The organism is Acinetobacter equi (genome assembly GCF_001307195.1).
GTDB classification, from domain to species: Bacteria; Pseudomonadota; Gammaproteobacteria; order Pseudomonadales; family Moraxellaceae; genus Acinetobacter; species Acinetobacter equi.
In genome coordinates, this window is sequence record NZ_CP012808.1 from 922,742 (window position 1) to 1,038,084 (window position 115,343).

General features: G+C 35.2%; 112 protein-coding genes, 2 pseudogenes and 1 riboswitch (2 of these 115 running past the window's edge). Of the genes and pseudogenes, 56 read left to right on the forward strand and 58 right to left on the reverse strand.

The window, feature by feature from the left end:
- The 4 genes from AOY20_RS04270 to ubiG form a co-directional block, all read right to left on the reverse strand.
- Window positions 1-251, reverse strand: the 5' portion of a protein-coding gene (locus AOY20_RS04270) for a hypothetical protein (RefSeq protein WP_054580707.1). The gene continues 169 nt to the left of window position 1, outside the view; the window shows 251 of its 420 coding nt (coding positions 1-251); its start codon is at window positions 249-251; its stop codon lies off the left edge, out of view.
- A gap of 129 nt (window positions 252-380) precedes the next feature.
- The gene (locus AOY20_RS04275) at window positions 381-1,127 is read right to left on the reverse strand and encodes a YciK family oxidoreductase (protein ID WP_054580708.1); all 747 of its coding nucleotides are present in this window, start codon (window positions 1,125-1,127) and stop codon (window positions 381-383) included.
- Window positions 1,128-1,172: 45 nt separating this feature from the next.
- Window positions 1,173-1,847, reverse strand: a complete 675-nt coding sequence (locus tag AOY20_RS04280) for an HAD family hydrolase (protein ID WP_054580709.1) — start codon at window positions 1,845-1,847, stop codon at window positions 1,173-1,175.
- Window positions 1,844-2,563: a bifunctional 2-polyprenyl-6-hydroxyphenol methylase/3-demethylubiquinol 3-O-methyltransferase UbiG gene (ubiG, locus tag AOY20_RS04285; protein WP_054580710.1), complete on the reverse strand. Its 720-nt coding sequence runs from the start codon at window positions 2,561-2,563 to the stop codon at window positions 1,844-1,846. The genes AOY20_RS04280 and ubiG overlap by 4 nt, the downstream gene beginning before the upstream one ends.
- Window positions 2,564-2,742: 179 nt before the next feature.
- On the opposite strand from ubiG, the gene AOY20_RS04290 reads away from it, so the two are divergent.
- The gene (locus tag AOY20_RS04290; RefSeq protein ID WP_054580711.1) at window positions 2,743-3,363 is read left to right on the forward strand and encodes a thiol:disulfide interchange protein DsbA/DsbL; all 621 of its coding nucleotides are present in this window, start codon (window positions 2,743-2,745) and stop codon (window positions 3,361-3,363) included.
- A 46-nt stretch (window positions 3,364-3,409) separates the two neighbouring features.
- Here AOY20_RS04290 and AOY20_RS04295 read toward each other — a convergent pair whose 3' ends face one another.
- Window positions 3,410-4,090 (reverse strand): TetR family transcriptional regulator, encoded by a 681-nt coding sequence (locus tag AOY20_RS04295; RefSeq protein WP_054580712.1) that lies wholly within the window; start codon window positions 4,088-4,090, stop codon window positions 3,410-3,412.
- A gap of 235 nt (window positions 4,091-4,325) precedes the next feature.
- Here AOY20_RS04295 and rph point away from each other — a divergent pair, with 235 nt between their 5' ends.
- Window positions 4,326-5,042 (forward strand): ribonuclease PH, encoded by a 717-nt coding sequence (gene rph, locus AOY20_RS04300; RefSeq protein ID WP_054580713.1) that lies wholly within the window; start codon window positions 4,326-4,328, stop codon window positions 5,040-5,042.
- Window positions 5,043-5,110: 68 nt separating this feature from the next.
- Here rph and nadC read toward each other — a convergent pair whose 3' ends face one another.
- Window positions 5,111-5,956 (reverse strand): carboxylating nicotinate-nucleotide diphosphorylase, encoded by an 846-nt coding sequence (nadC, locus tag AOY20_RS04305; protein ID WP_054582537.1) that lies wholly within the window; start codon window positions 5,954-5,956, stop codon window positions 5,111-5,113.
- A 168-nt stretch (window positions 5,957-6,124) separates the two neighbouring features.
- On the opposite strand from nadC, the gene ampD reads away from it, so the two are divergent.
- Both ampD and murJ read left to right on the forward strand, forming a co-directional pair.
- Window positions 6,125-6,697, forward strand: coding sequence for a 1,6-anhydro-N-acetylmuramyl-L-alanine amidase AmpD (ampD, locus tag AOY20_RS04310; protein WP_054580714.1), 573 nt, complete (start codon window positions 6,125-6,127; stop codon window positions 6,695-6,697).
- Window positions 6,698-6,775: 78 nt separating this feature from the next.
- Window positions 6,776-8,332, forward strand: coding sequence for a murein biosynthesis integral membrane protein MurJ (gene murJ, locus AOY20_RS04315; protein ID WP_171250404.1), 1,557 nt, complete (start codon window positions 6,776-6,778; stop codon window positions 8,330-8,332).
- A gap of 200 nt (window positions 8,333-8,532) precedes the next feature.
- Here the strand turns inward: murJ and AOY20_RS04320 are convergent, their stop codons facing one another.
- The 4 genes from AOY20_RS04320 to AOY20_RS04335 all read right to left on the reverse strand — a co-directional run bounded on the left by AOY20_RS04320 (window position 8,533) and on the right by AOY20_RS04335 (window position 11,293).
- A complete protein-coding gene (locus AOY20_RS04320; protein WP_054580716.1) occupies window positions 8,533-9,219 on the reverse strand; it encodes an FKBP-type peptidyl-prolyl cis-trans isomerase in 687 nt (228 codons plus the stop codon).
- Window positions 9,220-9,263: 44 nt separating this feature from the next.
- Window positions 9,264-9,932, reverse strand: coding sequence for an FKBP-type peptidyl-prolyl cis-trans isomerase (locus AOY20_RS04325; protein ID WP_417855884.1), 669 nt, complete (start codon window positions 9,930-9,932; stop codon window positions 9,264-9,266).
- 101 nt (window positions 9,933-10,033) lie between these two features.
- Window positions 10,034-10,768, reverse strand: a complete 735-nt coding sequence (locus AOY20_RS04330) for an FKBP-type peptidyl-prolyl cis-trans isomerase (RefSeq protein ID WP_054580718.1) — start codon at window positions 10,766-10,768, stop codon at window positions 10,034-10,036.
- A 168-nt stretch (window positions 10,769-10,936) separates the two neighbouring features.
- Window positions 10,937-11,293 (reverse strand): hypothetical protein, encoded by a 357-nt coding sequence (locus AOY20_RS04335; protein ID WP_054580719.1) that lies wholly within the window; start codon window positions 11,291-11,293, stop codon window positions 10,937-10,939.
- Between the two features lie 94 nt (window positions 11,294-11,387).
- On the opposite strand from AOY20_RS04335, the gene AOY20_RS04340 reads away from it, so the two are divergent.
- On the forward strand, window positions 11,388-12,821 hold the full coding sequence (locus AOY20_RS04340; RefSeq protein WP_054580720.1) for an aminotransferase-like domain-containing protein: 1,434 nt from the start codon (window positions 11,388-11,390) through the stop codon (window positions 12,819-12,821).
- A 31-nt stretch (window positions 12,822-12,852) separates the two neighbouring features.
- Here the strand turns inward: AOY20_RS04340 and AOY20_RS04345 are convergent, their stop codons facing one another.
- The 7 genes from AOY20_RS04345 to AOY20_RS14450 all read right to left on the reverse strand — a co-directional run bounded on the left by AOY20_RS04345 (window position 12,853) and on the right by AOY20_RS14450 (window position 16,996).
- Window positions 12,853-13,422, reverse strand: a complete 570-nt coding sequence (locus AOY20_RS04345) for a DNA-3-methyladenine glycosylase I (protein ID WP_054580721.1) — start codon at window positions 13,420-13,422, stop codon at window positions 12,853-12,855.
- Window positions 13,423-13,440: 18 nt separating this feature from the next.
- Window positions 13,441-13,686 carry a hypothetical protein gene (locus AOY20_RS04350; protein ID WP_054580722.1) on the reverse strand — a complete coding sequence of 82 codons (246 nt, stop codon included), beginning with the start codon at window positions 13,684-13,686 and terminating at the stop codon, window positions 13,441-13,443.
- A 15-nt stretch (window positions 13,687-13,701) separates the two neighbouring features.
- Entirely contained in the window at window positions 13,702-14,241 is a 540-nt protein-coding gene (locus AOY20_RS04355; RefSeq protein ID WP_054580723.1) for a M23 family metallopeptidase, read from the reverse strand.
- Window positions 14,242-14,360: 119 nt separating this feature from the next.
- Window positions 14,361-15,410 carry an A/G-specific adenine glycosylase gene (mutY, locus tag AOY20_RS04360; protein ID WP_054580724.1) on the reverse strand — a complete coding sequence of 350 codons (1,050 nt, stop codon included), beginning with the start codon at window positions 15,408-15,410 and terminating at the stop codon, window positions 14,361-14,363.
- Between the two features lie 109 nt (window positions 15,411-15,519).
- Window positions 15,520-15,882, reverse strand: a complete 363-nt coding sequence (locus AOY20_RS04365) for an HIT family protein (RefSeq protein WP_054580725.1) — start codon at window positions 15,880-15,882, stop codon at window positions 15,520-15,522.
- Window positions 15,883-15,929: 47 nt separating this feature from the next.
- Complete coding sequence (locus AOY20_RS04370) at window positions 15,930-16,676, reverse strand: dienelactone hydrolase family protein (RefSeq protein ID WP_054580726.1); 747 nt, start codon at window positions 16,674-16,676, stop codon at window positions 15,930-15,932.
- A gap of 161 nt (window positions 16,677-16,837) precedes the next feature.
- Window positions 16,838-16,996, reverse strand: coding sequence for a DUF1328 family protein (locus AOY20_RS14450; RefSeq protein ID WP_081403358.1), 159 nt, complete (start codon window positions 16,994-16,996; stop codon window positions 16,838-16,840).
- 180 nt (window positions 16,997-17,176) lie between these two features.
- On the opposite strand from AOY20_RS14450, the gene AOY20_RS04375 reads away from it, so the two are divergent.
- A complete protein-coding gene (locus tag AOY20_RS04375; RefSeq protein WP_054580727.1) occupies window positions 17,177-17,629 on the forward strand; it encodes a YcgN family cysteine cluster protein in 453 nt (150 codons plus the stop codon).
- 44 nt (window positions 17,630-17,673) lie between these two features.
- Here the strand turns inward: AOY20_RS04375 and AOY20_RS04380 are convergent, their stop codons facing one another.
- A complete protein-coding gene (locus tag AOY20_RS04380; protein ID WP_054580728.1) occupies window positions 17,674-18,135 on the reverse strand; it encodes a 2-thiouracil desulfurase family protein in 462 nt (153 codons plus the stop codon).
- 96 nt (window positions 18,136-18,231) lie between these two features.
- Between AOY20_RS04380 and AOY20_RS04385 the strand changes: the two genes are divergently transcribed.
- Window positions 18,232-19,506, forward strand: coding sequence for a replication-associated recombination protein A (locus tag AOY20_RS04385; protein WP_054580729.1), 1,275 nt, complete (start codon window positions 18,232-18,234; stop codon window positions 19,504-19,506).
- Window positions 19,507-20,605: 1,099 nt separating this feature from the next.
- On the opposite strand, the gene purC is transcribed toward AOY20_RS04385, so the two are convergent.
- Genes purC through dapA form a run of 3 tightly spaced genes read right to left on the reverse strand, consistent with a single transcriptional unit; the run spans window position 20,606 to window position 22,878 of the window.
- The gene (gene purC, locus AOY20_RS04390) at window positions 20,606-21,325 is read right to left on the reverse strand and encodes a phosphoribosylaminoimidazolesuccinocarboxamide synthase (protein WP_054580730.1); all 720 of its coding nucleotides are present in this window, start codon (window positions 21,323-21,325) and stop codon (window positions 20,606-20,608) included.
- A gap of 36 nt (window positions 21,326-21,361) precedes the next feature.
- A complete protein-coding gene (locus tag AOY20_RS04395; protein WP_054580731.1) occupies window positions 21,362-21,964 on the reverse strand; it encodes a hypothetical protein in 603 nt (200 codons plus the stop codon).
- 14 nt (window positions 21,965-21,978) lie between these two features.
- Entirely contained in the window at window positions 21,979-22,878 is a 900-nt protein-coding gene (dapA, locus tag AOY20_RS04400; protein WP_054580732.1) for a 4-hydroxy-tetrahydrodipicolinate synthase, read from the reverse strand.
- A 720-nt stretch (window positions 22,879-23,598) separates the two neighbouring features.
- Between dapA and mhpT the strand changes: the two genes are divergently transcribed.
- The 3 genes from mhpT (at window position 23,599) to AOY20_RS04415 (ending at window position 26,608) form a co-directional block, all read left to right on the forward strand.
- Window positions 23,599-24,822, forward strand: a complete 1,224-nt coding sequence (mhpT, locus tag AOY20_RS04405; protein WP_054580733.1) for a 3-(3-hydroxy-phenyl)propionate transporter MhpT — start codon at window positions 23,599-23,601, stop codon at window positions 24,820-24,822.
- Window positions 24,823-24,950: 128 nt separating this feature from the next.
- Window positions 24,951-25,583, forward strand: coding sequence for a bifunctional nicotinamidase/pyrazinamidase (gene pncA / locus AOY20_RS04410; RefSeq protein ID WP_054580734.1), 633 nt, complete (start codon window positions 24,951-24,953; stop codon window positions 25,581-25,583).
- An 83-nt stretch (window positions 25,584-25,666) separates the two neighbouring features.
- Window positions 25,667-26,608: a bile acid:sodium symporter family protein gene (locus tag AOY20_RS04415; RefSeq protein ID WP_054580735.1), complete on the forward strand. Its 942-nt coding sequence runs from the start codon at window positions 25,667-25,669 to the stop codon at window positions 26,606-26,608.
- A gap of 72 nt (window positions 26,609-26,680) precedes the next feature.
- Here the strand turns inward: AOY20_RS04415 and AOY20_RS04420 are convergent, their stop codons facing one another.
- A complete protein-coding gene (locus AOY20_RS04420; protein ID WP_054580736.1) occupies window positions 26,681-27,919 on the reverse strand; it encodes a hypothetical protein in 1,239 nt (412 codons plus the stop codon).
- Between the two features lie 77 nt (window positions 27,920-27,996).
- Between AOY20_RS04420 and serB the strand changes: the two genes are divergently transcribed.
- The 3 genes from serB to AOY20_RS04435 all read left to right on the forward strand — a co-directional run bounded on the left by serB (window position 27,997) and on the right by AOY20_RS04435 (window position 30,613).
- Window positions 27,997-29,217 carry a phosphoserine phosphatase SerB gene (serB, locus tag AOY20_RS04425; protein WP_054580737.1) on the forward strand — a complete coding sequence of 407 codons (1,221 nt, stop codon included), beginning with the start codon at window positions 27,997-27,999 and terminating at the stop codon, window positions 29,215-29,217.
- 424 nt (window positions 29,218-29,641) lie between these two features.
- On the forward strand, window positions 29,642-29,980 hold the full coding sequence (gene aciT / locus AOY20_RS04430; protein ID WP_054580738.1) for a ciprofloxacin tolerance protein AciT: 339 nt from the start codon (window positions 29,642-29,644) through the stop codon (window positions 29,978-29,980).
- A gap of 153 nt (window positions 29,981-30,133) precedes the next feature.
- Window positions 30,134-30,613 carry an SCP-2 sterol transfer family protein gene (locus AOY20_RS04435; RefSeq protein WP_054580739.1) on the forward strand — a complete coding sequence of 160 codons (480 nt, stop codon included), beginning with the start codon at window positions 30,134-30,136 and terminating at the stop codon, window positions 30,611-30,613.
- 93 nt (window positions 30,614-30,706) lie between these two features.
- On the opposite strand, the gene dtd is transcribed toward AOY20_RS04435, so the two are convergent.
- The gene (gene dtd, locus AOY20_RS04440) at window positions 30,707-31,150 is read right to left on the reverse strand and encodes a D-aminoacyl-tRNA deacylase (RefSeq protein WP_054580740.1); all 444 of its coding nucleotides are present in this window, start codon (window positions 31,148-31,150) and stop codon (window positions 30,707-30,709) included.
- A gap of 233 nt (window positions 31,151-31,383) precedes the next feature.
- On the opposite strand from dtd, the gene AOY20_RS04445 reads away from it, so the two are divergent.
- The 5 genes from AOY20_RS04445 to asd all read left to right on the forward strand — a co-directional run bounded on the left by AOY20_RS04445 (window position 31,384) and on the right by asd (window position 36,789).
- Complete coding sequence (locus AOY20_RS04445; protein ID WP_054580741.1) at window positions 31,384-32,901, forward strand: catalase; 1,518 nt, start codon at window positions 31,384-31,386, stop codon at window positions 32,899-32,901.
- 182 nt (window positions 32,902-33,083) lie between these two features.
- The gene (locus AOY20_RS04450; RefSeq protein WP_054580742.1) at window positions 33,084-33,590 is read left to right on the forward strand and encodes an ankyrin repeat domain-containing protein; all 507 of its coding nucleotides are present in this window, start codon (window positions 33,084-33,086) and stop codon (window positions 33,588-33,590) included.
- A 133-nt stretch (window positions 33,591-33,723) separates the two neighbouring features.
- Window positions 33,724-34,929: a nicotinate phosphoribosyltransferase gene (gene pncB / locus AOY20_RS04455; protein WP_054582538.1), complete on the forward strand. Its 1,206-nt coding sequence runs from the start codon at window positions 33,724-33,726 to the stop codon at window positions 34,927-34,929.
- Window positions 34,930-35,098: 169 nt separating this feature from the next.
- Window positions 35,099-35,941, forward strand: coding sequence for a sulfurtransferase (locus tag AOY20_RS04460; RefSeq protein ID WP_054580743.1), 843 nt, complete (start codon window positions 35,099-35,101; stop codon window positions 35,939-35,941).
- Window positions 35,938-36,789 carry an archaetidylserine decarboxylase gene (gene asd, locus AOY20_RS04465; RefSeq protein WP_054580744.1) on the forward strand — a complete coding sequence of 284 codons (852 nt, stop codon included), beginning with the start codon at window positions 35,938-35,940 and terminating at the stop codon, window positions 36,787-36,789. The genes AOY20_RS04460 and asd overlap by 4 nt, the downstream gene beginning before the upstream one ends.
- A gap of 45 nt (window positions 36,790-36,834) precedes the next feature.
- On the opposite strand, the gene phoR is transcribed toward asd, so the two are convergent.
- Both phoR and phoB read right to left on the reverse strand, forming a co-directional pair.
- Window positions 36,835-38,202: a phosphate regulon sensor histidine kinase PhoR gene (gene phoR, locus AOY20_RS04470; RefSeq protein WP_054580745.1), complete on the reverse strand. Its 1,368-nt coding sequence runs from the start codon at window positions 38,200-38,202 to the stop codon at window positions 36,835-36,837.
- Window positions 38,203-38,211: 9 nt separating this feature from the next.
- Entirely contained in the window at window positions 38,212-38,922 is a 711-nt protein-coding gene (gene phoB, locus AOY20_RS04475) for a phosphate regulon transcriptional regulator PhoB (protein ID WP_054580746.1), read from the reverse strand.
- 340 nt (window positions 38,923-39,262) lie between these two features.
- Here phoB and AOY20_RS04480 point away from each other — a divergent pair, with 340 nt between their 5' ends.
- A complete protein-coding gene (locus tag AOY20_RS04480) occupies window positions 39,263-40,096 on the forward strand; it encodes an SDR family NAD(P)-dependent oxidoreductase (protein WP_054580747.1) in 834 nt (277 codons plus the stop codon).
- A gap of 91 nt (window positions 40,097-40,187) precedes the next feature.
- Here AOY20_RS04480 and AOY20_RS04485 read toward each other — a convergent pair whose 3' ends face one another.
- Window positions 40,188-41,561: an LLM class flavin-dependent oxidoreductase gene (locus AOY20_RS04485; RefSeq protein WP_054580748.1), complete on the reverse strand. Its 1,374-nt coding sequence runs from the start codon at window positions 41,559-41,561 to the stop codon at window positions 40,188-40,190.
- A gap of 282 nt (window positions 41,562-41,843) precedes the next feature.
- Here AOY20_RS04485 and AOY20_RS04490 point away from each other — a divergent pair, with 282 nt between their 5' ends.
- Window positions 41,844-44,141: a YncE family protein gene (locus AOY20_RS04490; protein WP_054580749.1), complete on the forward strand. Its 2,298-nt coding sequence runs from the start codon at window positions 41,844-41,846 to the stop codon at window positions 44,139-44,141.
- 136 nt (window positions 44,142-44,277) lie between these two features.
- Here the strand turns inward: AOY20_RS04490 and AOY20_RS04495 are convergent, their stop codons facing one another.
- The 5 genes from AOY20_RS04495 to AOY20_RS04515 all read right to left on the reverse strand — a co-directional run bounded on the left by AOY20_RS04495 (window position 44,278) and on the right by AOY20_RS04515 (window position 49,476).
- The gene (locus AOY20_RS04495; RefSeq protein WP_054580750.1) at window positions 44,278-45,648 is read right to left on the reverse strand and encodes an MATE family efflux transporter; all 1,371 of its coding nucleotides are present in this window, start codon (window positions 45,646-45,648) and stop codon (window positions 44,278-44,280) included.
- A gap of 129 nt (window positions 45,649-45,777) precedes the next feature.
- Window positions 45,778-46,932, reverse strand: coding sequence for a methionine aminotransferase (locus AOY20_RS04500; RefSeq protein ID WP_054582539.1), 1,155 nt, complete (start codon window positions 46,930-46,932; stop codon window positions 45,778-45,780).
- A gap of 98 nt (window positions 46,933-47,030) precedes the next feature.
- Entirely contained in the window at window positions 47,031-48,335 is a 1,305-nt protein-coding gene (locus AOY20_RS04505) for a DUF445 domain-containing protein (RefSeq protein WP_054580751.1), read from the reverse strand.
- A 15-nt stretch (window positions 48,336-48,350) separates the two neighbouring features.
- Window positions 48,351-48,908: a CC0125/CC1285 family lipoprotein gene (locus AOY20_RS04510; RefSeq protein WP_054580752.1), complete on the reverse strand. Its 558-nt coding sequence runs from the start codon at window positions 48,906-48,908 to the stop codon at window positions 48,351-48,353.
- A 28-nt stretch (window positions 48,909-48,936) separates the two neighbouring features.
- Complete coding sequence (locus tag AOY20_RS04515) at window positions 48,937-49,476, reverse strand: DUF924 family protein (RefSeq protein ID WP_054580753.1); 540 nt, start codon at window positions 49,474-49,476, stop codon at window positions 48,937-48,939.
- Window positions 49,477-49,682: 206 nt separating this feature from the next.
- On the opposite strand from AOY20_RS04515, the gene gshA reads away from it, so the two are divergent.
- Together gshA and AOY20_RS04525 are read left to right on the forward strand one after the other, a co-directional pair.
- Complete coding sequence (gene gshA / locus AOY20_RS04520) at window positions 49,683-51,260, forward strand: glutamate--cysteine ligase (protein ID WP_054580754.1); 1,578 nt, start codon at window positions 49,683-49,685, stop codon at window positions 51,258-51,260.
- A gap of 17 nt (window positions 51,261-51,277) precedes the next feature.
- Window positions 51,278-51,775: a disulfide bond formation protein B gene (locus AOY20_RS04525; protein WP_054580755.1), complete on the forward strand. Its 498-nt coding sequence runs from the start codon at window positions 51,278-51,280 to the stop codon at window positions 51,773-51,775.
- 52 nt (window positions 51,776-51,827) lie between these two features.
- Here the strand turns inward: AOY20_RS04525 and AOY20_RS04530 are convergent, their stop codons facing one another.
- Window positions 51,828-53,159: an alpha/beta fold hydrolase gene (locus AOY20_RS04530; RefSeq protein ID WP_054580756.1), complete on the reverse strand. Its 1,332-nt coding sequence runs from the start codon at window positions 53,157-53,159 to the stop codon at window positions 51,828-51,830.
- Window positions 53,160-53,364: 205 nt separating this feature from the next.
- On the opposite strand from AOY20_RS04530, the gene AOY20_RS04535 reads away from it, so the two are divergent.
- Both AOY20_RS04535 and parE read left to right on the forward strand, forming a co-directional pair.
- Window positions 53,365-53,949: a YqiA/YcfP family alpha/beta fold hydrolase gene (locus AOY20_RS04535; RefSeq protein ID WP_054580757.1), complete on the forward strand. Its 585-nt coding sequence runs from the start codon at window positions 53,365-53,367 to the stop codon at window positions 53,947-53,949.
- A 14-nt stretch (window positions 53,950-53,963) separates the two neighbouring features.
- Window positions 53,964-55,844 carry a DNA topoisomerase IV subunit B gene (gene parE / locus AOY20_RS04540; protein ID WP_054580758.1) on the forward strand — a complete coding sequence of 627 codons (1,881 nt, stop codon included), beginning with the start codon at window positions 53,964-53,966 and terminating at the stop codon, window positions 55,842-55,844.
- Window positions 55,845-55,888: 44 nt separating this feature from the next.
- Here parE and AOY20_RS04545 read toward each other — a convergent pair whose 3' ends face one another.
- The 9 genes from AOY20_RS04545 to urtA all read right to left on the reverse strand — a co-directional run bounded on the left by AOY20_RS04545 (window position 55,889) and on the right by urtA (window position 64,895).
- Window positions 55,889-56,185 carry an FmdB family zinc ribbon protein gene (locus AOY20_RS04545; RefSeq protein WP_054580759.1) on the reverse strand — a complete coding sequence of 99 codons (297 nt, stop codon included), beginning with the start codon at window positions 56,183-56,185 and terminating at the stop codon, window positions 55,889-55,891.
- A gap of 103 nt (window positions 56,186-56,288) precedes the next feature.
- Window positions 56,289-57,467 (reverse strand): formamidase, encoded by a 1,179-nt coding sequence (gene fmdA / locus AOY20_RS04550; protein ID WP_054580760.1) that lies wholly within the window; start codon window positions 57,465-57,467, stop codon window positions 56,289-56,291.
- A gap of 32 nt (window positions 57,468-57,499) precedes the next feature.
- Window positions 57,500-58,624, reverse strand: coding sequence for an AAA family ATPase (locus tag AOY20_RS04555; protein ID WP_054580761.1), 1,125 nt, complete (start codon window positions 58,622-58,624; stop codon window positions 57,500-57,502).
- Window positions 58,625-58,657: 33 nt separating this feature from the next.
- The gene (locus AOY20_RS04560; RefSeq protein ID WP_054580762.1) at window positions 58,658-59,701 is read right to left on the reverse strand and encodes an aliphatic amidase; all 1,044 of its coding nucleotides are present in this window, start codon (window positions 59,699-59,701) and stop codon (window positions 58,658-58,660) included.
- 305 nt (window positions 59,702-60,006) lie between these two features.
- On the reverse strand, window positions 60,007-60,705 hold the full coding sequence (gene urtE, locus AOY20_RS04565; RefSeq protein WP_054580763.1) for an urea ABC transporter ATP-binding subunit UrtE: 699 nt from the start codon (window positions 60,703-60,705) through the stop codon (window positions 60,007-60,009).
- Between the two features lie 9 nt (window positions 60,706-60,714).
- Window positions 60,715-61,473, reverse strand: a complete 759-nt coding sequence (gene urtD / locus AOY20_RS04570) for an urea ABC transporter ATP-binding protein UrtD (RefSeq protein ID WP_054580764.1) — start codon at window positions 61,471-61,473, stop codon at window positions 60,715-60,717.
- Window positions 61,470-62,633 (reverse strand): urea ABC transporter permease subunit UrtC, encoded by a 1,164-nt coding sequence (gene urtC, locus AOY20_RS04575; RefSeq protein ID WP_054580765.1) that lies wholly within the window; start codon window positions 62,631-62,633, stop codon window positions 61,470-61,472. The genes urtD and urtC overlap by 4 nt, the downstream gene beginning before the upstream one ends.
- A 19-nt stretch (window positions 62,634-62,652) precedes the next feature.
- A complete protein-coding gene (urtB, locus tag AOY20_RS04580) occupies window positions 62,653-63,573 on the reverse strand; it encodes an urea ABC transporter permease subunit UrtB (RefSeq protein ID WP_054580766.1) in 921 nt (306 codons plus the stop codon).
- 80 nt (window positions 63,574-63,653) lie between these two features.
- Entirely contained in the window at window positions 63,654-64,895 is a 1,242-nt protein-coding gene (urtA, locus tag AOY20_RS04585; RefSeq protein ID WP_054580767.1) for an urea ABC transporter substrate-binding protein, read from the reverse strand.
- 209 nt (window positions 64,896-65,104) lie between these two features.
- On the opposite strand from urtA, the gene AOY20_RS04590 reads away from it, so the two are divergent.
- Together AOY20_RS04590 and AOY20_RS04595 are read left to right on the forward strand one after the other, a co-directional pair.
- On the forward strand, window positions 65,105-68,566 hold the full coding sequence (locus AOY20_RS04590; protein WP_054580768.1) for a hybrid sensor histidine kinase/response regulator: 3,462 nt from the start codon (window positions 65,105-65,107) through the stop codon (window positions 68,564-68,566).
- A 3-nt stretch (window positions 68,567-68,569) separates the two neighbouring features.
- A complete protein-coding gene (locus AOY20_RS04595) occupies window positions 68,570-69,484 on the forward strand; it encodes a response regulator transcription factor (protein WP_054580769.1) in 915 nt (304 codons plus the stop codon).
- 33 nt (window positions 69,485-69,517) lie between these two features.
- On the opposite strand, the gene AOY20_RS04600 is transcribed toward AOY20_RS04595, so the two are convergent.
- Together AOY20_RS04600 and alc are read right to left on the reverse strand one after the other, a co-directional pair.
- Window positions 69,518-70,018, reverse strand: coding sequence for an ureidoglycolate lyase (locus AOY20_RS04600; RefSeq protein ID WP_054580770.1), 501 nt, complete (start codon window positions 70,016-70,018; stop codon window positions 69,518-69,520).
- Window positions 70,019-70,156: 138 nt separating this feature from the next.
- Window positions 70,157-71,164, reverse strand: coding sequence for an allantoicase (gene alc / locus AOY20_RS04605; protein WP_054580771.1), 1,008 nt, complete (start codon window positions 71,162-71,164; stop codon window positions 70,157-70,159).
- 202 nt (window positions 71,165-71,366) lie between these two features.
- Between alc and hpxO the strand changes: the two genes are divergently transcribed.
- The gene (hpxO, locus tag AOY20_RS04610; protein ID WP_054580772.1) at window positions 71,367-72,524 is read left to right on the forward strand and encodes an FAD-dependent urate hydroxylase HpxO; all 1,158 of its coding nucleotides are present in this window, start codon (window positions 71,367-71,369) and stop codon (window positions 72,522-72,524) included.
- A gap of 67 nt (window positions 72,525-72,591) precedes the next feature.
- On the opposite strand, the gene AOY20_RS04615 is transcribed toward hpxO, so the two are convergent.
- From AOY20_RS04615 to puuE, 5 genes are all read right to left on the reverse strand, one after another.
- A complete protein-coding gene (locus tag AOY20_RS04615) occupies window positions 72,592-73,101 on the reverse strand; it encodes a GNAT family N-acetyltransferase (RefSeq protein ID WP_054580773.1) in 510 nt (169 codons plus the stop codon).
- Window positions 73,102-73,201: 100 nt separating this feature from the next.
- Complete coding sequence (locus tag AOY20_RS04620; RefSeq protein ID WP_054580774.1) at window positions 73,202-73,945, reverse strand: outer membrane protein OmpK; 744 nt, start codon at window positions 73,943-73,945, stop codon at window positions 73,202-73,204.
- Between the two features lie 96 nt (window positions 73,946-74,041).
- Window positions 74,042-74,368: a hydroxyisourate hydrolase gene (gene uraH / locus AOY20_RS04625; RefSeq protein ID WP_054580775.1), complete on the reverse strand. Its 327-nt coding sequence runs from the start codon at window positions 74,366-74,368 to the stop codon at window positions 74,042-74,044.
- A complete protein-coding gene (uraD, locus tag AOY20_RS04630; RefSeq protein ID WP_054580776.1) occupies window positions 74,361-74,867 on the reverse strand; it encodes a 2-oxo-4-hydroxy-4-carboxy-5-ureidoimidazoline decarboxylase in 507 nt (168 codons plus the stop codon). The genes uraH and uraD overlap by 8 nt, the downstream gene beginning before the upstream one ends.
- Before the next feature lie 69 nt (window positions 74,868-74,936).
- Window positions 74,937-75,911: an allantoinase PuuE gene (gene puuE, locus AOY20_RS04635; protein WP_054580777.1), complete on the reverse strand. Its 975-nt coding sequence runs from the start codon at window positions 75,909-75,911 to the stop codon at window positions 74,937-74,939.
- Between the two features lie 250 nt (window positions 75,912-76,161).
- On the opposite strand from puuE, the gene AOY20_RS04640 reads away from it, so the two are divergent.
- The 6 genes from AOY20_RS04640 to AOY20_RS04665 all read left to right on the forward strand — a co-directional run bounded on the left by AOY20_RS04640 (window position 76,162) and on the right by AOY20_RS04665 (window position 81,168).
- Window positions 76,162-76,515, forward strand: coding sequence for an HPF/RaiA family ribosome-associated protein (locus AOY20_RS04640; protein WP_054580778.1), 354 nt, complete (start codon window positions 76,162-76,164; stop codon window positions 76,513-76,515).
- A 136-nt stretch (window positions 76,516-76,651) separates the two neighbouring features.
- The gene (locus AOY20_RS04645; protein ID WP_054580779.1) at window positions 76,652-77,197 is read left to right on the forward strand and encodes an ankyrin repeat domain-containing protein; all 546 of its coding nucleotides are present in this window, start codon (window positions 76,652-76,654) and stop codon (window positions 77,195-77,197) included.
- Window positions 77,198-77,210: 13 nt separating this feature from the next.
- A complete protein-coding gene (locus tag AOY20_RS04650; protein WP_054580780.1) occupies window positions 77,211-77,978 on the forward strand; it encodes a transporter in 768 nt (255 codons plus the stop codon).
- 15 nt (window positions 77,979-77,993) lie between these two features.
- Entirely contained in the window at window positions 77,994-79,841 is a 1,848-nt protein-coding gene (dsbD, locus tag AOY20_RS04655; RefSeq protein ID WP_081403359.1) for a protein-disulfide reductase DsbD, read from the forward strand.
- Window positions 79,842-79,846: 5 nt separating this feature from the next.
- Window positions 79,847-80,512 (forward strand): glutathione S-transferase family protein, encoded by a 666-nt coding sequence (locus AOY20_RS04660; RefSeq protein ID WP_054580781.1) that lies wholly within the window; start codon window positions 79,847-79,849, stop codon window positions 80,510-80,512.
- 221 nt (window positions 80,513-80,733) lie between these two features.
- Window positions 80,734-81,168: a DUF2147 domain-containing protein gene (locus AOY20_RS04665; protein WP_054580782.1), complete on the forward strand. Its 435-nt coding sequence runs from the start codon at window positions 80,734-80,736 to the stop codon at window positions 81,166-81,168.
- 70 nt (window positions 81,169-81,238) lie between these two features.
- On the opposite strand, the gene AOY20_RS04670 is transcribed toward AOY20_RS04665, so the two are convergent.
- Both AOY20_RS04670 and AOY20_RS04675 read right to left on the reverse strand, forming a co-directional pair.
- Window positions 81,239-81,586, reverse strand: coding sequence for a Spx/MgsR family RNA polymerase-binding regulatory protein (locus AOY20_RS04670; RefSeq protein WP_054580783.1), 348 nt, complete (start codon window positions 81,584-81,586; stop codon window positions 81,239-81,241).
- Between the two features lie 418 nt (window positions 81,587-82,004).
- Window positions 82,005-82,823, reverse strand: coding sequence for an exodeoxyribonuclease III (locus tag AOY20_RS04675; protein ID WP_054580784.1), 819 nt, complete (start codon window positions 82,821-82,823; stop codon window positions 82,005-82,007).
- A 40-nt stretch (window positions 82,824-82,863) separates the two neighbouring features.
- Here AOY20_RS04675 and pyrE point away from each other — a divergent pair, with 40 nt between their 5' ends.
- Entirely contained in the window at window positions 82,864-83,514 is a 651-nt protein-coding gene (gene pyrE, locus AOY20_RS04680; RefSeq protein ID WP_054580785.1) for an orotate phosphoribosyltransferase, read from the forward strand.
- A 64-nt stretch (window positions 83,515-83,578) separates the two neighbouring features.
- On the opposite strand, the gene bdcA is transcribed toward pyrE, so the two are convergent.
- Window positions 83,579-84,292, reverse strand: a complete 714-nt coding sequence (bdcA, locus tag AOY20_RS04685; protein ID WP_054580786.1) for an SDR family oxidoreductase — start codon at window positions 84,290-84,292, stop codon at window positions 83,579-83,581.
- A gap of 81 nt (window positions 84,293-84,373) precedes the next feature.
- On the opposite strand from bdcA, the gene AOY20_RS04690 reads away from it, so the two are divergent.
- Together AOY20_RS04690 and AOY20_RS04695 are read left to right on the forward strand one after the other, a co-directional pair.
- A complete protein-coding gene (locus tag AOY20_RS04690; protein ID WP_236762036.1) occupies window positions 84,374-84,985 on the forward strand; it encodes a TetR/AcrR family transcriptional regulator in 612 nt (203 codons plus the stop codon).
- A gap of 134 nt (window positions 84,986-85,119) precedes the next feature.
- Window positions 85,120-85,809: an ankyrin repeat domain-containing protein gene (locus AOY20_RS04695; protein WP_054580787.1), complete on the forward strand. Its 690-nt coding sequence runs from the start codon at window positions 85,120-85,122 to the stop codon at window positions 85,807-85,809.
- Window positions 85,810-85,821: 12 nt separating this feature from the next.
- On the opposite strand, the gene AOY20_RS04700 is transcribed toward AOY20_RS04695, so the two are convergent.
- From AOY20_RS04700 to AOY20_RS15235, 3 genes and pseudogenes are all read right to left on the reverse strand, one after another.
- Window positions 85,822-86,016 carry a DUF3565 domain-containing protein gene (locus AOY20_RS04700; protein ID WP_054580788.1) on the reverse strand — a complete coding sequence of 65 codons (195 nt, stop codon included), beginning with the start codon at window positions 86,014-86,016 and terminating at the stop codon, window positions 85,822-85,824.
- 88 nt (window positions 86,017-86,104) lie between these two features.
- A pseudogene (locus AOY20_RS04705) lies at window positions 86,105-86,823 on the reverse strand (SDR family oxidoreductase).
- Between the two features lie 145 nt (window positions 86,824-86,968).
- Window positions 86,969-87,292, reverse strand: a pseudogene (locus tag AOY20_RS15235) (GFA family protein).
- Window positions 87,293-87,624: 332 nt separating this feature from the next.
- Between AOY20_RS15235 and AOY20_RS04715 the strand changes: the two are divergent.
- A complete protein-coding gene (locus AOY20_RS04715; protein WP_054580789.1) occupies window positions 87,625-88,857 on the forward strand; it encodes an amidohydrolase in 1,233 nt (410 codons plus the stop codon).
- Window positions 88,858-88,918: 61 nt separating this feature from the next.
- Here the strand turns inward: AOY20_RS04715 and AOY20_RS04720 are convergent, their stop codons facing one another.
- Window positions 88,919-89,302, reverse strand: a complete 384-nt coding sequence (locus AOY20_RS04720) for a DUF1090 domain-containing protein (protein ID WP_054580790.1) — start codon at window positions 89,300-89,302, stop codon at window positions 88,919-88,921.
- Window positions 89,303-89,503: 201 nt separating this feature from the next.
- Window positions 89,504-89,770: a DUF4282 domain-containing protein gene (locus AOY20_RS04725; protein ID WP_054580791.1), complete on the reverse strand. Its 267-nt coding sequence runs from the start codon at window positions 89,768-89,770 to the stop codon at window positions 89,504-89,506.
- 313 nt (window positions 89,771-90,083) lie between these two features.
- Between AOY20_RS04725 and gshB the strand changes: the two genes are divergently transcribed.
- The 8 genes from gshB (at window position 90,084) to lpxC (ending at window position 99,578) form a co-directional block, all read left to right on the forward strand.
- Complete coding sequence (gshB, locus tag AOY20_RS04730; RefSeq protein WP_054580792.1) at window positions 90,084-91,025, forward strand: glutathione synthase; 942 nt, start codon at window positions 90,084-90,086, stop codon at window positions 91,023-91,025.
- A gap of 466 nt (window positions 91,026-91,491) precedes the next feature.
- A complete protein-coding gene (gene murG / locus AOY20_RS04735) occupies window positions 91,492-92,589 on the forward strand; it encodes an undecaprenyldiphospho-muramoylpentapeptide beta-N-acetylglucosaminyltransferase (protein ID WP_054580793.1) in 1,098 nt (365 codons plus the stop codon).
- A gap of 12 nt (window positions 92,590-92,601) precedes the next feature.
- Entirely contained in the window at window positions 92,602-94,050 is a 1,449-nt protein-coding gene (gene murC / locus AOY20_RS04740) for a UDP-N-acetylmuramate--L-alanine ligase (protein WP_054580794.1), read from the forward strand.
- A gap of 55 nt (window positions 94,051-94,105) precedes the next feature.
- Window positions 94,106-95,035 carry a D-alanine--D-alanine ligase gene (locus AOY20_RS04745; RefSeq protein WP_054580795.1) on the forward strand — a complete coding sequence of 310 codons (930 nt, stop codon included), beginning with the start codon at window positions 94,106-94,108 and terminating at the stop codon, window positions 95,033-95,035.
- A 3-nt stretch (window positions 95,036-95,038) separates the two neighbouring features.
- Window positions 95,039-95,893 carry a cell division protein FtsQ/DivIB gene (locus AOY20_RS04750; RefSeq protein ID WP_054580796.1) on the forward strand — a complete coding sequence of 285 codons (855 nt, stop codon included), beginning with the start codon at window positions 95,039-95,041 and terminating at the stop codon, window positions 95,891-95,893.
- Between the two features lie 66 nt (window positions 95,894-95,959).
- On the forward strand, window positions 95,960-97,222 hold the full coding sequence (gene ftsA, locus AOY20_RS04755) for a cell division protein FtsA (protein ID WP_054580797.1): 1,263 nt from the start codon (window positions 95,960-95,962) through the stop codon (window positions 97,220-97,222).
- A gap of 157 nt (window positions 97,223-97,379) precedes the next feature.
- The gene (gene ftsZ, locus AOY20_RS04760; RefSeq protein WP_054580798.1) at window positions 97,380-98,552 is read left to right on the forward strand and encodes a cell division protein FtsZ; all 1,173 of its coding nucleotides are present in this window, start codon (window positions 97,380-97,382) and stop codon (window positions 98,550-98,552) included.
- A 123-nt stretch (window positions 98,553-98,675) separates the two neighbouring features.
- Entirely contained in the window at window positions 98,676-99,578 is a 903-nt protein-coding gene (lpxC, locus tag AOY20_RS04765; RefSeq protein ID WP_054580799.1) for a UDP-3-O-acyl-N-acetylglucosamine deacetylase, read from the forward strand.
- A gap of 95 nt (window positions 99,579-99,673) precedes the next feature.
- Here the strand turns inward: lpxC and AOY20_RS04770 are convergent, their stop codons facing one another.
- Window positions 99,674-100,117 (reverse strand): hypothetical protein, encoded by a 444-nt coding sequence (locus AOY20_RS04770; protein ID WP_054580800.1) that lies wholly within the window; start codon window positions 100,115-100,117, stop codon window positions 99,674-99,676.
- 106 nt (window positions 100,118-100,223) lie between these two features.
- Here AOY20_RS04770 and AOY20_RS04775 point away from each other — a divergent pair, with 106 nt between their 5' ends.
- The 9 genes from AOY20_RS04775 to recJ all read left to right on the forward strand — a co-directional run bounded on the left by AOY20_RS04775 (window position 100,224) and on the right by recJ (window position 112,838).
- Window positions 100,224-100,895 (forward strand): M23 family metallopeptidase, encoded by a 672-nt coding sequence (locus AOY20_RS04775; protein ID WP_054580801.1) that lies wholly within the window; start codon window positions 100,224-100,226, stop codon window positions 100,893-100,895.
- 307 nt (window positions 100,896-101,202) lie between these two features.
- Complete coding sequence (gene aceE / locus AOY20_RS04780) at window positions 101,203-103,905, forward strand: pyruvate dehydrogenase (acetyl-transferring), homodimeric type (RefSeq protein ID WP_054580802.1); 2,703 nt, start codon at window positions 101,203-101,205, stop codon at window positions 103,903-103,905.
- 2 nt (window positions 103,906-103,907) lie between these two features.
- The gene (locus AOY20_RS04785; RefSeq protein WP_054580803.1) at window positions 103,908-105,866 is read left to right on the forward strand and encodes a 2-oxo acid dehydrogenase subunit E2; all 1,959 of its coding nucleotides are present in this window, start codon (window positions 103,908-103,910) and stop codon (window positions 105,864-105,866) included.
- A gap of 83 nt (window positions 105,867-105,949) precedes the next feature.
- Window positions 105,950-106,090: riboswitch (yybP-ykoY riboswitch) on the forward strand.
- Between the two features lie 70 nt (window positions 106,091-106,160).
- Entirely contained in the window at window positions 106,161-106,739 is a 579-nt protein-coding gene (locus AOY20_RS04790) for a TMEM165/GDT1 family protein (RefSeq protein WP_054580804.1), read from the forward strand.
- A gap of 232 nt (window positions 106,740-106,971) precedes the next feature.
- Window positions 106,972-107,337 (forward strand): YkgJ family cysteine cluster protein, encoded by a 366-nt coding sequence (locus AOY20_RS04795; RefSeq protein WP_054582542.1) that lies wholly within the window; start codon window positions 106,972-106,974, stop codon window positions 107,335-107,337.
- 201 nt (window positions 107,338-107,538) lie between these two features.
- On the forward strand, window positions 107,539-109,005 hold the full coding sequence (guaB, locus tag AOY20_RS04800; RefSeq protein ID WP_054580805.1) for an IMP dehydrogenase: 1,467 nt from the start codon (window positions 107,539-107,541) through the stop codon (window positions 109,003-109,005).
- Between the two features lie 121 nt (window positions 109,006-109,126).
- On the forward strand, window positions 109,127-110,458 hold the full coding sequence (gene glmM, locus AOY20_RS04805; RefSeq protein WP_054580806.1) for a phosphoglucosamine mutase: 1,332 nt from the start codon (window positions 109,127-109,129) through the stop codon (window positions 110,456-110,458).
- Window positions 110,459-110,467: 9 nt separating this feature from the next.
- Complete coding sequence (gene pdxH, locus AOY20_RS04810) at window positions 110,468-111,124, forward strand: pyridoxamine 5'-phosphate oxidase (RefSeq protein WP_054580807.1); 657 nt, start codon at window positions 110,468-110,470, stop codon at window positions 111,122-111,124.
- Between the two features lies 1 nt (window position 111,125).
- Entirely contained in the window at window positions 111,126-112,838 is a 1,713-nt protein-coding gene (gene recJ, locus AOY20_RS04815) for a single-stranded-DNA-specific exonuclease RecJ (protein ID WP_054580808.1), read from the forward strand.
- Window positions 112,839-112,901: 63 nt separating this feature from the next.
- Here the strand turns inward: recJ and AOY20_RS04820 are convergent, their stop codons facing one another.
- Complete coding sequence (locus AOY20_RS04820; RefSeq protein ID WP_054580809.1) at window positions 112,902-113,678, reverse strand: putative porin; 777 nt, start codon at window positions 113,676-113,678, stop codon at window positions 112,902-112,904.
- 370 nt (window positions 113,679-114,048) lie between these two features.
- On the opposite strand from AOY20_RS04820, the gene prfB reads away from it, so the two are divergent.
- Both prfB and AOY20_RS04830 read left to right on the forward strand, forming a co-directional pair.
- Window positions 114,049-115,144, forward strand: a protein-coding gene (gene prfB / locus AOY20_RS04825; RefSeq protein ID WP_144424755.1) for a peptide chain release factor 2 whose coding sequence is annotated in 2 segments (ribosomal slippage) — window positions 114,049-114,120 and window positions 114,122-115,144 — 1,095 coding nt in all. Because the reading frame shifts where the segments join, the coding sequence is not laid out codon by codon here.
- Window positions 115,145-115,284: 140 nt separating this feature from the next.
- A protein-coding gene (locus tag AOY20_RS04830) for an ArsR/SmtB family transcription factor (protein ID WP_054580811.1) crosses the window boundary here: on the forward strand, window positions 115,285-115,343 show its start. Its footprint extends 241 nt past the window's final position; the window shows 59 of its 300 coding nt (coding positions 1-59); its start codon is at window positions 115,285-115,287; its stop codon lies off the right edge, out of view.

Here is a 115,343-nt window from a genome sequence, read left to right on the forward strand (position 1 = left end):
TTAAAACCAGCTTCTTCACGTAAAATAGCAGTGATATATTTATAAGTATGCTCAAAATTTAAATCGGTATGTGAAAAAATAAATTGGTCAAATAGTTTTAGATTTTTACCTACTTCAAGCGCTTTTAATTCATCAACAATACTTGATTCAAACTTCATTCCATATTTTTCAGAAATGGGTTGACCATCTACTAATAAAGAAATCATTCCATCATCAAGGGTAGTCACAGAAATATTGCTAAAGTCAGACATAAACATCTCAAACAAAAAATATCGCGCTTTAAGTATCGTGATATTGCAATGAAAAGCAATATTTAAATCACTATAAAATGAGGGATAAAAAAAGGAAGCTTTCAGCTTCCCATGATTTATGAATAATGTTTAGTCTTGGGCATCAATGCTTTGACCGTTGAGATGCAAGCTATCATCGCCCATTAAATACAAATATGCAGGCATAATTGATTCAGGAGTAGGAAGGGTTTTTGGATCTTCGTCTGGATAAGCTTTAGCTCGCATTGCTGTACGTGTAGCACCAGGATTAATGCAATTAAACCGAACATTTGCTAAGTTATTTTCTTTTGCAAAGAGTTGATTGACTGCTTCTATTGCAATTTTTGAAACAGAATAAGCTCCCCAGCGTTCTCGAGCTTCACGTCCAACACCAGAGCTGGCAAATACTACAGAAGCATGCTGTGATTTTTCTAAAAGTGGCATGAGTGCTTGGGTGAGAACAAAAGGTGCTCGTAAATTTACAGCCATAACATCATCCCAAACTTCAGAAGGATAATGAATGAGTTCTGTACGTTCACCTAAGATTCCAGCATTATGCAAGATGCCATCTAAACGTCCAAACTGTTTTTCTAGTGTATCAACTAGAATTTCATAATCACGATCAGATGCTGTAGAGAGTTGCAGAGGCAGAATTGCAGGCTGAGGTGCACCTAGACTTTCTATTTCATCATAGATTACTTCAAGCTTATTCAGTGTTCGACCATGCAATACGACAGTTGCACCGTGTAGTGCATAAGTGATTGCAGCAGCACGTCCAATACCATCACCAGCACCTGTAATAAGAATCACACGATCCTTTAATAGTTCTGGATGAGGTTGATATTCCGAATACTTCATTTCTACCTCCTTATTATCAGTTTTATATCATTTTATAACTGAGGGTCATGATGCTTTTATGAGCATTTTTATCTTGTGATGGAGTTCACTTACGTCATTTACTATACAGTCTGCTTGCCATGCTGTTAAGTCATCTTTGTGCTTTAAAGGTAAATATCCGTAAGCTGCTAAAATTGTAAACATATTGGCGGCTCGACCTGCATCAATATCACGAGGATGATCACCCACGTAAATACAGTCTTCTGCTGCAATATTAATATTTTTAGCAGCGAGGAACATTGGTTCAGGATTAGGTTTAGTCTGAGCGACATCTTCAGGACAAACTAAAACAGCACAGCGATCTGTTAAATTTAAAGCATTTAAGAGGGCTTCACTTAACCAACGTGGCTTATTTGTCACAATACCCCAAGGAATATGCTGCTCTTCTAGTTCTTGAAGTAGAGGATACATACCTTCAAAAAGATTGGTATCTACTGCAATATCTGCACCATAGATATCTAAAAAGCGTTGACGATGAGCAAGAAAAATAGGGTCATTTACATCCAATTCAGGATAGACCAATTTTACCATTGCACGGGCGCCTTCAGAGACTTGTGTACGAATAAGATCGGCAGCCACAATGTCTCGACCTTCTTCTTTACACATGGCTTGGATAATACGAATAAAATCGGCCGCTGTATCAATTAAAGTACCATCTAAATCAAAGAGGACTGCTTTCATGCCTCTTGACCTTCTTTTTGAGTGTAAACCATATAGTTCACATCAACATTTGGCGCTAACCAATAACGCTTAGTAAGCGGGTTATAATGTAAACCAGTCATATCTTTGAGTTTTAAACCAGCCTCACGGATATCATGAGCAAGCTCAGATGGTTTAATAAATTTATGATAATCATGTGTACCTTTCGCAAGCATACGTAAGATATATTCAGCACCAATAATGGCAAAAAGATAAGATTTTGGATTACGGTTAATAGTCGAAAAGAAGACATGACCATTAGGCTTCGCCAATTTATAACAAGCTTTAATAATAGATGCAGGATCTGGAACATGCTCAAGCATTTCCATACATGTGACCACATCATATTGACCCGCTTGTTCTTCAGCGAGTTGTTCTACTGGAATTTGACGATATTCGATATTTTGTACATTTTCTTGTTCAGCATGGAGACGAGCAACATTTAATGGTGCTACACCCATATCGATACCAAGCACTTGCGCACCACGTCGAGCCATACTTTCCGCTAAAATACCACCACCACAGCCAACATCAAGCACTTTTTTACCTGAAATTCCACCTGAGTGTTCATCAATCCAATTTAAACGTAGTGGATTGATCATGTGAAGTGGGCGGAACTCAGAATGCTGATCCCACCATATGGCTGCAAATGCTTCAAATTTCGCTATTTCTTGTGGATCAACATTCAATTGCGACATCGTTGTCACCTCAATCAAGTCGTTTTAATTTAATAAAGTCTATAGATAGTAGTGTAGCGATTATTAGAAAAAAAGCGATAAAAGGGATAAAAAACTTCACATAAAGGAAACTAAATCGGCATAATTCATTTATATTGTGTCTATAAACTGAGTAAAAATTTAGAGGATAATAAACTCATATGAAAAAATTCTTTTTGAGCAGCCTAGCAACAGCAATGTTGACATTATCAACAGGTGCAATGGCAGCCAATTTTGTTGAAGGTAAAGATTATACGGTTGTTGAAAATCCAGGTAAGGTTGAAGTTCCGGGGAAAATCGAAGTACGTGAATTTTTTTGGTATGGCTGTGGACACTGTCATGCGTTAGAGCCACATATGCAAACTTGGTTAAAATCAATGCCAAGTGATGTAAATTTTGTGCGCACACCAGCAGCAATGAACCCAACTTGGGAAGTTGCAGCACGTGGTTATTATGTTACTGAAGCATTAGGTATTCGTCGTTTTACGCACTTATCATTATTTGATGCAGCAAGTAAAAATCTTCAAACTATTGCAAGCCCGGATTCATTAGCGAAATTTTATGTGAAATTTGGAATTCCAGAAACACAATTCAAAAGCATGTATAGCTCTTTCCCAATTAGCTCTAAGATTGCACAATCAAATCAACTTGCACGTCAATATAAATTAACAGGTGTTCCAGCTGTCGTTGTGAATGGTAAATATGTTGTACAAGGTGAAGATGCAAAAGTACCTCAAGTGATTAATTACTTAATTGAAAAAGAGAAAAAAGCTGCAAAATAATAGCAGCATAAATTTAATAAAAAAGCCTACTTTTGAGTGGGCTTTTTTATTTATCTTTTACTGAATTTGGAAAAAATATTGAGTTTTTTTCAGAATCCCAATTGATGATCCCGCGAAATAGTAATTGGATTTGAATAGTTGTTTGTTCTTTAAAAAATTGTTGCTGTTTTTCTAATGCTTCACCTGAATATTGCTCGGAATAGTTCAACCATGTCATGGCCCAATTAAAAGATAAATTAACAATAATTTGAGCAAATAAACTAAGTTCTTGTTGTAATTTAATATGCTCAATACTTTTAGTTTTTTGTAAGCTACAGGCTAATTCTTCAATGAGGAAATTAAGTTCTCTTGCAATTGCTTTTCTCAAAGTAGCTGAACCACCCCAACGTTCTGTAATTAAAAAAATCCATTGGGGAGTATTTTGATCTACTGCTTGTAGAAACAGTTCTAGACTATGTTCAGTTTTTGCATGAGGTGAAGATAAATATGTTTGCCCAAGTTGATGCATTAAGTTTTTAAAATGAAGAGCAACTTGATCTACAATTTCCAGTGCTAATTCATCCATTGTTTCAAAATGGCGATAAAAAGCTGTAGGAACAAGCCCAACAGCACGTGTAACTTCTCTTAGACTAATATTTGAAAAAGAACGCCCTGATGTACTTAATCGCAAAGCAGCATCAATAATTGCTTGCCGACTTTGCTGTTTACGTTCTTCCCTGATGGACATACGGATTCTCAATAAAAGAATATATTGTGCATTATATCAAAAAATAAGATGATTATGCTTGGAATAAGCAGTGCTTATTGAGGGGGGTATCATAATCGATATTAATGATTTATTTTAAGACTAAATAATTATATAGCTGACATCTCTTTGTATATTGAGCTGCAACATAATCTTTAATGTTGCATCTGTTATACTGCTTATAATTTCTTTGAGTCAATAAATTTTGGGACAAATTATGCGTATCGACCAACGTTCTTTAGATCAATTACGTGATGTAAAAATTACTCGTAACTATACTCGTTATGCAGAAGGTTCAGTTCTGGTTGAATTTGGTCATACTAAAGTTCTTTGTACTGCTAGTATTGACAATTCAGTACCTCGTTTCTTAAAAGGACAAGGACAAGGCTGGGTAACAGCTGAATATGGTATGTTGCCACGTTCTACACACACACGTAGCGATCGTGAAGCTGCTCGTGGTAAACAAAGTGGTCGTACTCAAGAGATTCAGCGTTTGATTGGTCGTAGCTTAAGAGCAATGGTCGATCTTAAAAAACTTGGTGAAAATACAATCACAATTGATTGTGATGTGATTCAAGCAGATGGTGGAACACGTACAGCATCTATTACTGGGGCAGCAGTTGCACTTATTGATGCAATGAATGTATTACTTGAGAAAAAGAAAATTAAGCAAGATCCATTGAAAGGTTTAGTGGCTGCGGTTTCTGTAGGTATTTTTAAAGATGAAGTACTTCTAGACTTATGTTATGAAGAAGACTCGAATTGCCAAACAGATTTAAATGTAGTGATGACTCAATCAGGTGAGTTTATTGAAATTCAAGGTACTGCTGAAGATAAGCCATTTACTCGTGCTCAATCGAATGCAATGTTAGAAATGGCTGAAAAAGGTATTCAAGAGTTGGTTAAGAAACAACAAGAAGCTTTAGGTTGGTAATTTTTAGCTTTCCTTGTTCAATAAAAAACGCACTTTAATGTGCGTTTTTTTAATATATTTTTTTAGGATTAACCATTAAAACGCATAGATAAATCGATGGCTTTAACATCTTTAGTTAAAACACCCATTGAAATATAATCTACTCCAGTTGTTGCAACTTCGCGTAAATTATTAATTGTAATATTACCCGATGCTTCTAGTTTACAACGTCCATTTACATGTTTGACAGCATCAATCATTTGTTGTTGGCTAAAATTATCTAACATAATAATATCGGCTTGAGCTTCAAGTGCTTGGTTAAGTTCATTCCAAGTTTCAACTTCAACTTCAACAGGTTTATTAGGTGCAATTTCATGCGCTTGAGCAATTGCCTGAGCAATGCTACCAGCTGCCATAATATGATTTTCTTTAATTAAAAATGCATCAAATAAGCCTAAACGATGATTTTTTCCACCACCAATGGCAACGGCATATTTTTGTGCAATTCTTAAACCAGGTAATGTTTTACGTGTATCTAAAAGTTGTGTTTGAAGCCCTTCTAATTGTTTTACATATTCAGCAGTTTTAGTTGCAACAGCTGACAAGGTTTGAATAAAGTTTAAAGCAGGGCGTTCAACAGTTAATAGGCTACGCGCAGAACCTGAGAGTTTTAGAAAAACCTCATTGGGCTGGATTAAATCACCATCTTGTTTAAGCCAACTGACTTCTATAGAGGTATCATAGGTTTTGATTAATGCATTTACCCATGGTTGACCAGCTAAAATCATAGTTTCACGGCTTAGAATGGATGCAGTTGCTTGTTCATGTTCCGGTGTGAGCAGTGCGGTGATATCACCATCGCCAATATCTTCTTGTAATGCTTGCTGAATATTATTTTGAATTGCTTGATCCAATAAAGTCGCTGAAATGCTCATATCTATTTCCGTATATGTTGAACTCATGAAAATTGCGCATTATCTTATCATTGTTCATTAAAGAAACGCATTGTTTAAGTATCTGATGAATCCTGATTTGAGATTTTTCAGAGAAAGCCTTAGCATTTACTTCTATAAAATATTTTTGAATTGAGTCAGGGTTGTATTATGCAAGAAAGACCGTTGTTTCAGGTCATTGATGGGGCACTTTCAGGTGCAACACAGATTCCATCACCCAATTTTAATCAGCGCCCTGACGATGCTGCAATTCAATTGGTGGTAATTCATAATATTAGTTTGCCACCATCACAATTTGGCGGTGGTTATATTCAACAATTTTTCCAAAATAAATTAGATTGGTCTGAACACCCATATTTCCAAACGATTGAAGGAATGCAAGTTTCTGCACATTTATTAATTTTAAGAACGGGTGAAGTCATTCAGTTTGTTAATTTTAAAGATCGTGCATGGCATGCGGGGCGTTCAAGTTATTTGGGTAAAAAAGAATGTAACGATTATTCAATTGGTATTGAATTAGAGGGCAGTGATGATTTGCCTTTTGAAGAAATTCAATATGAAAAATTGGCTGAAGTTGTGGCGACTTTACAATTAGCATATCCAAAAATTCAGCAGCATTTAGCTGGGCATTCTGACATTGCACCTGGTCGAAAAACTGATCCAGGTCGTTTTTTTGATTGGATAAAATTCAGAACTCGATTGCAACAATTAAAAAATCAATAAACAGTTTCATTGTTGAATGATTAAACAATTAAACTTTGGGTAGAGTTTCATTACAATAGCGACTTGATTCTTAACTAGGTGGTTACGATGGCGCTTTGGCGGTCAACCGTGATTGTAAGTGCAATGACCATGTTGTCTCGTGTACTAGGTTTAGTACGAGATGTGGTTTTGCTCAATGTGTTTGGTGCGGGAAAAGATTTCGATACATTTGTTGTCGCTTTCCGTATTCCTAATTTTTTTCGGCGACTTTTTGCTGAAGGTGCATTTTCACAAGCATTTATTCCAGTACTTACAGAATATAAAACAACAAAAGCTCATGCTGAAGTTCAAATTCTGATTAGTCGAGTGTTTGGCTGTCTAAGCAGTTTTATGACACTTTTAACTCTGATTGCCATGATTGTTGCACCTGCAATTATTTATGTTTATGCGCCAGGGTTTCATCAGGATGAAGCTAAGTTTGCAATGGCAACGGAGATGTTCCGCTTAACCATTCCATATTTGTTATTTATGTCATTAACGGCTTTTGCCAGCAGTATTCTAAATAGTTACGGATCGTTTACGACACCTGCATTTGCACCAGTTTTACTGAATGTGGCAATGATTGCAGGTGCATTATGGTTAACGCCGTATATGGCTGAACCTATTATGGCACTTGGATGGGCTGTTTTAATTGCTGGAGCATTACAGTTAGCGATTCAGATTCCAGAATTATGGCGTAGAAAACTTTTAATACCACCTAAAATAGATTTTAAACATGAAGGTGTTGACCGTATTTTAAAGTTAATGCTTCCTGCATTATTCGGGGTATCGGTTACTCAAATTAATTTACTGTTAAATACAATTTGGGCATCGTTCATGCAAGATGGTGCTGTGTCTTGGTTATATAGTGCCGAGCGAATGACAGAATTACCGTTAGGATTGATTGGTGTTGCGATTAGTACCGTTATTTTACCGTCACTTTCTGCAAAATTTGCTGAACATGATCAGGCAAAATTTAAAGGTATGATGGATTGGGCAGCGAAAATTGTTGTTCTTGTCGGTGTTCCTGCAAGTATTGCTTTATTTATGCTTTCTACACCTATTATTCAGGCTTTATTTCAACGAGGTGAATTTACAGTAGAAGATACCTATATGACGGCATTAGCATTGCAATGTATGAGTGCTGGGGTAATTTCATTTATGCTAATTAAAGTATTTGCACCTGGTTTTTATGCTCAACAAGATATGAAAACGCCTGTTAAAGTAGGCTTAATGGCTGTTGCTGCAAATGCTATTTTTAACGTTATCTTTATTGGTATTTTTAAATGGGTAGGTTGGCATGCTGACCATATGGCATTAGCGATTGCATCTTCAGGCTCTGCTTTAGTGAATGCTGGTATGCTGTATTTTTATTTACACAAGCGTAATATTTTTCGTTTTGCAGGGCATTGGAAAAAATTACTCGTACAATTTGCCATTGCCAATGCAGCGATGATTTTTGCTTTATGGTTTGCACTAGGACATTACGATGGTCAAGCATCTCAATGGATTCGTGTGGTTGAAGTAATTGGGCTTTGTGTTGTAGGTGTTGTTGCTTATGGCGTAACTTTATTGGTTACAGGTTTCCGCCCACGCCACCTAAAGCCTGAAGCATAAAACAAAGCACTGCTTTGTTTTATGCTGCAAGACAAGCGCAGCGCGTAGTTTATACAGTAGGCTTTGCTTTATGTTGCAATTGCAACGCGTAGTTATTACCTTTGTGTTTTTTATTGCAAGCTAAACTAAATCATTTAAAAAGAATAAAAAATCCCTCGTTAATAACGAGGGATTTTTGATAAATAAGAAAAATCTTAAGATTATTTAACTTCTAACAATTCAACATCAAAAATAAGTGTGCTGTTTGGTTCAATCGCATCACCTGCACCAATTTCACCATATGCTAAATTTGCTGGAATAAAAAAGCGATATTTTGCACCTTCTTTCATGAGTTGAAGACCTTCAGTCCATCCTTGAATGACTTGGCTTGCTTTAAACTCTGTAGGTTGTTGGCGAGCAATGGAACTATCAAAAATAGTGCCATCTAGTAAACGACCCTCATAATGAACTTTTACAGTAGAAGCCGCTGTTGGAGTCTTGCCTTTACCTTGCTGAAGAACTTGATATTGTAAGCCTGAGGCAGTTGTCTTTATACCAGATTTTTTCTTATTTTCTACTAAAAACTGAGAGCCTGCTTTCGCATTTTTTTCAGCTTTTTCTTGATGAATTGCTAATTGTTTTGCTTCAGCTTGTTGTTTGAATTGAGTCAAGACCTTTGTCATTTCTTCTTCAGAAAGTGTGGAAGCCTTTCCAGTCGATGCGATTTTTAAGCCTTCAATAAAAGCATCTAAATTAATATCTTTTAAATTTTCGCTGTAATTTTTTCCCATGATATAGCCAAAACTATAACTGACTTGATCATCAAAAGAACTTTTTGTTGTAATTTCTTTTGCTGATAATCCTGTACTACATAAAGCAAGGCATAAAATGGACATTGGTAATTTCATAAATAAATCTCAAAATAGAAAAGAAAGGTTAACTTTCTTGTTGTTTATTTCACTTGAAGTAGTTCTACATCAAAAATAAGAGGACTATTAGGAGGAATAGAGCCAAGAATACCTTGCTTACCATATGCTAATTCGGCAGGGATAACAAAAGTTGCCTTACCACCTTCTTGCATAAGTTGAAGACCTTCAGTCCATCCAGAAATAACTTGATCTAATGGAAATTCAATAGGTTCACCACGTTCAATGGAACTATCAAAAACAGTACCATCAACGAGTTTACCTATGTAATGTACTTTGACAGTTGAATTTGCTTTTGGTGTTTTTCCTGTACCTTCTTTAGTCACTGTATATTGCAAACCTGAAGCTGTTATTTTTACACTTGGCTTTTTTGCATTTTCTTTGAGAAATTCAGTATTTGCCTTTTGTGCTTTTTTTACTTTGGCTTCATCTTCTTTAGATATGGTTTCTTGTTGCTTCTGTATTTCTTGCTGGAATTCTTCAAATGCTTTTTGTAATTCTTCCTCAGTATATGCAGGTTTTTCTTGAGCATGACCTTCGCGTACACCTTTAATGAAGCTGTTCATATCAAGCTCAGGAGGTGTTTGTTGAGCAACTTCATAACCTAAAGCGTAACTAATTTTTTCTACATTTGAGGCATTTGCAGGCATTTTTGTAGTTTGATCTTTTGAGTTAGTATCTATACTTTTTGCAATAAGCCCTGTACTAAATAAAGATAAACATATAATTGCTATGGGAAACTTCATATTTTTATTCCAAAATAAATGAGGAGAGCAATGCTCTCCTCATTCATATTTTACTTAACGTTGAGTAATTCAACATCAAAAATTAATGTACTGTTTGGAGGAATAGAACCTGGTATACCCTGAGCACCGTAAGCGAGTTCCGCAGGAATATAAAGAGTTGCTTTACCGCCTTCTTTCATAAGTTGAAGACCTTCAGTCCAACCAGGAATTACTTGGTTAAGCGGGAACTCAATTGGCTCACCACGTTCTACAGAGCTATCAAATACTGTGCCATCAACGAGTTTACCAGTGTAATGTACTTTCACAGTTGAGTTGGCAGTAGGTGCTTTACCAGTACCTTCTTTAGTTACTGTATATTGCAAACCTGAAGTTGTTGTTTTTACACCTGATTTTTGAGCATTTTCTTTTAGGAAATTTGCACTTGATGTTTGAGCTGTTTTAGCTTTAGCTTCGGCTTCTTTAAGTTGGGCTTCTTGCTGCTTTTGCATTTCTAACTGAAATTCTTCAAATGCTTTTTGTAATTCTTCCTCAGTATATGCAGGTTTGTTATGAGCATGACCTTCACGTACACCTGTAATGAAACTATTCATATCAAGTTCAGGAGGAGTTTGCTGAGCAACCTCATAACCTAATGCATAGCTAATCTTTTCTACAGCGGTAGCATCTTTAGAAAGTTTTGATACTTTCGCATCTGGCGTAGCAGGGCTTTGATTAGCATAATAAACAGGAACAAGTGCAGCGCCGCCTAAAATTATAGCAACAGCGATGGGTAAGGCTTTACTCATTAGGTTTTCCCAAATTCATTTTAATTAAAAAGTTGCAATATTTTAGCAGACTTTTTTGATGAGACACGATTCATTTAGAGGGGATAAATCTCCATCATCAATATATGCTGATTGAAAAAAAAATTCTATAACAGACTGAATATCTGCCACATTTTTTATACAATAATTTTAAAATCCATCCTTATTTATTAAATTGATGCTTAACACAGGAATGGCTTGCTTAAATGAAGAAACAAGCTTAATTTCAACACGAATTTTAGATGAATTGGAGCATTCAAATTGTAAATTAGGTTGATGTACAATACTTAAAACCATTCCTGAAACAGTAGGTTGCTTATAAATATAAAGGTCATTTTTTTGATTTTTCACTTTTTGATGGAATTGATATTGTCCTAATTGCTGTGCATTTAAATAGCCTTGAATAAGTGATTTACAGATAAATGTTTGCTTATATTCTGAGTCCAAATTAGTCGGATGACAGGCAGTTAAAATAAGACTGATGCAAAAACAAAATATACTTTTCATTTTGTTATAACTCACTTTTTGATGACAAAAGCATCATAGAAAAAGTGATAAAATGATTACAGATACAAATATTATTAAAAAATGAGTACAGTGAATGGGATTTCAATATCAGAAATTAGCACAGCAAATTGCGCATAAAATTTATTTGGGTGAATTAGTTGCAGGACAGAAACTTATTTCGCTCAGAGATTTTTCTAAACTGCATCATATTAGTTTAAATACAGCAAAGAGCTGTTATGAGTTATTAGAAGCACAAGGTCTGATTTATGTAAAACCGAAAACAGGCTATTTTGTACAAATACCTAAAAATGTGCAGGTAGATTTACCACAACATATGGATTTCAGTTCTGAAGCTAGAGAAGTTTCAAATTTAGATTTACAAATTGAAATTCAAGAAGCATCGACAAAAAATAATTTAATTCATTTGGGTTCAATTCAGCTTTCTCCAAATTTAGTTCCTGTAGATGCATTACGTCGTTCAATTCAACGAGCGCTTAAGCATAGTAAGCCAGAAGATTTTTTATATAGTAATAAACAAGGACATCTTCATTTAAGAGAGGCTTTGGTTCAGCATTGGGCTGAAGATGGTTTGTTTATTTCTAAGGATGATATTTTCATTACTAATGGATGTTTGCCTGCACTCTCTGTGGTAATTCAAACATTAACAAAAGAAGGTGAGAGTATTATTGTACCTACGCCAAATTTTAATGGACAATTACAGTTATTAGCGAGTTTAAAACGGAAGATTGTTGAAATTCCTGCTTATCATGAAGGTTTTGATTTAGCGCGTTTAGAATATGAAATGAAATATTCGGGAGCTAAAGCTTGTTTAATTACAGTTAATTATCAAAATCCATTAGGGTTTTGTTTGAGCAATGAGGAAAAACAACGAATTGCAAAATTAGCGAAACAATATGAGTGCTATATCATTGAAGATGACATTTATGCAGAGTGCTGTTTTGGCTCAATTCGACCTTTACCTATTCGGCATTGGGATGAAGATGGATATGTAATTTATTGTGGCTCAGTTTCAAAATCCTTATCTTCAGCATATCGGGTAGGGTGGTTTTGTATTAGCCAACGTCTTTTACATTTAAGACCGCAAATGATTAATTTAAATGTATCGGTTAATACACCTTTACAGTTGGGACTTGCAGATTTAATTCATTCAAGAGCCTATAGAGAACATTTAAATCGATTGCGTTTAAAGTTAATGCAGCAAGTTGAGCAATATCGACAATACATTATTCAAACTTTTACAGATATTGATCTTCGGCTTAATCAGCCTGAGGGGGGGTATTCTTTATGGTTACAATTACCTGAAAAAATTAAAAGTTTAGATATGTATTATTTTGCTCAGCAGCAAAATATTAATATTGTGCCTGGTATTGTTTTTGGGGAAGATGAAAAATATAACAATTGCATCCGTCTAAATGCAGGACATGAGCTTTCTACAGAGATTCAACAGGCAATTCAAATTTTGGCACAATGGGTACGAACAAAATTAGAAAATGGCGAAGACAATTAAATCATCTTAAATTATGGTAAAAAATGAGAATTTAACATGTTTCTTTTTTTTTAAAAGAACATGTATTTTCATGGTCATTGACCATTCCAACAGCCTGCATGAAAGCATAACAGGTTGTTGGTCCTACAAAACGAAAGCCTTTTTTCTTTAGCATTTTTGATAAATTTTGGCTTTCTATTGTTTGAGTAGGCGCATTTTTATAATTTGGAACATCATTATTTATACTTTGATAATGAACAAAATTCCAAAGCCATTCACTTAATTTTTCGCCTTGCTGTTTAATATTTTGCCATGCAATAGCATTGTCACGAATAGCTGTAAGCTTTCCAATATGGCGAATTAATCCTGCATCTAGGAGTTTGAGTTTTAGCTCTTCATCTGAAATTTTGGCAATATCTTCAATTGAATATTGAAAAAAATGTTCTCTATAACATTCACGTTTTTTAAGAATGGTAATCCATGAAAGCCCAGCTTGCTGCCCTTCTAAGCAGAGCATTTCAAAGAGTTTAGCTTCATCATAAACAGGCTTTCCCCATTCATGATCATGATATTGTATGTATAAAGGATCATTTGAGCACCATCCACAACGTATTTGAGTCATTTACAATGCTCCTTTTCTTTAAAGTTTAAAATCAGCCCAAAGATCTTTTTTATTATCCCAATAAGATAATGTCGCTTGCTCTAAATCTTTAAAAGCAATCCAATTATCTTTACCTACTTTATCTGAATAACCTGTACTAATTAATAGTGCTTCGTCGGTAATTTCCATGATCCAACCTTGATGTGTTTGTCCATTTAACACAATTTTTTGTTGATTGCCTGATTCTGCAAAATTTACAAGGCGTTCAATCAAAGCTTCTGACATGAATATTTCCTAAAATTAACGTAAATAAGGGTATGGATTTACTGCATTACGACCTTTACCACCAAGGTAAATACCATAATGTAAATGTGGTGCAGTATGTCGTGCATTACCGGTATTTCCGACATAACCAATTAAGTCGCCTTTTTTGACATAGTCACCAACCTTTAAACCACGTTTATGACCATCCAAATGAGCATAATAATGCCAGCTTCCACTTGGCCCCATAATCCAAACTACTTTACCACCCAAATTGTTATTACGTAAGTCAGCAACCAAACCTTCTGTGCTACTCAATACTTTGGTACCTCGTGGAGCCATAATATCAATACCTTCATGCGTACGACCAAGGCTACGTGATGCACCCCATGTATCAGTAAGTCCAGTTGCTTTAACACCTTGTACAGGAATAGGAAGCTTATTACTTAACGACATCTTTTTAAGTTTAGCAACCTGTTGGGGCGGTAATGGCTGAGTTGTTTTTTTAGGGGCTGTAGAACATGCAGCAAGTAAAATAATGCTGAGGAATAAACTTAAACTGGTCGATAAGCGTCGCACGATGGTTCCCTTTTTGGCTGAGACTTCTGTGATATATCATTCACGTTCTTTATTTAGCTATAACACGAGATATAACCTTTTAAATGACAGAACAATATTTATGTCGTGTTTTGACTATGTCATAGTTCTGTTGCAGAGATCAATTTTTTCATAGCAGTTGGAACACCTAATTGACATGCTTGTTCAGGACTCAACCATTCACTAGAAAGTTCGATAGATAAATGTTCCATTTGGTCTTTATCTATAACAAAACAAATTGCTTCAAGTTGCCATGTAAAATGGGTAAAACTATGTGAGATATGAGTACGAGATGCCACTATTTTAAAGTTTAAACTTTGGCAAACTTGTTCAAACTTAGCATCATCTTCAAAAATTGGAAGGCACCATAAACCGCCCCAAAGCCCCATATTTGGACGCTGTTGCCATAACCATGTTATTTCATGTTTAGCATTTTCTGATTGTAATAACAACACTTTAGCTGATTTTATAGGAACAGCTTTTTTAGGTTTTTTAAAGGGAAGTTCGGTTTCTAAGCCTTGTTGATGTGCTTTACAATGTTGTTGCATTGGACAATACAAACATAATGGTTTTTTGGGTGTACATATTGTTGCACCTAAATCCATAATGGCTTGCGTATAATCATGATTACGTTCAGTCGGACAAAGCGATTCAGCAATTTTCCACATTTCACGTTCATGAATTGGTTTAGATAAATCATCTTCAATTGCAAAAAAACGTGAAAGAACTCGTTTTACATTGCCATCCATAATGACGCCATATTGACGTAATCCTAAAGACATTAATGCTCCGCCTGTTGAGCGTCCTATGCCGGGTAGCTCTATCCATTCTTCAAGCGTTTGAGGAAAAGAACCCTTTTGTGTAACAAGGGTAGCTGCTTTATGTAAGTTTCGAGCACGTGCGTAGTAACCCAAACCTGCCCAATATGGCGCAACATCATCCCATGATGAAGTTCCCAAATCTTGAACCGTAGGAAAGCGCTCAATAAACCGATCAAAATAGTTTAGAACAGTTTTAACTTGTGTTTGCTGCAACATAATTTCAGATACCCAAACTTTATAGGGATCATCTGCAACTTGCCAAGGTAGGTCATGTCGACCATGTTGATCGAACCAAGAAAGCAGTGCCTGAGAAAATGAAAATTGTTGCATTGTGTACGCTATAAAAAAGGTCAGGTGTAGTATAGCGTAAATTAAAAAATGTAATTTGAACCACCATAAAAAATGGCGCTTATGCGCCATTTTTCAGTGAGCTATTGAATTAAAGCTCGCCATCAACTCCCCATCGAGCATCTAATTGAAGTTTTTTTCCTTCATAACGAGGAATAATGTGAATATGAAAATGTTCAGAAGGATGACCAAATACATTTCCATCATTAAATCCAATATGAAAACCTGAAGGATGATGACGGATTTTCAATTCATTACGTGCAAGTTCTAGCAAACTAGTCATGCTTTTACGTTCTTTATCTGTCAGATCAAAAAATGATGATGTATGTCGAAGTGGTGTGATGACACAATGACCTTTAGATAAAGCATTTGGTTCAGGCAAAATAATACCGAAGTCATTTTTATCGATGACATCATATTCATCATGATTACAATAAGGGCAGTTTTCTGTCATCTTTATCTTCCTTTTTTAATTAAATAAGTTATTTATCTTCCTAATATTTATTGTGTTTTAAAGTGACGGTCAAGTAATTTATACATTGCTGCTAAACCTTGTTTTTCAGCTTCAGCGTTATATCCTAAATCGACATTATTGGCTTTTGCTCGTTCATCTGCCAATGGATTACTAAAACCATGTTTAGCATTTTCAAAAACAATAACATCATGTTCAACTTTAGCGGCATACATTTCTTCACGGAAATTAGCAACATCATCTAATGTGACCATACTGTCTAGTTCACCATGAAGGACTAAAATTTCTGCTTTAACTTGTCCCTCTTGAGCAGGTGATTTTGGAGAAAGATTTGCATGGAATGTTGCAACTGCCTGTATAGGTGCGCCAGATCGAGCCAAATCTAAAATCACTTTACCACCATAACAGAAGCCAATAGCACCTAATGTATTACTGTTGACTTCATCTTGTGCAGCGAGTGTTTCTAATGCTGCTGTTGCACGAGTTACAATTGTTTCTGGGTCTTCAAAAGTTTGCATCATCCATTCATAAGCTTGAGAAGATGTCGTTGTTACTTTTTTATCACCATACATATCAATGGCTAAAGCAGCATAGCCATGTTCAGCTAATTCACGAGCACGTTGTTCGGTATATTCATTACGTCCCCACCATTCAGGAGAAACAAGAATTCCAGCAACAGGAGTTTGTGATGTTGGCGCTGCAAAATAACCAATTAATCGAGAACCATCTTTTGCTGTATATGTAATTTCACGAGTCGTAATTGTCGCTGAAGTCATGATATATCCTTAAAATCACAATAAATTGAATGAATATTTAAATAGTTAAGAAAAATTTGTGAAGCGAATTAAATTAAAAAATAATATGAATATTTATTTGTATCATATTGCAGTGAAAAAAAAGAAGGATTTAATCCTTCTTTTTTATTTCATTTTATTTATCAAACTTTATTGCGTGTTAGAAAGCCAATAATGGCAAGAATAATAGCAACAATAAATAAAATAATTGCGAAATCTTTAGACATGCCAGCAACACCACCTAAGCCAAATAGACTTGCAATGAGTGCAATAATTGCAAAAATAATTGCCCATCTGAACATACTAATCTCCTTATATGTTATAGCTCTAGTAAAAAGTATAAATATCTTGTGAAATATAATTGTGAGTTTTTGTTTAAAAAGTGTACATTATTTTGTGTAAATATTTGAAGTTATTAAATTTCATTTTAAAGCACTTTAGCTTGTTATAATAGTGAGGCTTTTTATGGGTAAAAATATGTCATGACTGAACAAATACGACCACAATTTTGGAAAAAATATAAGCTTAATGAATTAACTTCAGTTGAGTGGGAAGCTTTGTGTGATGGTTGTGGTTTATGCTGTTTGGTTAAGTTGGAAGATGATGAAACCAACGAAATTGCTTATACGAAAGTTGCTTGTAAATTATTAGATTGCCAATCTGCACAATGCTCAGATTATGTGAATAGAAAAGAGAAGGTTCCTGATTGTATACAACTCACTCCTGAACTTGTTGAAAAAATTCGTTGGCTTCCTTCAAGCTGTGCCTATAGACGTTTAAAAGAAGGAAAAAGTCTGCCAACATGGCATCATTTAAATACCGGTTCTAGAAGTTCTGTTCGAGAGGCGAGAAAATCTGCTGCAGGGCGATGTATTTCTGAAACTGAAATGAATGAAGAAGATATCGAAGATTATATTGTGCGTTGGGTGCGTTAAAAGAAGATCATTTGATTTAAATTTAAGTTATCTAAAAATAAGCATTACATCTGTGATGTTAAAAAATCATTTTCTGAAATCACTTTAAAATCATGTTGTTGTAATAGAGCAGTTGTAATGCCAACAGCAGTAATTTTTTCTCCTGAAAATGAACCATCATAAATAAAATGGCTACCACAAGATGGGCTATTTTCTTTGAGAACAATAATATCAACTTGATGTAATTGAGCGAGTGCTAGTGTTTTATAAGCACCATCAATAAATGCCTCTGATACATTTTGACCTAAATTATTAATAACCTGTGCTTGGCCATTTAAAACATCGAATGCAGTTCCTCCTACAATTTCTGCGGGAGCTCGAGGTGTTGTTAAGCCACCTAATGTTTCAGGACAAGCAAATACAACGTCATGATATTTTAACAGTTGATTAATTTTTTCAAGGTTATAGCATTTTCCATCGTAACGAACGGGAGAGTTTGCTAAGCATGCACTGATTAGATATTTCATTTTTATTTTCTCAAGCTGAATAAAACAATTTAGGGAAATATGAGAATTCGCAATAACATAGTAGACTAATTGAAAGTCTAGTAAAGTAATAACAAGATGTCAGATAGCCATATTCCACTTCCAGAACGTTTACGCCCAAGAGATTTGTCTGAGATTATTGGACAAGATCATTTATTGGGAGAAGGTGCGCCTTTACGCCAAATGATTGATCAAGGGCACTTGCCATCAGTTATTTTTTGGGGACCACCAGGTGTAGGTAAAACAACAATTGCATTGTTATTAGCACAAGCTGTTGATCGCCCATTTGTGAGTTTATCTGCATTAAATACGGGTGTGAAAGAGTTAAGAGAGATTATTGCTGATAGTGGTGATTTACTGACGCCTGTCGTATTTATTGATGAAATTCATCGTTTTAATAAGTCACAACAAGATGCTCTTTTACAGGCTGTTGAAAAGGGTAAGATTACTTTAATTGGAGCAACGACAGAAAATCCATCATTCGAAGTGAATAGTGCACTATTATCTCGTTGTCAGGTATACACCTTAAATGCGCTAGGTGAAGATGCGATTCAAACATTATTGATGAATGCGATTCAAACAGATGCATTTTTAAAAGAACGCTATATTCAAATTGAAGAATTTGATGCATTAATTCAGTTTTCAGCAGGTGATGCTCGAAAAGCTTTAAATTTACTTGATCTGATCGCAAGTACCTTTGAACCTGATCTAGAAAATACTATTACCAATGCTGTGGTGGTAAAAGTTGCACAGCAAAATATTGCACGTTATGACAAAGCAGGTGAGCAACATTATGACCTTGTTTCTGCTTTTATTAAGTCGATTCGTGGAAGTGACCCAGATGCTACTCTTTATTGGATGGCTCGAATGTTAAAAGGAGGAGAAGATCCTTTATTTATTGCACGACGTATGCTTATTGCTGCTTCTGAAGATATTGGAAATTCAAATCCGAATGCACTTTTATTAGCGGGTGAGTGTTTTAGATCAGTACAGGCTATAGGAATGCCAGAAGCTCGAATTTTATTGGGGCAATGCGCTGTTTATTTGGCAACAAGTGCGAAAAGTAATAGTACTTATTTAGCAATTAATAAAGCGATGGAGTTGGCTGAAAAAACGGCTAATTTACCAGTACCATTACATTTAAGAAATGCACCAACAAAACTGATGAAAGAGCAAGGTTATGGCGTAGATTATTTATATCCACATCATTATCCAGAGCATTTTGTTTTACAAGAATATATGCCACCAGAGTTAAAAGGTAAAAAATTATATGAAGCTGCTCGTAATAAACGAGAAGTGGAAGGTGAGCGCTTGCAACAACGCCGTTGGATGCAACAGCAACAACAGCAATAATAAAAAAAGCCCAATTCTAGATGAGTTGGGCTATAAAACAGGACATTCTTTAAATGATACAAGAGAAAAATATTGCATCAGTAAATTGGTTATATAGTAGTCAAAAGCAAAGAAGAATAAAAGTATTTTTTTAGTATTTTTAATTTAATTTTTCGATTAAAAAATAAGCCAAAATAAATATAGATAAGTAGTACACAGATTGTACTTACTAATCTGGTATTGTAAAAAAAAGCCCAACTCTGGGAGAATTGGGCTATAAAACGGATGTTCTTTTGGGGATACATCCTAGAGGGTATGCAGATATATTATGAGAAATTGATTTTTTTGTATAACGGAAGATATTTATGATATTAATTTGATTTTTCGATTAATAATCTAGCATTAAATTTATAAATTCTAATTAATTAATCAAGAAATTTCTAATTGCTCATTAATCGATTTATATTTTTAAGATATAAAAAAAGCTCAATTCATATGAGGAATTGAGCTAGGAAATAGGATGTCTTGGGGAGATACATCCTAGAGGGTAACTGGTCGATAATGCTTAACTTAGTTGAAAAATAAAATATTGGCGTTATCTTGTATGGATAGATATTAATAAAAAATATAAAAGCTGTAAAAGTGAACATTTTCATAATAATTATTTAATTTTTCGATGAGCTTTTTATTTACATATTACTTAATAGAAAAGAGATAATTTTCATTTACTTATAGATAAAAAAAAGCCTAATTCAAAGCAAATTAGGCTATAAAATAGGATGCTTTTGGGAGATGGCATCCTAGAGGGTAAGTTGTTAATCAAATTAGTTTTCTAGAGAGAAAATTGCGAATATCATTTGATATGGATATATATTAATCAAAAAAAGATGAATTGTAAAAGCAAAAAAATGAATATAAATCATTTAAAATTTCGATTAGTTGTTGATCTAATTATTAGTTTTTCTAAATAATTGATTTAAAGAAAAATTATTTTATTTATATTTAAAAGTAATAAATAAATTTTTTGTATTTAATATGTAAGAAAAATTAAATGATAGTTAAATATATTTATATAAAAAACCGAGTCATTAGACTCGGCTTTTATTAATAAGTAACAAAATTAAAGATCATCTAAACTAATGCCAATACGAGTTGCAACTTCTTCATAAGCTTCAACAACACCACCTAAACCTTGACGGAAACGGTCTTTATCTAGCTTTTTCTTAGTATCTTTATCCCATAGACGACAACCATCTGGAGAAAACTCATCTCCAAGAACAATACGATCATGGAAAACACCAAATTCTAACTTAAAGTCAACAAGTAACATATTACCTTGATCAAATAAGGCTTTAAGTACATCGTTGACTTTATATGTTAATTCTTTCATCTGTGCCAATTGTTCTGCTGTTGCCCAGCCTAAAGCAATTGCTTGTGACTCATTTACCATCGGGTCGCCAAGAGCATCATCTTTAAAGAATAATTCAAATGTTGGTGGAACGAGCTCTTTACCTTCTTCTACACCTAAGCGGCGACATAAAGAACCAGCTGCATAGTTACGAATTACACATTCAACAGGAATCATTTTTAACTTTTTCACTAATACTTCATTAGGTGTTAAAAGTTTTTCAAAATGAGTTTCAATGCCTGCTGCTGCAAGCTTTTCCATGATGAAGGCGTTAAAACGGTTGTTCACCTTACCTTTGCGATCAAGTTGTGCGATTTTTTCACCATTGAATGCTGAAGCATCATCACGGAAGACTAAAATCAAGTGATCTGCACTATCCGTTTCATATACAGATTTCGCTTTACCAGTATAGAGCAAGGTTTGTTTTAACATGAGGGAACCTTCTTCAAAAAAAAATGCCTAGTACGACTAGGCTGGCCAATTATGGTAAATTTGGGCTAATAGATCAGCAGCATCTTGATGGTCTGCTGCACTATTATCAGTATTGAATACTGATAATACGTAACTTGCACCCATTGGTGAAAGCTTCAATATATAGGGGCGTTCATCAACCTTAACAGTCACTTCAAAGTTTGTTTTACTTTGACTAATAATTGGATAGTTAAGGCTACTTAATGAAGCTAAGGTATATTGCCAAATTGCAGATGAATTACCGTCTACTTTTAATAACGGTGTATTGTTTTCATCTGCCATAGGTTGTGGACGAGAAACTTTAGTTTCTTGAGTGGGTTTAACTACTTGGCTTGTAGATAATGCAGTTGGTCTAGGTGCAGAAAAGCGATTGCCTTTTTGATTTTCAACTTTTGGTGCATGCTCTAAAGCAAGAGGATCAATTACGGGAGCAGGATACAATGGTGTTACTGGTCGAACCACAAATCCTTCAGGATATTTTAAAGGTTCTACAGTTGCAGTTTTTTTATAGTCTAAAGAGCCGTTTCCAACGCTTATAGAACTACAACCCACAAAACTTAATGCTGAAAGTGCAGCGATTAAACCAAAACGTAATTGCATAAGATTAGCTCTTTTTATTTAATAACGCCTGATACATGAAGTGCTTCACGTAATGGGGCGCGATATTGTTCTGCGAGAGGGGTCAGTGGTAGACGAATACCTGTACCAATTAACCCCATTTCATGAAGTGCCCATTTCACTGGAATTGGATTTGATTCACAAAATAGAATGTCATGTAAAATTGCAATTTTGCTATTTAATGATTCTGCTTGAGAAGCATCGCCAGATAATGCAACGGTACAAAGCTCACTCATTTGTTTTGGTGCAACATTTGCAGTAACAGAAATATTACCTTGAGCACCATGAGCGATCAATTGGTATGCAGTTGCATCATCCCCAGAGTAAACAGTCATTGATTTGCCTTGCAAGCCTTGAATAAGCGCTTGACCGCGAGCAACATCGCCTGTTGCATCTTTAATACCGACAATATTCGGTAAATCTGCAAGACGAATAACCGTTTCATTTTGCATATCTACACCAGTACGACCCGGTACATTATATAAAATGATTGGCAACTCTACAGCATCAGCAATAGCTTTATAATGTTGATATAAACCTTCTTGTGTAGGTTTGTTGTAATAAGGTGTTACTAGTAGTGCTGCATCAGCACCTAATTCTTTTGCTTCTTTTGTTAGTTCTATAGCTTCGTGTGTCGAGTTTGCACCAGTACCAGCAATAATCGGAATGCGTTTGTTTGCTACACGAATAATTTCTTTAATTACTTGTGTATGTTCAGCCATATTTAATGTAGAAGCTTCACCAGTTGTTCCAACTGCAACAATACTGTTCGTACCCTGTTCTATGTGCCACTCAACGAGCTTTTCAAGACCTTTCCAATCTACGCTGCCATCTTCTAACATCGGGGTGACGATTGCGACAATTGAGCCTCGAATGATCTGTGCTTGCTGAGTCATTTTTAAAAAACATCCTATTTTGCCATCCACGTTAATAAAGTAGAAAAGTAGAAGTGTGGATGGTTTGCAGTATTTTGATTAGGTCAAAATCCAATAAGCGATTATTGAATAATGCTTATGCAAATTATGACTGATTCAGTTTGTCAGAACAATACGCTTTAGTCAAAGCAATTACAAACTTTCTAAAATTATTTAAATGAATAAAAAATCATAAAGTTGTTTTGAAAATGGAGTTCTTCGAAGGCGCCTAAAAAAGAGGATTATCTTGTTTAAAAAAAAGACATATTTAAGATTATTTTTATGATTTTCTTTATAAATAAAGATCAATTTATATCTGTTTTTAGAAAAACTTGTTGAAGTATTTTTTGTTAATAATATAAAAAAACTCTATTTTCAGATGGTAAAAATCTAAAAGATAAGATTTAAAAATAGTAAATATATTGATATTTAGTTTTGTATTAATCGTTTTTTAGTATTTTGTATTTAATGTATTCTTCTTAAAATGTGATAATTAGTAGGTTAACTAAGAGTAATCTTGATTAAATTGATCAAGTTTTGAAATGAGTAATCGTTTTTTTAACTATTTAATTGAAATATAAATATGTGAATCATCCAAAAAAATATTTCTTTCCTTCCTTTCTTATTCAACTATTTGATAGTTATTATAGTGACTTAAATTTCGACAATATGCATCCTTATTTTGTTTCTGAGAGACAGGACATGGATAGAGCAAGTCATCAATCAGATAAAAAACATGCAGTTGTTACAGTTGCAATATGTTTTCTTATCGCTGTTATTGAAGGTTTAGATATTCAAGCTGCAGGGATTGCGGCAGCTGGTATTCGTGAATATTTTGGTTTAGATAGTTCACAACTGGGTATTTTCTTTAGTGCAGGTATTCTTGGATTACTTCCTGGTGCGTTAGTCGGTGGTCGAGTTGCTGACAGAGTTGGGCGTAAGAAAGTATTAATTTGGTCAACGGCAGTTTTTGCCTTATTCACATTGTGTACTGTGTGGGTAAACAGCTTTAGTTCATTACTTGCAGTACGTTTTCTTGCAGGCGCTGGTCTAGGTGCAGCAATGCCAATTTTAATTACTTTAGCATCTGAAGCAGTAACGCCACAAAATCGTGGACGTGCAGTAGGTTTAATGTACTGTGGTATGCCAGTAGGTGCAGCAATTTTATCTTTAGTTGCAAGTACTGATTTTGGTACGAATTGGAAAAACATTTTCTATTTAGGTGGTTTACTTCCTATCATTGTTATTCCTGTAATGATGTGGTTATTACCAGAGTCAAAAGAATTCTTAAAAGCAAAAGAACAGGCAAATACAATAGATCAACAATCTGCTGTACAGTCATCTTTTAAAGATTTATTTAACTCTAAAAATTTATTCCGTACGATTTTGATTTGGGTAAGTTACTTCTTTACTTTGATGGTTGTTTACATCATGTTAAGTTGGTTGCCTTCATTATTTATGGAACTTGGTTTCTCTCGTAAAGAAGGTAGTACTGCTCAGTTCTATTTTATGGTGAGTGCAACAATTGGTACTATAATTTTAGGTATGTTGACGGATCGCTGGAAGAAAGCATATGTCATTATCTTAATGTATGGTGGTATTTTAGCTGGTTTATTTGCATTGAATGGCGCGAGTTCATTAACGCAAATGTACTGGGCATCAGCATTGGTTGGCGCTTTTGTTATTGGTTGCCAAGGTGTTTTATATGCGTTTGGTGGTATTGTTTACCCGACTGAATTGCGTGGTACAGGTGTTGGTGTAGCTTCTGCTGTGGGGCGTGTCGGTGCAATGTTAGGACCAGCCGTTGCAGGTCAATTATTAGCAGCTGGCTTTGGTGCTGCTGGTGTAATTTCTGCTGCAATTCCATGTATTATCATTTCAGCAATTTTTATGTTGTTCTTGGTACGACGATTACAGCAAGTATAATGTTATAAAAGTAAATTTTATAAAAGCTCACTATTAGTGAGCTTTTTCTTTTTATCTGTCTTAAAAATATGTGAGTCAATTTTATTGTATGCTTATCGCGACATAGCTTGAAAATCAGGATAGAAATCATGCGAGAGAATACAGCACTTATTGTTGTTGATGTCCAAAATGGATTTACTCCAGGTGGAAACCTAGCCGTTGCGCACGCAGATGAGATTATTCCAAATATAAATCAATTAGCCCAGTTTTTTGACACTATTATTCTTACACAAGATTGGCATCCAAATAATCATATTTCATTTGCAGAAAATCATGTAAATAAGCAACCCTTTGATACGATTGAGCTTGATTATGGAACTCAAGTTTTATGGCCAAAGCACTGTGTACAAGGAACAAGGGATGCAGACTTTCATACAGACTTACACTTACCTCAGGCACAGTTAATTATTCGAAAGGGAGTTCATTCGACCATAGATAGTTATTCTGCTTTTATGGAAGCAGATCGAAAAACATCGACGGGTTTGGCCGGGTATTTAAAAGAAAGACAAATTACAACGGTTTTTATTGTTGGGATCGCAACTGATTTTTGCGTTGCATGGACAGCAATTGATGCATGTGAATTCGGTTTTGACACTTATGTCATTGCTGACGCAACAAGAGGAATTGATTTAAATGGCTCTTTGCAACATGCATGGCAAGATATGTTAGCCAAAGGTGTAAAGCGCACTTATATAAAAGATCTAGTACAATTTAGCCAATGAGGCTTCTTTTTTTAGAGAAATAGTGATTTATTTCTTTTAGCTTTGCCTAATCACATGATTTTAATAACTTCAGGAGTAGGCAAATGTCTGTTCTTTTTAAATTTACCCAGTTTGTTCAAAAAACATTTGCGCTTTGGGTCATCTTTTTTTCAGGGCTCGCATTATATAGCCCTGAATCTTTTATTTGGTTAAAAGCTTATATTACGTGGATGCTTGGCATCGTCATGTTTGGTATGGGCATGACCATGACATTGAATGACTTTAAAAGTGTTTTTCAAACCCCTAAAGCGGTTGCGATAGGTGTTATTGCACAATTTCTTGTTATGCCTGGTTTAGCATTTCTTTTGTGTAAAATTTTTAGTTTACCTGCGGAAATTGCAATTGGTGTCATTTTAGTGGGATGTTGTCCAGGTGGAACGGCTTCAAATGTTATTACTTATATGGCAAAGGGTAATACAGCATTGTCAGTTGCTTGTACCTCCGTTTCAACAATTTTAGCTCCATTACTTACACCTGCTATTTTTTATGTATTGGCAAGTCAATGGATTGAGATCGATGCATTTTCAATGTTGAAATCTATTCTACAAGTTGTGTTATTTCCTATTATTTTAGGTTTGATCGTAAGATCTATTTTAAAACAAAAAGTGAATCATTATATTCAGGTGATGCCTTTAATTTCTGTAATTGCAATTGTTGCGATTGTTGCAGCAATTATTGCAGGTAGTAAGGCTCAAATTTTGGAATCAGGGTTGCTCATTTTAGGCGTTGTTATACTGCATAATGGTTTAGGCTTATTATTAGGCTATTGGGCAGGTCGCTTTTTCCATTTATCAGAGCCAGATTGCAAGGCAATTTCTATAGAAGTGGGTATGCAAAATTCTGGTCTTGGCGTTGCTTTAGCTGCAGTACATTTTGCAATGTCACCGATTACGGCAGTACCGAGTGCAATTTTTAGTTTATGGCACAATATTTCTGGAGCAACACTTGCAACGTATTGGGCAATGAAAGCAAAACCAAAGAAATAACCTTAGATAATTCATTATATAAAAAGCCTGCATATGCAGGCTTTTTATATAACTAATAATAAAGTTTTAAAATTATTTTGCCTTTAAAATTTCAGTTCGAATATTTTGTGCAAGTTCAGCATATTCAATATCCATTCCATTAATCATAAATGCATGGCGAGTTAGTACATTTGTTGGTGATGGAAAACTCATTAACTCATAATGAGTCGAAAGTGTTTTGAGTAAGTCTTTTGGTAAATGCACAGCACTTTCTTTAGCTGAAAGCTGCTTGACCAAACGACTAGCTGCTTGTGCTGAAGAAAGCTGCATTGCTTCCACTTCACTTGAGATGGCACTACGTGTTTGCAAAACAAATCGCTTATCTTCACGGTAACGTTTGTACAGTACTTCAGATAATAACTGGAATACAGTACTAATCATCGTTAAGCATTCAGCTGCATTCGGTTTGTTCGCCAAAATACTGATGGTTGTACCTTCTGCATTAAACGCTTGTATTGTTTTTATGTCAGAACAATTTAATTTGTAATGTTGCACACATAATTCAATACTTTTGTTTAAAAAGATTTGGCATAAATTAAAGTATGGCGTAGAGACAGATGGAGTTACTGTATCTAAAAGCTGCTTAGGATCATAAAACTGAATGTTTAAAGCCAAACTATGATCTTCTTGATATTCCTGTTTCGGATCTTTAGCAATTTTTTGTGAATGAGGTGAACCCTGAGCTTGAGCAATGACTAAAGCAGCATTATGTTTTTGTTGTTCAATAGCATGGGTGAGTTGTTGAATTTCTGTATTTAGCTGTTTTTCTCTATTAATACGTGTCAAATATTCTGTACGACTAGGACGAGCAATAGCACGATAAACGAGCCAAAGAAAAACATAAATAATAAACGATGCTAAAATTGCTAACCATTGTGTACGTAAAATTTCACCAATACTCGGTTTAATTAACGTAATTTCGATTCGGCCAATTTTTTTCTCATTTAATAGTGCATCGCGAACAAAAATTTCACCTTCACGTGTTTTTGACATTCCTCCAGTCGCAAGTACTTGGTTATTCGCATCCAAAATACGAATTGATGCAATATTAGGATTTGTCGCAAATCGCCCAGCAAGTAAAGCAAGCGATACTGTATTTGCAGGTTCAAGCTCAGAAAGGCTATCTGTAACCAGTTGACTGGTAATCAATTGCCCTTGATTAGCTCGGTTTTCATTTAATTGATGAGTCGTTGCAAGAACTAAAATAAAGGTCTGCAATATAAAACTTACAATCAGTAGGCTAGCAAATAGCCCTTGTCTAGGCGCATTCAACGTAAACTTCCAAAGTAATTTTACTGAATTTCGATTATGATTCTTACAATAGTTGTAGCTCAGACCAGAGTCAATTCATGCGAGAAATCATTCTTATATCATTTTTAGGACCTGACCAACCTAATCAATTTACACGATTAATGCAGGTTCTGTCCGCTCATTCCTTACAAATCCTAGATGTTGGCCAAGCAGTGATTCATAATCAGCTGACTTTGGGTATTGTTGTATCATCAGATGATCAAACTGCTACGGCTTTAGCCATGAAGGATATTCTGATTTTAGCACATGAAATTGGCTTAACTGTGCGTTTTAAACCAATATCTACATCAGTTTATGAACAATGGGTTAGTGAGGGTGGTCGTACACGCTATATTGTGACTGCTTTGGCACCAGAATTAGAAGCATCTCACTTACAAGCTGTGACAAAAATTGTTTCAAGCCAGGGCTTTAATATTGAAACAGTTACCCGTTTATCAGGTCGCCCATCTTTAGATCAACAAAATTCAAAACCAAAACGTGCATGTGTGCAATTTGGTTTGAGTGGTCAAATGTTAGATGCAGTGGCAATGCGTGCTGCTTGTTTGAGTTTATCGAGTGAATTAAATGTCGATGTAGCGGTTCAAGAAGATAATATTTATCGCCGTAATCGTCGTTTAGTTTGTTTTGACATGGATTCAACGTTAATTGAACAAGAAGTCATTGATGAACTTGCAAAAGAAGCAGGGGTAGGTGAGCAAGTTGCAGAAATTACAGAGCGAGCAATGCAAGGTGAGCTTGATTTTCAACAAAGTTTTAGAGCACGTGTCGCATTATTAAAAGGAATGGATGCATCTGTTTTACCTAAGATCGCAGAACGTTTAACGATTACAGAGGGTGCAGAACAGTTAATTTCAACGCTAAAAGCCTTGGGTTATCGTACCGCTATTTTGTCGGGAGGTTTCCAATACTTTGCTGAATATTTACAAGCAAAATTAGGTATAGATGAAGTACATGCAAATAATCTCGATGTTCAAGATGGTATGGTAACTGGCGAAGTGACAGGGCATATTGTAGATGGTGCTCGAAAGGCATTATTGTTAACAAAAATTGCTGAACAAATGGGTATTTCACTTGAGCAAACAATTGCTGTTGGTGACGGTGCAAATGATTTACCTATGCTTTCAATTGCGGGTCTAGGTGTTGCCTTTAGAGCAAAACCATTAGTGCGTCAAAATGCCAATCAAGCAATTTCTAGTGTTGGTTTAGATGGTGTTTTATATCTTCTTGGTGTGCATGATAAAGACTTAACAAGAGCTTAAAAGGTTTTTAGTGGTTCATAAAAGTGTGACATATTTGTCACACTTTTTTAATTCTAGATTAAATGAAAACTTAGAAAATATATGATTATCATGTCATAAGTAACAACGATAATGATGATAGAAAAAAACTAATTTTAGCTAAAAAACACAGGGTTTTTATTTGTAATGACACTGGAATAAAGGCATGACGTCATTTTTCGAGAAGTTATAAAATTTTAAAATGTAATTACAATATAATATAACGACAAGATGTGTCGTTTAATAAAAATACAGCTCTTTTCTTCTGCTAAAAACTCATCATAATGCAAGGCACAGTGTTTAGATCAACACGACCCTATTATTTTTCTTAATGGTATTTAATGGTAATAAGAGGGTTGGAACGAAGGATTAAAATAGTATTCAGTCCAGCTTATTGGAGGTTCTTATGACCACAGCGAATTTAGCAAGTATTTTTGGCTTAAGTTTATTAGCTGCTGCTTTAATTGCTGTTTTCTTCTCTCCTTATCGCCGTTGGTTAAGTTTTATGTTGGCTGGTATGGTGTTTTGGGGATTGTTGGAAGTAGTCCGTTATAGTATTCAAACTGTATTTGAATGGCCTGTTACATACAGTTATTTATTAGCACTTTCTTTTGCAATGGTTCTATTAACTTTAGTGTTGTTGAGAGAAGATCGTAAAGCTGAACGTCTTGCAACAGCGAAAAGACATTATATTGAGCATACGCCAGTGTATGATGATGAGAATCAGCAATATTCTAGTCGCTAGAATTTTCTAAAAATATATTTAAAAAATGTGCGCTTGCGTACATTTTTTTTTTCAATAAAATAATGAATGTTGAACAAATATCAGATATAAATAAAGAATGCTATGTTAGCATGTCGATGTTTATTTTTTAAAATTACAATAGGCTAAACTGTCATGAATTTTTCTTCGATACCTGTCGTGAAACTTCCCTTATTTGACGTTAGTACAGATCCTTTAGATCTTTTAGTTGCTGGCTTAGTGTTGCGTATGAAGCAGCTTTCACGTACAAATCCTAAATTTATCGAATTAGTTCATGAACGTCAGTTCCGCATTCAAATTGGTACAGATTTAGGCGTAGCTCGTCAAATTATTGTAGATCATGGAAATATTAGTACTGTTGCAGGAGCAAATGAACCTGCTGACTTTACATTGCAATTCGCCGATAGTGAACAAGGCTTTAAGACCTTAATTAAAGGGGATGCATCTTTGTTTATGGCAGGTATGCAAGATGGTTCTATTAAAATGGAAGGTGATTTTGGTTTATTGGTGTGGTTTAACCAAGCTGCAAAATTAATTCCACCTAAATTACCAAAACCTGTTAAAGAAAAGATTAAAGTGGCACGTGCTTTTATTAAAGAAAAGACAGGTAAATAATTTTTTTTTTACTTAGTTCATTTTTAAATAAATGAACCAAGAATGGTTGAAAATAAAAGCCCTCACCGAAGTAGAGGGCTTTTTTATACGTATTTATAATTCAACTTCTAAATTGAAAGTTACTGGTCCATCATTAACCAAATGAACTTTCATATCTGCTGCAAAAATGCCAGTTTGTACATTTGGAAAAAGTGATTTTGTATAATCAACTAATTGCTCATAGAGTATTTTTGCTTCATTAGGTGGCATAGCTGGACCAAAATCTGGACGTAATCCCTTTTGTGTTTGTGCCATTAAGGTAAATTGTGAAACAAGTAATAAGCCACCATTTGCTTGGCTAATGTTCCACCCCATTTTGCCATCTTCATCATCAAAAAAACGATATTTTAAGATTTTATCGATGAGTTTTTTCCCAATATCTAAATTATCATTTTTCCCAATTCCAAGAAAAACTAAAATGCCATGTTCTATTTTCCCGGTCGTTTGACCGTCAACAACAACTTTTGCTTCTAGAACTCGTTGCAATAAAGCTCGCATAACACAACCATTTATATTGATTTTTAAAATATTAGAATTGTATCAAATTTATAAAAAGAGAGATCTTATTAGAAACAAAGCACCAAGATATTGATATTCAGTGGGAATAAAATTTTAGAAGGATCTCGTTATTTAATAAAGCGATTAAAATTATAAAATTTATCTGTTTTACCAATTTGTTTAAATATTATAACTTATCCGTGCAGGAAAGGTATATTTTGAGAGATAAGACGATGTTTAAGCGTTCTTTGTTAGTTGCAATGTTAGCAACTGCAACAGCAGCAACACAAGCTGCGCCATTAACTAAAGATAACGGTGCTCCAGTTGGTGATAACCAAAACTCTATCACAGCGGGCCCAAATGGTTCTACTTTACTTCAAGACGTTCAGTTAGTTCAAAAACTTCAACGTTTTGGTCGTGAGCGTATTCCTGAGCGTGTTGTACATGCTCGTGGTACTGGTGCTTATGGTGAGTTTGTTGCAACTAAAGACTTATCTGATCTTACTCTTGCTTCATTATTTAAAGCAGGAACAAAAACTCCGGTATTCTTACGTTTTTCTACCGTAATTCATGGTAAAGGTTCTCCAGAAACTTTACGTGACCCACATGGTTTCGCTATTAAATTCTATACTCAAGAAGGTAACTGGGATTTAGTTGGTAACCAAACTCCAGTATTCTTTATTCGTGATGCAATAAAATTCCCTGATTTCATTCATGCAATGAAACCAAGCCCAGTAAATAACGTTCAAGATGCAAATCGTGTATTTGACTTCTTACAAAGCCAACCTTGGTCTGTAAACATGTTGACTTACGTTTACGGTAAACAAGGTGTTCCAACAAGTTACCGTGAACAAGATGGTTTTGGTGTTCACGCATACAAGTTGTATAACGACAAAGGCGAATACAAATATGTTAAATTCAACTTCCGCTCTAAACAAGGCGTGAAAGGTCTTAACGTTAAAGAAGCGATGGAACAACAAGGTAAAGATTTCAATCACTTAACAAATGATCTTTACAACAATATCAACGCTGGTAACTTCCCTAAATGGGATCTTTATATCCAAGTATTGGATCCTAAAGATTTAAACAGCTTAGAGTTTGATCCACTAGATCCAACAAAAATCTGGCCAACTGAAATGTTCCCAGAAACTAAAGTAGGTACTTTGACATTAAATCGTATGCCAAAGAACTTCTTTAACGAAACTGAGCAATCTGCTTTCGCTCCAGGTAACTTAGTTCCAGGTATTGAGCCATCAGAAGACCGCTTATTACAAGGTCGTGTGTTCTCTTATTCTGATACTCAAATGTATCGTTTAGGTGCGAACCACCAACAAATTCCTGTAAATCGTCCAGTTGTTAAAGTAAATAACAACAACCAAGATGGTTTCATGAATATGTCTGAAACTGATTCTAACGTGAACTACGAGCCGAGCCGTATTGATCCTAAGCCATCAACTCCTTCTGCTCGTGCAGTACAAACACCATTAACTGGTCATGTACAACAAGCTCCAGTGAAAGAGCAAAATTTCAAGCAAGCTGGTGAACTTTACCGTTCATACACTGCGAAAGAGAAAGATGACTTAATCATGAACTTAGCTGCTGACCTTGGTAATGTTAAAGATGCAGAAACTAAGAACATCATGTTGTCTTACTTCTATAAAGCAGATATGGACTACGGTACTCGCTTAACTAAAGCAACAAAGGGTGACCTTGCTACTGTTAAAGCAAAAGCTGCGAAATTGAAAGACTAATTTCGATTAGTTATTCAAATTGGTGACTGGTGCATTCGGAGTCACCTCTCAAGAAGCCCTGTAAAACTCGACTCCTTTCCTGCACCCTAGGGGAGTTTTACAGGCACTTGATTCCCTTATTTTATCTCATCAAATTTTAATGACTTGTTGTATATGTCAAAGTACAAATCATGGAGTGGAAAATGAAAGTACTATTTACTAGTGTGATGATTGCCGTTCTAGGATTTAGTCCAATGGCATTAAATGCACAAACACAAAATGTAAATACAACTTCATCTAAGAAATCACAAGAAGCAGAGCAAGAGCTGATTGGTTTATTTTTTGCTGCGGCAAAAATAGGAAATGATGAAGTTATCCGCGAATTTATTAAATACGGTTTTCCAGTAAACGTTAAAAATGCATCTGGATTTACCCCATTAATGATGGCTGCATATTATGGTCATCAAAATGTTGTAACAACCTTATTAGATAATGGTGCTGATCGTTGTATCCGAGATAACAAAGGTAATACTGCCTTAATGGGTGCAATTTTTAAATTAGAGTGGTCTATTGCAAAGCAACTACGTAAAGTTGATTGTGATATTGATGCGCAAAAAACTGGTCAAAAAACCACTGAAGAGTTTGCCAAGGTTATTGGTCAAGATGAAAAATTCAAGAAAATGGTTGCTGAATACTCATCAAATAAGTAAGAACACAAATGAATGGTTTATCTGATAAAAGATGAACCATTTAATTGATTTTAGGTGTCATACCATGAAAGCATAGGTGAACACTCAAAAATATGCTTTAATGCAAAGAGTTGTTAAAAAAACCGAAAACAATATGTCTTCAATTATTCAGTCTTTACTTGATACAGACCTGTATAAATTTACAATGCTACAGGTGGTATTACACAAATTTCCGCAGACGCACAGTGTTTATCATTTTCGGTGTCGTAATTTAGATGATACGGTTTATCCTCTCACAGAGATTTTAGATGAACTTAATGAGCAACTCGATTTGCTCTGCGAATTAAAATTTAAAGAAGATGAATTACAATATTTACGTAGCTTACGTTTTATAAAAAGTGATTTTGTAGATTATTTAGAACTCTTCCAATTGAAACGTCGTTTTATTAAAGCTGGTATTGATGAGCAAGGTCGTCTAGATATTTGGGTTGAAGGTCCAATGGTTCAGGCGATGATGTTTGAAATCTTTGTACTTGCAATTGTGAATGAGCTATATTTCAAACGTATTCGCACACCTGAAGTTTTAGCTGAAGGGCGACATCGACTTGCTGAAAAAATTAAATTAGTTCAAAAATATGAACAACAACAAAATCCAAATGATCCACCATTTTTAGTATCAGATTTTGGAACACGTCGTCGTTATAGTTTTGAATGGCAAAAAAATGTTGTAGAAACTTTCCACAAAGCTGTTCCAAATATTTTTAGAGGAACTAGTAATGTATTATTGGCGAAAGAATTAGGAATTACGCCAATAGGAACGATGGCTCATGAGTTTTTACAAGCATTCCAAGCTTTAGATGTACGTTTACGTAATTTCCAAAAATCTGCATTAGAAACTTGGGTACAAGAATATCGTGGTGATTTAGGTATTGCTTTGACCGATGTTGTTGGTATGGATGCATTCTTGCGTGATTTTGACTTATATTTTGCAAAGTTATTTGATGGATTACGCCATGATAGTGGAGATCCATATGAATGGGGTGATAAAGCCTATGAACATTATAAAAATTTAAAAATTGATAGCAAAACGAAAATGCTGACCTTTAGTGATGGTCTTAATATTGAAAAAGCATGGGCTTTACATCAATATTTTAAAGATCGTTTCCAAGTTAGCTTTGGTATTGGAACGAATTTAACCAATGATATGGGGCAAACTGCGCTTAATATTGTTTTAAAGTTGGTTGAATGTAATGGTCAATCTGTTGCAAAAATTTCAGATAGTCCAGGGAAAACCATGACTGATAATGATACTTTCTTGGCTTATTTAAAACAGGTTTTTGAAATTACAGAAACTGCATAAGTTATTAATGAATAATAAAAGCCGAATAATATAAATTCGGCTTTTTTTGTGGCATAAAACTATTTTTATATCTCTTATTTTGCTAAAGGATTCGTTTTAAAGCAGGATTAGTAAAATATAACTATGATAATATCAGTCTTAACTGATCTAAATATAATATGACAAGAAGATGACTGTTCCTGCATTTAACTTCGGATTATTGATAGAAGCTGAAGAGCTTGTACCACATCTAGGCAATGACAAATTACGTATTGTTGATTTAAGTCGTCGTTCAGTTTATGAACAATTACATATTCCACATGCAATTCATGTTCAACCGAAACTACTTGTTAGACAAGAGGAAAATGCTTCTGGTTTTTTGCCTGATGAAGAAGGTTTAGAACAGCTCATTCGTTATTTAAATATTTCATCTGAGCATCATGTTGTTGTTTATGATGATGAAGGTGGGGCATGGGCAGGACGTTTAATTTGGAATTTACATTGTCTTGGTTTTAAAAATACCAGTCTTTTAAATGGTGGTATTCATGCATGGTTAGGTGCAGGTTTATCGACATCATCTGATATTGAAAAGATTGAACCTGTAGAAAATCTATTTCAAATCCAATTTGATTTTAGCCATAGAGTTGAATATAGCGCTTTACTAGAAAAGGTGAATAATCAAGAGATTCAAGTCTGGGATTGTCGAACTGAAGAAGAATATACAGGGCAGCGTTTAGCAGCGAGAAGAGGCGGACATATTCCAAATGCACGACATTTTGAATGGAGTACTGCCCTTAATCGTCAAAATCATTTAAAATTGCATCCTTTGGAACGTACTCAGCAACGTTTGGAACAACTTGGTTTTGATTTAAGCCAACCTGTTGTGGTGTATTGTCAATCACATCATAGATCGGGTTTGGCCTATATATTAGGACGTTTATTGGGTTGGGAAATTCAAGCGTATGATGGTGCGTGGAGTGAATGGGGCAATCGCCTCGATAGTCCTATCATTACAGGGGAGCTGCCATCTTGAGCATTGCATCACATTTAAAAAAACAGATTTTTATTAAAGCTCAAAATATTGTGCCACAACATCAATTGTCACGTGTCGTGGGAAAACTTGCAGCGAGTGAAAATCCGATCGTAAAAAATGTGGTTATTTCTGCGTTTAAAGCACAATATGGCATTGATATGTCAATTGCTGAGCAAGGCAATGCATTAAAATTTAAATCATTTAATGAGTTTTTTACACGTTCATTAAAAGATGGTGTTCGTGAAATTGATACGAATCCGAAAAGTATTGTTTCCCCTGCTGATGGTGCAATTTCTCAAATTGGTCAAATTGAAGATGGTGAAGTTTTTCAAGCCAAAGGTCAAAGTTTTACAGTAGATAATTTGATTGCAGATCCACAATTGGCTGCACCATTTAAAAATGGTCAATTTGCAACTGTGTATTTATCTCCGAAAGATTATCATCGTGTGCATATGCCATTTTCGGGTACTTTAACTGAAACATTGTATGTACCCGGTGAGCTTTTTTCAGTGAATCAAACAACTGCTGAAAATATTCCTGGTTTATTTGCACGTAATGAACGTATGGTTTGTCTATTTGATACAGAAATTGGACGAATGGCAGTTGTTCTTGTTGGTGCGATGATTGTGGCAGGAATTGAAACAGTCGCAACTGGTAAAGTAAAACCAACAGGGCGCTTGGAAGTTGAACAGCATAATTTATATCTAGAAAAAGGTGCTGAATTAGGTCGTTTTTATTTAGGTTCTACAGCTGTCGTTTTATTTGAAGAAAATAAAATGCAGTGGGATGAAGCATTTAAAGCAACATCTGCTGTGGAAATGGGTAAAGCTTTAGGTCATCTTCTCTAAAAAATAATAGCTATTTATATGAAAAAAGCACCTTAAGGTGCTTTTTTAATTTTGGGATGCAATGTCGTACAGACGATCTTTCGGGAAAACAGCTTTAAATGTAGAACCCTGATTTTCTTTAGATTCGACTTCTAAATGGGCATTGTGTTGCATGAGAACATGTTTCACAATTGCAAGCCCTAAACCAGTACCGCCTGTTTGTCGGCTACGTGCACTATCTACACGATAAAAACGTTCTGTTAAGCGAGGTAAGTGTTTGGTGTTAATTCCAATGCCTGTATCTTCAACGGTAAAGTAGCCATAATTGCCATCATCATGCCAGCCGATAGTAATTGTTCCACCTTTGGGTGTGTATTTTATGGCATTAGTAATGAGATTACTAAAGGCACTAGCAAGTTCCATATCAGAACCAATTAAATCGCAATGGCTATCAATATCTAAATTTAATGTATGCCCATAATCTACATTGTAGGCTTGAGCATCATCAAATAATTGATTCATTAAACTAGGCATTTCAATGATTTGATTTTTTGCAATACTTTTTTCATTTTCTAAACGAGATAGCAAAAGTAAGTCATTGACTAAGGCATTCATTCGACGTGTTTGAGATTGCATTTGATCAAATGCTCGTTTCCACCGAGGATTGATATCTTCTTGATCTGTAAATGTTTCAATATAACCACTTAATACAGTCAGTGGCGTACGTAATTCATGTGAAATATTATCGACAAAGTCTTTGCGCATTTGTTCAAGAACATGCATCCGTGTTACATCATGAGCAACCAATAAACGGCTTTCGCCACCAAAACATGTCATTTTGATTTGGACATAATGCTCATCAGATGTTGATGATTTAATTTTTAAACCATCTGGAAATTGATCGAGATGGTTAAAATATTCAATGAATGTGGGTTGGCGTAAAATGGTTAAAATGTTACGTCCACGATCCTGAGTTTGAATTCCTAATAAGCGTTCAGCAGCAAGGTTCCACCATTCAATTTGATGATCATCATCAATAAGTACAACAGCTTCATCCAAGGCAACAAGTGATGATTGTGCACGATCAATGAGTTCAACCATTTCAGACTGAACAATACGTTCTTGGCGTTGTGAACGATATACATTAAATAGTAATGCACCCCAAATACCATTTAAATTTGGAGGAACATCATAAGGACGGTTTGAAATCCAATCGTTTACTAAATATAAAGAACGAAGTTGTAAGACAAAAAAGGTTGCAAATGCAATGAATAAACATATGCCGAGATAACCCACTCCAAAACCAATTAATGTTGCAATGATAATAAATAATGCAAGTAATTTAAGATCTTGTTTTGCAAAGTCCCAAAGACTGCTATAACGTGTTTTTTTATGCTCACGTGCAATATCTGGTGTTGGATAGGGTTCGTACATAAAAAAGATTTAACCTAGTGCAACATCTGCTCGAGTAGAAAAACGATAGCCTGTACCTCGTACCGTTTGAACATAGCGGTCAGCACCAAATGGTTCTAGTACTTTACGAAGGCGTCGAATATGAACATCAATTGTACGATCTTCAATATACACATTACCACCCCATACTTGGTCAAGTAATTGGGCACGTGTATAAGCACGTTCTGGATGTGTCATAAAGAAAGCAAGTAAACGATATTCTGTTGGTCCCATTTCTAATATATTTGGACCGAAACTGACGCGTTGACTTACTGGATCTAGGATTAGACCATTCGCATCAATTGATTTTTCGCCACTGAGTGCATTTGAACGACGAAGTACCGCTTTAATACGTGAAACTAATTCACGTGTTGAAAATGGTTTAGTCATGTAATCATCGGCACCCGCATCGAGTCCTTGAACTTTATGATCTTCTTCGCCACGTGCTGTAAGCATAATGACAGGAATTTCAGCTAAAGTTTCATCACGTTTGAGGCGACGACATAAGTCTACACCGCTTACGCCTCCTGGCATCATCCAATCTAAAAGAATAAGAGCAGGTCGTTGATCGACAATCATTTGATGTGCTTGTCTTGCATCTTCAGCTTGTAAGCAATGAAAGCCCGCCATATCGAGTGAGGTATGGATCATTTCCCGAATTGGGAGTTCGTCATCGACGATTAATATATAGTCATCTTTCACAACGCAATCCCCTATATTGTTAACGGTGAGCCGTTTATATTTATGACAGGCTTATTACAAAGATTTATTATGACAATATCATTGCAAAAGGTACATAATTCTAAAAAATTGCAAAAAATTGTGACAAATGGAAGAAACAGAGAGAAATGAATAAATTTAAATAGATACTGTTATAGTGATTAAATTAAAAAAAACGATAATTTTATATTATAAATATTTCAAATTAAGATCTGATTAATATGTTAATTATCAAGAAATATAGACATTGATTGTAGGGACAAACTAAGCATGTAAAATGCTAACGTAATGTGATGTTCATCGTTTATATTAAGGATAAATAATGAAAAGCTTTAAACATAAAGTTGCTGCAATTACAGGTGCAGGTTCAGGTATCGGTCAGCAATTGGCTGTTCTTTTAGCAAAGGAAGGGTGCCATTTATCTTTAAGTGATGTGAATGAAAAAGGACTGATTGAAACTTTAAAATTACTTAAAGAAAGTAACGTTCGGGTAACGATTCAAAAGGTTAATGTTGCTCAATTAGATGAGGTTAAACAATGGGCACAGCAAACCGTGCAAGACCATGGTTTTGTGAATATTATTTTTAATAATGCTGGGGTTGCATTGGCATCTACGGTTGAAGGTGCAAGTTATGAAGAATTAGAGTGGATTGTAAATATTAACTTCTGGGGTGTTGTTCATGGCACAAAAGAATTTTTACCTCTGATTAAGCAAACAGGTGATGGTCATATTATTAATATTTCTAGTTTATTTGGCTTAACAGCTCAACCTACTCAATCTGCTTATAACGCAACTAAATTTGCTGTACGTGGTTTTACTGAATCATTACGTCAAGAATTGGATTTAGAAAATTGTGGTGTTAGTGCTTTATGCGTACATCCTGGTGGAATTCGTACTAATATTGCAAATTCTGCACGTTCTAATGATAGTTTGGTAACGTTAGGCATGAATCATAAACAATCAACACAATCATTTAATAAATTATTACGCTGTCCACCAGAAACAGCAGCACGGCAAATTCTTCAGGCTATTCAAAAAAATAAACGCCGTTTATTAATTGGTCATGATGCAAAAGTACTGGATTTAATACAACGTATTTTACCCGCTAGCTATCAAAAGATTATTGAGTTCGCAGTACGCACAGGAAAAAAATAAAACGCTTATTTAATTGTTAAGGAATGAATCAAAGTCTCTCCCTAGATAAAGGGAGAGAAAAATAAAAGAGAATTACTTTTTAGCTTTATGTTTATGAGGCTTCTGCAATTCGTTGCTTAGCAATCACATATTGGTTTTCTGGACGGTTTAACCCTAAATTTTCACGTAAGGTTTTTCCTTCATATGCGGTACGGAATAAACCGCGACGTTGGAGTTCAGGCACAATCAATTCAACAAAGTCATTTAGACCAGCAGGTGTGGATGGAGGTAAAACATTAAACCCATCGGCTGCTTCATTTTCAAACCAAACTTGTAGTTGATCTACGACTTGTTCAGGTGTACCAATAAGTGTCCAATGCCCTCGTGCAGAAGCAATAAATTCATAGAGCTGGCGAATGGTAAAATGATGCTTTCTTGCGATATCAATCATCATTTGTTGGCGACTAGAAAAATTAATTTGATTATCTTGAAGCTGAGGAAAAGGAGCATCTAGGTCATAAGTTGATAAATCAATTTCACCAGATAAACCTGAAAGTAAGCCTAAGCCAACATCTGGATGAATTAAACTATTGAGTAAAGCATATTTTTCTTTAGCTTCTTCTTCTGTTTTTGCGACGAATACAGAAACTCCAGGCATAATTTTTAAATCATCTGCATGGCGACCATATTTAACTAAACGTGTTTTTACATCTTTATAAAAGGCTTGAGCATCTTCTAAATTTTGTTGAGCTGTAAAAATGACTTCAGCATATTTTGCAGCAAGCTCACGACCATCTTCAGATTGTCCTGCTTGCACAATGACAGGATAACCTTGAGGTGGGCGAGGGACATTTAAAGAACCTTGAACATTGAAAAATTTTCCATGATGTAAAGGCTCATGGTTTTTACTTAAATCGTAGAATTGACCTGATGTTTTATCATAAGTAAAAGCATCATCTTCCCATGAATCCCATAATTTTTGTACGACTTCAATAAATTCATCAGCACGTTCATAACGTAATTTGGGGTCAGGATGTGGTTGATTACCAAAATTACGAGCCGTACTTGATGCAATAGTCGTCACAACATTCCATGCCGAACGACCTTTGCTAATATGATCTAATGAAGCATATTTACGTGCCAAAATATATGGATCTTCATATGTCGTTGATGCTGTAGCAATAAACCCAATGTGCTGTGTCACTGCTGAAATTGCTGCAAATAAAGTTACAGGTTCAAAGCCTGCAACTTTGTCACTATAACCAATACCTGTGGTATTTTTACTTGAACCATGGCTCCAGTTCACAGATAGACCATCTGCAAGGAAATAGGCATCGAATAAGCCTTTTTCTGCTGTTTTGGCTAATTCAATAGCGTAGTCGATACTTAAGTGATCTTGTGGGCGTGATTCAGGATGTCGCCAGCCTGCAATGTGTTGCGATGTTGTTGGAATAAAAGCCCCAAGTTTAATTTGACGTTTTGACATGTTAGAAATCCTTATTTTTTATATCGCTTTTGATTTTGAGTAGTTATAGCAATAAAAAAAATGAGAGAAAAATAAGATAAAAATAAAACCTTATAAGAATTATGGGATTAGGATGAAATATAAATTTAAAAATCTTTTTGATGTAAAATGACATCACTATTTATAATTTTAGAGATAATATCTCTTTTAAATATTAATTGTAAAAAAGTTATGTTGTAAATAAAAAGTGAATATATTTTACAGCATAAATAAAAAACCTAGTAAGAAAATCCTGAGAATTTTATGAAGATAAAAAAGCATATATTAGCACTTAGTATTTTATTTGTTTTTATAAATGAACCTATAGTAGCATCTCAAAATATTATATCTGAGCAAGACCAAAACATAATTATTGATACAGAAATAGAAGATAATGAATCTCTGGAATATGAGTATTTAAGATCTGAAATTGAACGTTTATATCCTCAGTATATTAAATATGAAGAAGATTCAGAGTATCTGCGATATGTTAGTGAATATAAGACTAGGAATGTAGAGGGTTTATATTTATTTTATGCTCAAAATGCTTTAAATGAATATCAGTTGGAAATAGCTCAAAGAAAAATACGAAAACTAGCTCCTAAAACTTCTAAATTGGATGCAAAATTATATCAAGATATTAAAAATATATATGATCAATTAGATAAAATAGAAAGTAATATAAAAGCATATCTTCCTTTTGCCCAAGCTATTTTAAATACAATAGAAATAGATCAGCCATATCCAATTTTATCTGAATCAGAAGAAAGAATATATGGAAAAGGTTTACGTAGAATGTATGCTGATTTTAAAGAAATGCAGGATGAGTTAGAGCAACTTAATCAAAAAATTGATCATTATGCTGATCAGTTGGATCAATTTAGTTATATTGATTCAAAAAAAATAGTAAAAGAGCATGCCAATAACGTGATGCAGCTTAATGTAAGTAGTTTAAGAATAGGACAGCTTTTATCTACGTTCTTAAAAGCAGACGATATTTATAAATATACAATAATTGTAATAGATGAAGAAAATGAATCACAGCAAAGAGTAGAAAAGTTAAAAAAATATGCTAACACATCAATAAATATAGAAAAAGTTAAAAATCTCATAGCCTCTATTCCTGTAGAGAAAAATAATTTTGAAGATGGTATAGAGAAATATGATACAAATTTAGACAAATTACATTCGAATGCGAGTCGATGTGGACCTCTATGGAGAGGTGAAGAACCTGATTCTTATGATTTGAAATATATGGAGATGAGCAAAGAGGAATATTTGAGTTTATGCGAATTAACGAAAAAAAATGTACATGAAGTTCTTACAGATAAAGTATTTCTAGAGCCAGTTCCTTTTAAAGCTATAGAAATTAATGATCTTTATTATTTAGCTGATTTTAAGAGTTATGGAAATGACATTTATTATACTAATGAAGAAACTAATGCATTATATCGCTTGAATTTGGATACGGCTAAAAGCGAGATTATTATTCAAAAGCAACTTGAAGAAGATGATTCAGGTTGTACACATAATATGTGTAGAGGTGTTGGAGCAATAGATGTTGTTTTGAGTCATGATCGAAAATATGCATATGTTGCATCTTTGGATTATGATCAGGTTGCAGTGATTGATTTGCAGAAAAAAGAAATTATTCAAACTTATCAGGTTGAACGTTATCCACGAAAATTATTATTAGATGAAAAAGGTGAATATTTATTTGTATATAATGGTGTTTCAAACAGTATCTCACGTATTCATTTAAAATCTCATGAGATTAAAACTGCCGTTTTACCTGTAGCATATCAGCAGCATTTTTGTAGAACAATTGACATGGAATTTAGTGAGGAAACAAACTATTTAAAAATTCTAGGAGATTGGTCTGCAAAACCATACGTTTTTTTAGATACTAAGGAAATGGTATTTAAAAATAGTGTATTAGAAGTTCCATATAAAAGCTTATTTCAGAAAAAAAATTTTCAGTGGGTAGTTCACAAGCCATATTCATATTCAGCTTTACATAAGTATGGTGTATATGATATTCGTTTAGATAAAGTGATTGAAGATATCGTTATTCAATATGAAAAATCAGAGGATCAGTCTTATGTTTATAATGCATCACCTGTATTGTTTGGTCGACTAAATAATGGAACTACATATGTGGTCGATGAAATATATTCAATTAAATATAATTCATTGATCTTTCCATTTTTAGGGATAGATGAATATTCTAGCTCAGAAAGAGGACCATATAATTTACATTTGATTTCAGATAATGAAAAAATAGTTTTCCCATTAAAGTATAGACCTGAATCTATACAACTATTAGATGATAATAGAATTATAGTTGCTTATACGGAAAATTATGGAATTGATAGCTTTGTAGAGAATGATTCTGAGAAAATCTCAGATCAAGAAGATCAATATTATTCAAACTCATCAAATAAGAATATTGAAATTTATGATTTAAATGATCAGGAATTAAGAAAAATAAGTAAACGTAACGAGTCTAAAGCACTTAATGAAATATACATTAACTTTTTGAAGAGAAATGAGTATGAATAGTTTGTTTATAAAAAATTGAATATTTTATTGAGATAGGGTTTAAAAATCACTCCTTTTTCTTACGAGAAATAGGAGTAATTTTATATATCAGCTTTAATAAAAAATGATAAAGCAAATGGAGCCATAATTGATCATATTAAATAAGCGCTTTAATAGTTTTCTTTTTCCATACAAATTGGTAATACAGACCTTGCATAATACATAAGCTGACAAAAGCTAAAGCATAACCATACCAAATTCCTTGTAAGCCCCACCATTCACTAAAGAAGTAGGCACAAGGAACTTCAATTGCCACAATTGCTACAATATTAATAATCATAGGCATAGTTACAGTACCACTTGCACGCATAATAGATGCGAAAATAGCACTAGCACCAAAAAATATAATTGACCACAGCACAATGAAAAGTAGTTGTTGACCTAGATCTACAACAGCAGGGTCGGTAATAAAGAGTGCCATTAAATATTTTGAAAATAAATAAGCTAAAGCAACTAAAGTTCCTGTAAATAAAATATTCATACTCAATGCAGTACGTGTCACTTTTGCCAATAAATCTGATTTACCAGCACCAATAGCTTGTGCCGCAAAAATAGAAGAAGCAATTGCGATAGATAAAGCTGGAAATTGGATATAATTAAGCACCTGATTAACAGCACCATAAGCTGCAGTTGCATTTGCACCGTGTCGATTGACTAATCCAACAATAACTAGACCTGCAACAGAAGTCGTAACCATTTGAATACCTGTTGGGATACCTAATCGTAAAATAGATTTGGTTAATTGAGGTTGGTAACGAATGCGTTGAATAAGTTGTAAATCTATTTTTAAAGGATGGTCTTTTTTATTTAAATAAATTGCGAGAAAAATGAGTACTGAAAAAAAGCCAATTGCTGTTGCAATTGCAGGTGCAATAATTCCTAATTGAGGAAATCCAAAATGCCCAGCAATTAGAATAGGGGTAATAATAGCACCAATACCAATGGTAATGGTTGAAGCCAATAGAGGTGTTCTACTGTCCCCAACACCACGTAAAATTGATGTATAAACAATATAAATAAATAAAAGAGGACTACTTGCAAGCATCCATTGTACATAAGGCAAGGAGAGGTGCATGACGCGGTCATCTGTACCTAATGCAAGGAGAATATATTTAGAAAAGAACACACTGAAAATGGCGATGATCGTTCCGCCAATTAAAGTCATGAAAAGAGTAGAACCCACGACATCTTTGACTTTTTCAATGTTTTGAGCTCCCCATGCTTGCCCAACTAAAATAGTTGCACCAGCCGATAGCCCAATAACAAATGCCATTAAGCAAAATAGAATTGGGAAAAAAACAGAAACAGCCGCAATAGCTTGTACACCAAGCATTTGTCCAACAAAAATAGTATTAATGGTGCCAGACAAGTTTTGCAGAATGTTTGTTGCAATAAGAGGAAGAAGAAAGATTAAAAAAGTTTTCCAAAGACTAGATTGATTGACTAATGGTTGTTCTTTTAGCGACATGTAATATATCCAGATATTGCATTTTTTGCTGTAAGTAATAAAAGTACATTAACATGTATGTACTTTTAAAAGCCTTTGTTGTTCAGTAAAAGTTTAAAATTAACAGTAAATGCAATGTATAAAACACTGTTAAATTACAGACAAAATAGAACCTGCTTTAAGTAAAGTTTCATCTTTTTTTGCAAAGCAAAAGCGAATCATTTTTAAATTTTCTGGTGGTTTTTGATAGAAGACCGAAACCGGAATAGCAACAATACCATGTTGTTCAGCTAAATAAAGACACATTTCAGAATCACTAAGTTCAGGCTTAATTTGAGAATAATCTAAATTTTGAAAGTAAGTTCCCTGAGATGGAGTAAATGTAAATCTAGAATTTTGGATTCCCTGATTAAATAAATCTCGCTTGTTTTGATAAAAATTTGCTAATTCTTCAATATGTTCAGGATGTTGCTGCATAAAATTTGCTAATGCCATTTGAATAGGTGTCACACCACAGAAATTGGTAAACTGATAAACTTGTCTAAAAACCTTCATGAGCTGAGGGCTAGCAACACAATATCCAGTTTTCCAACCTGTAACATGAAAAGTTTTTCCAAAAGATCCGACAACAAAACTACGATCACGTAATTCTGGAAAAGAAAGCGCTGAATAATGTTTTTGATCATCGTAAATTAGGTGTTCATATACTTCATCAGAAAGTACGACAATATTTTTATTTTCAATTAATTTTATTAAATTAAACCAATCCTGTTTTGACCAAATTGAACCTGTTGGGTTATGTGGAGTATTGATAATAATTAAGCGAGTTTTTTCTGTAATAGCTTGTTCAACAAGATTCCAATTAACATGAAAATGAGGTGCTTGAAGTGGAATATGAATTGCTTTTGCACCAACTAATTGAACACTAGGTGCATAACTGTCATAGCTAGGATCAAAAATAATGACTTCATGATTGGCATGAACAATGGCTTGAATTGCACTAAAAATTCCAATTGTTGCGCCTGGGGTAATTGTAATTTCTTGTTGTGGATCAAGTTGAATATTATCGCGATGTAAAAATTGCTGTGCCAATAACTCTCTTAATGATAGTAAACCATCACCTGGTGCATATTGATTAAATCCATCTAAAGTAGCTTTACTCAAGGCTTCGAGTAGTGCAGGGGGAGCAGGAAAGTCTGGAAAACCTTGGGATAGATTTAAGGCATTTAGCTTTTGGGCTAAAGCAGACATTACACTAAAAATAGTAACCCCTTGAGAAGGAAGTTTAGAATGAATTTCAATCATGATAAAAACAAGAAAAGGCACAAAAGTGCCTTAACAATAGCATGAGTTTATAGGGTTATTTTGTCAGTATTTTAGATAAGTAAATGCAGATATACAGATTATAGCAATACATCAATAACAGCTCGGATGATACCAAGTATTAAACCAATAAATGCACCAACGACCACACCATTTACTCGAATCATATGTAAGTCGCCACCGACTTCATTTTCAATTTTATCAATCATTTCACGTGAATCCCATTCATGAATGCGTTCACTAATAAAACGAATGACTTTTTCGCTATATTGATCCGAAAGGTCAATCGCAACACTACTTAATTTCTCATTAAGTAATGCTCTGACATCATGATTATCAATAATATTTTGACCGACTTGTTGAATGGCAATGCGAATATTTTTAGCAATACCTGAGTCAGGTTTTTCTAAATCTGATTTAATTGCATTACAAAGAATGACGACAGCACCACTAATAAAATTCAGGACTTGAGGGCTATCAAGTAATGCATTTTTGGTTTCATTAAGTTTTTGGCTTGTGGAGCTATGATCATCTGCAAGCTGAGTCATTAGTTCTTGTCCAAATTCTTCAATTTGAGCTCGCCAAGGATGTTCAGGATCTGCAAGCATCGATTCAATTTTTTCAATAAATGAATCAATAGAGCGTTGTTGCATATCGAAACCGAACCAACTTGCACCCTTGGCTAAACGCCAAACGCCTAGTTCTTTGAACATTTTTTTTGTTAAATCTTGAACTTTTTCAGGATTTTGTGTCATCCATTCATGCAGGACATCAAGACCACGTTGTAATACGTCTTGATGGAAATCATTTTCTAAAACTGCACGTAACATTTCACTACTAAGTGTATTAATTTGTGTGCTTTTAATCCATTGCACGCTATTGCTTTGAATAAAATGCCCAATTTGTTCTTGTCCAATAAATTCAAAAACTTTGGGTGCTGTTTGTTGGATCATTTGAGTAATTTGTTGGTTGTTTTCAGGGCGAATTAACCAGTGTCCTACAGCTAATGATACATCTGTATTTTTTAAACTTTTTTCTACAATTTGTGGAGACAAGAAATTTTCTTGTACAAAATGTCCCATAGACTCTGCTATACGAGCCTTATTTCGGGGAATAATTTCAGTGTGATCACGTAAAAAATGCGGTATTGGAATTTTACCAAAAGGATTACGAAACAGAACAGTAATGGCGTACCAATCTGCAAGCCCACCGACAACGCCTGCTTCCGCAGAGAGCATTAAAATATGAATCAACCACGTATATTCAGGCCATAATTTAGCGGTAATAATGAGCGCTAACCACGCCACAATAGCAACAATTAATGCAATGGTTGCAAATTTTTTACTACGTTGAAGATTGGGCGAGGTTTGTCGCGCTGCTGTCATAAATATATCCAAAATTTATTTTTTACTAGGCTCATTTACAGGTGGTGGTAGAACTTCACCTGTAGGGCTAAGACCATATTTTGATCCTAATGATTTTAGAATTAAAGAGGCATCAAATGCATCTTTTGGTGCAGATTTTTCATCTTTAAAGCATTCAATTGTATAAGCAACTTGAGCGGGTTCGACATTCACAACTTGCGGCATATTATAAAAAGGATCTGACCAATATCCTGGATAACGGTGATAAAAGTTAGGCGGATAATAGACTGGTGCAGGATAGATCACAGCTTGTCGAGCGGGTTGTTGAACTGTATTACTTGGATCATTCATCACTTTAAAATATTGAAAGCCATTTTGCACAGTCGTTTGAGCTGCTTTAAGCAAAGCAATTTCTTCAGCAGAGCCGTAAGTCATATTCATATTGGTTTGAAAACCAATACGATAAATATTGTTATTTAATGGAATACTCGTAAATTGTCCGAGTTGATTATAAGTCAGAGGCTGGGAGATAGTTGTACATCCACCTAAGATTAGGCTCGAGCCGATCAATAGCCCAATTATTTTTTTCTTCATTATGTCCTCCTAAATGGAAAAGGGAGATTTAAAAACTACTGTTGGGTTGTTTCAAAAACTCAAGTTCTTCGGCTGTCGATTGACGACCTAAAATTTGATTTCGATGTGGATAGCGACCGAAACGATCAATAATGGCTTTATGTTTAATTTCAAATTCTAATGAGTTAGTGACACCTAATGCTTCAAATAATGTTAAAGCATGTTGATGAATCACTTTAGATTCACTATGCATAAATGGCATGTATAAGAATGCTCGTTGCTCAGGAGAAAGCTGCTGATCTAATTGTAGTGAAATAGCTTCTTGAGCAAGACAAAGTGCAAGCGGATCTTGAGCAAAAGCTTGTGGAGAATCACGATATAGATTTCTTGAAAATTGATCTAAAATAATAATTTCCGCAAGTCGCCCTTGAATAGTTTCACGCCATTGCCATAATTCACAGTTTGACGCTTGACGATGAATCTCTGAATATTGATCATGAATTATTTGATCAAATGTTGTATTTTTAGCAAATTGAAAAGGAATTGTATCTGGATGGAACCAAAATGCTAAAATTTGTTCATTGTTCATAAATTTTATAATCCATAATCTATATATTGTTAATAAAATCACAAATTCAGTGTGTCTTATACAGTAACTTTGTGATAAAAAATGCAAGAAATAATTGAATTGATTTGCCTAAATGGCTTTCAGGTTGTAATTTGTCTGCCTTATATCACGGTATAATTTAAATCAACTGATGGTTTCTGTGGTTTCTTTTGAAAAGCGAGATTGTAATGAGTCAACCCCAAACGAATATTCCAAATATTTTACCAAATTGGGTGGATTCGTCGCACGTCAAGGGAATGTTGCGTGGTATTGAACGTGAAAGCTTGCGTATGCAAAGCAATGGTTTTTTATCTCAAGCAGATCATCCAAAAACTTTAGGTTCAGCATTAACCCATCCACATATTACAACAGATTATTCTGAAGCTTTGATGGAGTTTATTACACCTCCTCAAGAAACGATTGATCAGGTACTGAATTATTTAAGAGATATTCACGCTGTTGTTCATCGTCATTTAGAAAATGGCGAAAAATTATGGCCATTATCTATGCCTTGTATGTTAGATGATACAGAAGAAAGTATTCGTTTGGCGCAATATGGCACATCAAATATTGGTCGTTTTAAAACTTTATATCGTCATGGTTTAGGTATTCGTTATGGTCGTCGTATGCAGACGATTTCAGGCGTACATTATAATTTATCTTTCCCTGATCAATTATTTGAAGCTTTACAAGAAAAAGAAACCGATGAAGAGTTAAAAGCATTATCGCTTCAAGATTATCGCAGTCATCGTTATTTTGGCTTGATTCGTAATTTTATTCGTTTAACACCACTTGTAATGTATTTGGTTGGTGCTAGTCCGTCAGTTTGTAAATGTTTTATGACTGGGCGTGATCACCATTTGTTGCCATTGGTAGGCGGAACATTATTTTTACCCTATGCAACAGCTTTGAGAATGGGAAATTTTGGTTATCAAAACTCAGCTCAAAAAGAATTAGGCATTCATTACAATAACTTAAAAGGTTATTTGGAAGGTTTGCAAAAAGCAGTTAAAACGCCATATAAACGTTTTACACGTTTAGGTTTAGAAGATAAACAGGGCGAGCCAACACAAATTAATGACCATGTATTACAAATTGAAAATGAATATTACAGTTTAGTTCGACCAAAACAGGTTCCTCAGGATGGTGAAACGCCATCTGAAGCATTACAAAACCGTGGTGTTGGTTATGTTGAATTGCGTGCTGTCGATGTTAATCCTTATAGCCCAATTGGTATTGATGAAGATACAGCTGGATTCTTAGAAGTTTTAGCACTGTATTGTTTATTACAAGATAGTCCAGAATTACTTGGTGATGAACAAAATCAAATAGAACAAAATCAAACAGAAATTGTTAACCGTGGTCGTGCTCCAAATGCTAAAATTCATGAGAATGATCATGAATATGCTGTACAAGAGTGGTTAAGTAAACACCTTTTACACATGCAGCCATTTTCACAATTGCTTGATGATACGTATAAAACAAAGATCTATTCTCAAGCATTAAAAACGATGCTTAATCGTACTGCCGACGTCGATGAAACATTATCTGTTGGTGTTATTGAAGATACGATTGAGTATGGTGGAACGTGGGGATTTGGTAGTCATCTTGCGGTACAACATGCAGCGGTTTATGAAACACATAAATTAAGCAAAAAAACATTAGCCTATTTTGATGAAGTTGCAAAAATTTCTATTCAAAATCAACAACAACTTGAAGAAGATAATAGTAAGTCATTTAAAGAATATCTTACTGATTATAGATAAAAATTAAGAGGTGACCGATGAAATGGAGTTATCGCTTCGTTAGCGGTTTATTATTTTTAGCCAGCATGGTTGGTATGGCATTTGCCTTGTATTTAGAACATGTACAAGGTTTAGAACCATGTCCATTATGTGTATTTCAACGCGTTGGATTAATTGCATTAGGAATTTTTTCTCTAATTGCTTTTATTCATAATCCAATTTCAAATACATTTAAACGAATTTATACATTTTTAGGCACTGCTGGAATTTTATGGTCGGTGGGTGTTGCGGCACGTCATGTATGGTTACAGCATTTACCACCAGATCAAGTTCCAAGCTGTGGTCCTGGCTTAGATTATTGGTTGGATACATTGCCATTAAAATCAGTGTTCCAACAGGTTTTACAAGGTTCTGGTGAATGTGCATTGATTGATTGGACTTTCTTAGGACAATCATTGCCAGTGTGGTCTTTAGTTTTCTTTAGCTTATTAGCAATTATTAGCTTATGGCAGTTATTTAGAAAATATCCTGCATAAATTAAAAAAAGAGCCAATATTGATTGGCTCTTTTTTATTTTCTTGCGATTTATTAAGTTAAAGCAATATTTTTAAATTTTTCTAAATCAATAATATGTTTTTGAATATGTTCGCCATCTGTAGATTTTTGAGGTGGATAGAACCAACGCGCAATCTGTTCAGCTACACATGGATGATACTGAATTTCTAAATGATTGAGCCCATAAAAAATGGCTTTATGTGCATCAGGTACTTTTAAATGAAAGCGAGGATCTGGATGTTCTCCCAAAGCACTGCTAACACTCACTAAATAATCACCAATTGCTTTTAATGCAGAAATTTCTTTATTTTCTTGCTCAATTGTACCTGCAATAAAAAAAGTGTTAATGTGAGAAGGTAATGGAGCAGGCTTTCGATTGTCATCTAGGGAGCCAATTCTTGCATCATTATGTTCCCAATCATCATCACGAACGCTACCGTAACGTAAATCTAAAATACCATTACTACGAATATTTACCAATTGACTGAGAATTTTAATAATAGGAAGGCGCCCTAATTTATCTTGTAAATTAAAACTAAGCCGTTCGAGCATTGCGCCATGATGGGGTGAACCAATACATACTAAGTTTTCAACATGGTGAAACCAACGATACATATTTTGCTTTGCATAAAAGAGAGCACTCCTTGCAATAAGACCACCCATGCTATGTCCAATTAGACTAATTTCTGTAATGTTTGGATTTTTTGTAATCAGATCTTCAAGAATGTTAGAGAGACTTCGTCCATTCGCTGAAATTCTTCGACCTGTATTATAGTTTAGATAGAGCATTGTGTTATGTGCACGTTGAGCTAACAACTTTTCACCAATATCGCCATATTGATAGTGTGACCAATCTAAATGATTCATGCACAATCCATGAATAAAGATGACGATATGACCATTAAGTTCACCTTGTTGTACGGAACCATAATGGTCATATAAAGTCATGGGTAAACCCATAGGATTATGATTTTCTAATAAATAGTCGCCGAATATGCCATTGAGTGCTCCAAGAAGAAAATGTAGTTTTGGCGTTAATGGCTTTTCATGCAATTTTGGAAATTTTTCAATAATATGTCGTAGGCTCGGTGCTAAATAATGGCTACCATAATTTTGTAATGAGTCGAATGAATGTTTATAAAAATTTTGCACATAAGATTTTTTTTGTAATTGTTGGGTTTTATATAGATTAAAACCAAATAGACTCACTGCTATTTCGCGTTGAATGGCTAAAATAATTTCACGGACTACATTACTAATCGGTGTACTAACCAGCTGTGCAAGACCTTCGAGCACATCTGCTTGACTGGGAGGTGTCTGATCCCATTTACAATAGGTTTCATGTAGGGGGGTTAAGCTAGCCATTGTGATTTGTATCCTCTCATTTGAAGAAACACTTTATTTTCATTTGCATTCACGGTATAAATTTGGGGTTATATACGTTATTTCTTTTCCTTTGCTGAAGCATATAGTTCTATTTATATAAACTTTAATTTTTATCTGTGCAATTAAAAAAGAGTGACTTATTTGATGAAACTATTGTATATATTTTAACTAGTATTTGCAAAATATGAATATTATTTATTTGCATGGCTTTTTAAGTAATTCAAATTCGGTCAAAGGTATATTGTTAAAAAGATATATTGAACAATATACTGAGCATCAAATTTATTTACCAGATTTGAATATGCCACCATTACAGGTGTTAGAGGAACTTTCCTTGCAGATTCAACAATTAGAACAAGTTGTTTTAGTAGGAAGTAGTTTAGGGGGATTTTATGCTACGCAATTGGCGAGTCGCTATCATCTTCCAGCAGTGATGATTAATCCTGCGATTCAACCTTGGATATTATTTAGAAAATTATTTGGTCAAGATAAAATCCCATTGAAAGTGACAGAGCAATGGACATTAGATGATACTCAATTAAATGATTTAGAACAGCTTGCAGCACCATTTGTGCAAGATGCAAGCAAAGTGCTCGTGTTATTACAACAAGATGATGAAATTTTGGATTATCGCGAAGCACAGCGTTATTATAGCGCAGTAACACATCAGTCCATGCTGATTACTGAAACAAAAGGCAATCATGGAATGGATAATTTTGCAGAAAAAATCCCCATGATTATTCAGTTTTTATCGGACAGCATAAAATAAGGAAACCGAAACACGTGTCTCAATATACGGCTCAATCACTTGAAGTTTTATCTGGTTTAGATCCAGTACGTCGTCGTCCTGGTATGTACACTGATACGTCACGTCCAAACCATTTGGCACAGGAAGTGATTGATAATGCGGTCGATGAGGCACTTGCAGGTCATGCAAATAAAATTACCGTAACAGTATATAAAGATGGTTCATTGTCTGTAGAAGATAATGGCCGTGGTATGCCTGTCGACATTCATCCTGAATATGGTCAAAGTGGTATTGAAATTATTTTAACCAAGCTTCATGCGGGTGGTAAGTTCAGCACCGATAATTATCAATTTTCAGGTGGTTTGCACGGGGTAGGTATTTCGGTTGTAAATGCTTTATCTCATCGTGTGGAAGTTCAAGTTCAGCGCCAAGGTAATTTATATAAGATGGCGTTTGAAAATGGTGATCCTGTTTCTGGATTAGATATTTTAGAAGGTAAAGCACCTAAACGTGCAACAGGTACTACTGTTCATTTTTGGCCAGATGAAAAATATTTTGATTCACCAAAATTTGCTTTAAAAGCATTGAAACATAATTTAAAAGCCAAAGCTGTTTTAGCTGCTGGTTTAGAAATTACGTATATTGATAAAATTAACGATGAAAAAATCGTTTGGCAATTTGAAAATGGGCTTGTCGATTATTTAATGGATGAGCTTGAAGATCGTGAAATTGTGCCTGCACCTGCTTTTGTGGCGAATGGTGAAGCGGAAAGAGCCAGTGCAGAATTTGCGATTTGTTGGAATGCTGAGGGTGGCGAACAAATTCAAGAAAGTTATGTGAATTTAATTCCAACAGCTCAAGGCGGTACGCATGTAAATGGTTTACGTTCAGGTGTAACGGATGCGATTCGTGAGTTCTGTGAATTACGTAATTTATTACCACGTAATTTAAAACTTACTGCAGAAGATGTTTGGGATGGAGTGAACTATATTCTGTCGTTGAAGTTTCAAGAGCCTCAATTTTCAGGTCAAACAAAAGAACGCCTTTCAAGCCGTGAGGCGTCAGCTGTAGTTTTAAATATTGCTAAAGATGCTTTTGCATTGTGGTTGAACCAAAATTCAGACGTAGCAATGCAATTGGCTGAAATGGTGATTGCTAAGGCAGGACGTCGTTTAAAAGCTGCGAAAAAAGTTGAACGTAAAAGAATTGTTTCAGGTCCAGCATTACCTGGTAAGTTGGCAGATTGTGTGGGTCATACTTTAGAAGAATCTGAACTATTTATTGTGGAAGGTGATTCTGCGGGTGGTTCTGCAAAACAAGCACGAGATAAAAATTTCCAAGCGATCATGCCGATTCGCGGGAAAATTTTAAATACGTGGGAAGTTTCTTCAGATGAGGTTTTAGCATCTCAGGAAGTACATGATATTGCGATTGCAATTGGTGTAGATCCAGGTTCTGATGATTTATCAGAATTACGTTATGGTAAGGTATGTATTCTGGCCGATGCAGATTCTGATGGCTTACACATTGCGACTTTATTGTGTGCATTGTTTGTGAAGCATTTCCCAACATTGGTTGAGGAAGGGCATTTGTTTGTTGCAATGCCACCGCTGTACCGTATTGATGATGCTAAAGATGTTCACTATGCCTTAGATGATGAGGAATTAGAGGCGATTTTGAAAAAATGTAAAGCCAAGAATCCTCAAATTACACGATTCAAAGGTTTGGGTGAGATGAATGCGAGTCAGCTTCGTGAAACTACAATGGATCCTGATACTCGTCGTTTAGTACAGTTAGATTTAGATGATAGCCAATTCACAGCAGGTTTATTAGATAAATTACTTGCAAAGAAACGTTCATCTGATCGTAAATTATGGTTAGAACAAAAAGGTAATTTGGCAGACATTACTGTCTAAATTTCATATAAAAAAGCCCACAATGTGGGTTTTTTTTATGAAATTTATACTTCACAAAGTGAGCAGTTTACACCACGACAATTATGTAAAACTGAGTTTCGAGCGCTATTTTTTTGTGTTCCCGGTCCACCAACCAATGGACCTGCTAATTGTTCTGCTCCTGAATTAGGTCGCCATTTAGTTTTCATATTGATTTGTTGATGACCTGTGATCATTGGTTTAGCTAGAGTTTGTTGTTTGCAATATTGGCATTCAATAGTATCTGTTGAAATACGGGCAATAGGAACTCGTTGTTCAAAAATTCCTTCACAATGTTCACAACGGAAATCGTATAACGGCATCTCTAATACTCCAATATAAATGCATTTAAAAAGTGGATAGTGAATGAATGCGATAATCACTATCCAATAAACTCAATTTTTTTTAAAATTATGGATCATCAACTTAGCGTTTATGTCCCCAGAATTTATTATCGTTTAATGCACCTTGCGGCAAGATGTTTTGCTCAAAAATAGATGTTGGTAAAGAAACCGTACAAGCACAGTTTGGAATATCGACAATACCTCCAATACGACCTTCAACAGGTGCAGCCGTTAATAACATATAGGCTTGTGAGCCTGTAAAACCAAAGTTTTCTAAGTATTTAATGGCTTTTAAGCATGCTTGGCGATATGCCACTGTTGCATCTAAATAGTAGTTCACACCATCTTCAACGCTAATACCTTCAAAGGTTAGCCATTGATCGTAAGCTGGGCGTACATTACTTGGAACGAAAATAGGTGAGTCGATATTATATTTCTCCATACCACCTTTAATCAGGTCGAAACCAACGCGTGTTACACCATCCATTTCAATGGCGCCACAGAAGCCAATTTCACCATCGCCTTGAGAAAAGTGTAAATCTCCCATGGAGAAGCCAGCACCTTTTTGATAAACAGGGAAATAAATACGACTACCTGCGGCAAGATCTTTGATATCTGTATTACCACCATGTTCACGCGGTGGTACGGTACGGGCTGCTTCTGCCGCCATACGATCAAATTCAGGACCTTTTACACCACGAAGTACCGCAGTCCGTGGATCTGGTGGGTTAGCTTGACCTTTTGGAACAAGTAATGCTTCACGACGGTTCCATTCTTTAAGTAAATCATGAGAAGGAAGTGTGCCCATTAAGCCTGGATGCTTTAGTCCTGCAATACGTACGCCCGGAATATGACGAGACGTTGCAAATAAGCCTTTTAAATCCCAAATGGCTTTATCTGCTTCGGGGAAATAATCTGCAAGAAAACCACCACCATTTTCTTTGGCAAAGACACCTGAAAAACCAACATCTGAAATGGGTTGAATATCAAGTAGGTCAATTACCAAAAGATCACCCGGTTCAGCACCTTCTACATAAAAAGGACCTGTTAATGGATGAGCTCTGGTTAAGTCCACATTTTTGACATCATCAATATCATCGGTATCTTTAATTTGGGCATCTAGAAAGTCTAAACTTTCAATTAAAATTTCTTCGCCCGGTTTGACTGATGTTAAAAATGGTAAGTCTGGGTGCCAGCGGTTATGTCCAATTTCCGCTTGTTCTGCAAGTGGTACCCCAGGCTTAATTTTAATATGTTGCATGATTTATCCCCTATGTGAAGGTCAAATAAAGCTTAGTTTTTTGTGTTGTGTGTAATGTCATGAATTAGTGAATTTGAATGGGAAATAGAAAGTTCTATTTGTTGTGATTGAAGAGTTAAACGTGTTCCATCAAAATCGATTTGGATATGATCTGCATCAGGATGTTGCATAATAAATCGAGCTAATTGTGGCTCAATTAATACGCGAAAACGACGACTTAAACCACGAGCACCAAAGCGAATATCATGTCCTGTAGATAAAAAGACAGTTGCTTTTTCACTTAATGAGACTGTTCGGCTTTGCTTTTGAAGGCGTTGATTAAGTTTTTCAACTTCCAGATCTACAAGTGTTGAAACGAACTCTGATGGCACAGCGTGATAATGCAAAATTCGTTCAATACGATTTAAAAATTCAGGATCAAACTTTTTATGTAAAGCACGTTCAGTAATTTGTGAATCATCCAATTTGCTAAATTCAGCGAGCTTTTGGATAGGTTTTGGAAGTTTAGATAGTAACTTCAAGCGTGCTTGTGCTTCTTTAGCACCAATATTACTGGTCATAAAAATAAGGCAATTTTTAAAGTCTAAGGTTTTTGTTCCTGCTGTAAGTTTTAATGTTCCTGTATCGAGAACATTGAGCAAACCACGAATGACCTCTGTACTGGCTTTTTCAATTTCATCAAATAAAACAATGCCCGGTTTTGAAAAACTACCTTGTAAATGTGCTTCATCAAATAAAGTATTACCTTCTTTTGAACCCACATAACCTGGGGGTGCACCTGTTAATGCAGCTGCATAATGTTCTTGTGCCAGTGTATTCATATCAATGCGGCAAAAAGCATCAGGCTTTCCATGTATGGCTTCTGCAATTAAGCGCACAGTTTCAGTTTTTCCTACACCAGTTGGACCAAGCATCAATGTGACAGCCAATGGACGATGTGAGGCATTAAAGTCAGCTTTGACTGTAATGAGCATATTTTCAATTTCATCAAGTGCGGCACTTTGTCCAATAATATGATCACGAAGATGTTTCATGACTTTTTCAGGATCAAAGCTAAAGCGAGAGGTACGTGCAATACGTTCTTTGCTTTGCATGTCATAACGTTGCTGAACTAAAGTTTCTTGATTTGCATTTATACGATCGCTGGCAAAAGTCATATGACGTACCTCCTTTGAATATATTGAAAATAATTAAGATGCTTCTTTTTCTAAGCCCTCATGAGGTAAGTTCCCAATTGGACATTCGGCAACGCCAATGGTTGAGCGCGTAATTTTTTCAACATTTTCTTGTGCTTTTTGGGCATCCAATACCCATGTTTTGTAGAAGTCGAAAGGACAATCTGCAACGCCTTTATCACCATCTCCATTGTTATAAACACCGGTATAACCACGATGTAATAATTTGAATAAATGGTTTTGAGATTGGTCGTATTTACGTGCATCTCGGATTTCATGAAGAGATAATTGTGCATATTGAATGCCGTTTTCTTCAGTGCCACATTCACCTAAGGTACGGCCGTCAAAGCCAACAACTGCTGAATGACCGAAGTAGGTGTAAACACCATCAAAACCAGTACAGTTTGCAACGGCAACATAGACGTTATTTGCCCATGCCATACATTTCGCCATATTGATTTGCTGTTCAGCAGCAGGATACATATAGCCTTGGCAACGTACGACAAGTTCAGCGCCTTTCATGGCACAGTCACGCCAAATTTCAGGATAATTACCATCATCACAGATGATCAAAGACATTTTGATGCCTTTAGGACCTTCGGTAACGTAAGTTGTATCGCCAGGACACCAACCTTCAATTGGACACCAAGGAATGATTTTGCGGTACTTTTGAACAATTTCCCCTTTGTTGTTAATCAGAATTAATGTGTTATAAGGAACTTTATGAGGATGCTCTTCGTGCTGTTCTCCAGTAATTGAAAAGACACCCCAGACATTTGCTTCAATACATGCTTGTGAAAAAATTGCAGTTTCATCACCGGGAATAGTCGCTGCTGTTTCCATCATTTCATTTGGGTCATACATGATGCCCATCGTGCTATATTCTGGAAAAACAACTAGGTCCATACCAGGAATCCCTTGTTTAATTCCTTTTAGCATTTCAGCAATGTTTTTCGCATTTTCTAGAACTTCAGCTTTTGTGTGTAAACGTGGAATTTTATAATTTACAACTGCTACACCAACGGTATCAGGACTGCTTGAAATATCACCATGACGCATGTTAAACACTCCTATTTTTGATAAATTCAAATTAAATTTTATGTTGAGAGTTTCGCGTGAAAAGTGCCGTAGCAAAATACGTTGAATTGCGTATATGGGCATGAGATCCATTACGGCACTTCATTCAAAGTAAAAGGAATTTTTTAAGGAATGAATAACGTTTTGTGAAGCAATAGGATTGTTTTGTATAAGGTGATACGTATTTAAAATATGAAATAGAAGTAAATTAGATTAAAAATATTTTAATTATTGAGTTGTAGAGAATAAAAAATCCCTCAGAAAACTAAGGGATAGATTTCAAAAAATTAAACTGAAAGGTATTTACTAATCGTAGCTTCATCTACATTTTCACGAATATTCTCGTAAGCAAATTTACCTTTATCTAATACAAAGAAACGATCTGCCATTGCCATAGTAAAGCTGAGAACTTGTTCAGAAACAACAATCGTTAAATCACGCTGATCTCGAATTTCTTTTAAGGTTTTCGCAATATCTTTAATAATAGAGGGCTGAATACCTTCGGTAGGTTCATCAAGTAGTAAAACTTTGGGGTTTGTTGCCAATGCACGTGCAATGGCAAGCTGTTGTTGTTGTCCACCCGATAGATTTCCACCCTTACGTTTTCGCATGTCCCAAAGTACTGGGAAAAGCTCATAAAGATCATCGGGAACTTTTCCATGTGCTGAAGCGGGTAAACCTGTTTGAATATTCTCTAAAACAGACATGGTAGAAAAAATCATACGACCTTGTGGAACATAAGCCACACCATTTTCTACACGTTGGTATGGATCGAGTTTTTCTAAATTTTTTCCATCGAGTTTAATTTCACCTTGCGTATTTTTAATATCACCAATAAGTGTTTTGAAAAGAGTGGTTTTTCCCATCCCATTTCGTCCCATAATTGCAACAATTTCTTTAGGCTTAATGATGAGTTCTAGATTATGAATGACTTGACTTTGTTTATAACCAGAACACAAAGATTGAATTTCTAATAAACCGCTCATAGCATCTCCTTAGTGTCCTAAATAAACTTCAATAACTTTAGGGTCGTTTTGTACATCATCCATTTTCCCCGCAGCTAAAATTTTACCTTGATGAAGAACAGTTACTTTATCTGCAATGGTTTTCACAAATTCCATGTCATGTTCAATGACTAAAACTGAACGTCCCACACTAATTTCTTTAAGTAATTGAGCAGTTTGTTCACGCTCAGAAACACTCATTCCTGCAACAGGCTCATCTAGCATGAGTAGTTCAGGATCTTGCATAAGCAACATCCCAATTTCGAGCCACTGCTTTTGTCCATGAGAAAGGAGGGCAGATGGTGTATCAAGAAAATCTGTTAAGAAAATTTTTGCAGCAATTTCTTGAATACGGTCTTCAACATCTTTGGTTCTACGGAAAAATAAAGAACCAAATACATTACGACCACGTGGAAATGACATTTCTAAATTGTCATAAACACTTAAATTTTCATAAATATTCGGGTTTTGAAATTTACGCCCAACGCCTTTACGAACAATTTCAAATTCACGTAATTTAGTCAGTTCAATATCATTAAATTTAATAGAACCAGAAGTTGCTTTTGTTTTTCCGCAAATGAGATCGAGAACAGTGGTTTTTCCTGCACCATTAGGGCCAATAACAACATGAACTTCATCTTTATCTAAATAAAAGTTTAGATCACTGACGGCTTTGAAGCCATCAAACGATACCGTAAGATCTTCAATGACCAAGACGGGTTTATTCATTTCTACACCGATGGGTTTCATTTTACACATCCTTCAGTAATAGGCTGAACATCTTGATCAGAATTATGATTTGGTGGTGGAGAGGATTGATCGATGGTTTTCTTTTTAATGAAGAGTGGACGTACATATTTTTCATATACTCCCGCTAAACCATTAGGTAAGAACATCACAACACCAATGAATAAACCACCTAAAAGGAATAGCCATAATTCAGGGAAAGCTTCGGAAAAGTAGGTTTTCCCTAAATTTACGAGAATTGCACCGTAAACTGCACCGAGAAGAGATAAACGACCCCCAACAGCAGCTAAAATCACCATCTCAATGGAAGGTACAATGCCAATAATAGTGGGTGACATAAAGCCGACTTGTAGCGTAAACATGGCACCGCCAATTGCTGAAACTACTGCGGCAAAACAGAAAATAAAGATTTTATACATTGCTACGTTATAGCCAGAAAAACGGACACGTTCTTCTTTATCTCGCATTGCCGAAAGTAATCTGCCCAATTTAGAACTAAGCACAAAGCGGCTAATCATAATCACAGCAATTAGTAATAAGGCATTGATATAGTACAAAATATATTTGGCTTCATCGGTGCGGATATCCCAACCGTGTAGTGTTTTTAAATCTGTAATACCGTTAATGCCACCTGTAAAACCTTGTTGACCAATAATGAGAATCGTTAAGATGGCAGCAATTGCTTGCATGATAATTGAGAAGTAAACATCACCTACACGACGTGTAAACATGGCAAAGCCAATAATAAATGCCAGTAAAATAGGAATAACAATAATGGCAAATAAGGTAAAACCAAAGCTATGGAAGGGTTCCCAAAAACTAGGTAGGCTCGTGACTTGATTCCAATCCATAAAGTCAGGAATACCTGGTGTAGTTTGAGCTGCTGTACTTTGCATGTCTGAAGCTTCAAGCTTTAAGAACATTGCCATACAATAGCCACCAACACCAAAGAAAATGCCTTGACCTAAACTTAAAATACCGCCGTGTCCCCAACATAGCACTAAGCCAATGGCAACGAATGCAAATGTTAAATATTTGCCCATTAAATTAAGACGGAAAATATCAAGAAACATGGGCATAACTAGCAAGATTAATACTGCCAAAATAGCTAAGCCGATCGCACCTTCTTTTCCGCCTAAAAAGGCATTCAATGGATTATTCATATCAATCTCTCCTGAATACCTATTTACGTACTTTTATTGAGAACAAACCTTGAGGACGAAGCATCAAGATAATGATGACCGTTGCTAAGGTAATGACTTTTGCAACAGATCCTGAAAGGAAGAATTCTAAAATTGATTGTGCTTGAGCAATACTGAATGCTGATGCAATTGTGCCAAGTAAACTTGCAGCGCCACCAAAAACAACCACCAAGAAGGTATCGACAATATATAAAGAGCCAGCAGTTGGACCTGTTGAACCAATCGTAGTGAATGCAGCTCCTGCAATTCCTGCCAAGCCACAACCTAGAGCAAAAGTTAAACTATCAACGCGCTTTGTATTAATCCCTACAGCACCACTCATAAAACGGTTTTGGTTGGTTGCGCGAAGTTGTAAACCCCAACGAGAGCGATAAATCAGGAAATAAACAAAAGCAGTGACAAGTAAAGTCACACCAACAAGGAATAAGCCATTGATTGGAATATCAATTGTTTCTGTTGGTTGATATGAACCCATTAACCAATCTGGTAGTGTTGGGCTGACTTCCTTTGGCCCGAATATTGAACGGAAAATTTGCTGCATAATTAAGCTAAGCCCCCATGTTGCAAGGAGCGTATCCAGAGGGCGTTGGTAAAGCCGACTAATCATGAGTCGTTCAACCATATAGCCCACAATTCCAGCAGTTAGAAATGCAGCCACAATGGCAATAATGAAATAATAAGGAAGTAATTCAGGGAAATAGCTTTCTGTTAATGTAGAGAGTACAAACGTCGTATAAGCACCAATAGTGAGGAACTCCCCATGTGCCATATTAATAACGCCCATTTGTCCAAAAATAATTGCAAGGCCTAGTGCCATTAATAACAGCACACAGAATACTGATAGACCATTAAAGCCTTGCATCGCAAATATTGCACCGAATTCTGCAAATGATAAATCCATCGCATCATCCTCCAAGCTTTAAATAAAATGTGTGGAATAAAAATCAGGAGAAATAATTTCTCCTGATATTTGGGCTGTTATTAGTAGCCTTTAGGGAAAGGATTTGGTTTGATTAGATCTTTAGTTTCATAAACCACTTTGAATTGACCATTTGGAAGTGCTTGACCAATGCGTGATCTGCTCCAAACATGGTGGTTTGCATCAATTTTGACATAGCCTTCAGGTGCTGTTTTTAAATCAATACCAGGAGATGCTTTAGTCACTTTCGCAACATCGAAGCTACCTGCTTTTTCAACTGCTGCCTTCCATAACCATGGACCTAAATAGGCAGCTTGAGTTACATCACCAACAACAGCTTTAGGACCATATTTTGCTTTAAATGCTTTTACAAATGCGATGTTATTTGGATTGTTAATACTTTGGAAATACTTCATTGAAGAGTAGAAATCAGCCATGTTTTCACCGCCAATTCCAAGTAACTCATCTTCAGTTACAGAGAATGTAAGAAGCGTTTGTTTCTTACCAGTTACTCCAGCTGCTTTTAATTGTTTATAGAATGAAACGTTTGATCCACCAACCACAGCAGTCACAATTGCATCAGGCTTTTTCAATTTTGTTTTATTGATAAGTGAACCAAATTGAGTATGACCAAGAGGGTAGTATTCTTCACCTACGACTTTACCTTTAAGTACTTTTTCAATATGCGTACGTGCAATTTTCATTGTGGTACGTGGCCAAATATAGTCAGAGCCAATAAGATAGAAAGTTTTTGCTTTTTTCTCACGTGCTAACCAATTTAATGATTCTAAAACCTGTTGAGTTGATTCTTGACCTGTATAAATAACATTTTTAGATTGTTCTAAACCTTCATAAAATGTTGGGTAATACAATAATGAGTTATTACGCTCAATGATTGGTAGTACTGCTTTACGTGATGCAGATGTCCAGCAACCAAAAATTGCAGCAACGCGGTCTTTTTCCGTTAATTTACGAGCTTTTTCTGCGAAAGTTGGCCAATCCGATGCACCATCTTCCTGAATAATTTTAATTTGTCGCCCTAGAATACCGCCTTGCTTATTAATTTGTTCAATCGCGAGACGTTCAGCCTGAATTGCACCTGTTTCAGAAATTGCCATGGTGCCTGTCGCTGAGTGTAATTGACCAACGTAAACAAATTTATCTGTGACATTAAGCTTAGTAGTATTTACTTTTGCTGTTGCAGGAACGCTACTGGCACTGACGACCAAAGGTGCCATTAAAAATGGAACAGCGATCAAGCCTGCAAGTAAATGAGAAGTTTTTACTTTTAGTTTTAAAGACATGTGGATTCCCCCGAAGCTAAATCAATGTATTGGCGCTTTTAAATCGAATGCGCTTGGTATGCATTCAAGCCTAAGGGGAGTTGATGACTGAGCATATACGTTACTTTACGTATATCAATGCGTATAAAAAATGATCTTTTTTGTTCATGTTATAGGCATGTTTTTTGCTGTTCGATTGCTGCATAAATTCAGAAAATTTAGATTGCGTTATGGACTCTAATACTCGTTCAAATCAAGCTCCACAGCGTGTGATCCCAACACGAAGAAAATATAATACGTGGGTTGTAGATGAAAGTATTGAAGATTACGCACTTCGCTATGCACCTCAATCTGTTCGTAAGTGGTCTTTATGGACAGTAACTAATACAGCATTAGCCGCAGTCAGTTTTCTTGCTATGGAAGCATTGGGTGCAACCATGCTTTGGCAATATGGTTTTAGCAATGCATTTTGGGCACTTGTTGTTGTTTCAATAATTATATTTTTGACAAGTTGGCCAATTGCTTATTATGCCGCGAAATATAATGTAGATATTGATTTACTCACCCGTGGTGCAGGTTTCGGTTATATTGGTTCATCTATTACATCTGTCATTTATGCAAGTTTTACCTTTATCTTTTTTGCTTTTGAAGCTGCCATTATGGCATTGGCTTTAGAATTGGGCTTAGGTATACCACTGAGTATCGGTTACTTACTATCTGCACTCATTATTCTTCCACTTGTTGTTAAAGGCATTGGTTTTATTAATAAAGTACAAGCAATTACACAACCAATTTGGATTTTTTTATTGTTATTGCCATGGTGTTTTGTTTTGGTGAAACACCCTACGCTTATTCATGATATTGCACTTATGTCGGGCGTAAAAAGTGAAAGCGCTGGTTTTAATCTGGTCTTTTTTGGTGCGTCTTGTACAATTTTATTTGCACTTGTGACCCAAATTGGGGAGCAGGTTGATTATCTTCGATTTTTACCAAATAAAAAAAATATTCAAAAAAAATGGAATTGGGCCGTATTTTTAGGAGGTCCAGCATGGATTTTAGCAGGCTTCATAAAAATTTTTATGGGCATGCTATTAATGGTTTTAGCCTTGGAATACTTAGTACCAAGCAGTGCATTAAGTAATCCTAATTACTTATATTGGATTGCTTATCAGCAGGTGGTAGATCATCCAGAAGTTGCATTATTTTTAACTGTTTTATTTGTATGCATTGCTCAAATTAAAATTAATGTGACGAATGCTTATGCAGGTTCTTTGGCATGGTCTAACTTTTTTGCACGACTTACACATAGCCATCCTGGGCGAGTTGTTTGGCTAGTATTTAATATTTTTATTGCATTACTTTTGATGGAATTGGGAGTTATTCATGCAGTCGAAGGTGTGTTAGGACTATATAGTAATGTTGCTTTGGCATGGGTAGGGACCTTAGTTGCTGATCTTATTATTTGTAAGCCTTTAGGCTTAAGCCCGAAAGGAATTGAATTTAGACGAGCTTATTTATATGACATTAATCCTGTTGGGGTAGGTAGTTTATTTATCGCAACCTTGCTTTCTATTTTATGCTACTTAGGTGTTTGGGGTGAAGTTGCTAAAGCATTAGCGGGTTTTATTGCACTAGGAACAGCATTAATTTGTGTGCCTTTAATTGCCTATTTAACTCAAGGTAAATATTACATTGCACGTAAAGTCCCTGAGCTAACATTTCTTCATATTCAAAAATGTGGTGTTTGCGAACATGAATATGAAGCTGCAGATATGGCAGATTGTCCTGCATATAACAATCAAATTTGCTCTTTATGTTGTACCTTAGAAGCAAGATGTCATGATTTGTGTAAGCCAAAGGCAAGATGGTTTTATCAACTTCGTATTTTTGCTTCTCAATTTTTACCTAAACGATGGCTACAATATTTAAATACACGTCTTAGTTTGTATCTTTCTTTAGTGTTAATGCTAAGTGTTGTCTTGGCTGTAAGCTTAAGTTTGGTTTATTTACAAGAAGTATCCCAAGCAGGTTACTCTATTACACAGCAACATACTCTTTTTTCACTATTTATTCGCATTTATGTTGTTCTGTTTTTATTACTTTGTGTGGCGGCTTGGTGGCTAGTTTTAAACGATGAAAGTCGTCGGCAAGCACAGTTAGAAAGTAACACCCAAACTCGATTATTAATTGATGAAATAGAAGCACATAAAATTACAGATCGACAATTACAAGATGCAAAAATATTGGCTGAAAAGGCAAATGAAGCTAAAAGCCGTTATGTAATCGGAATTAGCCATGAATTAAGAACACCATTGAATAGTATTTTGGGATATAGCCAATTATTAAAAAAACAAGAAATCTTATCTGAACAAGGTGCTTCTGCATTAGATGTAATTAGTAGAAGTGGACAGCATTTAACATCCTTAATTGATGGATTATTAGATTTAGCTAGAATTGAAACGGGAAAAATTTCCTTAGATATGTCAAATGTCGATTTTAGAAATTTTTTACAGCAAATTACTGATATGTTTGAGCCACAATTTGCTCAAAAAAATCTAAATTTTAAAGTAGAAATTAGTGAAAACATCCCTCAATACGTCAGAATTGATAAAAAAAGACTAAAACAAATTTTAATTAATTTATTAGGTAATGCTTTGAAATTCACTGTACAAGGTGACGTAATTTTTAAGGTCGATTATCGCTTTCAAACAGCTTATTTTGAAGTTCATGATACTGGTTGTGGTATTGCAGAGTCTGATCTTGAACGAATTTTTCAACCTTTTGAACGTGGAAAAAATGTGCTTCAAGGCAGTTTTATTGGCACTGGTTTGGGATTGCCAATCGTTAAATTATTGGTTGATATTTTGGGTGGTGAGTTGACTGTGAGTAGTCAGCTTAATCATGGATCTATATTTAAAATTAAACTTTATTTGCCATCTAAATCTGTCATTCATCCTATTGCAGATGTAGAAACGAACACGGTGACAGGTTATTCAGGTCAACGTCGAAAAATTTTAGTAGTTGATAATGAAGCAACAGATCGTGGTTTAGTTCTTAATTTTTTAAAACCTTTAGGATTTGTTTTAGAAGAGGCTGAATCAGGTTTAGAGTGCTTAAGAAAAGTTCCTGTGTTTCAACCAGATTTGATTTTAATGGATTTAAGTATGCCGTTATTGGGGGGCTGGGAAACTGCAAAATTATTGCGTCAAAATAAAATGACAAATGTTCCAATTATTATTATTTCAGCTGATGCAAATGAACGATTACAAAATCCTGAAACAGAAGTTCTAAATGAGGATTTTTTGGTAAAACCTGTCGATCTTAATTTATTACTGAATAAAATTGGCGATAAATTGGGACTTTCTTGGCTTCATCAGCATGAAAATTTAGAACAAATAAATTATGAAAAAATATTAGAACAAGAACATTTTATGGATGAAGAAAAACCTACTTTTTATACAACAGGTAGCATGACGTTAGAAGATGCAATTCAGCAATTAGAACAACATTTGAGTATTGGCTTTATTCGAGGAGCAAAAGCTTTATTGGCACAATGTATGCAAGATTTTATCCAGTTTGAGCCCTTATGGAGGCAAATTGAGCAAGACTTAAAACACTTCGATTGTGAAAATGCCATTCAGAGATTACAAGCACAATTAGAATCACGAAAACTTGAAAGAAGAGGAAAATAGCACATGCTAGAAAGTATTTTAATTGTTGATGATATTCCTGAAAACTTGAGTTTATTGCATGAAAGTTTAGATCAGGCAGGTTATCAAGTTTTAGTGGCTACGAATGGTTTTAGCGCAATAGAAATAGCACATCGTTCACAACCTGATATGATTTTACTTGATGGTAGTATGCCTGAAATGGATGGTTTTGAAAGTTGTATACAACTTAAGGCGAGCCCTGTTACTGCACATATTCCAGTTATCTTTATGACAGGTTTGACTGAAACAGAATATATTGTAAAAGGCTTCCAAGTTGGAGGGGTTGATTATGTTACAAAGCCTTTAAATATTGATGAAGTACAAGCACGAGTTAAAACACACTTATTACAAGCGCGTTTAATGCATCAACAAAAGCAAATGCTAGATGCGACAGGAAGTGCAATTTTGTCGTTAAATTTAAAGGGAGAGATTATTTGGCAAACCCCAATTGTGAAAGAGTTATTACAACGTTACCAAGTGAATATCGAACAGTTTCAAAGCGTTTTAAGACAATGGTTACAAGATCTCATTCAGCATCCCAATCATTCAAGTTTTATGTATGGGCAATATGGTCAAGAACAGATTCAATTGAATTTATTAACTAAAATTGACAATAATTATTCACAAAGAAATGTATTAATACAATTAAAAGAACAAAGCCAAATGCCGAGTATTGAAGATATTATGCAGGCCTGTTCGAACTTAACTCCTCGGGAGGCAGAGGTGATGCACTGGGTGACAATGGGAAAAACAAACAGAGATATTGCTGAAATTTTATCGTTAAGTCCTCGTACCGTGAATAAACATTTAGAGCATGTTTTTGAAAAACTCTATGTTGAAACGAGAACAGCCGCTGTATTACATGTGATGTCAGCATGTCAAAATCTAACAACAGCATAATTTCGTCAATATATTCTAATTTTAAGTATGTAATTATAAGAATAATTGAATAGGTGTTGGAAACTCATAAATATCACAATTCGGTTCTGTACCAATTCGATCAACAACTGCAAAATTGCTTGGGCTTTCTAATGTTAATAATGGATGGTGCCAAGTTCCTATCTGATAATTTACACCCTGAGAACCATCAGTAATAAATGCTTTGATTTTTGATAAATCAGGTTTATGTTCATCTAAATTTGGCGCAACAACAATTAAAAAGGGTTGTCCTTGCATTGGAATAAAAGCTTGGGAACCTTTAGGATGACGTTCTAGCATTGAGATTGAAAAAGGAACCAATGTTTTTTTTATATTTCTAAAAATACTGATCCCAATTTTTGAATTTCCATTTGTTTTAAGATCTGCAAGTGCATGATAACGTTCTGTATGTTTATTATTGATATGAAAAAAGTCATGTCCATCACAACTAATGACTTCACCAAAAGGAGCAAAGCCTTCTTGCGTAAGATGTTGAATTTTAATTGCAGTTACCATTACCAAATTCCAAAGAAGAAAAATATAAAAATAAACTCATATGGCTTCTTTTATTGGCATCTTATTTTGAATGTTCAAATAACAGCACAATAAAAGAAGATATAAGTTGTACGTGTTTTTACTCGTGAAAATAAGTGATTAATTCACTATATTTCCCCATAAGCGAATACGGCTAATACCACCATCTGGAATCATATTTATCCGAATGTGGGAGATTTTTTCATGTTGTAAAATTTCATGAATATAATGATGAATATGATCCATTTGCATTGCTTGAGCTTCGAGTAAAAATGGCCAGAACATACTTTGTGGAATTAATTGAGGATCTGTTGCATCTTCAATATAAATCGCTTGAATAGAAACTTCAGCAGGGTAATTTCCTTTAAAATGAGCCGTATCGATATCAATTTTTTCAATTTTACCCGCTTGACCTAATGCAATAATGCACCAGTCGAATCCAGGTGAGCGACGACGTTTTGTTTCCCAGCCATCCCCCATATTTATGCCACGACCAGGATTAATTAAATTACGTGGATGTCCAAAGTGTGCATCACTAAAAGCAATAATTCGACCACCATTTTCTAGTGCAATTAAATCTAAAGTTTGTGATTGATCTTTAATTTGAATTTGGACTTCACCATATACGCGAAAACGTGCAATTCCACCATCAGGAAAAATATTTAGTCGGACATGTGTAAATGTGGAATTAGAGGAAATATCAAATAAGTGGTGTTGACTTGGTCCTAATATTGTATTTGTAAGAATAGGTTGCCATTCTGCATCAGATAGATCACCTGTTGGTGCATAGCATGCTTCAACACTCGTAGAAGCAGGATAATTTCCTGTGAAAAATGTTGTATCAATATCTAATGCTTTAATTTTTCCTGCAACCCCCAATTGAACAATTGCCCAATCATATCCAGAATGGCGCTTACGACGAGTTTCCCATCCATCCATCCATTTGCCATGATCATCAAATTTATCTTCAACAAAAATAGGTGCATCAAATTGCAACATACGTTTAGCTTCAGCAAAGAATTCATCTGAGCAATCTATGATTTTTGCACCAATTCGGAGATCTGCAAAGTTGGTGAGTTGCTGTATTGGTGCAGGAATTTCAAAAGAAGGTGCGTGGAGTATTGCCATTTTATTTTCCATTTGTGCTTTATATAGTGTGACTATTCATTTAAATAATGAGCATCACGATATCGTGATACAAAACAATGCATATTGAAAAATAAATGCACAGCGTGTGCCAACATTTCAAATCAGTACTGCAAATTTAAAAAATGGCATGTTTTTCGCTTTAACACTCTTAGAAATCTAAAAATTAACACAGGAGTTTTAAATGAAAATTGCAATTATTGGTGCAGGAATGGGAGGCTTAACAACAGGAATTGCATTAAAAAAATTTGGACATGATGTAAAAATTTATGAGCAAACTGAAAAAATTTTGCCAGTTGGAGCCGCAATTTCACTTTGGTCAAATGGAGTAAAGTGTTTGAATTATTTGGGGCTAACACATCAATTAGCTCAATTAGGAGGTCAAATGAATGACCTTGCATATATTGATGGTCTAACTGGCGATGTAATGACGCAATTTAGTCTACAACCCTTGATAGAAGAAGTTGGACAGCGCCCTTATCCTGTTGCTCGTGCTGATTTACAAAACATGCTAATGGATGAATTTGGTCGAGAGGATATTTACTTATCTAAAAAAATGGTGTCATTACAAGACTATGAAAATACTGTAAAAGTCCAATTTTCAGATCTCACAGAAATAGATGTCGATTTATTAATTGGAGCAGATGGAACGCACTCGATTACTCGGACATATGTTTTAGGGAAGCAAGTTGAGCGACGTTATGCAGGCTATGTGAATTGGAATGGACTCGTTGAAATTTCAGAAGATATTGCACCTGCAATGCAATGGACAACTTTTGTTGGTGAGGGAAAACGCGCATCCTTAATGCCAGTTGCAGATCACAGGTTTTACTTTTTCTTTGATGTTCCGCTGCCATCAGGTTTAGATAATGATCGTATGCAGTATAAGTCATTATTAAAAAAATATTTTTCAGGATGGTGTCCACAAGTTCAAAAGCTTATTGATGCTATTGATGAGCAGAAAACAAATCGTGTAGAAATTCATGATATTGATCCATTCATGCAATTCTACAAGGGAAGAGTTGTGATTGTTGGAGATGCAGCGCATAGCACGACACCAGATATTGGACAAGGTGGATGCCAGGCGATGGAGGATGCTATTTATTTGGCACGATCTTTGCAGATTAATACTCTGAGTTTGGAAGACTCATTAAGGAGATATCAGAACAAGCGTAACGAACGCACTACGGAGATGGTGTTACGTGCACGTAAACGTTGTGATGTAACTCATATGAAGGACGAAAAAATAACGACAGCATGGTATGAAGATTTAAAAACAGAACAAGGGCCACATATCATGCAGGGGATTATTAATAATATTGTGGGGAATCCTTTGGATTAATTATAACAACAGTATAATTAAAACGATAAGATTTACAGCAAGGGGAGGCTTAAAGCCTCCTTATTTTTTATTCTTCAAATCGTAATTGCATTAGGACTAAGTCACGCCATTTCCCAAATTTTTTGCCTACTTCAGGCATATACCCTGTATGTTTAAAGCCTAATTTTTCATGGAGATAGATTGAAACTAAATTTTCATGATCAATGCCAGCCACCATGACATGAACATTATGCTGTTTTGCATAGTCAATTAAACTTTGCAAGAGTAATTTCCCCAGCCCTTGACCTGTATATTCTGGTGAAACATAAATAGAATGTTCAACGGTATGACGGTATCCTGTAAAAGATCGAAATGAGGAATAATCTGCATAGCCTGCAACTTTTTGTTTTTTAGTATCTTCTATGACGAAAAATGGAAAATTTTGAGCTTTGAGTTGTATGAGCATATTTTCAAAATGTGCTAAATCAAAAGGTTGTTCATTCCATGTTGAAAAGCCATGTTGTACTTCTGGATTATAAATGGCTTGTATTTCAGATAAATCTTTTAGTTCAGCAGGACGAATAATGAATGGGAGCATAGAAAAATCCAAATTTTTATGTCTATATATCGTATTTTAAAATATAAAAAAGCAAGATGATTATCTTGCTTTTTTTGTATTACTTATAAAATATAAATGCTTAGAAGTGATATTTCACTAAAGCACTTACATCATTTTGGTCTAAACCAGGGATACCGTATTTGTTATGCCATCTAGAGTATTCTACACCAAGATATAAACGAGTCTCTGGTGAAATATGACGACCAACGTTCCATTTCCATTGGCTAGTCCAGTTTAATTCGCTACGTGATCCAGGTTTAGTCGCTGAATCTTTTGTAGAGTTTGACCAGTCTAGGAAGCCATCAACAAGGAATTCTTCATTGCTAATTTTAAATGGAATACCATAGACGAATGTCAGTTGGTAATCATTTCTAATTTTATCGTTGTGTGCACGGTAAAGGTTTAATTGAGCATATTGGAAATATGGGATTTCTAAATCAAAACCAACACCATATAGGTAGTTATTGAAGTCATTTCCACCTTCCCAAGTCCCTGCAAGAAGTACATCTTTAATTGGACCTAGCTCTAATTTTTTACCACTGACAGCACCGAGACTTAAACGTGGCGAAGCCTCAAAATAAGTATCTTTACTAAAGTCATTATCTGTACGATCGACAAAACCAAAAAAATCACCATACTTTAATTTTGCTGTATATTCAGCAGTAATGGTGCTTTGGTTATTACTATCGTCCATATTATCTGGTAAGGCATAGTTTTTGCCATACAAGCCAGTTAGACTGAAGTCTTGCCAAATTGGAGCAGCGTGAGAGAGTGCAGCTATGGAAGAAAGCGCTACAACAGTAGCGAGTTGATTAAATTTCATAGAAGGTCGTTTCCCCAAGAAAAGCGTGTAAAGCATACATGTTATTAAGCAAAAATAAAGCCAAATAATAATTAAATTAAAAATTAATCAATAAATTTAACTTCCTCTATAACTAGAGTAAGCAAAGGGACTGATTAATAAAGGAATATGATAATGTTGTTGATCATTTTGTATTGAAAAATGAATAACAACTTTTGGATAAAAGGTTTCTAAACTTAGTGATTTATAATAGTTTTTAGTGAAAAATTCGAGTGAATAATCTCCAGTATTGATTTCATTTAGTGCAAAGTCTGTTGCAAGAATACGACCATCTTGATTGGTGAATGCCTGTGCAATTACTTTATTTTGATCGTCATATAGTTTTACAAGAACATCACTAGCAGGCGTACCTAAATATGTGTCAAGAATATGAGTACTAATCATTTTGAATTTCCTGTGTTAAACGTAGCAACGCGATTTCTAAAAGTTGTTGGTGCACAATTCGTTGTTCAATTTCAGGATCATTAACTAATCTATAATTTAAAGCAGTTAAAATTTCTTCACTGCTTAGACCAAAAGCTTTAATTAAGAAAATGTAGCCAAAGCGTTTTTCATAGGCCAAATTTCCTCTAAAAATTTCATCTAAAATTTCTTGATCTTGAGAAATTAGAGCCTGTTCTTTTTTTGAAAATATTTCTTCTTTTTCACTTAATTTTTGCTTGGCATTTTTTTCACCTATACGAGGATGTGTATTTAAAGCTGTTAATATTTCATCCCATGACCAAGATTGTGCTTGTTGATTTGCAAATGTAATAAGTGCTTCATTGGATGTAAAAGGACGGTGTCTTGAAATTTCATCTGCCCATCGTTCAATATGGACACAATGTAGAAGAAACACTTTGATTGTTGATAATGGTGCTTGATTAAATTCAGAAATGAGCACAGATTTTTTCCTATATCAGTCTTATGTTTTATGAAAAAATTGTAATAAAAGTGCCAAATAAAAAAGATTTTATTTTTGCATGTCAGGAGCATGATATTTATACCAATGTTCCGCTATATCACCTCGCCGACAAATCCAAACATGTTCATGAGATTGAACATAATCTAAAAATTTTTGTAATGCTTTAAAACGACCTGGGCGCCCTAAAAGACGGCAGTGCATTCCGATAGACATCATTTTTGGTGCATATTCACCTTCTGCATAGAGCACATCAAAACTATCCTTTAAATATTGATAGAACTGTTCACCATTATTGAAACCACCTGGTGACACAAACTTCATATCATTGCTTTCAAGTGTATAAGGAATAATAAGGTGTGGGCGAGATTCTCCATTTCGATTGGTAAGCGTATTCCAAAATGGGAGATCATCACCATAATAATCACAGTCATATTTTATTTGAGGAAATTCTGCAAGAAGTTGGCGTGTATTTGGGCTATCTCGACCTGTGTACCAACCAATAGGCGCATGACCAAAGAGAGTTTCTAAAACACTAATGGCTTGATCCATATGTTGACGCTCTGTTTCAATATCTACACTTTGATAATGTATCCAGCGTTGACCATGTGAAACAACATCGTAATTTGCCTCTTTAATAGCATTTACAATATACGGATTACGTACAAGTGCCATTCCTACGCCAAAAATGGTCATGGGTAAATGACGCTTTTTAAACTCTTGATGAATTCTCCAAAAACCTGCACGAGAGCCATATTCATACATAGAGTCCATGGACATATGTTTTTCAGGAAAACTTGCTGCACCAACAATATCTGATAAAAACTGTTCAGAACCATGATCGCCATGCTCAATGTGATTCTCGCCACCTTCTTCATAGTTCAAAACAAATTGAACAGCAATCCGAGATTGTTTTGGCCACTGAGCTTGAGGTGGGTGACCATGATAGCCAATTAAGTCACGTGAATAATTTGAACTTTGAATTGCTTCGATAAGTTTTTGACCACGCAAGTAGTTTGTTGTCACGATCGGTATCCTTTTGATATTTTTTTCAAATTATGCTTGCATATTTTTAAGTTAGGCCCGATATTCAATATATAAGAACACAGATCTGCAGACTCAAAAGTGTTCATCATTCAATATGGACTGGAGGTTTATTCCAACATAATTTGAAGATGTTCAAATGCTTGTGTATCACAAGCGATAAACGTGCCAAGCCAATTCGGTTTTGTATAAAAAAGATTCAGACAAAAAGTAAGACAGAGGATGGGATTGTATGAACATTGAAATCCGTACAGATAAAAACATTCAAAATAGTGATCGTTTAATTACATATGTGCGTGACGAATTAAATCAAGAATTTCAACGTTATAGCGAAAAAATTACGAGTTTTTCTGTCCACTTAAGTGATGAAAATGGTGCTAAAGGTGGTGACGATGATATTCAATGTATGATTGAAGCTCGTCCTGCTGGTTTAAAACCAGTTGTAGTACATCATCGTGGTCATAATGTAGATACAGCCATTCATGGTGCAATTGATCGTGTGAAACGTAGTCTTGAGCATGTTATTGAAAAAAGTGCAAATCCACGTGCACCACAGCCAGAATTTGTTGATGCTGACGAAGAATAATCTAAGTATCTAAATTAAAAAGACCCTGCTATAGCAGGGTCTTTTTAATATTTAATTTGTCTTTTTACATATTTTTTAAACCAAAACTCCAATTATTCTGCATAATAGTGGTGAATTATTGATATGAGTTATCTCCATGCTAACAGCCCAACAACAAGTATTTGTGCAAGCACTAGAAGAATTAAATTTTGCACAGGTGCAAGAACTTTTGGCAGATGGTCTTGACCCAAATTTTATCGACCCTGAAAAAGGACCTACGATCTCAGTATGGTCAGATGGGCTATTTAAATGGTGGGAAGAAGTTTGTGAAGCTTATGAGTCTGGTGAAGCATTAACTCAAAGTGAAAAAGATACTAAATTAGCCGTTCATCTTGATATTTTAGATGCTTTGATTAAAGCTAAAATTAATTTACATTTGTGGGATGTTGAAGAAATTTATGGGCCACTTTGGGATGCTGCGAGCGCTGCATGTGTACCAGCTGTGAAACGCCTTTTAGAAGAAAAAGTAGATCCTAATACCGTTGATGAAGATGGTTTAACTATTTTATCTTCAATTAGTGATTTATTCTTTGATTGTGATTTTGATGAAATTAATTGGTCTGATGCCTTAGCTGAAGAAAAAGAGGCTTTAGAACTTCTTCGTAGTCATGGTGCAAAAATGACAAAAGAGTTAAATATTTAATTGAGATAAAAATATGTCAATATTAAAAAATGTTGGATTGATTGTTGTTGCTGGTTTAAGTACACAAGCATTTGCTTCAGAGTTCTCTTTTGATCGTCCAGGTGCAAGCTTTAGTACAGGTACAACACCAGTAGGAAGTTTAGCTTGGGAGCAAGCATTACCAACAGCAAGCTATAAAAAGTCATTTATTGATGGACAAAATGTTGAAACGACAACTGTCCATGCCGATATGATGTTGAGAACTGGCTTAACAGATAATTTAGAGTTACGTTTGGGATGGCAGGGACCAGGTTGGTCACGTACAACCACGGCTGGACGTACTGAAAAAGAACATGGTTTAGGTGATATCAGCATTGGTCTAAAACAAGCAATAGACCTAAATGATGAAAAATTATCCATGGCTATTTTGGCTGAAGCACAAATTGCAACAGGCAATGAAAAGTTTACTAATGATAGTGATATTTATACTTTAGGCAGTTCTGTTTCTTATAAATATACCCCAGATTTAACAACAGCAATTACTATGCTTTATGCGCATGAAGGTGATAAATTATCGGTAACAGCCGTTCCCAATATTGGTTATAAATTAACGGAAAAGTGGTCTGGTTTTTCTGAGTTTATTTATAAAAAAGCAGAAGGGACAAATGTTGAGTACGCTTTAGGTTCGGGTATTATTTATGCACCGAATGGACGTACTCAATTAGATGCAAGTATTGCAATAGATTTGAATGGATCGGCAGATAGCTATCATGCGGGTTTAGGTGTTTCATATCTATTCTAAGTTTTTAGTAAAATAATGAATAAGCATCGTGATGAGAATCAGTTAAAGGGTATTCAAATTTTGAAGTGGTTAGTTGCGGTATTTATATCACTTCTAACATTTTTCGTGCATGCTGAAGAACCTTTACTTTCTGCAGAAGATGCTTTTTCATTTTCAGTTGAATCGAAAAATCAGAATAATACGGAACTAAGTTGGAATATTCCTGAAAATTATTATTTATATAAATATCAGTTTTCAGTTAAAGATAATCAAAAAAACATTCTTTTAAAGTTGCCAAAAGCACATGATTTGTACGATGAAAATTATGGGAATACTCAAGTTTACTTTAATTCTGTTAAATTTGAAGTTCCAACTCAGGCATCTCAAACCTATGTTGTGAAATGGCAAGGTTGTGCGAAAGATAGAATTTGTTATCCACCACAATTTATTGAATTTAAAACCAATATTGATGGTTTGGTAGAAGTTCAAAATCAAGGAATAACAGGACTTCATAGGAAAAAAAATTTAGATTTAGCAAATCAAATACAAAAAGAAAAACCAACATCAACATTACAAAATGCAGAAAAATTATCTACATCTACTTTAAATACAAGTGCTACTGAAAATACAGCAGATGATCAAATATGGTCACAAAAGCTGGTGAGTAATCATTGGATTTATGGATTTATATTATTTTTTGGTCTAGGTATTTTATTAGCTTTTACACCATGTTCATTACCAATGTTACCGATTTTGACATCACTGATTGTTCGAGATCAGCGGGGTGTTAAAGCATGGATAATTGCACTGGTTTTTGTTTGTAGCATGGCATCAGTTTATGCCATCCTTGGTTTAATTGCGTCATCAGCTGGGCTTAATTTTCAACGTTGGTTACAACAGCCATCCACCTTAATTGCATTCAGTTGTCTTTTTATTTTGTTTGCCCTTAATTTGTTTGGACTATTTGAAATTAAGTTGCCACAAGTACTTGTTCAGAAATTAGATCAAGCCCAATCTGTACAAAAGGGTGGGACATTGCTTGGTGCTGCTGTAATGGGCATGATCTCTGCTTTACTGGTCGGACCTTGTATGACGGCACCACTAGCAGGAGCATTATTATTCATTTCACAAACTCAAAACCAATGGCATGGTGCATTGCTGCTTTTTGTCTTGGGTTTAGGAATGGGAATGCCATTGTTACTGGCAAGTATTTTAGGTGCTCACGTATTACCTAAAGCGGGTCAATGGATGAATCAAATCAAAGTCATTTTTGCATTTATTATGCTGGGATTGGCTTTGTATTTTGTTCGACCATTATTGTCAGCAGGATTTGTACAAGTTTTAAGTTTATTGTTGGAATTAAGTTTTATTCTTTATATCTTAAAATGCGTTTATCAACAAAAAAATCGCTGGAAATGGCTATATATTGGTTTATTCGTTATTAGCTTACCTTATGTGATTTATAGTCAGTATCAACAAAGTCAGCGATTTTTTGATCATGTATCAACAGCACAAAATCAATGGCATATTGCTCATAATACTCATGAGTTTGAACAATTATTAAAGCAAGCGCCTAAAAATAAAAATGTGATTGTTGATGTTTATGCAGACTGGTGTATTGCTTGTCAGCCAATTGAAAATCGAATTTTGAAATCAGCAAAAGTACAACAAGAGTTACAAGCATTTTATCTAATTAAATTAGATTTAAGTGATTATGATGTCACTCATCAAGCTTTATTGAATGAGTGGGATATTTTAGGACCTCCAACCTATTTGTTTTTAAATGCACAACAACAAGAGATACGAGGCTTAAGGCTTACAGGTACATTTACAGAAGAAAAATTGTTAGAACAATTAGGAAAATTAAAAAATATTAAGGATTAATATTGATGAAACTTTTTATTGCACAGAAAAATTATTCAAGTTGGTCTATGCGAACATGGATTTTATTCAAAGCATTTGACCTACCATTTCAAGAAGTATTAATGCACTATCCAAATGAAAAAAAACAAGGAGGGGTATTTAAAGAGATCAATCCAGCAGGAAAAGTGCCAGCACTTCTTGATGATGATTTTTTGATATGGGATACATTAGCAATTGCTGAATATTTAGCAGAGAAATTTCCTGAAAAAAAATTATGGCCAATAGACTTTAAAACAAGAACACGTGCACGTTGTATTTCAGCAGAGATGCATAGTGGATTTCCATATTTACGAGAGTTATGTAGCATGAACATTCGTGCCAATTTTCAAAATATAGGAAAAAAAATTTGGGCTGAAAATATTCAACTTCATGAAGAACTCACAAGAATAGAAAAAATTTGGTTAGAGCGTCCAGATGTGAATCATTTTTTATGTGGAGATTTTTCTATAGCCGACACTTTTTATGCACCTATAGCCATACGTATCAAAACATATGGATTACCAGTGAGTGAAAATACTCAACAATATATTGATAAAATTTTAAATCATTTTGCAGTTAAAGCATGGATAGATGATGCTTTAAATGATCCAACTCTTGTTGATTATTATGAAATTCACACCGAAAATGAATAAATCTTCAATTTATGATTTTATAAAATAATTGATAAGTGATTGCGGGTAGGATGACTTTATTTAATAAATATATCATGTTATTAATTAAAAAATATTCATACTAATATTGATGATTTTACAAGATAATACTAAACGGTCACACTCATAAATTGCAAAATTGTGGTGTTTTCTGAATACTTAAATCGTCTTATTTAGACACATTAGACCAAGGGAAATGAGAAATGAAAAAAATTACAACAGCATTAGGATTATTAAGCTTTATGGCATTTTCATATGCTGCCGATCCTTTAAATGGCACAGTATGGAAAACAATTGATGATAAAACGAAAGAACCTAAAGCCCTCGTTAAATTTACCGAACAAAAAAATGGTACGTTGTCTGCAACCATTCAAACTGTTTTGACGAAAGGGGAAGAAAATGCTTGTACTAAATGTGAAGGTCCTTACAAAGGTAAGTCATTAAAGGGACTAACGATTGTACGTGATTTGAAAAATGTAGGTGGAAAATATGAGGGGGGCACTATTTTGGACCCTAAAACAGGTAAAAGTTATAGCTTAAAAGGACAATTAGCTTCAAATGGACAGAAACTTGAGTTACGTGGCTATATTGGAGTTGCTGCATTAGGTCGTAATCAGACTTGGATACGTGATAATTAATTTTAAAGATATAGCACTAGATAAAAAAGCCTGAGTAATACTTCAGGCTTTTTTATTTATTTTTATAGTACTATTTTAAAGCACGAATTTCATCTTCATTAAAGCCAACAATAAAGCTATGACCAGTATCGATAACAGGACGCTTAATTAAGCTAGTATGTGTGATAAGCGCCTGAATAAGGCTTTCTTGATTTGATAGAGCTTGTTGTTGTTCAGTTTCGGTTAATTTTTTCCAAGTCGTTCCTTTTTTATTTAAAATAAGATCTTGACCTTTAGCATCTAACCATTTTTTTAGCGTTCCAGCATCAATACCTAGCTTTTTATAATCATGAAACTCATATTTGATGTTGAGCTCAGAAACAAGATCAAAAGCTTTTTTCATTGAATTACAATTTTTAATACCATAAATTGTGAGCATAAAACATCCTGATAAAAATCTAATTATTGATTAGCCTAGCTGAAATTCTATACTGTTTCTATCTTGTGTCGTAAAAATGATTTTTGAAGATAAAGTGGTGGGTGAATTTTGTTCATATTTAATATGAGATGATAATTTTGTTAACGATACAAAAGAGAAAACCCGCACTAATCGTCCTGATTTGCGGGTCTCATTTCAACGTCCAATGTCACATCCTTGAGAACAATATTGCTACTGTTCATTTCATCCTACGGCGTCCTATCCTTTTGCTGTCATCCTGACATCTTCCCTTTGCCGTGGTGCTATATTGCATCTATTTGAAATAAAGGTAAACGGCTAAACATCCACACTGATTGTAGGAAATTTCACATTACTAAGTGTACGTGTGTTCACTAATTTCTATTGGTTTAGTTGGGTATTAAATTTTATAATCAATGATAACTGGGGCATGATCACTGAACCATTCTTCTTTATACACCCAAGCATTAACAGTACGATATTTCCAATCAGGCGAGCATGCTTGGTAATCAATACGCCAACCTACATTTTTGGCTCTGGCTTGTCCACGATTAGACCACCAAGAATATAGCTCAGCTTCTTTACGTACTTCACGGAATGTATCGACATAGCCCAAGTCATCATAAATATGATCTAACCATGCACGTTCATGTGGTAAGCATCCAGATGCTTTTTGATTGCCAGACCAGTTTTTGATATCAATACGTTTATGTACAATATTGTAGTCACCACAAACGATGATAGATTTATTTTCTTCACGCCATTGTTTGAGTATTTTTTGATATTCATCTAAAAAATGATCTTTACGAGCTTGAGCTTCTTCGCCAGATGAACCGGAAGGTAGATATAAAGAACAGATATGTGCAGTTTGATCTAAACCTAAATCAAACTCAGCTGAAATAAACCGTCCTTGGGAATCGGCAAGTTCAAAACCAAGACCATCTGTCACAGATACAAAAGGTAAACGACTATAAATGGCTGTGCCAGCATAACCAGGACGTTCTGCAGGAAAAAGGTGAGTATACCAACCTTTAGGTTTAAATTTATCTGTCCACTGTGCATGAGTAATACGACTTTCTTGCATACAAACCACATCTGCATCTGACTTTTCTAACCATTCAAGCAGACCTTTAGTTACAGATGAGCGCAAGCCATTTACGTTAATTGAAACAACACGAAGAATTTTTTGATCACTTGGATAGCTACTCTTTGGTATCATATGTAGTCATAACCTCAATTTATGAATTTTGGAGCACCTCATGACATCGCCAGCTCAGTTTAACCCTCAAGCTTTTATCGAACTTGCCTTATCAAGAGGTGTACTTAAATTTGGTGAGTTTACTTTAAAATCGGGTCGTGTGAGTCCTTATTTTTTTAATGCTGGCTTATTAAATGATGGTGAAGCTTTATCCTTATTGGCTTCAGGATATGCAGATACTTTAATTAAATGTGAAAATGTTGAAGTTGTTTTTGGTCCAGCTTATAAAGGAATTCCATTTGTTGCTGCAACAGCTGTGGCTTTATCGCAAAATCATGGTGTAAGTGTACCTTGGGGGTTTAACCGTAAAGAGGCGAAAGATCATGGAGAAGGCGGTGTACTTGTTGGTGCTTCAGTTGAAGGCAAAAAAGTATGGATTATTGATGATGTGATTACAGCAGGTACAGCAATTCGTGAAGTTGTCAGCATTCTTAAAAAAGCAGGTGCTGAAATTGCAGGTGTACTTGTTGCTTTAGATCGTCAAGAAAAAGGGCAAGGTGGTTTATCTGCTATTCAAGAAGTTCAAAAAGAATTGAATATTCCAGTGCATGCTTTAGTAACAATGAAAGATTTAATGAATTTCTTGGAAGCTAAAGGTGAAACTGGAGCATTAGCAAAAATGGAAGAATATCGTATTCAATATGGTATTTAAGTTCATCAGATGAAAATAAAAAGGAAGCAGATGCTTCCTTTTTATTCGTTATTGAATAATAATTTTAAGCACCAAAACCACCATCAATGGTATGCATAGCACCTGTGATAAAGTCTGTATCGGAGCCTGCAAGCCAAGCGACCATATTCGCTACTTCTGTTGTTGTACCATGTCGTTTAATTGCCATAAATGCATGCAATACATCTTTCATTGGTCCATCAGCAGGATTAGCATCTGTATCAATAGGACCTGGCTGAATTACATTTATAGTAATGCCACGAGGCCCAAAATCACGAGCTAAACCACGAGCCAGTCCTTGCAAAGCAGATTTACTCGCAGCATAAGCTGCCATACCTGCTACAGGCATTCTGTCACCATTGACTGAGCCAATAATGATAATTCTGCCACCTATAGGCATTTTTCGTGCAGCTTCTACAGCAGCATAATAGGGGGTATGAATATTAATTTGAAATAACCGTTCAATATCATTCGGGTCTAAATCTAAAGCATCACCAAAAACACCAATGCCAGCATTTACAACTAGAATATCTAAAGTGTCTAAATTCTTGATACAAGAGATTACTGAATCACGATCAGCGCTATCAACAAAAAGAGCTTGGCTACCAGTTTCTTGAGCAAGTTGTTCAGCTGCTTGTTTCGAACCTGCATAAGTGAATGTGACTTTTGCATTTTCAGAGGCAAATTTTTTTACAATTGCAGCGCCAATGCCACGACTACCACCTAAAACTAAAACAGATTTATTTGTATATTTTCCCATTCATGTTCTCAAATTATATATTATGTAGTGATTGATACATAATATATAATGGACTTTGGAATATTTGCAAGAGAAATTGTAGTGATCACTACAAAATTAATAAAAACATCAGGTCGTCCTCGTTCATTTAATATTGATATGGCAATTGAAAAGGCACAATTACTCTTTCATGAATATGGCTATGATGCTGTAAGTGTTGCTAATTTAACAAAAGAATTAGGAATTAATCCACCAAGCTTTTATGCAGCTTTTGGTAGTAAGGCAGAATTATATCAACGAGTTTTAAAGCGTTATACGTTATTTGATGGAATTCCATTAAAAACGTTACTAGATGAACATAAACCTTTAGATGACTGTCTTAGTCAAATTTTAAAAATTGCAGCACATTATTATGCTAGAAATCCTGAAAAATGTGGCTGTCTCGTAATAGAGGGGACGCGTTGTAAAGATTCAGTAGCACGAACGATTGCTAATGAGTTGCAACAAATTGCGATTGATCAAATTCATCATTTTATTGTCCAACAGCATGCAGATTTAGCTGATCAATTGACTGATTTTATATGTGTTGTGATGAATGGTTTATCCGCTAAGGCTCGAGCTGGATATAGTGAGGAAAGATTACTGAACACTGCTCAAATCGCAAGTTTTTCTATACAAAAAATATTAGAAAACCCCAATTCATCAAATATTTAATTTTAAGAATGAAATATCACGTTATCTTTTGGTATTAAGTTTGTTCTTATTGATGCGAAATATTAATGATTTGCTAAACTAAATAATATAACTGTTAAGTATTTTTTAACTATTTAATGAAAAGGATTGTTTATATGAAAAGGAATCTTTTTTTAGCATGTATATTTGCTATGAATGGTGTAACTGTTTCTTGTTACTCAGAGGCAAATCCAATTTCGCAAAATATAGCAGGAGAGTCTAGCCAAAGTGTGACGAAAATTTTTAAATTGATAGACCGTGATAATATTGATGAAGTAAAGAATTTTATTCAAAAAACTAAGGATTTGAATATTAAAAATGCTCATGGTGAGACACCATTAATGTATGCAATCTATCAAGATAAATTTGAAATCGCAAAGCTTTTTATTCAAGCTGGTGCCGATGTAAATACTCAAGATCAAATAAAAAACTCACCATTTTTATATGCAGGGGCTGAAGGAGATACTGAGCTTGTTGAGTTAATGCTTCAACATCAACCTGATTTTTCTATTTATAATAGATATGGTGGTACAGCTTTAATTCCTGCAGCAGAAAAGGGGCATGTCGAGACGGTTAGATTACTTGCAAATACTCAAAACTATCCTATTAATCATGTGAATAGCCTTGGTTGGACCGCATTGATGGAAGCTGTTGTACTTGGTGATGGTGGTAGAGATCAAGTTGAAATTATAAAAATTTTACTAGATGCAGGTGCGGATAAAAATATTAGCGATCGACATAATGTGAGCGCATTAGAGCATGCACAACGACGTGAATTTAATGAAATTGTAAAATTATTGAAATAAAATATGTGATTTTTATTGTTTAGAAATATCACATATTTTGCAGTTGAGTTCTGAACCGAGTTTGCCTCTTCTACCTATTTCCGTCATAACCCATGGGCGATTTTGCCAAGGAGGATCATGGCGGACATGTTGGCTATGATCACAATCTAAATGAGCAATCCAGTCATTTTCTTGGTCTAGACTAAAGTTTATGATTTTTCTTCGCATTTTTCCTCCTCATGCAATTCATGATCACTTTGATCTTAATTAATAGTACTGTTTATAGCAGATTTAAGATCAGGATTAGTTTATTTTTCTAGATATTTTGGTCTAGCATAGCAGGCATTAAAATTTCTTTAATGCATGTTGCTTTACTTGTAGAAATAATAAACTGAATTGCTTTTATGACATCAGATAGGGGAATTAATGTGTAGGATGTTTCTTTTAATACTTGTTCTGTTGGAATACTCATATTGTAATCAGATGCAATATAACCTAAGTTTAGAACACTAACGCCTATTTTATATTCACGTAATATTTCTCTTAAAGCATGTGTAATGCCTCTTAATGCAAATTTTGTTGCAGAAAATACAACTTCAGAACCATTATGGTTTTCTATTCCCCATGTAGATCCAATTAAAATAATTTTGGCATTATTTGATAGTTTTAAATTTTCTATAAATATCTGAATAGATTGAATGCAAGTTGTAATATTTGTATTGATAATATTCGTTATTTCATTTGCTGAAACTTTTTGAAAATTATATTCAGCTGTAAAAGCGGTATTTTCCCAAATTCCTACATTATAAATAAGCACATCAATTTTTTCATTTGATATGATTTTTTTACTTTTTTTGTTGATATACAAGGGTTAGATAAATCAGCAGGGACCCAAATTAAATTGTCTAATGTGTCAGGTTTACTTCGTGAAATTCCATAAATTTTATCAGTTTTTTTAGGAACTGAATGCATAATTGCTTGTCCTAATCCTCTACTTACGCCATAAATTAGATAGGTTTTATTTATTTTTGTCATGAGAATTATGATCCATATGTAATGGGTTGTATTAAATATTATGAAGGAAAAAATTTTTCTAAATCATCTTTTGATGGAAGTGCTAAATATTCTTGTTGAACACTCATTGTTTCAGACCAAAGTGCTTTTGATTGAATATGAAAACTTAAGAGCGATTTTTCGGTGTAATCTCATTATCTAATGCCCCTAAAGGAATCCACATTAATGCCAAACTAGGAACCTGATTTGGAAGAGTTGAACCACATAATGTACAAAAGTTCGCAGTAAATCCAGTCTCTTTTTTATAAGTTTTGGTCAATTCAAATCCACTTAACCATTCAAAATTTTTATGATGAATAAGCGTTGCTGTGTTTGATGTTGTTCCACTTTATTTTCTACATAAGCTGCAATGACAATAATAAATGGTATGAATATCTTGGCTAATTAAAAATGTAATTTTTTTACATAAGCAGCTACCATGATGAGGTATTTTTTATCTCTATTTAAAACATTTTTTTAATTATAAATGGGGATTTAACTTAATTAAGTTTTATTATGTAGTTGTAATTTGTTGAAAAATAAAATTTTATTTGATTTTTTTGAGTGTTTTTAAAGCTAATTTTCATTTGTACTCAAGATGTCGTAAGATGATTAATGATTTAATTGTAAACTTAATTTTAAAATTTTAATTCATTACCTAAGATACAGAAATTCTATTTTTTTGATTTAGTTTTAATATATTCCTTATAACTTAATTTCTTAAATTAATTTATTTTTCTTTTTATTAAGCATTATTTTTATAATGCAAATAGGGAGTTTAAGATGTCAGTTCAAGCTTATTTACTTAAAAATATTTTATTAGAAACAGGTTTTCTAAAAAATGAAGAAGGTGTTGTTATTGGTACACAGACGCAAGAAGCAACACTTTATATTGATCACGGTAAAATTAAAGATATTTTTTGGAATGAAATACCTGAACATTTAAAAGAACTCGATATTTTAGATGGAAGAGGCTCCCTTGCATTACCAGGAATTAAAGATGGTCATATTCATTTAGATAAAACATATTATGGTGGACCGTGGAAAGCAGCCGAAGAAAATAAAACGGTGCTTGATATGATTGCAATGGAAAAACAGCTATTGCCTAAGCAAGCACCTTTTGTAGAGCAACGTGCAATAGCCATTTTAGATTTAATTATCTCAAAGGGAACGACTAAAATTTTTAATCATTGTAATGTTGATAGAACAGTAGGAATCCGTCATTTTGAAATTATTCAAAACTTATTAGAACAAAAAAAATCACATTCTATTTCTTATGAAACAGCTGCTTTTCCTCAGCATGGTCTATTACGTGATAATACGGTTCCATTAATAAAAGAAGTTTTAGCAATGGGATGTGATGCAATAGGGGGATTAGATCCAAATGCTGTAGATGGAAATTTAGAAAAATCATTAGAAACAACATTCCAATTAGCATTAGATTTCAATAAAAAAATTGATATCCATTTACATGAACGAAATGATGCAGGGAAAAAAACATTAAAGTATTTGTTTAAATTATTAGAGCAAAATCCAAATCTAAAGCATAAAGTTACTGTAAGTCATGCATTTGTTTTACATGATATTTATAGAGATAACCAGTTAGATGAATATGCATCTCAGATGGAAAATTTGGGTGTCAAATTGGTGAGTAGCGTACCAATTCAATTTAAGATGCCGCTTGAAGAGCTTCGAATTTTGGGTGTGAATGTAGAACTTGGAACGGATAGTATTACAGATCATTGGACGCCATTTGGTCAGGGTGACATTATTGAGCGTGCCAATATCTTGTCTCAGCTTTATGGGTGGGCAAATGAATACCATTTATCACGAGCTCTTTATTTTGCTACGGGGAAAACACCTTTAAATGATGAAGGGGAGATTCAATGGCCAATGGTTGGTGATGTGGCAGATCTAAGTCTATTTAATGCTTCATGTTCAGCAGAGGTTATTGCACGAATTTCGCCAAGAACCATGACAATTGGGCAAGGTCATCTTTTATGGAAGAATAATTAATAATATATTTATAAATTTAGACAATAAAAAACCCTTAATTTGAAATTAAGGGTTTTTAGTTTTATCGCTTAAGTTCTAGCTTAGCTTCATTTAATTCAGCTTTTGCTTCGGCAAGTTTTTTCTGTTTTTTCTCAATTTTTTTACTATCATTTTTAGATTTTGCTTCATTTAGCTCTTGCTGTCTTTTTTGAACTTTACGTTCTTTTTCACTGACTTTTTCTAAGCGATCCTTATTTAAACTTTCATCATTACAGTAAGTATTCGTTTTTTGTAATGCACGTTCTAAGCCCTGTACTCGGTGAGTATTTCCAGCTTGTTTCGCATATTGAATTTGGTTTTCAATATTTTGTTTTTTTGCTGCACAGCCTTTTAAATTATCTGCATTAACAGCTGTAAATGGAATTAAAAGAGATGAAAAAATAAGTAGAGAATGGCGAAGTTTCATGAGGATGTGACTCCTATTTTTAAGAATAAAATGTGTCACCTAAAAGTTTTTAGGATTTTTAATATTGTGATTAATCACTATATTTTAAATACATAGTACTACATATATCACGGAAAATTATGGATATAATATGGACGTTAAATCATCAAAAAATATAAAGAGAGTTGGACTAATAAAATTTATTAGTCCAACAATTAAAGGTTATTGTCGATCAGCAATTTTTTTCAAATTTTCATAGATTTTAAAAATGACAATCAATAATTCAGAGTAGACTCTCACCATTAGTCCACCAAAAATAAGAATCAAGATGGCATAGATCAATCTTTGGAAGAAACCTAAATATTGATATGCGCCAAAACCGAAAAGAACAGAGATTGCACTAATGACAATAGCAATGAGACCTAACCAATAAAGAACGGTGACTATTTTAGGTGTAAGCATTTCATCTAGTTTGAATAATTGATTCATAACGTTATTTCCTTTTTTAGTGGTTGTGTAAAATTTATTCAATTATTTTGGCTTTGGGCTATTGTTGGTGGAATGGTTAAAAATAGAAAGAATATTAGTGTAAATATATATTAAAAAAGAAATTTATTTTCTGTTTAATACGGTACAGATCTTTTAAATAGAAGAGATAATTTGAGGCGTGATTGGTGTGCTTAGAGATTATTGAAAAAGAAAATCGAGTGGTGCTCTTATATTTTTAAGTATTCTATTTTATCAACATGACTTAGATTCTCGGCTATACTTTGTTTTAGATTATTTTAATAGAGCAGAGAACATGCGTGTACTTGTTGTGATGGATCCAATTGAAAACGTCAATCTAAAAAAAGATTCAACGATGGCAATGCTTTGGGCTGCATCGCGTAGAGGACACGAGCTCGGCTATGTATTACAACAAGATTTATATATTGATCATGGCAAAGCTTTTGGTTTGATCTCTCCTTTAAAAGTATTCGAAGATTACAATCATTATTATGAGTTAGGTGATAAGCAAAAAGAATCACTAGCAGCTTATGATGTTGTATTGATGCGTAAAGATCCGCCTTTTGATATGAACTTTGTATATAGCACTTATATTTTAGAGCAAGCAGAGCGAGAAGGTGTGTGGATTATTAATAAACCGCAAAGCTTACGTGATTGCAATGAAAAACTATTTGCTACACAGTTCCCTGAATTACAAGTTCCAACATTGGTGACTTCACAGCAAAGTTTAATTCGTGAATTTATTGAGCAACATCAAGATGTCATTGTTAAACCACTAGATGGCATGGGGGGGATGGGAATTTTTCGTTTAACCGCAAGTGGAGCTAATATTGGTTCTACGTTGGAAATGTTAACGAATATGGGTCAACAGCCGATTATGGCTCAACGATATATTCCTGAAATTGTTGATGGTGATAAGCGTATTTTAATGGTGAATGGAGAGCCTATACCTTATTGTTTAGCTCGTATTCCACAAAATGGCGAGACCCGTGGAAATTTAGCTGCAGGTGGTCGTGGTGAAGCGCGCCCTTTAACTGAAAATGATAAGGCTATTGCTGCAAAAGTGGGTCCATTTTTAAGAGAAAAAGGATTGATTTTTGTAGGTTTAGATGTGATTGGTAATTATGTCACTGAAATTAATGTAACTAGTCCAACATGTATCCGTGAAATTGATACACAATTTGGAACTTCAATTGCTGATGATTTATTTGAAGTTTTAGAGCAAGGTAAAAAATAAAGTCATCATCTATAATTATTGAGTTTTAAAGGATTAAGTCCTTTAAAACTCGTATTATAATGATATTAGTTTTGAGCAAAAAAATATTGAACTTCTAGATAAGTATTGCTGTGAAGAAAAAATATCGCTGTATAAAAAGATATCGGATAAAGTGGAAAAATTAATTTATATATTAAATATAGACTTAAAAAGTTGGAGTGAGCTAAAAGCTTTATAAATGTTATATTTGTTACAAAATAGCCAATTTGAAGAAAAAGTTAAATAGCATTTATATAGGTGTTTGAAATTAGGTCTATTTGTTGAAAATTAATAATAAAACTTGTTTAAACTTTAAGAACTGTGGGAAAAAACAATAAAATGCGCAGAGAAAAGAACTAAATAAACTTTCATGCCTATGCGTTTGTGATTACAATTGATGACTTATAAAGAACTCTCATTAGCCATATTTAAATTGAAGAATTAGACCGTGACCGAAGCTCAGCAAAAACAGCCTAAACATGTCATGATGATGGCCGCCGGTACGGGTGGACATGTTTTTCCAGCATTAGCTGTTGCAAAAGAATTGCAACAACAAGGTGTAGAAGTATCTTGGTTGGCAACACCATCAGGCATGGAAAATAGATTATTAAAAAATCATAATATTCCAATTTATCAAATTGATATTCAAGGCGTACGAGGTAATGGTTTAGTTCGTAAGTTAACAGCGCCTTTTAAAATCATGAAAGCTACAATGAGCGCTATGCGTTATATGAAACAGCTTAAAGTAGAAGCTGTTGCTGGTTTTGGTGGTTATGTTGCAGGACCTGGTGGTTTGGCAGCGAGAATTTTAGGTATTCCTGTAATTATTCATGAGCAAAATGCAGTTGCAGGATTTACAAATACACAGCTTTCTCGTTTTGCAAATACAGTTTGCCAAGCTTTTCCAAATACTTTTCCTGAAAGTACAAAAGTGGTCACAACAGGCAATCCTGTTCGTAAAGAAATTACTGATATTTTAAGCCCATCTTGGCGTTATCAAGAGCGTGAAAAAGCGGGTGAACCATTACGTATTTTAATTGTGGGTGGTTCATTAGGTGCTCAAGCATTAAATGAACGTGTTCCTGAGGCATTAAAACAACTTAATGTTCCAATGAATGTTTATCATCAATGTGGACAAAATCATGCTGAAGCAACATTGGCTCGTTATCAAGATAAGCCTGAGACTTTAAGTGTAGAAGTACAGCCATTTATTGAAGATATGGCAAAAGCATATTCAAATGCAGATCTTGTGATTTGTCGTGCAGGTGCATTGACTGTTACTGAAATAGCAACAGCTGGTGTAGCGGCTGTATTTGTGCCACTACCCACTGCTGTAGATGATCATCAAACTGCAAATGCTAAATTTTTAGCAAATATTCATGCTGCAAAAATTTGCCCACAAGCAACGATGACACCTGAAAGTTTAAAAGAAATTTTAGCACCGTTGATGAATCGTCAGTTATTGTCTGAAATGGCAGTAAAAGCACGTCAACATGCTCAACCAGATGCAACCAAACAAGTGGTTCGTTTAATTCAAGAATTGTAATCCGAGAAAAATATGTCTCTTTCAACTCCAGCTGATCAAGCGAAAAAGTTAATTAAAGTCCCTGAAATGCGTCGTGTAAAACACCTCCATTTTGTTGGTATTGGCGGTGCAGGTATGTGTGGTATTGCTGAGGTGTTAAAAAACCAAGGCTACCAAGTTTCAGGTTCTGATATTAAAGCATCAAAAACGACCGCTCAGCTTGAAGAAAATAAGATTAAAGTTTATATCGGGCATACAGCAGACAATATTAAAGATGCAGATGTGTTAGTTGTTTCAACAGCAATTGATCCTGAAAATCCAGAAATTAAAGCTGCAATTGAAAATCGTATTCCAGTGGTTCGCCGTGCTGAAATGTTAGGCGAACTCATGCGTTATCGTCATGGTATTGCTGTTGCAGGTACACATGGTAAAACGACAACAACAAGCCTAATAACATGTATGTTAGCTGAGGAAAATTTAGATCCGACTTATGTTATTGGTGGTTTACTTAACCGTACAGGTGTAAATGCAGCTTTAGGTGCCAGCCGTTATATTGTTGCTGAAGCAGATGAATCGGATGCATCTTTCTTACATTTACAACCAATGGCTGCAATTGTAACGAATATTGATGCCGATCATATGGATACCTATGGCGGTAGTTTTGATACGTTAAAAGATACTTTTGTTCAATTCTTACAACGTCTTCCTTTTTACGGTTTAGCTGTTGTTTGTGGTGATGATGAAGATGTGCGTGAAATCATGCCACGTATTGGTCGTCCAGTTTTAACTTATGGCTTTAATGAAGATAACGACATTCGTGCAGTAGATGTTGAGCAAGACGGCATGCAATCTCACTTTACAGTTTTACGTAAAGATCGTGAGCCACTTCGTGTCACAATTAATATGCCGGGTGCACATAATATTCTAAATTCTCTTGCAGCAATTGGTATTGCAACAGATGAAGGCGTTTCTGATGGTGCAATTTGTCGTGCTTTAGAAAGTTTTAGTGGTGTTGGTCGTCGTTTCCAAGTTCAAGGTGAATTTGAACTTGAAGATGGTCATGTAAAACTTGTGGATGATTATGGTCATCATCCTAAAGAAGTCGAAGCAACGATTAAAGCGGCACGTGCAAGTCATCCAAACCATCGTTTGGTGATGATGTTCCAGCCACACCGTTTTAGCCGTACACGTGATTGTTTTGATGATTTTGTAGATGTTTTATCTCAAGTTGATCAATTGTTATTGTTAGAGGTGTATCCTGCGGGTGAAAAGCCAATTGTGGGTGCTGATAGCCGTGCATTAGCACGTAGCATTCGTTTGCGTGGACAAGTAGAACCGATTTTAATCGATCCAGTTGAAGGAAATCTTCAAAATGTAATGCAAAATGTATTACAGTCTGGCGACTTGTTATTAACGCAAGGTGCAGGTAATGTTGGTGCAATTTCTGTTGAACTTGCTCAAAATAATTTATATTTAAAATAATCACTTAATGTGATTTGGTTTTAATTGCAGATTAATAAAATTTAAGGATATCAAAGTGACAAATGCTTCTAAGTTCGGCAAAGTTGCCGTGTTGTTTGGTGGTAAATCTGCTGAACGTGAGGTGTCATTAGACAGTGGTAAAGCTGTACTTGAAGCATTGCTTCGCTCAGGGGTAAATGCCGAAGGTTTTGATCCTAAAGAGCAAAGTATTACTGATCTAAAACAGTACGATCGCGCATTTATTGTATTGCATGGTCGTGGTGGAGAAGATGGTCAAATTCAAGGTGCGCTTGAATGGCTTGATATTCCTTATACAGGTACAGGTGTCCAAGGTTCAGCAATTGGAATGGATAAGGTCAAAACTAAACAGGTTTGGCAAGGTTCAGAATTACCAACAGCACCGTATCGTATTGTTACAAAAGATTCAGATTTACAAGAAATTGTAGATTCTATTGGCTTACCTTTTATCATTAAACCAGTACATGAAGGTTCAAGTATTGGTATGAGTAAAGTTGAGAAAATGGAAGACTTTGCGACTGCAATTGAAAAAGCAACCCAACATGACGCGATTGTAATGGCTGAAAAATGGATTACAGGTCGTGAATTTACGATTGTTGTTCTTAATGGCCAAGCACTTCCTGTTATTCGCTTACAACCACCAGAAGATGTTGCATTTTACGATTATGAAGCAAAATATAATCGTAATGACGTGCAGTATGGTATTCCATGTGGCTTAACTGAAGAGGAAGAAAAACGTCTTCAAGCATTAAGTTTAAGAGCTTTCCAAGCAGTTGGAGCAAGTGGTTGGGGGCGTATCGATGCCATGCAGGATCATGACGGTAATTTTTGGTTGTTAGAAGTGAATACTGTACCAGGAATGACGAGTCACTCATTAGTACCAAAAGCTGCACAAGCTGTAGGTTATAATTTTGACGAATTATGTGTGGCAATTCTTGAGCAAACATTAACGGAAGTGGCACACTAAATTATGGCTCAGCTTCCAGCTTCAATACGTCGTAAAAAAGTAGCAATTACATCCATTCATGACAAGCCACCATCTCGTAAAGAAAAGCTTGCGAATTTTGGTGGTTGGTTATTGTTACTGATTGCAATGGCGGTTTTGATTTTGGGAATATTTGGTTTATATAACGTAATCACAAATGCCAAAATTGCAGATCTTGAGGTTGTAGGTGCTCAGTCGGATACTGAAAAATCACAAGTCATAAATCATGTGATGCCAGTTGTGAAGTATAATTATTTTACATCTGATTTAAAGCAAGTTCGCGATAAAGCATTAGAGCTTCCTTGGGTAGATCGTGTGGTTGTATCTCGTGCTTGGCCTAATGCGATTAAAGTTCGAGTAATGCCTAAACATGCGATTGCTCGATGGGGAACGGGACGATTATTAAGTGATAGTGGTGATGTATTTACAGAAGCACTCACTAAAAATAATCAGCAATTACCACTATTACATGGTCCTAGCCATCAATCAAAAATGATGATGAGGCGCTATAACGAAATTAATCAATTGTTTGCGCCAATGAATATGCGCTTAAAAGAGCTTTATTTAACAGATCGTATGACTTGGTTTATGCAGTTTGACTCTGGTTTCCGTGTTATTGTAGATCAGGATCAAATGATGAGTAAGCTACAGCGACTAAGTTATTTAGCACAGCATGACTTAAAACCTGTTTGGAATCAAATTGCTGCAATTGATGTTCGTTATAGAAATGGATTGGCAATACAATGGAAAAATGCTGTAGCGCCAAAGATTGTAAATGGTAATTTTGTTGTAACGAGCAATGACATAAGCATTGCGAATGAAGTAGGGATAAAGCCATAATAATAGGCTTTATAAATAATAGGCTTTATGCCATAAATCAGACATATATGTAATGGTAGCGAAATAATGAGTGAAGCTGTTCCCTCGGTTGTGGCAATAGACATTGGGACACACAAGGTTTCAGTTTTGATTGGTAAGGTACATGAGCCGAATAAGATCCAAGTAATTGGAATGGCGACGGCTCGTAACCGAGGCATGAGTAAAGGAAAAATTGTTAGTCTCGATAAAGTAATAACAGCAATTAAAAATGCCGTCCAAGAAGCAGAAGATATGGCTGAATGTCGAGTACATTCAGCATGGATATCTATTCCAAGTACAGAATTAAAAAGCTTTTATGCCGTAGGACGTACACCAATTGAAAACCACGATCACACAATTACAACGAGTGAGGTTGTACGTGCGTTAGAGTTAGCAAAAGCAAGCCATTTAACATCTGATCATTATTTGGTGAGTGCTGTGCCTTTAGGTTTTGATTTAGATGATTCTGGCGAATGGGTACAAAATCCAATTCGAATGTCTGCACAGAGTATGACTGCACATTATCAATTAATGATGTTACCGATTAGTACAATGCAAAATTTAGATCGGGCATTAAAAGGTGCTAATATTGGTGTGGAAAAGATGGTTGTTTCAAATCTTGCTACTGCCGAGGCAACGCTTTTAAAAGATGAAAAAGAATATGGAGTTTGTCTTGTCGACATTGGAGCTGGTACGACAAGTTTAGCTGTATATTTAGATGGTCGTTTAGCTTTCGCTCATACTATTCAGCGTGGTGGTGAACATGTTACTCGTGATATTGCAGCGGTGTTACAAACAACCACAGAAGAGGCAGAGAGAATTAAATTACTCTATGGCTGTGTTGATTTAAGTGTCGTTAAGCCAGATCATATGATACAAATACAAGGTATAGACGGTCCTCAAACCATTAGCCGTATAGAATTAGCTGAAATTATTATTGCGCGTTATGATGAAATTTTCAGTCAAATTCGAAATGAATTGGAACAAAGCGGTGCAATTCATGGTTTATATCATGGTGTTGTGCTTGCAGGTGATGCAAGTCAAATCGAAGGTATGGTGAGTTTGGCACGTACGATCTTAGGTGTATCTGCACACTTAGGTAACTCTCCTGTAGAAGTATATGCAGATGAGCAAAATCAGGCTTCATTGCGCCGTTCGCAGTATATTACTGCTGCTGGTTTGTTAATGTATAGCCAAACTTATGCACAAGATACAATTGCTGAAACAGAAGAGCTAGAGTCATTATCTTTCTGGGGACGCATTGGTCGAGCATGCTCGAGTTTAAATGACAAATTAAAGTCAATTTTTTAGTGAAGTTGTTGCAAGTTATTGTGGGAAAGTCGGTGAATGATGACTTGTACTTGACAAGTTGGTTATAGAGACGCATCCTTTAAACAATTTTTTTTAAGAACAAGGCAGTATACGGGCTTTAGTGGCTGCCAATAGCGAATTAGGAAATCTAAAGGTCATGGCATCATTTGATTTTTTTGAAGATGATCAAGCAGACAATAACGGCCAAGCCCGTTTCACTGTTTTTGGTGTAGGTGGTGCTGGTGGTAATGCTGTTCAGCATATGTTGCAATCTGATATTCAAGGTGTGAAATTTGTTTGTGCAAATACTGACAAACAAGCCTTAGATCGTATGGAAGCTGAATTTACAATTCAGTTAGGTGAACAAAGTACACGTGGTTTAGGTGCAGGTGCAAATCCACAAGTAGGTCAAGCAGCGGCAGAAGAAAGTCGTGAGATGATTCGCTTGCAACTAGAAGGGACAGATATGGTATTTGTCACTGCTGGTATGGGTGGTGGTACTGGTACAGGTGCTGCGCCTGTTGTTGCTGAAATTGCTAAGGAAATGGGAATTTTAACGGTTGGTGTTGTAACTACACCGTTTAATTTTGAAGGTAAGCGCCGCTTGCAATCTGCTGAAAAAGGCATTGAAGCATTAGAGCAACATGTTGATTCTTTAATTATTATTCCAAACCAAAGATTATTGAAAGTCTTTCGCGATATTTCAATGAAAGATGCATATAAGAAAGCAGATGATGTTTTATTAAATGCAGTACGTAGTATTTTTGATTTAGTTGTTCGTCCTGGTCATATTAACCTTGACTTTGCTGATTTAAAAACTGCCATGAGTACTCGTGGTTATGCAATGATGGGTGTAGGTACTGGTCGTGGTGAAACACGTGCTCGTCAAGCGGCGGAACAAGCGATTCGTAGTCCATTACTAGACAATGTAACAATTATGAACGCTAAAGGCATTTTAATTAATGTTACAGGCGGTGATGATGTTACATTCGGTGAAATTGAAGAAATCACTGATGTTGTAAATCAAATTGCTGACTTGGATGAAGGTCAGGTGTTTTATGGAACTGTATTTGATCCAGATGCACGTGATGAAATCAGTGTTACTGTGATTGCTACAGGTTTAACACGAAATTCAGCAGATGCAGTTGAACCTGTTAAACGTACTGTTCATTCATCTCAAGCTGCGACGGTAGATGAGGATGATGTACCTGCAATTCAGCGCAGAGGTGAAGATGGTAGTCAAAATACGTCATCTTCTGCAGGTGCAGGAGTTTCTAGACCTACACCAATGAGTATTCAGGAATATCTTAAAAATCAACAACGTAAGTAGTTTTTGATTGGTGTGAATTCTCATTTAAAGATAAAAAGGTAGTGAATAACTACCTTTTTATTTTTTATCAATAGCTAAATATGCTAACGTATAAGCGATTTTTCTGTAGGCGATTGAAGAAATATGCTGAAACAACGTACCTTACAACGTGTAGTAAAAGCAAGTGGTATTGGTTTGCATAGTGGTCAGAAAGTACTGATGAACTTTGTACCTCACCATGCTGATGGAGGTATTGTTTTTCGCCGTATTGATTTAAATCCACCTGTTGATATTCCAGCAGATGCAATGCTAATTCAAGAAGCATTTATGTGCTCAAACTTAGTGCAAGAAAAAGCAAAAGTTGGCACAATTGAACATGTTATGAGTGCCATTGCGGGCTTAGGAATTGATAATTTAATTATTGAAGTTTCTGCTTCAGAAGTACCAATTATGGATGGAAGTGCGGGTCCATTTATTTATTTGCTTATGCAGGGCGGATTACAAGAGCAAGAAGCACCGAAAAAGTTTATTAAAATATTAAAACCTGTTGAAGCATTGATTGATGATAAAAGAGCAATCTTTACACCGCATGACGGTTTTCAATTAAATTTTACAATTGATTTTGATCATCCAGCATTTAAAAAAGAATACCAGTCAGCATCTATTGATTTTTCTACAGAAGTATTTGTATATGAGGTTAGTGATGCACGTACTTTTGGTTTTATGAAGGATCTAGATTACTTAAAGGCAAATAATCTTGCTTTAGGTGCAAGTTTAGAAAATGCAATCGGTGTTGATGATAATGGTGTCGTCAATGAAGAAGGTCTACGTTACTCAGATGAGTTTGTTCGACATAAAATATTAGATGCTGTTGGTGATCTATATTTGCTAGGGCATCAGATTATTGCTAAGTTCGATGGTTACAAATCTGGTCATGCACTCAATAATCAGCTGTTACGCAATGTCAAAAGTAATCCTAATAGCTATGAAATTGTAACATTTGATAACATGGATAGCTGCCCGATTAAGTACGTTAGTGTGATATAAAGCATTATCAGTATCAGAATAGCTTTTGTAAAATAATGTTAAATGTTAATTACATCACAAATTTTAAGCAAAATTAGCATATAATACGTTTCATCTTATTTATCTTCTTTACTTGCCAAACGTAATAAAGCTTGGCTAAGCTTAGGGTCATGAATAAAGTCAGCAGCATTCTTGAGCATTTCTTGAGTGTCAGCACTAAGTTGTTTTGGAATAACACTTTTTTTAGGTGTTTCTTTTAATGGGCTTCTTAGACGGACTTGAATTTTATGCAAGTCTTTTAATTCATCAATTTTCGAAAGCTGAATGATATATTGCTTTTGGAGATAGGCGAGTTGACTGATCATGGCTTGGTTCAGTCCAGTGACGGTTAAGATACCATTTTGGTAACAGGCAACTTGCCACTGCTCAGGCTGTGGTAAATGTGGTTGAATGAGATTTGTAAGTTTCTGCCATGTGGAAACTTGTGTAGAGAGAAACGTTAGGTTTCCAGTTTTTACTTGTTTTCTAGTGGGTTGGAAAACGTTGATAGGTTCTGACATACATGTTTTCTCCATGATTATGTTCTAATCTTATGCGTTATTCTGACTAGATATCAAGGATTGATGCCATCTAGAAAGATTTGTGAGGGTTATTTATGAGGTTTATATGCTAACGCGTCGTATTATTTTTGCTTTTTCAATAGCAGTTTCTGCTGCTACAGCATCATTTGCAGATTTGGTTGAGTTAAATTCTACAAAAAATCAACCAATTGATAGATTAGAACAATTAACAAAAACACTTGCTCAAGGTTCATACCAAGAAGATGAAGCACCAGCAGCAAAGGTTTTAGTAACATTACGAAATAATCAGAAAGCAACTGAAATTAATAATGATGTTTTAGGCAAGAAGTTAGTATCTTCTGAATTTAATAAATCAAATCCTTATTCATGGTTGGTAACTCATCCGCTTCCTAATTCTCGTGTAAGTTCAAGTTATGGTGGTCGTACGATGAGTGGTCGTGCAGAAAATCACTCTGGTTTAGATTTGGCAGCCCCAACAGGGACACCAATCTATGCAACTGGTCCTGGTATTGTGACAAAGTCAGGGTGGGGCACAGGATATGGTCAATATGTTGAAATTAATCATGGTAATGGTTATTTAACACGCTATGCACATGCTTCACGTCTAATTGTGAGTGTGGGTGATCGAGTGAATGCTGGCGATCACATTGCAAATGTAGGTTGTACAGGTCGTTGTACAGGTCCACATTTACATTATGAAGTAGTAAAAGATGGTCAACGTAAAAATCCATCGTCTTATTTAGCGATGTTAGATTAAGTTTAAAAAAGTTGTTGGCATATAGTCTTGTCGGTGAGTTTATTCATACCTCACAAAATTTGGTATAGAAATGGATTTTTTTATATCAAGTAAAAATATATTTATATGAATAATGAAACCAGAAAACCTATTTTGAGTAAAAAACCGCCATTAATGGCGGTTTTTTTATGTAAAAGTGTAAAAAATGTCAATCACTATTTATTTTCTAAATAATAGACCAAGGTCGTATTCATCTATAGCGATATGTATTGACGCAAAAATGTGATACATATAAGAACTATTAATAGGTTCTTAGGATAGGTGAAATATGGCGTTTTATGGCGATACTGATGCGCAAGAAACCCAAGAGTGGCAAGATGCTTTTGATTCGGTTCTTCAGCACATGGGCACAGAACGTGCTGCATTTTTATTAGAAAAGCTTTATCAGCAAGCAATTGCTAAGCATGTACCTATTCAGCGCCTAAATACCCCTTATTTAAATACTATTTCTGTAGAAGAACAGCCTGCGATGCCAGGTGATCAAGATATGGAACGTCGTATTCGTGCACTTATTCGTTGGAATGCACTTGCGATGGTACTTAGAGCAAATAAAACAGGTGATGATTTAGGTGGGCATTTAGCGAGTTTTGCATCTTCTGCAACGCTATATGATGTAGGTTTTAACCATTTCTTCCGTGCCAATAGTGATAGCTTTGGTGGGGATATGATTTATTATCAAGGGCATTGTGCACCTGGTATTTATGCACGTTCTTTCTTAGAAGGACGTTTGACAGAAGATCATTTAAATAATTTCCGTCGTGAAGTCGCTGGTAAAGGTTTACCAAGTTACCCACATCCTTACTTAATGCCTGACTATTGGCAATTCCCTACAGTATCGATGGGTCTTGGTCCAATTATGTCGATCTATCAAGCACACATTCAAAAGTATTTAATGAATCGTGGCTTAATTAAAGAAGAAAACCGTAAGGTTTGGGCTTATTTAGGCGATGGTGAAATGGATGAGCCAGAAAGTACTGGTGCTATTTCACTTGCAGGTCGTGAAAAATTAGATAACTTAATTTGGGTTGTAAACTGTAACTTACAACGCTTAGATGGTCCTGTTCGTGGTAACGGTAAGATTATTCAAGAACTTGAATCATTATTCCGTGGTGCTGGCTGGCGTGTCATTAAAGTTGTTTGGGGCCGTCATTGGGATCCACTTCTTGCAAAAGATGAATCTGGCGCATTAAAAGCAGTCATGGAAGAAGCAGTTGATGGTGATTACCAACGTTACCAAGTAAAAGGTGGTGCTTATACGCGCGCACATTTCTTTGGTAAATACCCTGAAGCTGAAGAATTAGTGAAAGGCTTAAGCGATGAAGATATTGATAATCTAAATCGTGGTGGTCATGACCCTTATAAAGTATATGCTGCATATGCTGAAGCGATGAAGTCTACTGGTCAACCAACTGTAATCTTAGCGAAAACAGTAAAAGGTTATGGTCTTTCAGAAGAAATTGAAGCGGTGAACAAAACTCACCAAATCAAAAAAATGCAACTTGAATCGTTAAAATACGTACGTAATCGTTTCAACTTGCCATTTACAGATGAGCAATTGGAGGAAGTTCCGTTCTATCGTCCAAGTGAAAATTCTCCTGAATTGAAATACATGAAAGCACGTCGTGAAGCATTAGGTGGTTACCTACCAGCACGTCGTAAAGAAAGTGAATCTTTAGCGATTCCTGAGCTTTCTGCATTTGATGCTGTATTAAAAGGTTCAAATGGTAAAGAACAATCAACGACTATGGTTATGGTTCGTTTGATCTCTACATTGTTAAAAGAAAAAGCAATTAAAGATCGCGTTGTTCCAATTGTACCTGATGAAGCACGTACATTTGGTTTAGAAGGTATGTTCCGTCAGCTCGGTATTTATGCTGCACACGGTCAAAAATACACGCCTGAAGACCAAGAGCAGTTAATGCATTACCGTGAAGCAAAAGATGGTCATATGCTTCAAGAAGGTATTAACGAAGCTGGTGCGATGAGTGCATGGGCTGCATTGGCTACAAGTTATTCAACAAATAACTTACCAATGATTCCAATGTATATGTATTACTCTATGTTTGGTTTCCAACGTATTGGTGATATTGCATGGGCAGCAGGTGATGCACAAGCACAAGGTTTCTTATTAGGTGCTACAGCAGGTCGTACGACATTAAATGGTGAAGGTTTACAACACCAAGATGGTCATTCGCACATTCTTGCAAATACAATTCCAAACTGTATTTCTTATGACCCATGTTTTGGTTATGAACTTGCTGTAATCGTTCATGATGGTTTAAAACGCATGTATGTAAACCAAGAGCGTGTGTTCTATTACTTAACTGTAATGAATGAGAACTACGAGCATCCTGCAATTCCTGAAGGTGCTGAAGAAGGTATTAAACGTGGTTTATATCTACTTGAAAAAGATGATAAAGCAACTGTTCAATTAATGGGTTCAGGTGTCATTCTTCGTGAAGTCATTAAAGCTGCTCAAATTTTACGTGATGAATATCAAATTCATTCAAACGTTTGGAGCGCAACAAGCTTTAACGAATTAGCACGTGATGGTATGGCGTGTGAAGAATACAATCGTTTACATCCATTAAACGAAGATGTTAAAGAATCTTGGGTATCTCAACAGCTTCGTGGCACACAAGGTATCGTAGTTTCTGCAACTGACCATATGCGTGCTTATAGCGAACAAATTCGTGCATATCTTCCAGACAACCGCCCATTTGTTGCATTAGGTACAGATGGTTATGGTCGTTCAGATACACGTGGCAACTTACGTAGCTATTTCGGTGTAGATGCAGCACATATTGTTGTAGCAACATTGAAAAAACTTGCTGACGAAGGTGAAGTAGATGCTCGCTTAGTTAAAGATGCTATTTCAAGCTTTGAATTAGATACAGATCGTCCAGTTGCTTGGTTACCACAAGCACATCCAGAAGTTCATGCTGTTGCTGACTACAAAGAGGAGAACTAATCATGCAAATTACGACTCCTGATATTGGTGTAGATAAAGCAACTGTTGCTGAAATTTTGGTAAAAGTTGGCGATACCATTGCTGTTGATGACAGTATTGTATTGTTAGAATCAGATAAAGCATCTGTTGAAGTGCCTAGCACTTCAGCAGGCGTAGTGAAAAGTATTTTAATTAGCCTTGGTGATGAAGTTTCAGAAGGTGCGGTACTTGTTGAATTAGAAGCAAGCGAAGCAGTTGTAACAACTGCTGAAGCGCCTAAAGCAGAAGAAAAGCCAGTTGTTGCTGAGGTAAAAACTGAAGCTGCTCCGCAGGTTGCTGTAACTCAAGAAGTTACTTCACAAGTTGTTGATGTTCAAGTACCAGATATTGGTGTTGAAAAAGCAACTGTGGGTGAAATCCTTGTTAAGGTTGGCGATAGCATCGCAGTTGATGACAGTATTGTGGTTGTTGAGTCTGATAAAGCGACTGTAGAAGTACCAAGTACTGTGGCTGGTATTGTTGAATCTATTTCTATTCAAGTTGGTGACAGCGTGAAAGAAGGTGTTGTGATTCTTCAAGTGAAAACGGAAAGTGCTGCACCTGTAGCATCAGCAGAAACTGCACAAGCAGCGTCTGCACCTGTAGCGCAAGTTGAACAAGCTCCTGTACCTGTGATTGCTTCTGTACCTGCTGGTGATGTAGAAGTTGCTGTACCTGATTTAGGTGTAGATAAAGCAGCTGTTGCTGAACTTCTTATTGCCGTTGGTGACAAAGTTGAAAAAGATCAAAGTATTATTGTTGTTGAATCTGATAAAGCAACTGTAGAAGTGCCAAGCACTGTTTCAGGTGTAATTAAAGCGATTCATGTAACACTTGGTCAAAGTGTGTCTGAAGGTATTGCTTTAGTGACGATTGCTGCTGAAGCTCAAGCTGCTGCTCCTGTAACTGCAAGTGTGCCAACACAAGCTGCACCTAAAGCAGAAGCACCAAAAGCTGTAGTCGCATCAGCTCCTGTAGCTGTACCTGCAACACATACAGCAGATAAATTAACGAAAGAGCAAAATGCTGCAAATGCGAAAGTATATGCTGGTCCTGCTGTTCGTAAATTGGCACGTGAATTAGGTGTTGTACTTGCAGAAGTAAAAGCATCTGGCCCACATGCACGTTTAATGAAAGAAGATTTATTTGCTTATGTAAAAACTCGTTTGACTGCACCTCAAACAGCACCTGCTGCTACGGTAGTAGCACAACTATCAGGTTTACCAAAACTTCCAGGTTTTGATGCATTTGGTGGCGTTGAAGAGAAAGTCTTAACGCGTTTACAACAAGTGTCAATTCCACAGTTGTCTTTAAACAACTATATTCCTCAAGTTACTCAATTTGATTTGGCGGATATTACTGAACTTGAAGCTTGGCGTAATGATCTTAAAGGTAACTTTAAGAAAGAAGGCATTAGCTTAACGATTATGGCATTCATCATTAAAGCTGTGGCTCATCTTCTTAAGGAAGAGCGTGAGTTTGCAGGCCATTTATCTGATGATGGTAAATCTGTATTGTTACGTAATGAAATTCATATGGGTATTGCTGTAGCAACTCCAGATGGCTTAACAGTTCCTGTATTACGTAATCCTGACCAAAAATCAATTAAGCAAATTGCTGTTGAATTGGGTACTTTAGGTCAAAAAGCACGTGATAAGAAACTTTCACCGAAAGATCTTCAAGGTGCAAACTTTACAATTTCAAGCTTAGGTGCAATTGGTGGTACAGCATTTACACCACTTGTGAACTGGCCTCAAGTTGCAATTTTAGGTATTTCACCTGCAACAATGCAACCTGTTTGGAATGGTCAAAGTTTTGATCCGAAACTTATGCTTCCATTGTCATTATCTTATGACCACCGTGTAATTAATGGTGCAGATGCAGCACGTTTCACAAACAAATTGACGAAATTGTTAAAAGATATTCGTACTTTGTTGATCTAAAAAGTTATATTTTAATATGATTGAAAAAACCCTGCCAAAGCAGGGTTTTTTATTGCAAAATAGATCAAATAAAAATATAATATAGATACTTCATTGGGGAGTAGCCGCTGTTCTCAGAGAACAGGTGATGGTCAACATATTTGCTTTAAAACAAGCATGGTCATCATAGCAAAGAACCAAATGAGCTTTCTCTAAGCTTTCTTTTGTTGGCAAGACCTTTGATTTATCACTCTGCTTTTGGCTAGCAGGAGGGATAGGTCATTGGTATATAATTGCTAGCCAGAGAAATACAAAATGCTTAACGCCTTTCTTATCTCTTTAGTAGTTGTCGCTCTTTCAGAAATGGGTGATAAAACTCAACTACTCGCTTTGCTTCTTGCCGCAAAATTTCGAAAACCAATTCCTATCTTATTTGCTATTTTTGTTGCGACTGTAGTGAACCATGGTGTTTCTGCTGTTTTAGGCCAATGGATTACAACAGTTCTAAGTGAAACAGTTCTATTATGGATTGTATCTTTAGGATTTATTGGTATGGCAATTTGGATGTTGATACCAGATAAATTAGATGATGAATCTGAAAGCATTAATAAATGGCAAAAATATGGCGTTTTTGGTGCAACTTTTATCTTATTTTTCCTTGCTGAAATTGGTGATAAAACACAAATCGCAACAGTTGCTTTAGCAGCTCGTTTTGACAGTATTGGTTGGGTTACGATTGGTACAACATTAGGTATTATGTTGGTCAATGCACCAGCTGTATTTATTGGTGATAAATTGGCTGATAAATTGCCAATCTCATTAATTCATAAAATTGGTGCTGCAATCTTCTTGATTATGGGTGTTGCTGCATTAGTTCAACATTACTTTTTCTAAATTTAGAATAAATAAAAAACCCAGATTTTTCTGGGTTTTTTATAAAAAATAATGAATTAATTAAAAAAATAAATACTATTATTGTCTTGAATAATTATGTGATTTTTAGTGCAAGTTATTATATTTTAATAAATTTTTATTATAAAAACAAAGATGAAAACTTGAATTGAGAAATCACTTTTTTTAAAATTCTGCTTCTAAAAAGTAACTTAAGATGACGAGAATTAAAAATATGTTGTCTCAAATTCTAACACCAAATGCTTGTTTAACTTGTGGTGCTTGCTGTGCTTATTTTCGAGTTTCATTTTATTGGGCAGAAGGACTAGAAATGCCTGAAAATGTTACGGAAGAATTAACACCTGTTTATTCATGTATGAAAGGTACGAATCGAAAGAATCCACGTTGTATTGCTTTAACTGGTACTGTTGGGGAACAGGTGAGTTGTGGCATATATGAAGCTCGAAGTTCATCATGTAAGGAAGTGCAAATTGCAGATGAGCAATGTAATAAGGCTCGTTTAGCACGTAATATGATTCCATTTACGCCCTTAGAAACAAATGAACCTTTAAATGATGATGATTATGAGAAGGTGGGTTAAGTAAAAGAATGGCAGTGCTCTTTAGAGAAAAGTAAATAAAAGGATTACATTATTTTTAATTCTCATTATTCTAAAATAATGAGAATTAAATTTCATTTTTATTGATATCAATTTTAACTTAAAATAAATCTTCAATATAAAAATGAAATTTTGGTCTAAATTTGTTTATAATAGCGCACGGAAATTACCAGCGAGACTGTTATGTTGACCATCGTTCAAGAAGCGCTAACCTTCGATGATGTCTTATTACTTCCTGCCTATTCAACTGTCCTCCCAAAAGATGTCTCTCTAAAGACACGTTTTACTCGTGGCATTCAACTTAATATCCCACTCGTTTCTGCTGCAATGGATACTGTGACTGAATCACGTATGGCAATTGCAATGGCGCAAAATGGCGGTATTGGTATTTTGCACAAAAACATGGATATTGCTGCTCAAGCTGCAGAAGTACGTCGTGTGAAAAAGTTTGAAGCAGGAATGGTGAAAGATCCTATTACTGTGACACCTGAAACGACAGTACGTGAACTTATTGCAATTACTCAAGCAAATAATATTAGCGGTGTTCCTGTTGTAAAAGATGGCAAAGTTGTTGGTATTGTGACAGGTCGTGATACTCGCTTTGAAACAAATTTAGAACAGCCAGTAAGTAATATTATGACTGGACAAGATCGTCTAGTGACTGTTCGTGAAAATGAATCAAAAGAAAACATTCAAGCACTTCTTCAAAAAAATCGTATTGAAAAGGTGATTGTTGTTGGTGAAAACAACGAGCTTAAAGGTTTAATTACAGTAACTGACTTTAACAAAGCAGAACTTTATCCAAACAGCTGTAAAGATGACTTAGGTCGTTTACGTGTTGGTGCTGCGGTTGGTACTGGTGTTGAAACACCAAGTCGTGTTGAAGCTTTAGTTGAAGCTGGTGTTGATGCAATTGTTGTTGATACAGCACATGGGCATTCTGCTGGTGTAATTGAACGTGTTCGTTGGGTAAAAGCAAACTACCCACAAGTTCAAGTGATTGGCGGCAATATTGCAACTGGTGATGCTGCTCTTGCATTATTAGATGCAGGTGCAGATGCTGTTAAAGTAGGTATTGGTCCTGGCTCAATTTGTACAACACGTATTGTTGCTGGTATTGGTATGCCGCAAATTTCTGCGATTGATTCAGTAGCAAATGCATTAAAAGATCAAATTCCTTTAATTGCTGATGGCGGTATTCGTTTCTCTGGTGATATGGCGAAAGCAATTGGTGCTGGTGCAAGTACAATTATGGTAGGTTCTTTACTTGCTGGTACTGAAGAAGCACCAGGCGAAGTTGAATTCTTCCAAGGTCGTTACTATAAAGCATATCGTGGTATGGGTTCATTGGGTGCAATGGCGGGTGCGACAGGTTCTGCTGACCGTTATTTCCAAGACTCAAAAGCAGGTGCTGAAAAATTAGTACCAGAAGGTATTGAAGGTCGTGTACCGTATAAAGGTCCAATGGGTAACATCGTTCATCAAATGATGGGTGGTTTACGTTCATCTATGGGGTATACAGGTTCAGCTGTTATTGAAGATCTTCGTCAAAATGCGAAGTTCGTTAAAATTACATCTGCTGGTATGTCAGAATCTCATGTTCATGATGTAACAATTACCAAAGAAGCACCAAACTATCGCGTGGGCTAATCCACTTTAGTTTTTTTGCTGAAAAGCCGTCATTTATGTGACGGCTTTTTTTTGTTTTTTAGTGTAAAGTAGAACAAGTAATTGTGATTAAAAAACATCACCAAAGAGTAGTGGATATAAGATGAATTATTTTGGTACAGATGGCATTCGTGGAAAATTTGGTGAATTACCTGTTACTCCTGAATTTGCTTTAAAACTGGGGTTTGCGGCAGGAAAAGTATTAAAAAACCATAGTGCAAAAAATAAACCAATTGTGGTGTTAGGCAAAGATACTCGTCTTTCAGGCTATATTTTAGAGGCAGCATTACAAGCAGGGCTAAATGCTGCTGGAGTTTATGTGCATTTATTGGGTCCACTCCCAACACCAGCAATTGCACATTTAACACGTGCTTTACATGCAAGTTTGGGCATTGTGATTTCTGCTTCACATAATCCTTATTTTGATAATGGGATTAAATTCTTTTCAGGTGAAGGTAAAAAATTACCAGATGCATTACAAGAAGAGATTAATAAAGAATTAGAAAATGATTTGCTAATCGAAGATACAGCTAACCTAGGTAAAAGTGTTCGTGTAAAAGATGCTAATGGACGTTATATCGAATTTTGTAAATCGACATTCCCATATCATTTTGATTTATCTAGCCTGAAAATTGTTGTCGATTGTGCAAATGGTGCAGGTTATAACGTTGGACCAGCCGTATATCGTGAATTGGGTGCAAAAGTTATTGCATTAAATAATGAGCCCAATGGTCTAAATATTAATGACAATTGTGGTTCTACGCATCCTGAAGTTTTACAACAAGCTGTTGTAGAACATGAAGCTGATTTAGGTATTGCTTTTGATGGTGATGCTGATCGTGTCATTATGGTTGATAAAAATGGTCAGCAAATTACTGGCGACCATATTTTATATATTTTAGGAACACAGGCTTCTAAAAAACCAGCAGGCATTGTTGGGACGTTAATGAGTAATATGGCTTTAGAACTTGCTTTAGAAAAAGCTAATATTCCTTTATTGCGTGCCAAAGTTGGTGATCGATATGTATTGCAAGGTTTAGAAGAAAAAGGCTGGGTGATTGGTGGAGAGCCATCGGGGCATATTCTTACTTTAGATAAAAGTACAACAGGTGATGCGATTATTGCTTCATTACAAGTATTAACTGTAATGATTGAGCAAGGTAAAGCTTTAGATGAATTGGTTGATGGATTTAAGTTGTTACCAAATGTCTTGGTAAATATACGCTTGGCAAATATGTTTGACCCATATGCTGTTCCAGCATTGGTTACTGAGTTTGAAAAAGCAGAACAACAGCTTAAAGGTCGAGGACGTCTTCTTATTCGTAAATCAGGCACAGAACCTGTTATTCGTGTCATGGTTGAAGGTGAGGATTTAGAAGAAGTCACTGTATTAGCAAACCATTTAGCAGATGCTGTTAAGGCAAATGCAATATAAGAGATTTGTATGACAGATTTAATTAAAGATTTAAGTGAATTACGTTTGAGTTACCAAAAAGGTGAATTACGTGAAGATCAAGTGAATGCTCATCCACATGAGCAATTCTTAAATTGGTTTAATCAGGCACTTGAAGCACAATTACATGAACCGTATGCTATGTCTCTTGCTACGACAAATGCACAAGGTCGACCACATGTAAGAACAGTTTTATTACGTGGTGCAACGGAAGTTGGTTATGATTTCTATACCAATTATGACAGTCAAAAAGGCTTGGATTTAGCAGAAAATCCTTATGCTGAAATTTTGTTTTATTGGCAAGAGCAAGAGCGTCAAATTCGTATTAGTGGGCGTGTTGAGAAAATTTCTGAAGAAGAATCTACAGCGTATTATCATAAGCGTCCACATGATAGCCAAATTGCTGCACATATCAGTACACCTCAAAGTGGGATTATTGCAAGCCGAGAAGAATTACAAAAGCGCTTCGAAGATTTGCAAAATCAGGTTGGTGAGCAAGATCAATTAGCGAAACCAGAATTTTGGGGTGGATATCGTTTACAGCCCGATTATTATGAGTTTTGGCAAGGTCGACCAAATCGCTTACATGATCGTTTAGTGTATGAGAATATCAATGGTATTTGGAAATTACAGCGATTAATGCCTTAAGATGAATATGATTATTCAACAACGGCCATTAATTTCACGTCCTGAATTATTTCAGGACGTTCCTGAATTTATTGCCCGAATTTTGGCAGCACGTGGCGTACAGTCTGAAAAAGAACTTGAATTAAAACTCAAAAATTTATTAGCACCGACAATGAAAGGTTTGGATCAAGCAATTCATTTAATTGATTTAGCTATTGATCAACAACAAAAAATAGTGATTGTAGGTGATTATGATGCGGATGGGGCAACTAGTACTGCTTTGATGATTTTAGCTCTTCGAGAAATGGGAGCTCAAGTTGAATATTTAGTACCAGACCGTTTTAAATATGGTTATGGATTAACACCAGCAATTGCAGATTTAGCTTTTAAACGTTTTCAGCCAGATTTACTCATTACGGTTGATAATGGTATTTCAAGCCATGCAGGTGTTGAAACTGCCCAATCGCATGGTATGAAGGTCATCATTACAGATCACCATTTAACAACGAAGGAAACACCACATGCAGAAGCTGTTGTCAATCCAAATCAACTAGGATGTGATTTTCCAAGTAAAGCTTTGGCAGGTATCGGTGTTGCTTTTTACGTATTGGCAAATTTATCGACACATCGGAAAAAATTAAATAAATCATTTGCTCAAGTTACGCAATATTTAGATTTGGTTGCCTTAGGTACTTATGCAGATGTGGCTAGCTTAGATTTTAATAATCGTATTTTAGTTGATGCTGGTGTTAAAAGAATCCAACAGCATTTATGTCGACCTGGTATTACTGCTTTGATTGATTTGGCAGGACGAGAGATTACACAATTACAAGCATCAGATTTAGGTTTTGTTGTTGGTCCAAGAATTAATGCTGCTGGCCGTATGGAAACTATGGATATAGGCATTGAATGCTTATTGGCTCAAGATTTACAAATAGCTTATCCATTAGCACAGCAATTAAATGATCTAAATCTCGAACGTCGCCAAGTTGAAAATCAGATTAAACAAGAAGCTTTAGAAGAACTTGAGAAATTACAATTTGATCAACAGCAATTACCTGCTGCACTAGTGGTATTTGAAGAGCATTGGCATCAAGGAGTCATCGGAATTGTTGCAGGACGATTAAAAGAACAATTTTATCGCCCTGCAATTGTATTTGCAGCAGATGAAGATGGGGTTCATTTAAAAGGTTCAGCTCGTTCTATTGATGGCATTCATATTCGAGATGCTATAGAAGTAGTTGCCGAGCAATATCCTTCTATGATTAGTCATTTTGGAGGGCATGCCGCAGCTGCAGGTCTAACCATTAAGAAAGATCAATTTCACGCATTTAAGCAAGTTTTTGAAGCATTAATTCAAGAAAATGATGATTATCTTTTTGATTCAATTCTTTTAACAGATGGTGAATTGCCTGTAGAAAATTTTCAATTATCGACTGTTGAAATACTGAAAAATTTAGGTCCATGGGGACAAAAATTTCCTGCACCTATTTTTGAAGGGCAGTTTAATATTTTGGACTCACGTTGGCTTAAAGAAAAACACTTAAAACTCAAACTAGGTTTACATAATGGGCAGGCAGTAGATGCTATTGCTTTTAACGCATCTGAAAAATATGACTTTAATCCAGCATGGGGTACGGTGAATTTAGTCTATGAACTTGATCGAAATGAGTTTAATGGTAATGTTTCTTTGCAGTTAAGAATTTTATATTTACATCAACATCATTTAAGTTAATAAAATAATATTTAATAATGAAAAAACCGCTGAAGTCAGCGGTTTTTTTATTTCTATAAGAGATTAGAAACGATATTTTGCAGCAACGCTATAAGTGTTGTAATCATTTACATCATTTTTAGCAAATCCAACACGACCTTCTAAGCTTATGTTTTGATTAATGAATTTTCGAGCATTGATACCCCATTCTTTATTATCTAGCAAGTCTTGCTTTTGATAATCTGCACCAATACTCAAAGTTTTATCTAAGTAGTAATCTGCGGCAATGTTGTAATCATGAACATTACCAAAAGTTGTACCAGCTTCTAAATTGATATCTTGACCATTTGCAAGTTCAGTTACATATTTTGCACGTAAGCTTGGAGTTGTACGGTCATTATTATCATTGTGATAACCTTTTACACCAGCTGCTACAAGTAAACCTGGTGCTGGTAAATAACCAACTTCAGCTGAGTAAAGTGTTGTATCGAAATTTGGAGCATATTTAAATTTCATGTCTTGGCGACCAATATCACCACTCATGTAAAAATCAGTACCTGGTACAAAGTATTCAATGCCTGCAGAATAGTTGTGTAGTTTAGCATCATCTACTTTGCTGTAATTATATTGAGCGCTTACATTACTTGCACGATCTAAGTATGCAGCTTCAGCAAGTGGGGCATTGCGAGTTTGTACTGGTTTAAAATATGCAGTACCTTCTACACCGTAAATACCTTTTGTACTTCCGTGATCTGGATCTACTGCGCCAGCTGTTACACCGACTTCAGCTTGGTAAGCGTTTGCTGTTCCTGTGATTGCTAGAGCAGACAGTAATGCTGATGCAATTGCTAATTTTTTCATATTGAAACCCTCTGAAGTTAAAACGGTTTTTAACTGTTAACATATTTTGTTACATCTTCAGTGTATGGTAAAGATGACTAAAAATACAATTCATCAGTGTAGTTAGATTGTAAAAAATGTGTATTTTTTGTGAACTCTATCATGTAAGTATTTGATATATAATATTTAAAAATATTTAATTGATTTATATTTAATTTAGATTTTTATGAGAAAAATGATGAAATATCATTATTTATATTCACATTGATCTTCTTGAATTTACATATTTAATTACATGCTACCAAATTTTTTAACGTTTCTGTTGGATGAATGTCTCTATGATATAATGTGCCACTATTTTATACGCAATAACTAGATTGAGAGTTTTCACGTGGAAATTAATCCTTATCTGAACCAATTAAAAGACTTAAACGACCGTGGTCTAACATTACGGGGGTATCTTTGACTACGATCTAAAAAAAGAGCGTTTAGAAGAAGTTCTCCGTGAATTAGAAGACCCTACAATTTGGAATGACCAAAACCGTGCTCAAGCAATGGCTAAAGAAAAAGGCGAGCTTGAGAATGTATTGAATGTTCTTGATGACTTAGCAACTCAATTAGAAGATGCACAAGCATTGCTTGATTTAGCTGTAGAAGCCGATGATGAAAGCTTATTGGTTGATGTACAAAGTGAATTAGATACAGCAGAAGAAGAGTTAGCAAAACTTGAATTCCGCCGTATGTTTAATAACCCTATGGACCCGAACCCATGTTATGTGGAAATTCAAGCGGGTTCTGGCGGTACAGAAGCACAAGATTGGGCTTCAATGCTATTACGTATGTATATGCGTTGGATTGAACGTCATGGCTTTAAAGCAGAATTGATGGAAGAATCTGATGGTGATGTTGCAGGGATTAAATCTGCAACGATCCGTGTTGAAGGTGAATATGCCTACGGCTGGTTGCGTACTGAGTCGGGTGTGCATCGTCTTGTTCGTAAATCACCTTTTGACTCTGGTAACCGTCGTCATACATCGTTCTCTGCGGTATTTGTATCACCTGAAGTAGATGACAATATTGAGATTGAAATCAATCCTGCAGATGTTCGTACAGATACGTATCGTGCATCAGGTGCAGGTGGTCAGCATATTAACAAAACAGACTCAGCGGTACGTTTAACACATGCACCAACAGGTATTGTTGTTGCTTGTCAAAACCAACGTTCGCAACATGCAAACCGTGATCATGCTTGGAAACAATTACGTGCAAAATTGTATGAATTGGAAATGAGTAAACGGAATGAGGCTGCTCAAGCTTTAGAAGATACGAAATCTGATATTGGTTGGGGAAGTCAAATTCGTTCATATGTATTAGATGATTCACGTATTAAAGATTTACGTACAGGTGTTGAAAACTCGAATACGGGTGCAGTACTTGATGGTGATCTTGATAAGTTTATTGAGGCGAGCTTAAAGCAAGGTCTCTAAGACTGATTAATCAATAAAAATTGCATAATTCAGTGGAATTGCAAATATATCGAAAAAAATAGATATTAATATCGAAAAAATACGATATATTAGTCGCAAGGATGCTGGATTAAGCAATCAATGCTCAGATGTGTCTGAAAATGGATATAGATTTAATTTTTAAAGCATTAGCCAATCCTACTCGTAGGCAAATTTTAGA

Excerpts from the sequence above, each read along its gene's own strand:
- AOY20_RS04275 (WP_054580708.1), bottom strand. The coding sequence starts at position 1,127 with ATGAAGTATTCGGAATATCAACCTCATCCAGAACTATTAAAGGATCGT.
- AOY20_RS04280 (WP_054580709.1), bottom strand. The coding sequence starts at position 1,847 with ATGAAAGCAGTCCTCTTTGATTTAGATGGTACTTTAATTGATACAGCG.
- ubiG (WP_054580710.1), bottom strand. The coding sequence starts at position 2,563 with ATGTCGCAATTGAATGTTGATCCACAAGAAATAGCGAAATTTGAAGCA.
- AOY20_RS04290 (WP_054580711.1), top strand. The coding sequence starts at position 2,743 with ATGAAAAAATTCTTTTTGAGCAGCCTAGCAACAGCAATGTTGACATTA.
- AOY20_RS04295 (WP_054580712.1), bottom strand. The coding sequence starts at position 4,090 with ATGTCCATCAGGGAAGAACGTAAACAGCAAAGTCGGCAAGCAATTATT.
- rph (WP_054580713.1), top strand. The coding sequence starts at position 4,326 with ATGCGTATCGACCAACGTTCTTTAGATCAATTACGTGATGTAAAAATT.
- nadC (WP_054582537.1), bottom strand. The coding sequence starts at position 5,956 with ATGAGCATTTCAGCGACTTTATTGGATCAAGCAATTCAAAATAATATT.
- ampD (WP_054580714.1), top strand. The coding sequence starts at position 6,125 with ATGCAAGAAAGACCGTTGTTTCAGGTCATTGATGGGGCACTTTCAGGT.
- AOY20_RS04320 (WP_054580716.1), bottom strand. The coding sequence starts at position 9,219 with ATGAAATTACCAATGTCCATTTTATGCCTTGCTTTATGTAGTACAGGA.
- AOY20_RS04330 (WP_054580718.1), bottom strand. The coding sequence starts at position 10,768 with ATGAGTAAAGCCTTACCCATCGCTGTTGCTATAATTTTAGGCGGCGCT.
- AOY20_RS04335 (WP_054580719.1), bottom strand. The coding sequence starts at position 11,293 with ATGAAAAGTATATTTTGTTTTTGCATCAGTCTTATTTTAACTGCCTGT.
- AOY20_RS04340 (WP_054580720.1), top strand. The coding sequence starts at position 11,388 with ATGGGATTTCAATATCAGAAATTAGCACAGCAAATTGCGCATAAAATT.
- AOY20_RS04345 (WP_054580721.1), bottom strand. The coding sequence starts at position 13,422 with ATGACTCAAATACGTTGTGGATGGTGCTCAAATGATCCTTTATACATA.
- AOY20_RS04350 (WP_054580722.1), bottom strand. The coding sequence starts at position 13,686 with ATGTCAGAAGCTTTGATTGAACGCCTTGTAAATTTTGCAGAATCAGGC.
- mutY (WP_054580724.1), bottom strand. The coding sequence starts at position 15,410 with ATGCAACAATTTTCATTTTCTCAGGCACTGCTTTCTTGGTTCGATCAA.
- AOY20_RS04365 (WP_054580725.1), bottom strand. The coding sequence starts at position 15,882 with ATGACAGAAAACTGCCCTTATTGTAATCATGATGAATATGATGTCATC.
- AOY20_RS04370 (WP_054580726.1), bottom strand. The coding sequence starts at position 16,676 with ATGACTTCAGCGACAATTACGACTCGTGAAATTACATATACAGCAAAA.
- AOY20_RS14450 (WP_081403358.1), bottom strand. The coding sequence starts at position 16,996 with ATGTTCAGATGGGCAATTATTTTTGCAATTATTGCACTCATTGCAAGT.
- AOY20_RS04375 (WP_054580727.1), top strand. The coding sequence starts at position 17,177 with ATGACTGAACAAATACGACCACAATTTTGGAAAAAATATAAGCTTAAT.
- AOY20_RS04380 (WP_054580728.1), bottom strand. The coding sequence starts at position 18,135 with ATGAAATATCTAATCAGTGCATGCTTAGCAAACTCTCCCGTTCGTTAC.
- AOY20_RS04385 (WP_054580729.1), top strand. The coding sequence starts at position 18,232 with ATGTCAGATAGCCATATTCCACTTCCAGAACGTTTACGCCCAAGAGAT.
- purC (WP_054580730.1), bottom strand. The coding sequence starts at position 21,325 with ATGTTAAAACAAACCTTGCTCTATACTGGTAAAGCGAAATCTGTATAT.
- AOY20_RS04395 (WP_054580731.1), bottom strand. The coding sequence starts at position 21,964 with ATGCAATTACGTTTTGGTTTAATCGCTGCACTTTCAGCATTAAGTTTT.
- dapA (WP_054580732.1), bottom strand. The coding sequence starts at position 22,878 with ATGACTCAGCAAGCACAGATCATTCGAGGCTCAATTGTCGCAATCGTC.
- mhpT (WP_054580733.1), top strand. The coding sequence starts at position 23,599 with ATGGATAGAGCAAGTCATCAATCAGATAAAAAACATGCAGTTGTTACA.
- pncA (WP_054580734.1), top strand. The coding sequence starts at position 24,951 with ATGCGAGAGAATACAGCACTTATTGTTGTTGATGTCCAAAATGGATTT.
- AOY20_RS04415 (WP_054580735.1), top strand. The coding sequence starts at position 25,667 with ATGTCTGTTCTTTTTAAATTTACCCAGTTTGTTCAAAAAACATTTGCG.
- serB (WP_054580737.1), top strand. The coding sequence starts at position 27,997 with ATGCGAGAAATCATTCTTATATCATTTTTAGGACCTGACCAACCTAAT.
- aciT (WP_054580738.1), top strand. The coding sequence starts at position 29,642 with ATGACCACAGCGAATTTAGCAAGTATTTTTGGCTTAAGTTTATTAGCT.
- AOY20_RS04435 (WP_054580739.1), top strand. The coding sequence starts at position 30,134 with ATGAATTTTTCTTCGATACCTGTCGTGAAACTTCCCTTATTTGACGTT.
- dtd (WP_054580740.1), bottom strand. The coding sequence starts at position 31,150 with ATGCGAGCTTTATTGCAACGAGTTCTAGAAGCAAAAGTTGTTGTTGAC.
- AOY20_RS04445 (WP_054580741.1), top strand. The coding sequence starts at position 31,384 with ATGTTTAAGCGTTCTTTGTTAGTTGCAATGTTAGCAACTGCAACAGCA.
- AOY20_RS04450 (WP_054580742.1), top strand. The coding sequence starts at position 33,084 with ATGAAAGTACTATTTACTAGTGTGATGATTGCCGTTCTAGGATTTAGT.
- pncB (WP_054582538.1), top strand. The coding sequence starts at position 33,724 with ATGTCTTCAATTATTCAGTCTTTACTTGATACAGACCTGTATAAATTT.
- AOY20_RS04460 (WP_054580743.1), top strand. The coding sequence starts at position 35,099 with ATGACTGTTCCTGCATTTAACTTCGGATTATTGATAGAAGCTGAAGAG.
- phoR (WP_054580745.1), bottom strand. The coding sequence starts at position 38,202 with ATGTACGAACCCTATCCAACACCAGATATTGCACGTGAGCATAAAAAA.
- AOY20_RS04480 (WP_054580747.1), top strand. The coding sequence starts at position 39,263 with ATGAAAAGCTTTAAACATAAAGTTGCTGCAATTACAGGTGCAGGTTCA.
- AOY20_RS04485 (WP_054580748.1), bottom strand. The coding sequence starts at position 41,561 with ATGTCAAAACGTCAAATTAAACTTGGGGCTTTTATTCCAACAACATCG.
- AOY20_RS04490 (WP_054580749.1), top strand. The coding sequence starts at position 41,844 with ATGAAGATAAAAAAGCATATATTAGCACTTAGTATTTTATTTGTTTTT.
- AOY20_RS04495 (WP_054580750.1), bottom strand. The coding sequence starts at position 45,648 with ATGTCGCTAAAAGAACAACCATTAGTCAATCAATCTAGTCTTTGGAAA.
- AOY20_RS04500 (WP_054582539.1), bottom strand. The coding sequence starts at position 46,932 with ATGATTGAAATTCATTCTAAACTTCCTTCTCAAGGGGTTACTATTTTT.
- AOY20_RS04505 (WP_054580751.1), bottom strand. The coding sequence starts at position 48,335 with ATGACAGCAGCGCGACAAACCTCGCCCAATCTTCAACGTAGTAAAAAA.
- AOY20_RS04510 (WP_054580752.1), bottom strand. The coding sequence starts at position 48,908 with ATGAAGAAAAAAATAATTGGGCTATTGATCGGCTCGAGCCTAATCTTA.
- AOY20_RS04515 (WP_054580753.1), bottom strand. The coding sequence starts at position 49,476 with ATGAACAATGAACAAATTTTAGCATTTTGGTTCCATCCAGATACAATT.
- gshA (WP_054580754.1), top strand. The coding sequence starts at position 49,683 with ATGAGTCAACCCCAAACGAATATTCCAAATATTTTACCAAATTGGGTG.
- AOY20_RS04525 (WP_054580755.1), top strand. The coding sequence starts at position 51,278 with ATGAAATGGAGTTATCGCTTCGTTAGCGGTTTATTATTTTTAGCCAGC.
- AOY20_RS04530 (WP_054580756.1), bottom strand. The coding sequence starts at position 53,159 with ATGGCTAGCTTAACCCCCCTACATGAAACCTATTGTAAATGGGATCAG.
- AOY20_RS04535 (WP_054580757.1), top strand. The coding sequence starts at position 53,365 with ATGAATATTATTTATTTGCATGGCTTTTTAAGTAATTCAAATTCGGTC.
- AOY20_RS04545 (WP_054580759.1), bottom strand. The coding sequence starts at position 56,185 with ATGCCGTTATACGATTTCCGTTGTGAACATTGTGAAGGAATTTTTGAA.
- fmdA (WP_054580760.1), bottom strand. The coding sequence starts at position 57,467 with ATGCAACATATTAAAATTAAGCCTGGGGTACCACTTGCAGAACAAGCG.
- AOY20_RS04555 (WP_054580761.1), bottom strand. The coding sequence starts at position 58,624 with ATGACTTTTGCCAGCGATCGTATAAATGCAAATCAAGAAACTTTAGTT.
- AOY20_RS04560 (WP_054580762.1), bottom strand. The coding sequence starts at position 59,701 with ATGCGTCATGGTGATATTTCAAGCAGTCCTGATACCGTTGGTGTAGCA.
- urtE (WP_054580763.1), bottom strand. The coding sequence starts at position 60,705 with ATGAGCGGTTTATTAGAAATTCAATCTTTGTGTTCTGGTTATAAACAA.
- urtD (WP_054580764.1), bottom strand. The coding sequence starts at position 61,473 with ATGAAACCCATCGGTGTAGAAATGAATAAACCCGTCTTGGTCATTGAA.
- urtC (WP_054580765.1), bottom strand. The coding sequence starts at position 62,633 with ATGAATAATCCATTGAATGCCTTTTTAGGCGGAAAAGAAGGTGCGATC.
- urtB (WP_054580766.1), bottom strand. The coding sequence starts at position 63,573 with ATGGATTTATCATTTGCAGAATTCGGTGCAATATTTGCGATGCAAGGC.
- urtA (WP_054580767.1), bottom strand. The coding sequence starts at position 64,895 with ATGTCTTTAAAACTAAAAGTAAAAACTTCTCATTTACTTGCAGGCTTG.
- AOY20_RS04590 (WP_054580768.1), top strand. The coding sequence starts at position 65,105 with ATGGACTCTAATACTCGTTCAAATCAAGCTCCACAGCGTGTGATCCCA.
- AOY20_RS04595 (WP_054580769.1), top strand. The coding sequence starts at position 68,570 with ATGCTAGAAAGTATTTTAATTGTTGATGATATTCCTGAAAACTTGAGT.
- AOY20_RS04600 (WP_054580770.1), bottom strand. The coding sequence starts at position 70,018 with ATGGTAACTGCAATTAAAATTCAACATCTTACGCAAGAAGGCTTTGCT.
- alc (WP_054580771.1), bottom strand. The coding sequence starts at position 71,164 with ATGGCAATACTCCACGCACCTTCTTTTGAAATTCCTGCACCAATACAG.
- hpxO (WP_054580772.1), top strand. The coding sequence starts at position 71,367 with ATGAAAATTGCAATTATTGGTGCAGGAATGGGAGGCTTAACAACAGGA.
- AOY20_RS04615 (WP_054580773.1), bottom strand. The coding sequence starts at position 73,101 with ATGCTCCCATTCATTATTCGTCCTGCTGAACTAAAAGATTTATCTGAA.
- AOY20_RS04620 (WP_054580774.1), bottom strand. The coding sequence starts at position 73,945 with ATGAAATTTAATCAACTCGCTACTGTTGTAGCGCTTTCTTCCATAGCT.
- uraH (WP_054580775.1), bottom strand. The coding sequence starts at position 74,368 with ATGATTAGTACTCATATTCTTGACACATATTTAGGTACGCCTGCTAGT.
- AOY20_RS04640 (WP_054580778.1), top strand. The coding sequence starts at position 76,162 with ATGAACATTGAAATCCGTACAGATAAAAACATTCAAAATAGTGATCGT.
- AOY20_RS04645 (WP_054580779.1), top strand. The coding sequence starts at position 76,652 with ATGCTAACAGCCCAACAACAAGTATTTGTGCAAGCACTAGAAGAATTA.
- AOY20_RS04650 (WP_054580780.1), top strand. The coding sequence starts at position 77,211 with ATGTCAATATTAAAAAATGTTGGATTGATTGTTGTTGCTGGTTTAAGT.
- dsbD (WP_081403359.1), top strand. The coding sequence starts at position 77,994 with ATGAATAAGCATCGTGATGAGAATCAGTTAAAGGGTATTCAAATTTTG.
- AOY20_RS04660 (WP_054580781.1), top strand. The coding sequence starts at position 79,847 with ATGAAACTTTTTATTGCACAGAAAAATTATTCAAGTTGGTCTATGCGA.
- AOY20_RS04665 (WP_054580782.1), top strand. The coding sequence starts at position 80,734 with ATGAAAAAAATTACAACAGCATTAGGATTATTAAGCTTTATGGCATTT.
- AOY20_RS04670 (WP_054580783.1), bottom strand. The coding sequence starts at position 81,586 with ATGCTCACAATTTATGGTATTAAAAATTGTAATTCAATGAAAAAAGCT.
- AOY20_RS04675 (WP_054580784.1), bottom strand. The coding sequence starts at position 82,823 with ATGATACCAAAGAGTAGCTATCCAAGTGATCAAAAAATTCTTCGTGTT.
- pyrE (WP_054580785.1), top strand. The coding sequence starts at position 82,864 with ATGACATCGCCAGCTCAGTTTAACCCTCAAGCTTTTATCGAACTTGCC.
- bdcA (WP_054580786.1), bottom strand. The coding sequence starts at position 84,292 with ATGGGAAAATATACAAATAAATCTGTTTTAGTTTTAGGTGGTAGTCGT.
- AOY20_RS04695 (WP_054580787.1), top strand. The coding sequence starts at position 85,120 with ATGAAAAGGAATCTTTTTTTAGCATGTATATTTGCTATGAATGGTGTA.
- AOY20_RS04700 (WP_054580788.1), bottom strand. The coding sequence starts at position 86,016 with ATGCGAAGAAAAATCATAAACTTTAGTCTAGACCAAGAAAATGACTGG.
- AOY20_RS04715 (WP_054580789.1), top strand. The coding sequence starts at position 87,625 with ATGTCAGTTCAAGCTTATTTACTTAAAAATATTTTATTAGAAACAGGT.
- AOY20_RS04720 (WP_054580790.1), bottom strand. The coding sequence starts at position 89,302 with ATGAAACTTCGCCATTCTCTACTTATTTTTTCATCTCTTTTAATTCCA.
- AOY20_RS04725 (WP_054580791.1), bottom strand. The coding sequence starts at position 89,770 with ATGAATCAATTATTCAAACTAGATGAAATGCTTACACCTAAAATAGTC.
- gshB (WP_054580792.1), top strand. The coding sequence starts at position 90,084 with ATGCGTGTACTTGTTGTGATGGATCCAATTGAAAACGTCAATCTAAAA.
- murC (WP_054580794.1), top strand. The coding sequence starts at position 92,602 with ATGTCTCTTTCAACTCCAGCTGATCAAGCGAAAAAGTTAATTAAAGTC.
- AOY20_RS04750 (WP_054580796.1), top strand. The coding sequence starts at position 95,039 with ATGGCTCAGCTTCCAGCTTCAATACGTCGTAAAAAAGTAGCAATTACA.
- ftsA (WP_054580797.1), top strand. The coding sequence starts at position 95,960 with ATGAGTGAAGCTGTTCCCTCGGTTGTGGCAATAGACATTGGGACACAC.
- ftsZ (WP_054580798.1), top strand. The coding sequence starts at position 97,380 with ATGGCATCATTTGATTTTTTTGAAGATGATCAAGCAGACAATAACGGC.
- lpxC (WP_054580799.1), top strand. The coding sequence starts at position 98,676 with ATGCTGAAACAACGTACCTTACAACGTGTAGTAAAAGCAAGTGGTATT.
- AOY20_RS04770 (WP_054580800.1), bottom strand. The coding sequence starts at position 100,117 with ATGTCAGAACCTATCAACGTTTTCCAACCCACTAGAAAACAAGTAAAA.
- AOY20_RS04775 (WP_054580801.1), top strand. The coding sequence starts at position 100,224 with ATGCTAACGCGTCGTATTATTTTTGCTTTTTCAATAGCAGTTTCTGCT.
- aceE (WP_054580802.1), top strand. The coding sequence starts at position 101,203 with ATGGCGTTTTATGGCGATACTGATGCGCAAGAAACCCAAGAGTGGCAA.
- AOY20_RS04785 (WP_054580803.1), top strand. The coding sequence starts at position 103,908 with ATGCAAATTACGACTCCTGATATTGGTGTAGATAAAGCAACTGTTGCT.
- AOY20_RS04790 (WP_054580804.1), top strand. The coding sequence starts at position 106,161 with ATGCTTAACGCCTTTCTTATCTCTTTAGTAGTTGTCGCTCTTTCAGAA.
- AOY20_RS04795 (WP_054582542.1), top strand. The coding sequence starts at position 106,972 with ATGTTGTCTCAAATTCTAACACCAAATGCTTGTTTAACTTGTGGTGCT.
- guaB (WP_054580805.1), top strand. The coding sequence starts at position 107,539 with ATGTTGACCATCGTTCAAGAAGCGCTAACCTTCGATGATGTCTTATTA.
- glmM (WP_054580806.1), top strand. The coding sequence starts at position 109,127 with ATGAATTATTTTGGTACAGATGGCATTCGTGGAAAATTTGGTGAATTA.
- pdxH (WP_054580807.1), top strand. The coding sequence starts at position 110,468 with ATGACAGATTTAATTAAAGATTTAAGTGAATTACGTTTGAGTTACCAA.
- recJ (WP_054580808.1), top strand. The coding sequence starts at position 111,126 with ATGAATATGATTATTCAACAACGGCCATTAATTTCACGTCCTGAATTA.
- AOY20_RS04820 (WP_054580809.1), bottom strand. The coding sequence starts at position 113,678 with ATGAAAAAATTAGCAATTGCATCAGCATTACTGTCTGCTCTAGCAATC.